At 39.7% G+C, this 85,901-nt stretch carries 65 protein-coding genes, 1 tRNA gene and 2 riboswitches; of the genes, 42 read left to right on the top strand and 24 right to left on the bottom strand.

Annotated features, from left to right (window positions below; genetic code table 11):
• Window positions 1–46: 46 nt before the first annotated feature.
• From B3E92_RS10455 to B3E92_RS10440, 4 genes are all read right to left on the bottom strand, one after another.
• On the bottom strand, window positions 47–1,228 hold the full coding sequence (locus B3E92_RS10455; RefSeq protein ID WP_286896653.1) for a homoserine dehydrogenase: 1,182 nt from the start codon (window positions 1,226–1,228) through the stop codon (window positions 47–49).
• Window positions 1,229–1,265: 37 nt separating this feature from the next.
• Window positions 1,266–2,309: a homoserine O-acetyltransferase family protein gene (locus B3E92_RS10450; protein ID WP_286896650.1), complete on the bottom strand. Its 1,044-nt coding sequence runs from the start codon at window positions 2,307–2,309 to the stop codon at window positions 1,266–1,268.
• Between the two features lie 33 nt (window positions 2,310–2,342).
• Entirely contained in the window at window positions 2,343–3,653 is a 1,311-nt protein-coding gene (locus tag B3E92_RS10445; RefSeq protein WP_204991076.1) for an O-acetylhomoserine aminocarboxypropyltransferase/cysteine synthase family protein, read from the bottom strand.
• Between the two features lie 255 nt (window positions 3,654–3,908).
• Window positions 3,909–4,021: riboswitch (SAM riboswitch) on the bottom strand.
• Window positions 4,022–4,203: 182 nt separating this feature from the next.
• Complete coding sequence (locus B3E92_RS10440; protein WP_286896648.1) at window positions 4,204–6,231, bottom strand: FUSC family protein; 2,028 nt, start codon at window positions 6,229–6,231, stop codon at window positions 4,204–4,206.
• Window positions 6,232–6,573: 342 nt separating this feature from the next.
• Here B3E92_RS10440 and B3E92_RS10435 point away from each other — a divergent pair, with 342 nt between their 5' ends.
• On the top strand, window positions 6,574–9,024 hold the full coding sequence (locus B3E92_RS10435) for a TonB-dependent receptor domain-containing protein (protein ID WP_286896645.1): 2,451 nt from the start codon (window positions 6,574–6,576) through the stop codon (window positions 9,022–9,024).
• A 108-nt stretch (window positions 9,025–9,132) separates the two neighbouring features.
• Here B3E92_RS10435 and B3E92_RS10430 read toward each other — a convergent pair whose 3' ends face one another.
• Window positions 9,133–11,322, bottom strand: coding sequence for a glutamine synthetase III (locus B3E92_RS10430; RefSeq protein ID WP_070565356.1), 2,190 nt, complete (start codon window positions 11,320–11,322; stop codon window positions 9,133–9,135).
• Window positions 11,323–11,497: 175 nt separating this feature from the next.
• Window positions 11,498–14,317 (bottom strand): S9 family peptidase, encoded by a 2,820-nt coding sequence (locus B3E92_RS10425; protein WP_286896642.1) that lies wholly within the window; start codon window positions 14,315–14,317, stop codon window positions 11,498–11,500.
• 95 nt (window positions 14,318–14,412) lie between these two features.
• Between B3E92_RS10425 and B3E92_RS10420 the strand changes: the two genes are divergently transcribed.
• The 10 genes from B3E92_RS10420 to B3E92_RS10375 all read left to right on the top strand — a co-directional run bounded on the left by B3E92_RS10420 (window position 14,413) and on the right by B3E92_RS10375 (window position 28,968).
• The gene (locus B3E92_RS10420; RefSeq protein ID WP_286896640.1) at window positions 14,413–15,150 is read left to right on the top strand and encodes an SIMPL domain-containing protein; all 738 of its coding nucleotides are present in this window, start codon (window positions 14,413–14,415) and stop codon (window positions 15,148–15,150) included.
• A gap of 114 nt (window positions 15,151–15,264) precedes the next feature.
• Window positions 15,265–15,344 (top strand) — tRNA-Leu (locus B3E92_RS10415).
• A 653-nt stretch (window positions 15,345–15,997) separates the two neighbouring features.
• Entirely contained in the window at window positions 15,998–17,311 is a 1,314-nt protein-coding gene (locus B3E92_RS10410; protein WP_286896637.1) for a PDZ domain-containing protein, read from the top strand.
• A gap of 528 nt (window positions 17,312–17,839) precedes the next feature.
• Window positions 17,840–19,231 (top strand): RtcB family protein, encoded by a 1,392-nt coding sequence (locus tag B3E92_RS10405; protein WP_112376586.1) that lies wholly within the window; start codon window positions 17,840–17,842, stop codon window positions 19,229–19,231.
• Between the two features lie 5 nt (window positions 19,232–19,236).
• Entirely contained in the window at window positions 19,237–19,860 is a 624-nt protein-coding gene (gene prfH / locus B3E92_RS10400) for a peptide chain release factor H (protein ID WP_286842488.1), read from the top strand.
• 271 nt (window positions 19,861–20,131) lie between these two features.
• Window positions 20,132–23,365: a SusC/RagA family TonB-linked outer membrane protein gene (locus B3E92_RS10395; protein ID WP_070565349.1), complete on the top strand. Its 3,234-nt coding sequence runs from the start codon at window positions 20,132–20,134 to the stop codon at window positions 23,363–23,365.
• Window positions 23,366–23,410: 45 nt separating this feature from the next.
• Window positions 23,411–24,922, top strand: a complete 1,512-nt coding sequence (locus B3E92_RS10390; protein WP_286896633.1) for a SusD/RagB family nutrient-binding outer membrane lipoprotein — start codon at window positions 23,411–23,413, stop codon at window positions 24,920–24,922.
• A 435-nt stretch (window positions 24,923–25,357) separates the two neighbouring features.
• The gene (gene prpB, locus B3E92_RS10385) at window positions 25,358–26,233 is read left to right on the top strand and encodes a methylisocitrate lyase (protein WP_112376229.1); all 876 of its coding nucleotides are present in this window, start codon (window positions 25,358–25,360) and stop codon (window positions 26,231–26,233) included.
• Window positions 26,234–26,243: 10 nt separating this feature from the next.
• Window positions 26,244–27,395, top strand: a complete 1,152-nt coding sequence (gene prpC / locus B3E92_RS10380) for a bifunctional 2-methylcitrate synthase/citrate synthase (RefSeq protein WP_112376587.1) — start codon at window positions 26,244–26,246, stop codon at window positions 27,393–27,395.
• A gap of 121 nt (window positions 27,396–27,516) precedes the next feature.
• Window positions 27,517–28,968 carry a bifunctional 2-methylcitrate dehydratase/aconitate hydratase gene (locus B3E92_RS10375; protein ID WP_204991080.1) on the top strand — a complete coding sequence of 484 codons (1,452 nt, stop codon included), beginning with the start codon at window positions 27,517–27,519 and terminating at the stop codon, window positions 28,966–28,968.
• Window positions 28,969–29,169: 201 nt separating this feature from the next.
• Here B3E92_RS10375 and B3E92_RS10370 read toward each other — a convergent pair whose 3' ends face one another.
• Window positions 29,170–31,281, bottom strand: coding sequence for a 3-hydroxyacyl-CoA dehydrogenase NAD-binding domain-containing protein (locus tag B3E92_RS10370; RefSeq protein ID WP_286896628.1), 2,112 nt, complete (start codon window positions 31,279–31,281; stop codon window positions 29,170–29,172).
• A gap of 28 nt (window positions 31,282–31,309) precedes the next feature.
• Window positions 31,310–32,485 carry an acyl-CoA dehydrogenase family protein gene (locus B3E92_RS10365; protein WP_204991081.1) on the bottom strand — a complete coding sequence of 392 codons (1,176 nt, stop codon included), beginning with the start codon at window positions 32,483–32,485 and terminating at the stop codon, window positions 31,310–31,312.
• 318 nt (window positions 32,486–32,803) lie between these two features.
• On the opposite strand from B3E92_RS10365, the gene B3E92_RS10360 reads away from it, so the two are divergent.
• The gene (locus B3E92_RS10360) at window positions 32,804–33,982 is read left to right on the top strand and encodes a thiolase family protein (RefSeq protein WP_112376231.1); all 1,179 of its coding nucleotides are present in this window, start codon (window positions 32,804–32,806) and stop codon (window positions 33,980–33,982) included.
• A gap of 123 nt (window positions 33,983–34,105) precedes the next feature.
• On the opposite strand, the gene B3E92_RS10355 is transcribed toward B3E92_RS10360, so the two are convergent.
• On the bottom strand, window positions 34,106–34,324 hold the full coding sequence (locus tag B3E92_RS10355) for a hypothetical protein (RefSeq protein ID WP_046672939.1): 219 nt from the start codon (window positions 34,322–34,324) through the stop codon (window positions 34,106–34,108).
• 294 nt (window positions 34,325–34,618) lie between these two features.
• Here B3E92_RS10355 and B3E92_RS10350 point away from each other — a divergent pair, with 294 nt between their 5' ends.
• From B3E92_RS10350 to B3E92_RS10340, 3 genes are all read left to right on the top strand, one after another.
• Window positions 34,619–35,359, top strand: coding sequence for a histidine kinase (locus tag B3E92_RS10350; protein WP_083295901.1), 741 nt, complete (start codon window positions 34,619–34,621; stop codon window positions 35,357–35,359).
• On the top strand, window positions 35,349–36,071 hold the full coding sequence (locus B3E92_RS10345) for a LytR/AlgR family response regulator transcription factor (RefSeq protein ID WP_201303549.1): 723 nt from the start codon (window positions 35,349–35,351) through the stop codon (window positions 36,069–36,071). The genes B3E92_RS10350 and B3E92_RS10345 overlap by 11 nt, the downstream gene beginning before the upstream one ends.
• Before the next feature lie 177 nt (window positions 36,072–36,248).
• Window positions 36,249–38,516 carry a cation:proton antiporter gene (locus B3E92_RS10340; protein WP_112376232.1) on the top strand — a complete coding sequence of 756 codons (2,268 nt, stop codon included), beginning with the start codon at window positions 36,249–36,251 and terminating at the stop codon, window positions 38,514–38,516.
• A gap of 63 nt (window positions 38,517–38,579) precedes the next feature.
• Here the strand turns inward: B3E92_RS10340 and B3E92_RS10335 are convergent, their stop codons facing one another.
• Both B3E92_RS10335 and B3E92_RS10330 read right to left on the bottom strand, forming a co-directional pair.
• Window positions 38,580–39,704 carry a DEAD/DEAH box helicase gene (locus B3E92_RS10335; RefSeq protein WP_286896625.1) on the bottom strand — a complete coding sequence of 375 codons (1,125 nt, stop codon included), beginning with the start codon at window positions 39,702–39,704 and terminating at the stop codon, window positions 38,580–38,582.
• A 186-nt stretch (window positions 39,705–39,890) separates the two neighbouring features.
• Window positions 39,891–40,082 carry a cold-shock protein gene (locus B3E92_RS10330; protein ID WP_046672944.1) on the bottom strand — a complete coding sequence of 64 codons (192 nt, stop codon included), beginning with the start codon at window positions 40,080–40,082 and terminating at the stop codon, window positions 39,891–39,893.
• A 573-nt stretch (window positions 40,083–40,655) separates the two neighbouring features.
• Between B3E92_RS10330 and B3E92_RS10325 the strand changes: the two genes are divergently transcribed.
• Entirely contained in the window at window positions 40,656–41,939 is a 1,284-nt protein-coding gene (locus B3E92_RS10325; RefSeq protein WP_070565333.1) for a Gfo/Idh/MocA family protein, read from the top strand.
• Between the two features lie 85 nt (window positions 41,940–42,024).
• On the opposite strand, the gene B3E92_RS10320 is transcribed toward B3E92_RS10325, so the two are convergent.
• The 3 genes from B3E92_RS10320 to B3E92_RS10310 are packed head-to-tail and all read right to left on the bottom strand — an operon-like array spanning window position 42,025 to window position 43,931.
• A complete protein-coding gene (locus B3E92_RS10320) occupies window positions 42,025–42,642 on the bottom strand; it encodes an alpha/beta hydrolase (protein ID WP_286896622.1) in 618 nt (205 codons plus the stop codon).
• A gap of 24 nt (window positions 42,643–42,666) precedes the next feature.
• Entirely contained in the window at window positions 42,667–42,966 is a 300-nt protein-coding gene (locus B3E92_RS10315; protein ID WP_286896619.1) for a GNAT family N-acetyltransferase, read from the bottom strand.
• A 38-nt stretch (window positions 42,967–43,004) separates the two neighbouring features.
• Window positions 43,005–43,931: a ring-cleaving dioxygenase gene (locus B3E92_RS10310; protein ID WP_286896615.1), complete on the bottom strand. Its 927-nt coding sequence runs from the start codon at window positions 43,929–43,931 to the stop codon at window positions 43,005–43,007.
• A 363-nt stretch (window positions 43,932–44,294) separates the two neighbouring features.
• Between B3E92_RS10310 and B3E92_RS10305 the strand changes: the two genes are divergently transcribed.
• From B3E92_RS10305 to B3E92_RS10265, 9 genes are all read left to right on the top strand, one after another.
• Window positions 44,295–44,780: a nuclear transport factor 2 family protein gene (locus B3E92_RS10305; RefSeq protein ID WP_070565661.1), complete on the top strand. Its 486-nt coding sequence runs from the start codon at window positions 44,295–44,297 to the stop codon at window positions 44,778–44,780.
• Between the two features lie 456 nt (window positions 44,781–45,236).
• Window positions 45,237–45,737 carry a glycoside hydrolase family 16 protein gene (locus B3E92_RS10300; protein ID WP_286896612.1) on the top strand — a complete coding sequence of 167 codons (501 nt, stop codon included), beginning with the start codon at window positions 45,237–45,239 and terminating at the stop codon, window positions 45,735–45,737.
• A 144-nt stretch (window positions 45,738–45,881) separates the two neighbouring features.
• On the top strand, window positions 45,882–46,481 hold the full coding sequence (locus B3E92_RS10295) for a helix-turn-helix domain-containing protein (protein ID WP_254667692.1): 600 nt from the start codon (window positions 45,882–45,884) through the stop codon (window positions 46,479–46,481).
• 184 nt (window positions 46,482–46,665) lie between these two features.
• The gene (locus B3E92_RS10290) at window positions 46,666–48,006 is read left to right on the top strand and encodes a DUF5690 family protein (RefSeq protein WP_286896610.1); all 1,341 of its coding nucleotides are present in this window, start codon (window positions 46,666–46,668) and stop codon (window positions 48,004–48,006) included.
• A 32-nt stretch (window positions 48,007–48,038) separates the two neighbouring features.
• Window positions 48,039–49,193: a TIGR03364 family FAD-dependent oxidoreductase gene (locus tag B3E92_RS10285; RefSeq protein WP_286896606.1), complete on the top strand. Its 1,155-nt coding sequence runs from the start codon at window positions 48,039–48,041 to the stop codon at window positions 49,191–49,193.
• Between the two features lie 326 nt (window positions 49,194–49,519).
• Window positions 49,520–53,440 carry a response regulator gene (locus B3E92_RS10280; protein WP_286896603.1) on the top strand — a complete coding sequence of 1,307 codons (3,921 nt, stop codon included), beginning with the start codon at window positions 49,520–49,522 and terminating at the stop codon, window positions 53,438–53,440.
• Window positions 53,441–53,444: 4 nt separating this feature from the next.
• The gene (locus B3E92_RS10275; RefSeq protein ID WP_070570518.1) at window positions 53,445–53,801 is read left to right on the top strand and encodes a response regulator transcription factor; all 357 of its coding nucleotides are present in this window, start codon (window positions 53,445–53,447) and stop codon (window positions 53,799–53,801) included.
• Window positions 53,802–53,964: 163 nt separating this feature from the next.
• A complete protein-coding gene (locus B3E92_RS10270; protein ID WP_286896602.1) occupies window positions 53,965–54,873 on the top strand; it encodes a hypothetical protein in 909 nt (302 codons plus the stop codon).
• Window positions 54,867–58,289, top strand: a complete 3,423-nt coding sequence (locus B3E92_RS10265) for a sulfatase-like hydrolase/transferase (protein WP_115049267.1) — start codon at window positions 54,867–54,869, stop codon at window positions 58,287–58,289. The genes B3E92_RS10270 and B3E92_RS10265 overlap by 7 nt, the downstream gene beginning before the upstream one ends.
• Here the strand turns inward: B3E92_RS10265 and B3E92_RS10260 are convergent.
• From B3E92_RS10260 to thiS, 8 genes are all read right to left on the bottom strand, one after another.
• Window positions 58,286–59,527, bottom strand: a complete 1,242-nt coding sequence (locus tag B3E92_RS10260; RefSeq protein WP_083296141.1) for a YaiO family outer membrane beta-barrel protein — start codon at window positions 59,525–59,527, stop codon at window positions 58,286–58,288. The two genes, B3E92_RS10265 and B3E92_RS10260, sit on opposite strands and share 4 nt — an antisense overlap.
• A gap of 146 nt (window positions 59,528–59,673) precedes the next feature.
• Window positions 59,674–60,381 (bottom strand): HesA/MoeB/ThiF family protein, encoded by a 708-nt coding sequence (locus B3E92_RS10255; protein WP_046672955.1) that lies wholly within the window; start codon window positions 60,379–60,381, stop codon window positions 59,674–59,676.
• Between the two features lie 4 nt (window positions 60,382–60,385).
• Window positions 60,386–61,510, bottom strand: coding sequence for a 2-iminoacetate synthase ThiH (thiH, locus tag B3E92_RS10250; protein ID WP_115049264.1), 1,125 nt, complete (start codon window positions 61,508–61,510; stop codon window positions 60,386–60,388).
• A gap of 9 nt (window positions 61,511–61,519) precedes the next feature.
• A complete protein-coding gene (locus B3E92_RS10245; protein WP_286896598.1) occupies window positions 61,520–62,290 on the bottom strand; it encodes a thiazole synthase in 771 nt (256 codons plus the stop codon).
• Complete coding sequence (thiE, locus tag B3E92_RS10240) at window positions 62,287–62,919, bottom strand: thiamine phosphate synthase (protein ID WP_286896597.1); 633 nt, start codon at window positions 62,917–62,919, stop codon at window positions 62,287–62,289. Before thiE ends, B3E92_RS10245 begins: the two co-directional genes overlap by 4 nt.
• The gene (locus B3E92_RS10235; RefSeq protein WP_286896595.1) at window positions 62,865–63,482 is read right to left on the bottom strand and encodes a thiamine phosphate synthase; all 618 of its coding nucleotides are present in this window, start codon (window positions 63,480–63,482) and stop codon (window positions 62,865–62,867) included. The genes thiE and B3E92_RS10235 overlap by 55 nt, the downstream gene beginning before the upstream one ends.
• Window positions 63,479–65,293 (bottom strand): phosphomethylpyrimidine synthase ThiC, encoded by a 1,815-nt coding sequence (thiC, locus tag B3E92_RS10230; RefSeq protein ID WP_286896591.1) that lies wholly within the window; start codon window positions 65,291–65,293, stop codon window positions 63,479–63,481. Before thiC ends, B3E92_RS10235 begins: the two co-directional genes overlap by 4 nt.
• A gap of 46 nt (window positions 65,294–65,339) precedes the next feature.
• On the bottom strand, window positions 65,340–65,546 hold the full coding sequence (gene thiS, locus B3E92_RS10225) for a sulfur carrier protein ThiS (RefSeq protein WP_112376243.1): 207 nt from the start codon (window positions 65,544–65,546) through the stop codon (window positions 65,340–65,342).
• Between the two features lie 60 nt (window positions 65,547–65,606).
• Window positions 65,607–65,702: riboswitch (TPP riboswitch) on the bottom strand.
• 159 nt (window positions 65,703–65,861) lie between these two features.
• On the opposite strand from thiS, the gene B3E92_RS10220 reads away from it, so the two are divergent.
• A complete protein-coding gene (locus B3E92_RS10220) occupies window positions 65,862–68,504 on the top strand; it encodes an alpha-L-rhamnosidase (protein ID WP_286896588.1) in 2,643 nt (880 codons plus the stop codon).
• Between the two features lie 66 nt (window positions 68,505–68,570).
• Here B3E92_RS10220 and B3E92_RS10215 read toward each other — a convergent pair whose 3' ends face one another.
• A complete protein-coding gene (locus B3E92_RS10215; protein ID WP_112376245.1) occupies window positions 68,571–69,983 on the bottom strand; it encodes a PLP-dependent aminotransferase family protein in 1,413 nt (470 codons plus the stop codon).
• Between the two features lie 111 nt (window positions 69,984–70,094).
• Here B3E92_RS10215 and B3E92_RS10210 point away from each other — a divergent pair, with 111 nt between their 5' ends.
• The 7 genes from B3E92_RS10210 (at window position 70,095) to B3E92_RS10180 (ending at window position 75,503) form a co-directional block, all read left to right on the top strand.
• Entirely contained in the window at window positions 70,095–70,985 is an 891-nt protein-coding gene (locus B3E92_RS10210; RefSeq protein WP_286726792.1) for a DMT family transporter, read from the top strand.
• Window positions 70,986–71,125: 140 nt separating this feature from the next.
• Window positions 71,126–71,728, top strand: a complete 603-nt coding sequence (locus B3E92_RS10205; RefSeq protein WP_286896585.1) for a GrpB family protein — start codon at window positions 71,126–71,128, stop codon at window positions 71,726–71,728.
• A 108-nt stretch (window positions 71,729–71,836) separates the two neighbouring features.
• Window positions 71,837–72,265: a DinB family protein gene (locus B3E92_RS10200; protein WP_046672965.1), complete on the top strand. Its 429-nt coding sequence runs from the start codon at window positions 71,837–71,839 to the stop codon at window positions 72,263–72,265.
• Between the two features lie 76 nt (window positions 72,266–72,341).
• A complete protein-coding gene (locus B3E92_RS10195) occupies window positions 72,342–73,196 on the top strand; it encodes a GNAT family N-acetyltransferase (RefSeq protein WP_286896584.1) in 855 nt (284 codons plus the stop codon).
• A 202-nt stretch (window positions 73,197–73,398) separates the two neighbouring features.
• Window positions 73,399–74,037, top strand: coding sequence for a hypothetical protein (locus B3E92_RS10190; RefSeq protein ID WP_070570550.1), 639 nt, complete (start codon window positions 73,399–73,401; stop codon window positions 74,035–74,037).
• Window positions 74,038–74,211: 174 nt separating this feature from the next.
• A complete protein-coding gene (locus B3E92_RS10185; protein WP_070570553.1) occupies window positions 74,212–74,679 on the top strand; it encodes an SRPBCC family protein in 468 nt (155 codons plus the stop codon).
• 53 nt (window positions 74,680–74,732) lie between these two features.
• A complete protein-coding gene (locus tag B3E92_RS10180; RefSeq protein ID WP_112376248.1) occupies window positions 74,733–75,503 on the top strand; it encodes a tryptophan-rich sensory protein in 771 nt (256 codons plus the stop codon).
• A gap of 77 nt (window positions 75,504–75,580) precedes the next feature.
• On the opposite strand, the gene B3E92_RS10175 is transcribed toward B3E92_RS10180, so the two are convergent.
• Window positions 75,581–76,690, bottom strand: coding sequence for a serine hydrolase domain-containing protein (locus B3E92_RS10175; RefSeq protein WP_286896582.1), 1,110 nt, complete (start codon window positions 76,688–76,690; stop codon window positions 75,581–75,583).
• A gap of 290 nt (window positions 76,691–76,980) precedes the next feature.
• Between B3E92_RS10175 and B3E92_RS10170 the strand changes: the two genes are divergently transcribed.
• The 9 genes from B3E92_RS10170 (at window position 76,981) to B3E92_RS10130 (ending at window position 85,459) form a co-directional block, all read left to right on the top strand.
• A complete protein-coding gene (locus B3E92_RS10170; RefSeq protein ID WP_286896579.1) occupies window positions 76,981–77,544 on the top strand; it encodes a dihydrofolate reductase family protein in 564 nt (187 codons plus the stop codon).
• Between the two features lie 102 nt (window positions 77,545–77,646).
• Window positions 77,647–78,945 (top strand): spondin domain-containing protein, encoded by a 1,299-nt coding sequence (locus B3E92_RS10165; protein ID WP_286896577.1) that lies wholly within the window; start codon window positions 77,647–77,649, stop codon window positions 78,943–78,945.
• Window positions 78,946–79,106: 161 nt separating this feature from the next.
• Window positions 79,107–79,808, top strand: coding sequence for a peroxiredoxin-like family protein (locus B3E92_RS10160; RefSeq protein WP_286896576.1), 702 nt, complete (start codon window positions 79,107–79,109; stop codon window positions 79,806–79,808).
• 79 nt (window positions 79,809–79,887) lie between these two features.
• Window positions 79,888–80,727 (top strand): AraC family transcriptional regulator, encoded by an 840-nt coding sequence (locus B3E92_RS10155; RefSeq protein ID WP_112376251.1) that lies wholly within the window; start codon window positions 79,888–79,890, stop codon window positions 80,725–80,727.
• A 198-nt stretch (window positions 80,728–80,925) separates the two neighbouring features.
• Window positions 80,926–81,543 carry a hypothetical protein gene (locus B3E92_RS10150; protein WP_286896574.1) on the top strand — a complete coding sequence of 206 codons (618 nt, stop codon included), beginning with the start codon at window positions 80,926–80,928 and terminating at the stop codon, window positions 81,541–81,543.
• A 305-nt stretch (window positions 81,544–81,848) separates the two neighbouring features.
• Entirely contained in the window at window positions 81,849–82,355 is a 507-nt protein-coding gene (locus B3E92_RS10145) for a hypothetical protein (RefSeq protein WP_115049230.1), read from the top strand.
• Window positions 82,356–82,607: 252 nt separating this feature from the next.
• Window positions 82,608–83,723, top strand: coding sequence for a TlpA family protein disulfide reductase (locus tag B3E92_RS10140; RefSeq protein ID WP_286896548.1), 1,116 nt, complete (start codon window positions 82,608–82,610; stop codon window positions 83,721–83,723).
• A gap of 231 nt (window positions 83,724–83,954) precedes the next feature.
• Complete coding sequence (locus tag B3E92_RS10135; protein ID WP_349681663.1) at window positions 83,955–84,710, top strand: DUF6882 domain-containing protein; 756 nt, start codon at window positions 83,955–83,957, stop codon at window positions 84,708–84,710.
• A gap of 176 nt (window positions 84,711–84,886) precedes the next feature.
• A complete protein-coding gene (locus B3E92_RS10130) occupies window positions 84,887–85,459 on the top strand; it encodes a hypothetical protein (RefSeq protein WP_286896545.1) in 573 nt (190 codons plus the stop codon).
• Window positions 85,460–85,901 lie beyond the last annotated feature (442 nt).

Genomic DNA, 85,901 nt, shown 5'->3' with positions numbered 1-85,901 from the left:
ATAAATTTGAGACAGCTTCTTCAAGGTAGGTTGGTTTGTTGATTGCCTACGCGATTTCAGCAATAAAATTGCCCTCTTGATCCAAATCAGCTTTATGGGCTGCGATTTGTTGAAGATTAATATGTCCGATGACATATTTGAAATCTGGTGCGTAATATCGTTCTGTGATTTCACTGAAATTTAACTTTTCAATCAGTGTATCATCTGTATATCTCAAATAAACCTTAATTAAATAATCTTGGCTATAATTTAATGTGCTGGATTCTAAATGTTTTTTATACTCATAGCGGTATCCATAGCGAAGAGCCGCGATATCCGATAGCACAGCAGAACCTGTTGGGTGGCCACCTGCTCCTTTACCATAGAAAAATTGTTCGTCTGCAAAGGCCGCTTTCACCAATACTCCATTGTTCTCATTTTCTACATTATAGAGCATGCTGTCTTTGCCTACTAGGCGTGGTAATACATAAAGTACAACTTTGTCGCCGTCGATCTCTTTTGCCGTCGGTATCAATTTGATCTTGAGGTTCTTTTCTTTCGCAAAACGAATATCTTGCTGTCCCAATTTATCAATACCAATATTGAACACATCTTCTGGTTTGACATAGATACCGTACGCATGCGAAGCAACAATACATACCTTAAATTTGGGGTCAAATCCACCTACATCCAGCGTTGGATCTGTTTCTGCAAAACCAAGTTCTTGTGCTTTCTTTAAAGCATCTGTATATTGCTGATTTTCGTTGAAAACTTTAGATAAAATGTAGTTGGAAGATCCATTAAAAATACCGCTGACAGAATGCAGTAATTCATTGTCATAGTATTCTTCTAAATTCCGTATAATGGGAATACTTCCGCAAACGGCACCTTCATATAATAAACTGGTCCCGTATTCATGTTGGATATCAACCAGCTCTTCCAAATGGTTGGCAATCATTTTTTTATTGGCAGATACCACATTTTTCCCCGATTTCAAAGCACGAACAGTTAGTTGGTATGCTGCTTCGGCATCATCGATTAGTTCGACAACAGTATTAATTTCTGGATCACCTAAAATTGTTTCGGCATCGGTAGAAAATAAATCTGCTGGTAGCGAGCGTTTTTTATCTCCGTTTTTAATGACAAATTTCTTGATCTCCAGATTAAGATCTTTGGTTTTGATGATATCGTAAAGACCTTGGCCTACGACACCAAACCCAAACATCCCTATTGTTAATTTATTACTCATATCTCTTCTTAAATTCTCTTATATATTATTTACTCTCTTATACTAATTCGTTTATGTATTCTTTTTGTTCCCGCAGAAAGCTGCTAATGATTTTTGTGAGTTTTTTTGTTTCGATCAAAAAGCCATCGTGGCCATAGGTCGATTCAATCTCTTGATAATGGGCATTGGGAACATGTTGCGCGATGAATTGTTGCTCTTGTGGCGGAAACAACAAATCTGTATTAACGCTCAGGACTAAAGTTGGACAATCAATGCTCGCCAAAGCAGATTCAATAGATCGTCTTCCCCGACCTAAATTGTGGCTGTCCATTGCTTTGGTCAGGAAGTAATAGCTGTACGCATTATAGCGTTTCACCAATTTTTCACCCTGATAGTTCTGATAGGAGGATGCTTTATAATGATCGAGTTTTTCGTTATCATCTTCCTTTTGCGTGTTGGCATACGTTGTATAGTTGCGGTAAGACAACAGTGCCATAGCGCGTGCAACTTTCAATCCTTTAGCTCCACCATCAGGGTGATTGGCGTAAAAGGTTCGATCAGTTGTAATGGCCAGACGTTGACTTTCATTGAATGCAATACCCCATGGTGAGTGGACGGCATTTGTTCCAACCACGATGAGATTGTTGATGGTTATACTGTGCGATACGGCCCATTCCAATGCTTGTTGACCGCCTAATGACCCCCCGATAAGGATCTCTATTTGTTTGATTTCCAGGTGGTCCGCAAGGACTTGATGTGCGTGAACCAAATCCCTCACTGTGAATTCGGGGAAAGATAGGTAATAGGGTTGTCCGGTTGCTGGGTTTACAGATAGCGGATTACTGCTATTATATGCTGATCCTATGACATTGGCACAAATAATATAATAATCGTTTGCATCAAACAACTCACCTGCTCCAAAAAGACCGGACCACCAATCCAGCACATCTGCATTGGCCGTTAATGCATGACAAACCCAGATCACATTGCTGCGATCTGCGTTGGGTTTGCCAAATGTTTCATAACTGATTTGTAAATCAGTAAGCTCTCTTCCATTTTCAAATACAAAAGGCTCCGGGTGCAGATATATATGCTTACTCATTTCACGTTTAAGTTTTAAGCCGAAAAAATCTGATTATTTAATTTTATCAAAAGCTTGTTGTAAATCAGCTTTGATATCATCAATATGCTCTATTCCTACAGAAAGACGTAATAAGCCTTTGAAGACTCCGGCATTGGCTTGATCTTCATCACTCAATTGTTGATGGGTTGTAGCTGCTGGATGAATAATCAATGACTTCGTATCACCAACATTGGCTAAATGACTGATCAATTCTAAGCTGTCGATAAAGCTATTGGCCTTTTGCGCTGCGTCACCTTTAAGCTGGAAAGAAAGTACCGCGCCATAGCCATTTTTAAGGTATTTTTGTGCGTTAGCGAAGCTCGGAGAGCTTTTTAATCCCGGATAGTTTACTTTTTCTACCTGTGGATGCGCCTCAAGCCATTTTGCGACCTCTAAAGTGTTGTCTACATGGCGTTGCACCCGCAAAGACAAGGTTTCAAGTCCTTGTAATAATAAAAATGAATTGAAAGGGGAGAGTGCTGGTCCGAAATCCCGGAGCCCTTCCACACGCGCCCGAATGGCAAATTGAATATTTCCGAATGGTCCGCTTTCACCGAAAACTTCGGAAAATACTAAACCATGATAGCCTTCAGATGGTTCGGAAAATTGCGGGTATTTTCCATTGCCCCAATTGTAGTTTCCGCCGTCGACGATGACACCGCCAATGCTTGTGCCATGTCCACCGATCCATTTAGTTGCCGATTCAACAATCACATTTGCACCATACTCCAGAGGTTTAAATAAATAACCTCCGGCTCCAAAAGTATTGTCGACGATTAATGGTAAGTCATATTTTTTTGCTACGGCAGCAATTTTTTCAAAGTCGGGAATATTGAAACTTGGGTTTCCGATTGTTTCAACATAGATTGCTTTTGTTTTATCATCAATGAGCGCTTCAATTTTATCTGCTTCGGCGTCTGTTGCAAAACGAGCTTCGATGCCTAGGCGCTTAAAAGAAACTTTAAACTGGTTGAATGTACCGCCGTATAAGTTGGATCCCGCAACAAAATTGTCACCACTTTCCAAAATATTATTTAAAGCTATAAACTGTGCCGCCTGGCCGGATGCAACAGCAACAGCTGCAACTCCACCTTCCAGTGCCGCAATACGTTGTTCGAAAACATCCGTAGTAGGGTTCATAATCCGTGTATAAATATTACCGAACTGCTTTAATGCAAATAAGTTTGCGCCGTGTTCGGCATTTTCAAATACAAAAGATGTTGTTTGATATATAGGAACTGCTCTAGATCCCGTAGTAGGGTCAGCGACTTGACCAGCGTGAACCTGAAGAGTTTCGAATTTTAAATTTTTGTTTGAAGACATAATATATCAGATTTTAAGGGTTCAAAAAGAAATTGCAAAGTAAAAAGAGAAGCATACACACCTCCTTGAAGGGTCTGTTAAATCTTTATCCAAGAAAACGGAAATGATTTTTAACAAGCATGGAAGTGCATATGCATACGCATTCGCATCGATACAATTGTACGATGGGTTACACTTTCGCTTATCGTGCGGTTCACTTGTGTTGAACCTGAATTTTTAATGGACTTCAGTAATTTAATAATCATTGTCTTATGTCATTTATATGCTCCAAAACGATATTGTTTTGGACAGGAATTGGCACCTTTTCAAACAAATTGAAGGTTGCCAGTGGGTCATTGAGCCAGTCTCTCGCCACTTCTTTATAAATCAAGACCTACTGATGAAGGGAGGTGTTGATTAGAAATCTTCTTTCGAAGACGACACAAATATAAACTCTTTTTTTATTAAAGCAAAAGAAATGCTATTTTTTAGTTAAAGGAATTTTGAATAACATGCCGATTGGCATCACATATCTTCCGATGAAACCGCAAAAGTAACTGTCAATCGGGTATTATGATTTCTTTAAATTGATCCGTTCTGCAGTTTGATTTAAATCTGTTAGAAGAGGTTTAAGCGCATCGATTCTACTATGGATATCATAGGCGAGGTGGCGATTCGTCTTTTTGCTTAACGATAGCGAAAGGCCCACCAAATGGGAATTGACCTGATATGCGAGTGCCTGAAAATGGTGAATATGTGACCAATCCATCCATTTGTGCTCGGGTTCTTTTTTCATTTGATTGATGGCGTCTGAAAACAGGGCCATAGCGGTCTGCGCCTTTTTACGAGCCAGTCGTATATCAAACGAACTTTGTCGTTCGTCCGACAGACGGTTATTGATGATCTGGAAATAATGCGCGTTGTAAAGGGATACCTCTTTTGCCAGCTGAACCATGCCTGTGCTCTGGCGTACAGGTATCAAGAAATAACCCGCTATAGCCAAGAATGCTCCAATCAGTGTGAAAAGTATTCGGCTGCCTAAAATGAGATTGATGTTGCCTTCGAACAGATTGAGCGCAATTACAATTCCCAAGGTAATGAAGATGACACTGACCATATAATTAGATCGGTTGAACAAAAAGAATCCAAAAAGACCCAATGCAGCTGTGGTTAGGAGTGCTGGAAGAAAATGAATAGAAATTAAGCAGAACACACCAACTATAATACCCGAGAATGTACCGACAATACGTTCTATATTACGGGTTTTTGTCATTGAAAATGCTGGCCTGGCAACAATAGCGATCGTCAGTAAGATCCAATAGGTATATTTAAAATCCAAAAATAAAATACCGATCAATGCACCTGTTCCAAAAAGAAGAGCCATCCGAACCGCAAATCGAAAAAGCGGATTATTCAGATGGAGTTTACTTTTTAGATCAGCGAGATTACGTAATGGTCGACTGATAAATTGTTGGTACTCGCTGGTGTCAATCTTATCCTGAATTTCCTGATTTTGATAAAAAGCGACCTGGATTCTGTTGAGTACATCAATAATTGCTTCGATGTTGCTTATGATCGAACATAATATACCTTTTGCTGGATCGGCCTGTTGTTCTTGAATTTCTTTTAAATCCCGTAAGAGGGCATTAATTTTAAAGTTATTATGGTATAATTGATGTGCATACCGGAACCTCTTGTTGGGTTGTGAAAAGCTATCGATTTCTAACGCTAATAATTTGATTGTGTGACGAATTAAGGGGAGGCTGCCCGTGTCTGCAAGATTTTTGCGAATTGCATCGTAGTCATGATCAAGCGCAATAATTAACTCATGGAGGTCAATTAATCCATAAACCTGACTGAGCCAATAATTGCTTTTATGCCACTGTTGGCTTATGATTTTTTTTTCTCGAAACAGAAGAGACCTGATTTGTTCCTGCTGTTCGCTGATCTGGCCATGAATTTTTCCTACGCGACTGTACGTAATATTCAAAGGAATATCGGGATCGTAAGACTGTGATCGTATCAATAGAAATTGGGACAATCCATGAAAGCCATTAGCCATGGCATGTTTTAAAGAGCGATAAGGTTGTATATAGGCTTGTAAAAGGCTAAAAAAGTAATATATTATGGACCCTGTTGTAATCTGTAAGCTAACCGCAAAGGGGTGTTGTGGGGCCATTCCGATCACAAAACTCATGAGAATCAATGTCATGTTTCCAATTGCAGCATAGCGGGCTCCAAAAATGCCGTATAAGGTGCATATAAAACCGGCTGACGCTAGCACGATAACCAAGGGCCAATGATAGGGAAATACAATAGCTGTAAACAATGATGCAATAAAGAAGGTGGGAATACATACCAGAGCTGAAGAAAGTTTATCTTTTCTGTTGCCAGGAGGATCGGTGAGTGTCGTTAACAACGATCCGACACCGATTCCGATAGCCGTGCTCGCTTGCGCTCCCAATAAATAGATCGCCAAACTTGGCAAAATACTGACGGCAACATTACGTAATGCGTCTCCAGCATGCTCGCCATGCATAAATCGTATCATAAGGATATAAATACGGTAGAGTCTTTTCTTCAATGATACAGTGCTCATGAATCAGTTTACTAATTTTCGATGCAAAAATACAAATATTATGCTTAATATTTTTTGTATACAATTTATTTGTTTTGAATTTTATTTGTTTTTTGAATTTTTATTTTGATTCGATGTCATTTTCCTACGATATGTTTCAGAAGATTCAAAATTAGCTCGCAGGATCCTATCCGCTGTAAAAGCGATTAGCGAAGGATAGGGTTTACCGATATTATTTGGTTGTCTACCGAGTGAATCGCACTACCTGTCTATTTCTGCTAGTCAACGTGTAATGAATACACGAGGTTTGTTGTCATTATTATGAAGTTGACTATCCGATCGATAGCCCAAAGAAATTACATTATGAAACCACAAAAAATTAAATTGCTCTTATTTTCTATTGTTTTATTCCTGTGTTCTAATGCCGGACCCGTTTCAGCACAGTCTGACGGGGGGAAATTACGTACTGTCGTTGTTGGGCAGGACAACAAGGCCATTGCTGCCGCAAATATTTCACTGTTTCGTAAACCCAATGATGTCTTGTTAAAAGGAACCTTATCCAACGAAAATGGAGAAATTGTGTTGTTTGCGATACCCGAGGGGAAGTACAGCTTACAGGTGTCCACGGTGGGTTATGGTACTTATCGTTCTGGGGAAATAATGCTGCGTGCGGGTGATTTCAAGGTGCTGGATACGATTCGATTACAGCTGGAAAGTAAAGTGCTGGATGAGGCGCAGGTAATTGGCAAGAAGCCATTAATTGAAAGTTACCTTGATAAAGTTGTGCTCAATGTCGAGAACAGTATTTTGGCAACCGGAAATAACGCATTGGAACTCTTGCAAAAGGTCCCGGGGGTAACTTTAGACAACAAAAAGATCAACCTTCGTGGAAAAAGTAATGTGATCATCATGATTGATGGTAAGCCTACTTATCTTTCTGCAGATGAAGTGTCGCGCTTATTGGAAAATACAGCTTCAAATGCAATAGCCTCGATCGAAGTACTCACCAATCCACCTGCAAAATATGATGCGGCAGGGAATGCAGGAATTATTAATATTAAGACGAAGAGGAATACGCAATTTGGAAGTAATGTTAGTTTAAACCTCAATTTAGGGCAGGGTAAATATACAAAGGCTGATGGTGGCTTTCTCATAAACCATCGTAACAATTGGGTGAACTTATTTTCTTCCTATAACTATGCAACTGCCTTAGGCTTTAATGATTTAGATATCGATAGGGCTGTAGATACCAAAAGCGGGACGACTTTTTTCAATTCGGATTCTTATTCGAAATTCCGCTATCGAGGTCATAATTTCAAATTTGCGGCAGATTTTAACCTGGGGAAACAGGAGGTCATTGGATTTGTGGTTAATGGTAATGTAAGCAATGGTCATTCAACACGGGAGGGAAGCAATCTGATCGCTTCTCAAAAAGGAAAGCTTGATTCGGTAGTATTAGGAAGTAATTTGTCAGATTTTAAATACCATTACCTCACTTATAATCTGAATTACAAAAAGACATTTGATACCTTAGGGACTGAATTGACGTTTAATGGGGATTATTCATATTCGAAAAATAATGACAATAGCACTGTTGGAAACCATTTTTTGGACGCAAACTGGGAAGAATTTAAATCACCGCATATTTTCCGGAATGATATGCTTTCTAAGGCAAAAATATTAGTTTTTAAAACCGATTTTGTGCATCCTTTTAATAAAACGACGAAACTCGAGGCGGGGTTAAAATATAGCCGCGTAAAAACAGATAATAATTTGTTGTACGAAGATCAGGATCAGCAAGGCGAGTTTGTGCAAAATAATGGTCAAAGTAATCATTTTTTGTACAATGAAAATATAGCAGCAGCTTATTTCAGTTTAAATAAATCGTTCGGAAAGTTTTCGGTACAAACTGGACTGCGTGTTGAAAATACGAGCTCCCTAGGAAACTCAGTGACGCTTGGGCAACAAACAAAACGTACCTATACCGATTTTTTTCCATCAATATTTGTACAGCAACAGATTAATGATAATCACAAGCTTGGTGCGAGTTATAGCAGACGTATTGACCGCCCTGATTATGGGTCATTGAATCCCTTTGTGTATTATTTGGATCAATACACGTATCAGTATGGCAACCCTTATTTAAATCCACAATATACCAATTCGTATGAAGTAAATTATACCTTTAAAGATCGCTATTTACTGAGTTTGGGCTACAAGAGGACCAACGATGCAATCACTCAGGTGATAGAAAGTAATTCAGAGACCAAAGCTATTGCACAGACCGATCGAAATCTGGCTTATTTTGATTATTACAACATGAATATCAATATACCCGTTAAGCTTTTTAAATGGTGGAGTATTTCTAACAATGCCAGCGCTTTTTATAATAAGTTTAGTTTTGATGAACACTCCGGAGCACAACGCCAATTGGAAAAGTTATCGTTTCAGGTAAGTTCCAATCATGATATCCAAATTGGGGAAACAACAAACCTGGAGCTGACGGGCAATTATTTCTCGCCAGCAGTATATGGCGTATTTAGTTTTCAGTCTTACTATGGCATTGATCTAGGTGCAGGTAAACCATTTCTTGACAAAAAATTGAATGTCAAGTTGGGTATAAATGATGTCTTGAATACAAGAGGCCAGCGCAGACTGTCGAGTTATCAGGAAAATGGATACTATCGTATACGAAATGCATATGATAGTCGGGTTATCCGATTGTCTGTTTCTTATCGTTTTGGTAATATGAATATTAAGTCAGCCAATAAAAAGGGAGGGAATAATGACGAAGATAATCGATTAAAAAAATAGGAGCTATTGTTGTGAGAGGAGATAAGGAGCAAGAGATGACGAACGTTCCCCTAAAACAAAAAGAGCCAGCAATATCGCCGGCTCTTTTTGTTTTATTGGGAAGTTATCTTAACTTAAAAATAAGATCTCTCTCAATTTTGGAAGAGGCCATTTTTTGTCATCAACAATTTTCTCCAATTTGTTGACATGATAACGGATCACATCGAAATATGGTTTAACCAATTCATCGTAAGCGATTGATCTCTCACGTACATCATCAATTTGGTTTGCTTTTTTACGTTCTTGACGCATTGCTTCAGCTTGCTCCAAGATGGTATTTACGTGTGTTGAAATACGTTCTACAAAGTTCAATTGAGAGCTGAATGCTGCTTGTGCCAGACCCAGGTCTTTTAATCCTTTGACGTTTTCAATCAATTCATTTTGATAAATGAAACATGCCGGGGCGATTTGGTTGTTAACCATCTCTTCGATGACACGCGCCTCAATTTGTAATTTTTTATAGAAGTTTTCAAGCAAAATTTCGTGGCGAGCTTCTGATTCACGTTTGGTATAAATACCTAGTGATTCAAACAGGGCTAAAGATTCTTCTTTTACATAAACATCTAATGCTTTAGGTGTCGATTTGATGTTAGAAAGACCACGTGCTTCGGCCTCTTTTTCCCATTCTTCGCTGTATCCATTGCCTTCAAAGCGGATAGCTTTTGAATCTTTGATGTATTTGCGGACAACATTTAAGATCGCAAGATCTTTTTTCGTGCCTTTTTTGATTTGTTTATCTACTTCTGTTTTGAACTCGATCAATTGCGCTGCAACGATCGCATTCAACACGGTCATCGGTAAAGCGGAGTTTGCAGAAGAACCAACAGCGCGGAATTCAAACTTGTTACCTGTAAAGGCAAATGGTGAAGTACGGTTCCGGTCTGTATTGTCCAGTTTTAATTCAGGAACTTTAGGAATACCATGCCATAAGTTTGCCTCTGCTTTTACTTTTTTAGCAACACGAGCAGATTCAACTTCTTCCAAAAGCTCATCCAATTGAGAGCCTAAGAAAATTGAAATAATTGCTGGTGGAGCCTCATTTGCACCCAGACGGTGATCGTTGCTTGCACTAGCGATAGAAGCGCGCATCAAATCAGCGTATTCATAAACAGCTTTGATGGTATTGACGAAGAAAGTCAAGAACATCAAATTGTTTTTAGGTGTTTTTCCAGGAGATAATAAATTTACACCAGTATTTGTGATTAAAGACCAGTTGTTGTGTTTACCAGATCCGTTGACACCAGAGTATGGTTTTTCATGCAACAATACTTTGAAGTTGTGTCTTAAAGCAACTTGTTCCATGACATTCATCAACAATTGGTTGTGATCGATGGCCAAGTTGATTTCTTCGTACATTGGAGCACATTCAAATTGAGAAGGTGCAACTTCGTTGTGACGAGTCTTTAAAGGAATACCTAATTTTAGCGCTTCGTTTTCCAAGTCCACCATGTACGCTAATACGCGCTCTGGAATCGCACCAAAATAGTGGTCTTCCAATTGTTGGCCTTTGGCCGACATGTGGCCAAATAACGTACGGCCCGTTAACTGAAGATCTGGACGAGCATTATATAAGGAAAGGTCAACCAAGAAATACTCTTGTTCAATACCTAGAGAAGCGTTTACTTTAGTGACCGATTTGTCAAAATATTGAGCAACATCCGTTGCCGCTTTATCTACTGCGTTGATGGCTTTCAATAAAGGAGCTTTATAGTCTAATGATTCACCCGTATAGGAAACAAAAACTGTTGGAATACATAATGTTTTACCAGCACCTGTTTCGTAAATGAATGCAGGAGAAGATGGATCCCAAGCTGTATATCCTCTAGCTTCGAATGTATTACGGATACCACCATTTGGGAAAGAAGATGCATCGGGCTCTTGTTGAACTAATGCGTCAGCAGTAAATTTTTCAATGGCTTCACCGTTTTCGTCTGGCTCAAAAAAAGCATCATGTTTTTCAGCAGTCGAACCCGTTAAAGGTTGAAACCAGTGTGTGTAGTGAGAAACGCCGTGGTTAAGTGCCCAAGTTTTCATGGCCTGTGAAATGTGTTCAGCCAAATCTCTTGAAATAATCTGTCCCTCTTCAATGGATGCAACTAACTCCTTGTATGAATTTTTAGGAAGGTAGTCTTTCATTTTGTTTACGGAAAAAACATTCTTTCCGTAAATGTCAGTTGCTTTTTTAGTTTCAACTTTTTCAAATGAAGCAATTTGGCGTGAGCCTGCTGCTTCTACTGCTTTGAATCTTAGGTTCGACATTTGTATTTTGTAGTTAAATTACAGTTTTGTTGATTTTGTTTTTCAAAAATATTGTGTTTTTATTGAAAACTGAAATTTTATTTGATGTTTTTTGTGAAATAATTCAAAAATTATGGTTTTTGGCTAATAAAAAAGGTGTGATTTATATAAATCACACCTTTTTTATTGTTTTGTGTTATAATTCGAATCCCCAGTCTATTCCTTTTTCGGTAGCAGGTACTCCTTTCTTCATCCAAGCAGGAGCGGGGGCACCTTTTAGGAAATGATCGAAGAATTGCTGTTCGCGAATTTGTATATCCTTACGGTTTTGTCGAAGTATGAGGTTATGTTCATCACCATTATAATTCAGCATCCATACAGGTTTGTTTAATCGGCGTAACGCAGTAAACATTTCGATACCTTGATACCATGGCACGGCCCCGTCGTTGTCATTAGCCATAATGACAACAGGAGTTTTAACTTTATCCAAATGGAATAAAGGTGAATTTTCGATATATAGTTCTGGAGCTTCCCACAGGGTTTTTCCGATGCGGCTTTGTGTATGTTCGTATTGGAACTGGCGGGACATACCACTTTGCCAGCGTATTCCGCCATAGGCAGATGTCATGTTGACGACAGGAGCACCAGTCCATGCTGCAGCGTACATATTGGTCCGCGTAATGAGGTGAGCAACTTGATAACCGCCCCAACTTTGGCCCTGTATTCCCATCTTTGTGCTATCAACCCATGCATTCTGAGCGAGGTATCTCATCCCAGAATTGATGTATTCTTCAGCTGATTTACCCGGATGACCTGTTTTGTAGCTTATATTTGGCGCAAATACCAGGTACTCGTTACTTACAAAATAGGGGATGTTCAAACGCGATGGCGTAGGAGCAGGGGGTTGATACGTATATAATCCATCTGAAAGCTTTTCATAGAAGTAAGCTATAATGGGATATTTTTTTGCAGGATCAAAATTTTCTGGTTTATAAAGAATTCCCTCAGCCTGATTTCCTTCGGGCGTTGTCCAATGGACTAACTCCGCTGTCCCCCAGTTGTAATTAGCCTGTTGCTGATTAATATTGGATAGTTGTAATTCGTCTTTGAACTTTATGGTATTGGTGTAGATATTAGGCGAATTCATATAATCCTCTTTACTGTACAGTATCGTTTGTTGATCCGCTGAAGAGCTGATATTCCTGAACGTTTTTGCCTCCACCAAAAGACTTTTAGGATCGTTATGCTGCCCCTTGAACTGGTAGAAACCAGATTCTTTGGTTTTATTGTCAAAGGAAGTTAGAAAACCACCCTTTTTATAGTCGAGTGTTGTGGCTTGTTCGCGGTCCTCTTCTCTTTTTAGCGGTAAGTAGCGGAAAGTTGTCTGCGATGCAGCTCCATAGCCGTTGGTCAAGATGGATTTGTTGGAACCGTCCAAGTTAAAATACCAGATATCATACCTCGAATTGACGTAAATCCCTTTAAAGTCCGGACTCCATGCTGCCATGCCATATCCTTGCGCGGCAGTAGGCATATCATTTTCCTCGTCGGCAAAGGACGCTGGTATACCGTCATTTAGCACCGTCTTTTTCTTTGAACTAACCTGATAGGAATTCCAGGAACCTTTATCTTGGTCGAAATATACGATGTATTTTGCGTCAGGACTTAAGATTGCATTTCCTGAAAAGTTTGAAAGGATTAACTCTTTATTTCCTGTTTTTGTTGAAACCAGATAAATGTCGTCTCGTGTACTGCCTTCCCATTGACTTGCGATGCGCTTGCCAAAATCAGTGCGAGCTAAGATATATTCTTCATTTCCGTCCGGTGTAAGTGCGGTGGAGTTAAATGTTTGGTCCGTAAGGGGAATAATGTTGCGATTATATTTGGGATAAGTAACCGCTAAGAAATTTCTTGCAAGATCTTTCTTTAAATTGACCAACTGCATGGGCTGTAAATAGTCGTCTTGCCAGTTCCAAACGTCCACTTTAGCATGCTCAAAATCAACCAAAGTGGTGTCTCTGACACGTGGTATTGGTGTTATGCCGAAAAATAGCTTCTCCCCATTTTTGCTGAAACGGATATCGCCATCCCCACTAACGGCCCAGTCTTTAGGTATACCATTGCTTGTTTTTGTTGCGAGGTATTGGGCTGTATCTATACCATTGGCATAATAATATAGATTGTAATTTTTTAGTAATGCCTTTTCATTGGAGAGATCCCCCAGGTAAGCGAGCTGATTACCTGATTCATCAAATTTGAAATTTTTATAATTACCTTTTCCATTTGATATCTTTTTAAGCTTTTTAGTTGCTATTTCGTAAAGGTAGACTCCAGATTCTTTTGATAGGCTATCTTTTGAATCTGTTTTTTTTGAAAAAACGATTTTTGATCCATTTTTATTCCATTCGTATTGATCTACAGATGAGAATTGCACCGAATCACCAGAATTTAGATCATATAAAGCAAGCGTTGCCACTGTTTTTTTCTTTTTATCGCTGCCTTTCTTTGCTTGTGTGGCATCAGTAGCCGTTTTTGAATCAGGTTTTTCATTTATTTCCTTGTCGAAAAGAAAAGAGACGAAATTGTTGTTTTGATCAGCAATTTTATAGGATTTTACCTGCGCAAATTTGACAAGGGATGACGTTGTTACATTGTAGATTGCCAATGAATCTTTTGGGAGATCTTCGGCTTTCTTCTTTTTGATCTTGGCTTCGCGGGTTAAGGCAAATGGCGCTTTGACCAAACTTAACAGATGATTTTCGGTATCTGTTAGTTTTCCATTATACCCACGGGGAATTTGAATGATTTCTTTGTTCTCTTTGGTTTTGAGAAAAAGCTGATTGTCGCCTTCTTGTGGAACGACCTGGAATAGGATAAATTTTCCCGATTTACTGATATAGGGTGATGATACGCTTTGCCAACTATCATATACCGTATGATCCAATGGTTTCTTTTGCGCATGGGCAGCGAATGCAGCCAGAAAACAAAATGGAATACAGATACTTTTCTTATTCATATTTTTAAACCTTTTTGTCGCAATTTATTCATAAAAAATAAATAAACATCGATTTTTTGGTATATTCATTGTTACGTAAACATAAAAAACTGGTTATGAAATCATCATCCGCTGTTATTATTTCGATTATAATGGGCGTTGTGCTCTTGCTCGGCACCTGGATATTGGGTACAGCTTATCGCTATAAGTTTAAATCGACGCAGAAAATCACTGTTAATGGTAATGCCAAAAAAGATTTTGAATCCGATTTAGTCAAATGGAGTGCTACTTTTAGCCGAAAGAATTATGAATTGAGTGCTGCTTCAGCACAATTGGCTACCGATAGAGATTTGGTGCGGGACTTTTTAGTACAACAGGGGGTTAAGGCTGACGAGATCCGTTTCGAGGCTGTTAATATTGCCAAAGACTTTGAATATCATACCGATGGAAAAGGCAATGGTTATAATACTTTTTCCGGTTATACCTTATCGCAGGCCGTCAGTGTCGAATCAAAAGACTTAAATAAAGTTGACAATGCTTCAAGAGAAATATCGACATTAATTTCCAAGGGGATAGAACTTAGCTCCAGTACCCCTAACTATTATTACTCCAAGCTAGAGGATCTAAAGCTGGAACTTATTTCACAGGCTTCAAAAAATGCACATCAACGTGCAGAGAATATCGCAAAGGAATCGAATGCCGGATTGGGTAATCTGGTAAAGGCCGATCTGGGAATTTTTCAGATAACGGGACAAAACGACAACGAAGAATACTCTTCAGGTGGTGCATTTAATACAGCATCAAGAAAAAAAACAGCTAATATCACAGTTAAAGCAAGTTTTTTGAGTAACTAATGAAAAATTATTTGACTGAATCTCAGTCCTATATTGGTTTTGATTGAAAATTTATTCAAAAAGTTTTCTCCTTTTCAATAAAAAACCTACTTTTGCATCATCCCAAACGGATATGCCCGGATGGCGGAATTGGTAGACGCGCTGGTCTCAAACACCAGTGGGAAACCGTGCCGGTTCGACTCCGGCTCCGGGTACTGAAAGCCTCTTTACGTATCGTAAAGAGGCTTTTTTTATACACCTATGTTTTTCTGACCTGATGATTTCGACAATACCCCGATAATAACTTATCAAGATAGACAATATAACGGATATATCCTAATACCAACGTATACCTAATACCAGTTTTTAAGCAGTTTTTAGACAGTGATTAGTCATTACTTATTCAGTTGTCACTGAGCAAGTACTGAACGAGCACTGAACAAGCACTGAACAAGCAGTGTCTAAAGAGCTAATCTGATCGCTCTTTGATCCGAATTTGCTACAATAGCTATAGCTTGTTCTTTGGTGTTTCTTCGCTTATTACAGGGACTTTCATTAGACCTTCCTGGGTATTCGTTCGCTATTTCTCTGGTGTTTCCTTGGTGTTTCTCTGGTATTTCTTTGGTCTTTCTCTGGTCTTTCTTTGGTGTTTCTCTGGTCTTTCTTTGGTGTTTTAACGATAAAATGCCAATAAAAGAGCAATAAAAGAGCAAAGAAACGGTAACGTAGGTGTAATCCTCAACCAGACTTGTAGATAAGAAAGATAAATTGCCTACCGTTGAATTGGCATTAAGACGGGCTTTTTTTTATAAACTTTCTTTAATCTGAATTTTCTTGTTTAAATTGGAAATACCAAATATAAACTTGGATGAAAACAGTTTTTTTATCGCTGGCACTGTTGTGTTTTTTCATGACGCAGGGACAAGTGGGGTTTGTCTTGAACGGGAAAAAGAATGTCAAAATTCCTTTTCTTTTTGTTCATAACCTAGTCATTATACCTGTGCAAGTAAACGGGTATATGATGAACTTCCTGTTGGATACAGGTGTTAAAGAAACCATGATATTTGGGGAAACATTAAAGTCAATTGATAGCGCTGTTTTTGTTAATAAGTTTCAGGGCTTGGGTCGGGAAGAGGGTTTGGATGGCTATTTATCCATCAGCAATCACGTGAATATTGCAGGCGTATATGAAGATTCGGATCAACCGATCTATATTCTTCAAAACGCTCATATTGATATTTCTACCCGGATCGGCGTGGAAGTGAATGGAATTATGGGTAGTCGTTTTTTTGAAAACCAAATGATCGAAATGGATTTTCAAAAACATCGCATCACCTTATACCCTAGAGCGAACAAGCCTAAGGGGCTTGAGAAGATGCAGCGTTTGCCCTTGGATATTTTAAACAGTCGCCCCTATACTTCGGTTGCTTTTAAACAGGGCGATGTGGCTATTGATGGTCGTGTATTGATCGACATGGGAAATAGCGATGCCTTAATGCTTATTCCTTCCAAGCTAAATAATTTTGATATTAAGCCTCCATTTATTGATGACTACATAGGGCAAGGATTTAACGGTGAGATTTATGGAAAAAGAAATCGAATCCGATCGCTCGAACTTGGGCCGTTTACAATGGATTATCCCCTCGTAGCCTATCCCGAATTGAGTTCGTTACAGCATGCAACATTTGTGAGCGAAAGGGTAGGTTCCATTGGGAATGAGTTGTTACGCCGATTTAAGGTCGTATTCGATTACCCCAACAAATCCATATACCTTCATAAGAATAAAGATTTTGATCGCTTTTATTATTTGAATATGAGTGGCTTAGAAATTATCCACGATGGCATTAAATACGAAAAAGAAGAAATACCCGTGGTTCTGCAAAAAGATGGCGGTACAGAGGTAAGAATGGGCAACAGTGTGCAGTATCGCTTTGTACTACGGAATATGTACAAAATTGCGACGGTTCGTGATGGTTCGCCTGCGGCAATCGCAGGACTAATGCCGGGAGATAAGGTTATAAGGATCAATGGTAGACCTGCATCTTCATTTTCCCTGGAGTCGATCCACAATCTTTTTAAATCAGAAGAGGGAAAGGAAATGCGTTTCCGCGTAACCAGAGGCGGGAATACATGCGACTTTAAATTTGTGCTAAAGGATCCACTTCCATTTAACCCAAATTAAATTTTTGCAAATATGAAAAGTTTAAATAAAACTTATTTATCTTTGCTGTCAAGAATAGTATTATAACAATTAAACACGAAGAGATATGTTGGTCGCCAAGATTATAACACCGCAAGCTTTTAAGGCAAATGGATTTGCTGAAAGCAATCTTCGTGCTTTTTGTCATAGTTAAGACATTCTTCAAAGTTGGAGCACATCGTGTTTGTTCAATCCGCTGGAATGAATAATCGGATCGCTTCACTTCTTTTGGAAAACCAATTAATACAGATGAAAAAGCCGAAGTTCATTCGGGCTTTTTATTTTTCCTGATTTTCGTTTCTATTCATACAACTTAGACACTTTAGGGGCATATGGCTTTCTGAAAAGCTGTTTATAATCCGCTCTTTCGCACGAATTAACTGTGCATAATGAAGAGCATTTGTTTAATAGATTCGTTATCTCTAAAAGAATATTCCCGAAATTTTTTCAAAAATGCTGCCGATTTCTACGATGGAATTGGTGGCTAATTATGTATGTTTTTTACAAAAAATGGGAAGTAAATTATCTGGAAAAGATCTAATAAAAATAGGTTTTCCACAAAATAATATAGTTAACACAGCTTTGGGACTGATCACAAGGTATCGAAAGAAAGAAAATAAAGAAACCATTCTTCTTGAACTTGCTGAGCTTTTAGAAGCTCCGAAGCGATTTATGGAGCATAAAATATGGGGAAAGCTTTCTGAAGGACTGGTGCAGCCCATAGAAATACGTGTCCGGGAGCTGAGCGCGCATAGAGCTCCATTTAACATATTTGGAGCAAATGAAATTGATGAGCAGGCGAAAAGACAATTGTACGATGCATTGCAATTGCCTATTTCAAGGCAAGGTGCATTGATGCCAGATGCGCATACAGGTTATGGGCTTCCCATCGGTGGGGTCCTGGCTACAGAAAATGCCGTTATACCCTATGGTGTCGGGGTGGATATCGGTTGCCGGATGAGCCTGTCGATATTCGACTTACCTGGCAGTTATTTTAAAGGACGAGAATTTCAACTGAGAAATATATTGAAGGAAAATACCAAATTTGGTTTAACCGACACGCATCGTGAGAAGTCTGATCACATCATTTTCAGTAGGGCGGAATTTCAGGAAATCCCGCTGTTAAAATCCCTGTTGGAGAAAGCTTATAGGCAATTCGGGACTTCTGGCAGCGGAAATCATTTTGTCGAAATGGGCATTGTTGAGCTTCATACCGTGCGGAACGAATGGGGGATGGATCCCGGGCAGTATTTGGGGATTTTATCCCATAGTGGTTCTCGCGGCCTGGGAGCACATATCGCTAAACACTATACGAGTCTGGCTGCCCAACTGTGTCCATTACCTCGTCATGTGCAGCATTTGGCCTGGTTGGATTTATCAACCCAAGAAGGACAAGAATATTGGATGGCAATGAATTTGGCAGGGGACTATGCCCAGGCCTGTCATACGGATATCCACCGACGTTTGGCTAAAGCACTTGGATGTAACCCAGTGGTAACGATCGAAAATCATCATAATTTCGCATGGAAGGAATTCGTGAATGGTGAGGAATATATCGTTCATCGGAAGGGAGCAACTCCTGCTGGAAAGGGTGTATTGGGGGTGATTCCCGGCTCGATGACAGCACCGGGGTTCATTGTGGAAGGGAGGGGAAACCCCTTAAGTTTACAGTCGGCATCCCATGGAGCGGGGCGGGTTATGTCGAGATCTGCCTGCAAAAATAATTTAACAAAAAGCGCCATGTTGAAAGATCTGGAAGCATGTGGTGTGGAGTTGATCGGGGGCGCGTTGGATGAGTCGCCACGTGCTTATAAAGATATTCATCGGGTGATGAAATTGCAGGAGGAACTGGTGAATGTTCTCGGAACGTTTAGTCCGAAGATTGTACGCATGGACAAATAAAGGTGATGGAAGAAAGGTATTTACAGGTTTCTTCGGGACGAGGTCCTAAGGAATGTAATATGGCTGTCCGGCTAGTATTCGATAGACTCGCTGTTGAAAGCCGTAAAGTTGGTGTAGAAGTCACGGAAATAGAAAGAGAAGACGTTGATGGACTTCCTTGTTCGTTAATCGTCAGATTGAGCGGAAGAGATATGGAACAATTGATTGATCATTGGGTTGGTACAATCTGTTGGGTGTGTAAAAGCCCCTTTCGTCCTTTACACAAACGGAAGAATTGGTTTGTCGACGTTAAAATGTACCATCCTGGGGAAAAGGAAAGGCTGTTGGATTTGAAGGATGTATATTTCCAAACAATGCGGAGTAGCGGCGCAGGTGGGCAGCATGTCAATAAAGTAAGTTCTGGCGTCAGAGCTACGCATGCACCGACAGGGGTGAGTGTTCAGGTGATGGATACGAGATCCCAATTGCAGAATAAGGAGATCGCAATGCTGCGCTTGGCTGCACGTCTTCGGGATTTAGGGCAGGCCAAGTTAAACGCGACCAAAGTACAAAAATGGAAAGATCAAATCGAGGTGTCACGGGGACAGGCAAAACGCGTCTTTCATGGACAAAAATTTATTGAAAAGTAAGTTATTTTTACTGTTTTACTGAAGCGAAAACCCTTGCTAGTATTTTGGCAAGGGTTTGTTTTTTAGCGTTAATTTTTTTATTTGAAAAATGCTCGCGGTTTATTTGTGGAAGGTCAATGATTTAAATTTAGCTGTGTTAGACTTGTAATATTTTAACATGTGATGTTAAAATATGGGTAATATTGGTCAATATCATAGCGTGCTCTGTTTTAACATTTGCATAATTTAGATTTTATAAAAGCATTTTAAACTAACTAACAGAGACTAGCTTATGAACAAAAGAAGTATTGCAATACTAGCATCCAATATACTAGTATGTTCTGCGCTTTATGCCCAAACAGCACTTAAAGGTAAAGTGTTGGATCAGGATGGCAAACCAATACCAGGGGTATCGGTAACCATTCGAGGCGGTGCCGGCACGCAGACAGGAATTGATGGTGGATTTTCATTAACATATACAGGTGGAGGAGTTTTAAATGTCACTGCAGTTGGTTATAAATCCAAGCAGTTTCAACTGAATAATCAAACGAATTTAAGCATTACATTAGAATCTTCAGCGGAGAATTTAGACGAAGTGGTGGTTACCGCATTAGGTATCACAAGAGAGAAGAAATCGTTGGGTTATGCCATGCAGGAGGTTAAAGCCAAGGAATTGACAGATGCCGGACAACATAGTCTAACAGGAGCATTGGCGGGTAAAGTTGCAGGTGTCCAAATAAACCAATTTGGTGGAGCGATCGGATCTTCAGCGCGTATTTCGATCCGCGGAAACACGTCGTTACAGGCAAACCAGCAACCGCTTATCGTAGTGGATGGTATTCCTATTACAAATAACTCTCAGCGTTCCGGAGATAATACCTATACTGGGGTGGATTACGGCTCGGGTCTAAACGACATTAATCCAGATGATATCGAAAGCATCAACGTACTGAAAGGTGGGGCAGCAGCACTATACGGTATGCGTGCTGGTACAGGCGTTATTATGATTACCACAAAATCTGGAAAACGGGCCGAAAACGGAGTCCAGATTTCATACGATGGTAATTTTTCCATCGACAGAGCCGCCAATTTACCGAAGTACCAAAATTTATATGGTCAAGGATCACGGGGGGATGAATACAGTTTTAAGAAATTTGGTGGAAATCTATCTTATCAGGATTATGTAACGCAGAATTCATTCAGTTACGTTGATGGCACAGGAAACATTGGTGTTAATGATAATATCGATGAATCTTGGGGGCCTCGCATGGACATTGGTTTGTTGATACCACAGTTTAACAGTCCGGTTGTGAATGGTGTACGCCAGGCAACAGCATGGAATTCACATAAAAACAATGTTAGAGAGTTCTTCCAGACAGGTTTTTCCCAAAACCATAATGTTTCATTGCTTTCCAAATCAGATCGATCTTCTACACGTGCATCTATTTCCTTTAGGGATCAAAAGGGAACAGTACCTAATACAGATCAGAAAAAATATACTGCCCAGCTGAACAATGAATATAAGGTTAGCGATAAAGTGTCTTATGACATTATGAGTAACTTTACGCGTACAGAAAGTAACAATTTGGTCACGCAGGGATATGATGCAGCAAATCCAATGAACGGCCTGATCTGGTTTGGTCGCCAGGTGGATATGCAAGACTTGAAAAATAATTGGGATCAAAAAGATGCGCAAGGGAAATATACCTATTACAATTGGAATTCCGCTTATCATATGAATCCTTTTTATACGATGCATGAATCCCGTAATGCGATGAAGATGAACCGTGTTTTCGGTAAGACATCCTTATATTATCAACCTTTTGATTTTTTGAAATTTGAGGGACGTGTAGGATTGGATTACTATAACACACATATGTTTGAGACGACTTATTTTAACTTTGATAACCAAGATGGTAAGTTCAATGACATAAAAAATAGCAATTCCGATTTTAATGCAGATTTTATCGCGAATTTCAATAAACAATTTGGGGATTTGAGTTTGACAGGTATTTTGGGTGCTAACTACCGCGATTATCAATATGAAACAAGTACACTAGGGGCCAAAGGATTAAATGTATTAGGCGTTTATACGATTGCGAATAAAATAGGAGATGCCTACACGTTTATGGATCATTCGAAAGGCCGATCCAATTCGGTTTACGCTCAGGCAAATTTGGGCTGGAAAGATCAATTATATTTGGATCTGACAGCACGGAATGACTGGTCATCGACACTACGGAAATCCTTTTTCTATCCTTCGGCAAGTTTAAGCTGGATTCCGACAGCTTCATTTGAAGGTCTGAAAAGTGATTATTTGAATTTTTGGAAAATGCGATTTAATTTGGTGAAAGTAGGTAACGCTACACAACCTTATCAAAATGGAAACTATTATTATGCACAAACAGATGCTTATAATAACCTAGCGCAAATGTACAAGAGTATGGTCTATGCGATCGAAGGCCTGGAACCTGAAGCTATCACTTCTTATGAAATCGGTACTGAGCTTGGATTATTCAAAGACCGTCTTCATTTAGACCTTACCTATTATCAAAAAATAAATAAAAAACAATTGCTTCCAGTGACGACCTCCAATGTGGTTGGGTTTAGTAGTATCTTCTTAAATGCGGGAGAAATTCGAAGCAAGGGTATTGAAGTTCAATTACGCGGTGATATCCTGAAACGTGAAGACGGATTGAATTGGACAACAACTGTCAACTTCTCAAAAGATAATAACAAGGTTGTTGAACTTTATCCTGAATTGGGCTTGAAAGATTACAGACAGGGTTGGACTTGGGGGATCTCCAATATGGCTTCTGTGGGGCGCCCTTGGGGAAGCTTGGTTGGCCCCGGTTACGATCGTGTAAAAGATGGACCGATGAAAGGTGCTATTAAAGTGGGTTCTAACGGTCTGGTTTCTACACCGCTTGATGGTCAAGTGATTGGTAATGCTGTGCCGGACTTCTTGGCTTCGATGCGTAATGACTTCACCTTTAAAGATTTTAGATTTGGCTTTATGCTCGATTTTCGTAAGGGGGGAGATATTTGGTCACAAACGATGTCCCATGGTTATGCGACGGGTATAGCTGAAATCACTGCTGCGGATGGCATTCGTGAAAGGGCAATTGTAGCAGGTCGGGACGTGATGAAGAATGAACGATTTGCAATGTCGGACGGAAAAGGAGGCTGGGTTGCAAATACCATAGAAACGTCAGCGCAGGACTGGTACGAAAATGGCGGGATTGCCGAAATGTATGTTTTTGATGGTTCTTTCCTGAAATTAAGAGAGGCCTATATTTCGTATAATTTACCAAAACATTTATATAGTAAAATAAAAGGGATTAAGCGGGCTAATATTTCTGTAACGGGTACCAACTTAGCCTTGCTTTGGGTGCATAAATCAAATACGATGCGGTTAGATCCCGAAGCAGGAGGTGTATCTAGCGATTCTAGAGGTGTAGGATTTGAGCAAGCGACAGTTCCAAACTCAAGAAGTATAGGTCTTAAACTTGGTTTTACATTTTAATTAATACATAAAGTTTAAGATATAGAACCCCAAAAAATTATGATTATGAATACTTTCATTAAAAAATTTAAATATACGCCTTTTTTAGCCGTTCTTTTGGTGACAGGTTGTACCAAAAATTTTGAGAAAATTAATACCGATCCGGATGCTTTAAATGACGTTCCACCACAAAATATGTTGGTCAACGTGATGCGAAATGCCGGAGACCAGTTTGGCGGTGACGTTGATGGTTATGGTACATTTGCTGGATATATTGTTAAAATTCAATATCCGGATAACCTGAGTGGATTGATTCCGACAAATAATACCTATGGCAATCGTTGGGCTGCTTGCTACTATAATATCACCCAAATGAAAGACCTGCTTAAAAAGACAGAAGCCAATGCTGAAGGGTATAAAAATACAAGGGCTATAGCAAGAATTTGGAATAACTACATGTGGTCTTATTTATTGGACGGCTGGGGTGATATTCCATATTCAGAGGCATTTAAAGGACGGCCAGAAGATGGTTCGGTATTGAAAGCCAAATATGATAAACAGGAGGATGTTTTTCCCGCAGTTTTAGCGGATCTCAAATCAATTGCTGATGAATTGGCGGCTGGTATTGGAACGGATGATGTTGGTAACTATGACGTCATCTATGGAGAGGCTAATAGTGGTAGTCCGGATGTAAAAACACAAATGTTAAGGTGGCAGAAGTTTTGTAATTCGCTACGCTTGCGGATGGCAATACGCATTTCTTCCGTTGCTCCGGCATTAGCTAAATCTACAATTGAGGAAATTGCTGGAAATAAGACAAAATATCCATTAATTGAGACCAATGCGGAAAGTTGTCAAATGTTTTTCCCTGGAAATCTGCCTTATATGGAACCTTGGTATGAGTCTGGCATTTACGGTAAACGCATCAACAATTGGGGAATGTTTGATATTTTTATCAATCATTTAACGGAAACGAACGACCCTCGGATTGAGTCGATCGCTCAGAAAAATAATGCCGGTAAATATGTTGGGTTTGTTAATGGTTCGTTGACTAATCCTTCCCCTTCAACGTCAATTTCATGGATTGGACTCCATTATATCAATAACCCTGCTGGGGCAGTACCTTTTTATAAAGCCTGTGAAACTTATTATATGTTGGCTGAAGCCGCATTATTAGGTTATAATGTTGGAATTACAGCTAAAGCAGCCTATGAAACAGCAGTTAGGCTATCTATGGAAGATAACGAAGTTGCTGAACCAGCTGTGAATGCTTATTTAGCCGGAGCGGGAAAATTTGATGGGTCGAAGGATCGTATCTATTGGGATATGTGGGTCGCTTTATTTAAAGAAAATTTTGAAGCCTGGAGTTTGTATAGAAGGACGGGAATTCCTAGCACCAATTATCCTTCAAAAATTCAAAATTCAGCAACTCCACATACAGACCAACCATTTCGCCTGCCTTATCCGAATAATGAATACCTATATAATACGGATAACGTTACAGCAGCTGCGCAAGGGACTGTGGATTATAACTGGGGAAAACGCTTATGGTGGGCTAAAAATAACGGTAAAAACTAGTTTAAAATGCTTTATTGAGCGGGTATCGAAAGATCCCGCTTTTTTTTTGCTCGTTTTAATGACAATTTTACCCCTTCGGTGCAAGACGTCCTGCCAACCTTTCTGATAAAGCCTCAACATCAAAAGTTGGGGCTTTTTGATTGCTAATGTATCCTCCCTTAGAAAAAATAGTACACGGTTGTTAAGGCCATTTAGCAGACTGAGGGAAAGCTTTAGCGTCTGAAATAATTTATTTTTAATTAATAGGGACTATTACCGTATTTTCTTCTGTTATTGACCTTTAATGTAGAAAATAATTTGTTTTATTGCGGTGATAATTAGTATCTTTAAGAGGAAGGGCCTCAAAAGAATTCCTTCGGACTAAGTAAACTTAAGTAGTCGCTGTAACCTGTATCTAAAGGAGGTTATAGGGCATGGAATTTCAAATTCGATATTATGATAAAATCCCCGGGCTTCCTTTTTAAGGAAGCGATCAAGAATGAAAAACCATTACAAATTGTTGGAGCGATCAATGCGAATCATGCTCTTTTGGCTGAACAGGCCGGTTTTAAAGCTATTTATCTTTCTGGAGGTGGTGTTGCAGCAGGTTCTCTTGGGATTCCGGATCTTGGGATTACAACACTTCAGGATGTTTTGATTGATGTGGATCGCATTACAAATGTGTGTAAGCTTCCTTTGCTGGTGGATATTGATACTGGCTTCGGTCCTTCGGCATTCAATGTGGCACGTACAATAAAGTCTTTAATTAAAGTGGGCGCGGCGGCAGTACACATGGAGGATCAGGTGGGAGCTAAGCGTTGTGGGCACCGGCCTGGGAAAGAGCTCGTCTCTCGATCTGAAATGGTTGACCGTCTGAAAGCGGCGGTGGATGCACGCACGGATGAGCATTTTGCCATTGGTGCACGTACAGATGCACTGGCTTCCGAAGGCCTTGAGCTTGCTTTGGAAAGGGCAGTGGCTTATAAAGAAGCCGGAGCGGATTTTATTTTTGCCGAGGCGGTGCATCATTTGGAGCAATACGTTCAATTTAGTGCGGCAACAGGTCTTCCGATTTTGGCGAATATCACCGAATTTGGACAAACACCGTTGTTTGGCCTGGATGAACTTCGTCACGCGGATGTTTCTATTGTCCTTTATCCGCTATCTGCCTTCCGTGCAGCTAATAAAGCCGCTGCAACTGTTTATCGTCATATTCGGGAAGATGGGGGGCAGCTGAATGTGATCGACGATATGCAGACGAGAGAGGAGTTATACAGAAGTATCGATTATTATGCTTATGAAAATCGATTGGATCAATTGTTTAACAAATAATTATATTCAGATGGAAGAGACAAACGGCGCAGGTTTTAAGCCTAAAAAAAGTGTAGCACTCTCTGGTGTAACAGCTGGTAATACGGCTTTGAGTACTGTCGGAAAAAGTGGTAATGATCTGCATTATAGGGGTTATGATATTTTAGATCTGGCGCATCAGGCAAGTTTTGAAGAGGTTGCTTACTTACTTATTTATGGAAGTCTACCAACACAGGCACAACTCGTCACGTATCAAAGTCAGTTGATCAGTCAACGTGGCCTACCTATTACTGTTCAACAAGTCCTTAAGCAGTTGCCATCTACAGCCCATGCCATGGATGTTTTACGGACTTATGTTTCGTTTTTCGGTAGTGTATCGCCAGAAAAGGATAGTCATCCCATTGCTGGTGCACGGGATATTGCAACTCGTCTGATGGCATCGATGGCTTCAGCACTGTTGTACTGGTATCACTTTAGTCAGCATGGACGTGAGGTGCAGGTTGAGACTTCGGACTCCACTTTAGGCGGACATTTTCTACATCTCCTGCACGGAAAGGTTCCATCGCCGTCTTGGGTGAGAGCGATGCAAATTTCACTTAATTTATATGCGGAGCATGAATTCAACGCATCCACATTCACCGCTCGGGTAATTGCAGGAACAGGATCAGATATGTATTCCTGTATAGCAGGGGCAATAGGTGCGCTACGTGGACCTAAGCATGGCGGAGCCAATGAGGTCGCTTTCGAAATTCAGAGTCGTTATGCAAATGCTGATGAGGCGGAAGAGGATATCCGAAGACGATTGGCAAATAAAGAAGTCATTATTGGATTTGGCCATCCGGTGTATACGATCTCGGATCCAAGAAATCAAGTGATAAAACAAGTTGCGAGAGAGCTGTCGGAAGAAGCAGGAGACATGACACTCTACCTGATCGCAGAGCGGTTGGAAAAAGTTATGTGGGAAGAAAAGAAAATGTTTCCGAACCTGGATTGGTACTCCGCCGTGTCCTATCATATTATGGGGATTCCAACGGAGATGTTTACGCCCTTATTTGTTCTCTCACGTATAACAGGCTGGTCAGCGCATGTTTTTGAGCAACGTCAGGATGGAAAAATTATCCGGCCGAGTGCAAACTACATTGGTCCCGATGATAGACCTTTTGTACCTCTTTCCGAACGGTAAATTTGGATTAATGAAAGGTGTTTAAAGTGCTTTTTGAACAGGGGGGAGAGGAAGAATTTAGCGCATAAAAAAAACGAATTATATTAATAAATAGAACGATAGTCTTATACGAAATACACGAATGAGTTCAGCAATATCAAATGAAAGACCACAACCGGATCAGGTTTTAGTGGACATTGTGGATTATGTCCTAAATTATAAAATTGAGGAAAAAGTTGCTTGGAATACAGCATTTTACTGTTTTCTCGATACCATCGGCTGCGGCTTGGAAGCATTGACTTATCCTGCCTGTACTAAATTGTTGGGGCCAGTTGTGGCAGGGACCGTTGTACCGAATGGTGCAAGGGTGCCGGGTACAAATTTTCAATTGGATCCCATTCAGGCTGCCTTCAATATCGGCACGATTATTCGATGGCTGGATTTTAATGATACCTGGCTAGCTGCAGAATGGGGCCATCCATCCGATAATTTAGGGGGAATTTTAGCTGTCGCAGATTGGTTGAGCCGAACCGATATTGCGAATGGTCAAAAACCATTGAAAACTAAAGTGGTGCTCGAGGCAATGATTATGGCTCATGAGATACAAGGTGTTTTGGCGCTTGAAAACTCGTTTAATAAAGTGGGTTTGGACCATGTTATTTTGGTTAAGGTAGCTTCAACAGCGGTGGTAGGTAGGCTCCTTGGTCTCACAAGAGAGGAATTGCTCAACGCGGTTTCTTTGGCTTTTGTCGATGGACAAGCTTTACGCACTTATCGGCATGCACCAAATACAGGTAGCCGAAAATCATGGGCAGCCGGAGATGCAACTTCACGTGCTGTTCGACTGGCCATGATCGCAAAAACAGGAGAAATGGGCTATCCATCTGTTTTGACAGCTCCAATCTGGGGATTCTACGATGTATCCTTTAAAGGAAGTGCATTTAAATTTCAACGTGGTTACGGATCATATGTGATGGAGAATATTCTTTTTAAGATTTCTTTTCCCGCTGAGTTCCATGCACAGACTGCAGCCGAAGCAGCAATGTTACTTCATCAGCAATTGAAGGAATTCGGAAAAAGTACTTCGGATATTGCCCGTGTTACCATTCGTACACATGAAGCGGCTATCCGGATTATCGATAAAAAGGGGCCTTTGCACAACCCTGCAGACCGTGATCACTGTATTCAGTATATGGTTGCTGTGCCGCTGATCTTTGGACGTCTGACAGCTGAAGATTATGAAAATCATATCGCTTCTGATCCAAGAATTGATGCACTGCGCGATAAAATTTATTGTATCGAAGATACTCAATTCACCCTTGATTATCACGATCCACAAAAGCGGGCGATATCAAATGCTTTGACCATTGAATTGACTGATGGGACCTTATTGCCTGAGGTAGTTGTCGAATACCCAATAGGTCATCCAAGAAGGAGGGCAGAAGGAATACCTAAGTTAATTGAAAAATACAAAACAAATCTTGCTCGGGTATTTTCTGAAAAACAGCAAAAGAAAATACTTGCAGCTACCTTGGACTACGATACTTTTCTCGAACAGGATGTTTCGCGTCTCATGGATTTGTTTGTGCGCTAATGATATAGCTAGGGCGACTCACCCTATTTGTCGCCCTAGCTTTTGTTTAGTACTTTATAACATCATTACGCAATTATATAGAATATTTAGTTTTAAAGATGTAATCCTTTGTTTGGTAGTTTTTTAACCCTTTAATGGTTATCTATTAGGGTAGCATTTAATAGGTGCTAGACAACTTCTTCAGTTGAGCACAGGTCGGTTTTAAGACCAGTTTGAGTCGAAACCATTATAAAATCTGAAATCTTTATCTGCCAGCTCTCTTAAAGATGCTGGAATATCCCATTGTTCACCGTAGGGCTGAAATAGTTGACATTCCGAAACGAATAGAGGAAGTGTTGTGAGATCGATGTGACCGAATACCCCCCCTGTATGGCTTGCATAACCAACCCCTAAGATGGAACCAATGTCGCCATCGATGGGTTGATGAAGTACACCTTCTGCGAGGCATCGGTAACTATCCAATGCCATAACATGCAATAAACGCTTACGGATAATTGTAGCTGTTATATTTTCCTTTACAGATGCAATTATAGGGTTTTTCCAAATTTTCTTCTTTTTGGTTTCAGTGCCATAATCGTAGAATCCAGCGCCTGATTTTTTTCCTTTTCTTCCTTGATCCACCATACCTTTGAGGTAATTGTATGCGCGCTTTTGGCTGGCATGTAGTTGTGGAAGTTGATCATACACGTGGAGCATTAGCTCCAAGGAGATTTCGTCTAATACCGCTAAGGGACCTACGGCAAAACCTGCAGCTATCGCTTCCTCTTCAATAAGAGTTGGAGAGATTCCTTCCAATACCATTGTAATACCCTCCAGTAAATAGTTGAAGAAAATACGCGAGGTGAAAAAACCTGGACCGTCTTGTACGACTATCGGAATTTTATTGAGGCGTAAAGCTGTGGCGAGTGCTTTCTCCAACGTTTTTTGCGCGGTTTGTTTACCACAGATGATTTCGACAAGAGGCATGCGGTCAACAGGAGAAAAGAAATGCATGCCGATAAAACTCTTAGGTTCGGTGCTTGCTTTCGCAAGCTCCGTAATGGGCAATGATGTCGTATTTGTCGCGAAGAACCCATTTTCACTTAAATAGGGTAAGCTTTCTTGTGTGACATTAGCTTTTAGGTGGAAATCTTCAAATACAGCTTCAATAATACAGTCAGATCCATTCAGATCACTGACTTGTTCCGTTGGTTTTATGCGTGCAAGCAATTGCACCCCTTGGGATGCGGTCATGGCCCCTAAAGCCAGTGATTTTTCACAAACCTGCTTAGCATAAGCTTTGCCGCGTTGGGCTTGGGAAATTGTAACGTCTTTTAAAGCAACTTCTATTCCCGCCCGGGCCGCCTCATAAGCGATCCCCGAACCCATCATTCCAGCACCCAGAATGCCTATTTTTTTTAGGCTATAATCCTCAAAATGGTTTATACTTTTGGGTGATTTCGCCAATTGGACACCATAATGAAGTGTACGGACCATGCTGAGTGGCTCGGGACGTTTTAATACGTGCAGGTACAAGTTTGCTTCCTGCTCGGCGGCCTCAAACGGTGTAGATAATTGTTTTTTTTGTAATAATTCAATAACTGCATTTGTACCGGGGTATAAGCCGCGTGCTTTTTTTTGGATAGCGAGAATTGCTTCAGGCCCCAGTTCGTCCATTTGTTTTGTGTGCTGGTTGGCATCAATGCTGGGAGGATGAAGAATCCAGTTTTTTGCTAAAGATAGGCAATCGTCCGGCTTCTGCGCCAATTCATTGATTAACCCAAGTTGATGTGCTTCTTCACTGCTCACAAGTTTGTTTTGTGTCAGCAGACTTAGGGCATTTTCAGTACCTATCAATGCTGGCAAATAGATCGTTGCACCAAAAGCCGTAAACAAACCATACCTACTTTCCGGAAAGCCAAACTGAAGTGTTTCGGAGGCGATACGATAATTAGACCATAGCATAGTCGCTAGGGCAATCGCAGTACAATTGTTAGTGAAAAGAGAGACAATTGGCTTTTTAAACGTTTCCCAACGCAAAACTTTTGATGTAAGCTCGAATAAGTCCGAAGGGCTCGAGCGGCTCGAAGAAAACTGCCTAAATAATTGCGCATACTCAATTTTTTCGTCTTGAATCGGGCAAGTGTATACGACGCCTACCGTATCTTCCCGTTCGAGAATGAACGTAACCAAATCGACAAATTGTGTGAGATAGCCTATCATATCCAACTGCTCTGGAGCTGCTGCCGATAGAGGTTGGATTGTAATGATATGATGATTATCCTGTTCTACACGAAAGAGAGGGTGTGTCCTATAAGATTTATTTTCATCCATTGTATTGGTCCTGATTTTTAAAAGCTTTCTATTGTTTGGACTTTCCGGATTGATAAGTCACATGATCTATTGTCATTTTCGCGATAATTTCGAGCATGATTTCTGAGGTTCCTCCGATAATGGTGCCGACACGGACATCGCGATATAAACGTGCGATTTTATAATCTTCTGTAAAGCCATAACCGCCAAATAATTGGAGACATTGGTTTACGACATTGACGGCGAGCTCACTTGCTTGTAGCTTCGCTATGGAACATTCTTGGACTGCATATTCGTTTTGGTCTTGGAGATCACAACAATGGTAGACAAAGGCTTTCGTGGTAGCAATATTGGCTGCCATTTGTGCGATCCGGTGCCGTATGGTTTGAAATTCCTGGATCTTTTTTCCAAAGGCTTCGCGTTGTGCGATATAATCAAGCGTATACTGAAATGCGGATTCTGCGGTAGCGAGACTATGAACAGCTGCGGTAAGCCTTTCCAACTGAAGTCCATCCATTAAATAGCGAAATCCTTCTCCGGCAATGCCAACAAGGTGAGAAATAGGGACTCGCACATTATTAAAACCTAGTTCGGCAGTGTCCGAGGCGTGCCAACCTAATTTATTGATTTTGTTTGAAGAGACTCCGCTTGCATTTCTGTCAATAATTAACAAGCTTATTCCTTTTGTTCCTTGGTCAGGAGCCGTTTTGACTGCTGTAATGAAAAAATCACCGTAGTAACCGTTGGTAATAAATGTTTTAGATCCGTTGACAATATAAAAATCTCCGTCGCGGACAGCTGTTGTTTTGATCTGCTTTACGTCAGAACCAGCCCCAGGTTCAGTAATAGCAACAGCGCTGATCATATCACCAGCAATAACCGGTTTAAGATAGCGTGCTTTCAGATCTTCTGATCCATATTTCAGTAGGTATGGAGCCGACATAAACTGAATGACAAGCGCGGAAATGGTAAATCCGCCAGAAAAACAATACGATAATTCTTCGCAGAGTATCAAGGAATAATAAAAATCGAGTTCTAGTCCGCCATACACTTCTGGATAATTGAGACCCATAAATCCCATATCACCCATTTTCTTCCACACTTTCCGGTCGATCTCCCCCTGTTTTTCCCAATCATCGATGTAAGGTGTAATCTCTTTTCGAATAAATGCGCGAAGTGTATCGCGAAAAATCTGATGTTCAGCTGTAAACCGGATTGTCTGCATAATCGTTTATCTTGCTTCTGGTTATCTTATGTAAGGGGGCCTCTTGAATGCCCGTCCATTAGGATGTTATCTAAACGAATTTAACGAAAAGGCTTGGCTTTTTGCAAATTTTTATTCTTTATTTTTCGTTTAATAGTTTAAGTAGGGAAGTTTTTGGGTTGTTTTTTTTCTATTTATTCTGTTTTTATAAAAAAAATAAAACCGACTTGTTGTGGGGTATCTGTTATATTTTTTATCTTTAAGATGAGGAAGGGCTGTTGCGGATACGCTTAGGATAGGCCTCCTAATTTTAGCAAAACAATTATAAATTTTTATATCATGTCAAAAAGCGTATTTATCGTTGCAGCGAAACGTACACCAATTGGAAGCTTTGGTGGAGCGCTATCGTCAATTTCAGCCACGAAGCTCGCAGCCCGGGTTGTCCGAGCGGTTGTTGATGAAGCTGGAATTGCCAGTGATTTAGTCGACGAGATTATTATGGGGGCTGTTTTGCAAGCTGATTTAGGACAAGCACCGGCTCGACAGGTTGCTCGTTTCGCCGGTTTATCAGATCATACAACTGCAACAACCATCAATAAGGTATGTGCAAGTGGCATGAAAGCCATAGCGGTTGCTGCGCAGAGTATTCTATTGGGAGATGCGGATGTTGTGATTGCAGGGGGGATGGAAAGCATGAGCAGGGTACCTTACTATGCAGATGCTATGCGCTGGGGTGCTAAGTTTGGTGCTCAAAGCCTGAGTGATGGCTTGCAACGCGATGGCTTGAGTGATGCTTATTCAAATGATGCCATGGGAGTCTTCGCGGAACTATGCGCCGAAAAATATCATATTGGTCGTGAAGAACAGGATAATTATGCAATAAGTTCCTATAAAAGAAGTCTCGATGCTTGGCAAAAAAATAAGTTTTTGAGCGAAGTCCAACCTATAACGGTACAGAGTCGAAAAGGAGAGGTGCTTGTTTCGCGGGATGAAGAGTTTTCTCAGGTCAATTTTGACAAGATACCTGAGCTTAAACCCGCTTTCAAAAAAGAGGGGACTGTAACTGCAGCGAACGCATCGACGATAAGTGATGGAGCTGCTGCGGTACTGCTCATGTCTGGTGAAAAATTGGAAGAACTTGGACTTGTCCCCTTAGCCGAGATTATTGCTTATGCTGATGCTGAACAAGTGCCAGAATGGTTTACGACAACGCCTAGTATTGCCACAAATAAAGTATTAAAAAAAGCAGGCCTTACCATTGATGATATTGATTATTTCGAATTTAATGAAGCCTTTTCTGTTGTCGCTTTGGCAAATGCACAAATTTTAGGCTTACCCTTGAACAAAGTAAACGTTTATGGGGGGGCGGTATCTTTGGGGCATCCATTGGGATGTTCGGGAGCTAGAATTGTGGTAACACTTAGTAGTATCTTAAGACAGGAAGGGGGATCATTAGGACTGGCTGCGATATGTAATGGTGGCGGTGGTGCCTCTGCCATGGTTATTAAAAAGATTTGATGCTTCTTCCAGCATAAGAATGCATTAATCTTATGCTGGAAGAAGTTCGGTTTTATTGAATTCGGTTGTTATTAACCATCTAGCTTCCAAGAAACTTATTTTATTTGCTATCAAGTCGTTTGTCTACTCTTCATATAGACGACTTGCTTCGACGCCATGGAGCGCAAGCTCCGATTCGATTTCCGTCGGGTTTAATCGAATGCCTTCTATGGTTAACAGATTGTAAATAGAATCCAAGTCGATTTTCCATTCGTGGATGCCATTCAGTTTTTCAACAGCTTGTTTAATTTTGTCTACAAGACTGGGATGTTGTGCATTAGTTTCGAAAATGAGCTTTTCCATAGTGTTTCATATTAGGCCTGATTAAAAATCAGGCGGGTTTAACCAAAATAGCGTAGACAATCATTTGATCGGCTAATTACAATAGTCTCAATATAAGGATAATAATCTGAAATTAATGTTTCAAAGTGACTAAATTGTAATGAAACTGTTAATTTTTGTAATAAATACATGAGAATTTTACAGTGCTGTATTTTGTTTAGATTGCTCAGATTTCATTTGATCGTTAACGAGTTTGATTATCCAGGTTTTCTGCAACTGGTTTTTCGTTTAGAATGAAATTTTAACTAAGTTTGGATGAACATGACAACTGAAATCTCGAATATAATCATTCTATTATTGCTGACCATTGTTGCTGTAGTATTGGTTTTGTTTCTATTGTTAAGACAAAAATACCGGAAATTAGAGGTCGAAAATAGACGACAAAAAGATCTTTTTAATCGTATGGACAATCAAAAGATAGCACATTTCCATCGGGCTCAATTAAATCCACATTTGCTTAAAAATTCGTTGAACGGAATACTTTCCCATGCTTATCAAACCTATTATACGATGGACAAATTGGCCATGGTATTGGATTACGTGTTGTATGAAAGCGAAGATGAGCTCGTTTCACCAAAGGCCGAAATTGAATTTGCCCGCAATCTCATTGAGATTAATAAAGTTAAATTAAGCCCTTTATTTGATATCCGCGTAAAATTTGATATTGATGAACTAAATGACGCTATATTGAACACACCTTCTTTTGTTCCTCTGATGTCGGTTGATTTAATTGAAAATGCGTTTAAGCATGCGGACTTTCACGGTCCGGATTCTTTTATCGCAATCATGTTGACCTTTAAGAACGGTTTATTCGAATTAGTTGTAAACAATCGAATATCAAAACGTTCACCATTGCAAAAGTCTAAAAGTGGAATAGGTAGCAAAACCTTGGAAGAGCGTCTCATGTTGTATTATCCAGGTAGACATCATCTGCGCAGATTTGTAGAAAATGATGTTTATACTGCCCACCTTCAAATCAGATTGTATGCCGATTGAAAAAAATTTGAAATGTATTCTTTTGGATGATGAAATACCAAGCTTGAGATTTTTGAAAATGCTATGTGAACAGATTCCTGGCTTGGAGGTGGTGAAAACTTTTAATGATCCAACTGTATTATTGAGTGAATACCGCAAGTTGAGTTTTGATTTTTGTATTCTGGATATTGAAATGCCGGAATTTAACGGATTTGATCTAGCCATAGAGCTAAAAGACTTTCCAATTGTGTTTTCTACCGCATATAAACAATATGCGAGCGAGGCATTTGACATCAACGCAGTAGATTATATGCGTAAACCACTGTCCTTGGAACGTCTTCAACAAGCCATTATGAAGGTTGAGCAGCTAATCAGCAAGCGATCTGAAACTGTCTCATTTGCGCAATTTAATACGAATAAAGGAAAAACAGTATTGTATTTCGAACAAATTAACTATGTTCAAATAGCTGAAGTAGACAGCCGGGATAAAACAGTTTATTTGGCGGATGGTTCATTTATTTTATTGAAAAATATAAGCTTTGATAAGCTGATGGAGATCTTGCCTGAACAGGATTTTATCCGTATCAATAAAAAAGAGATCATTGCAGCCAAGATCGTCAAATTTTTCTCGGCTGATGAAATTACAAGCACTTTGTTGGACGAACAAAATCTACCCCTTGTTTTTAATTTGGGCGAATCGTACAAGAAAATGTTTTTCGAGAAATTCAGTTGATTACAAAATTCTTTTGGTTCATTACATATTTTCTTAGACCTACCTGCTGAAAGGCATTAAAACTGCAACAGAATTATATTTTTGTTGAGAATGTATTTTATCCCCCCTTTGTTTAAAGAATATTGGTCGGGACTTAGTATGCTATTGTCATTATATTTATTTTAATTGCCATTGAAGATGAGGAGATATAGGAATACAATTTTCTACGTAGTGTTAGTGGGTACATTACTCGGTGTGATGTATTGGGTGATTCATTTGGGGACACAGCTGGAGGCTCCAGAGCTGCTGCGTGGACAGAAAACAAGTCAAGGTGCCTGGAACGATTTTACATCAACCTTATTCCATAGTCTGCAGCATCCGCTAGCGATATTACTGGCGCAAATCGTGACAATCATTATAGCTGCACGTATCATGGGCTGGATTTGCATAAAGATTAAGCAGCCTGTCGTCATAGGAGAGATGCTCGCCGGTATCATATTGGGGCCATCGTTGCTGGGACTCCATTTTCCCGAATTTTCGCATACACTTTTTCCTGTAGAATCGCTTAGTAACTTGCAGTTTCTGAGCCAAATTGGGCTAATCTTATTTATGTTTATCATTGGAATGGAGCTGGACCTGAATGTGCTGCGAAATAAAGCGCATGATGCTGTTGTCATTTCTCATGCAAGCATTGTGATCCCATTTACGTTGGGAATTTCACTGGCTTATTTTTTATACCTATTCCATCCACCCACAAATGTAGAGTTTCTATCCTACAGCTTGTTTATTGGTATTTCCATGAGTATAACAGCGTTTCCTGTTCTTGCTAGAATTATACAAGAAAGGGGATTGCAAAAAAGTAAGTTAGGTGCAATGGCGATTACCTGCGCTGCTGCAGACGATATTACAGCTTGGTGTATTCTGGCTGTCGTGATAGCAATTGTCAAAGCGGGTGATTTTGCTAGTGCATTATATACCATCGGGCTGGCTGTTGCCTATGTGCTCATCATGATTAAGATCGTTCGTCCATTTTTGATGCGCGTTGGAGAGGTAAAAGGAAGTAAAGAAGCACTAAGTAAGCCTGTTGTTGCTATTTTCTTTATTGTGCTGTTATTGTCGGCTTATGCGACCGAAGTAATCGGAATCCATGCACTTTTTGGAGCATTTATGGCCGGAGCTATTATGCCCGAAGGGAGTCGATTCCGGACAGCATTTATCGAAAAAATCGAAGATGTTTCAACCTTGTTACTATTACCTTTATTCTTTGTCTTTACAGGTCTCCGCACGCAGATCGGTCTGCTTAATGACCCTCAGTTATGGATGATTACCATTGGGATTATTTTGGTTGCGGTTATTGGTAAATTTGCAGGTAGTACGTTAGCGGCGCGCTTTGTGGGTCAAAGCTGGAAAGATAGTTTGAGTATTGGTGCCTTAATGAACACGCGGGGGCTAATGGAACTTATCGTCCTCAATATTGGATACGATCTTGGCGTTTTAAGTGCTGAATTATTTTCGATGATGGTTGTAATGGCGTTGGTCACTACTTTTATGACGGGACCATCTTTAGATTTAATCAATTTCCTCTATCGACCTAAGAAAAATTCACTACAGGAAGATTTCCGTGATAAATCAAAATTTAAGATTCTATTGTCTTTTGCGAAAAGTAACACGGGGATTTCACTATTGTATCTGGCTGATGCTTTAACATTGAAATCAAAAAAGAACGCTGAAATTACGGCATTACATATTGAGCCTGCCAACGAATTACATCATTATGAAGTGGAAATCCAGGAGCTGGATAGTTTCCGTGAAATCAAGCAGGTGGCGATGCAGATTGAGCAACCGATCCAGACAATTTTTAAAATCTCCAGTGATATTGACAGCGAGATTGTTCAAACTTCCAATGAGCGCAATCAGGACTTATTATTGTTGGGTGTCAGTGAATCAATTTATGAGGGAAGCTTACTGGGGCGTTTTTTAGATTTTACTACCCGGATTGTGAATCCCGAGAAGTTATTCCATACGGTTACAAATGCAGAGTCTCCTTTCATGACTTTCGATCGAAATCAGCAAATCAATGCTAAAGTAAATGCACAGGTAGGTATCTTAATCGATAAAAATTTTCTAAAGGCAAAGCGTGTGGTTGTTCCTGTTGTCTTAAAAAACGATGAATTTCTTGGTGAAATGATACAGCGTCTAATACAGCATTCCGATGCTCAAGTCATTGTGTGGGATCTCAACCAAGTGCTGAAAACCAATGAGAGCTTTAAAGAGAAATTGAGGCAATTGGAACAACTTGTACCAAATCATCTTACAATAACTGAAAAAGAGTTAAACCGTGAGACCTGGCAGGAGCAAGACTTAATGTTGATCAGCCTTCCCAGCTGGAACAAAATTGTCAATAAAAAAGTACATTGGCTTCCTTTCACGCCATCGACACTGTTGATGGCAGATCGCAAACCATAAATAAAACATAAAAGCCCCTAAATCCAATAATTTAGGGGCTTTTACTTGAGGTTTTATAAAGATCTATTTATTGATCTTTTCTATTTTGATTTTTAGTCCGATTAATTTTTCAATATCAGCTAAATATGGTCTTTCTTCTACATCGCAAAAAGAAACGGCTTTTCCTTCCTGGCCAGCTCTTCCTGTTCTTCCGATGCGATGAACGTAGGTTTCCGGTAAATTAGGGAGATCATAATTAATCACAAGGGGGAGTTGTTCGATATCAATTCCTCTTGCAGCAATATCGGTAGCGATCAATATTTTAAGATGACTGTCCTTAAATTCACCTAGCGCTTTTTGTCTCGCATTTTGAGATTTATTTCCGTGAATGGCTGCTGCTCTCAAACCATTTTTCGCAAGTAACTTAACGATTTTATCCGCTCCGTGTTTTGTTCGGGAGAAGACAATGGTACGCTCATGCTTCAGCTTTTTTAGTATGCTCGTCAATAATTTGATCTTATCCTTCTTTTCAACAAAAAATACAGATTGATTGACTTTCTCGGCCGTTGAGCTTACCGGGGTGACGTCAACTTCAATAGGTTTATGTAATATGCCATGTGCAAATTTACGGATATTGGGTGGCATCGTTGCCGAGAAGAATAATGTTTGTCGTTTTGACGGAACTTTGGCCAGGATCTTTTTGATGTCATGAATAAAGCCCATGTCCAGCATATTGTCCGCCTCGTCCAATATTAAGATTTCGATTTTATCTAGAGAAACTATTTTTTGATTCATTAAATCCAGTAAGCGGCCTGGGGTAGCTACAAGAATATCGACGCCCTTTTTAATTTCTTTAACTTGTTTTTCTTGGCTTACACCACCGAAAATAGTGCAGTAGTTTAGTTTTAGATATTTCCGGTATAAGTTTATATTGTCTCCAATTTGAATGGCTAGTTCACGTGTTGGCGTAAGGATCAAAGCCCTAATCGGAACGAGCTTACCTGAAGTCTTAGTTTCTTCAAGACGTTGTAAAAGCGGAAGTGCAAAAGCGGCGGTTTTGCCTGTTCCCGTTTGTGCACAACCAATAAGATCGTTGCCTTGCAATACAACTGGAATGGCTTTCTGTTGAATTGCAGTGGGGTGTGTGTAGCCTGTTTCTGTTATTGCTTTTAAAAGCGGAGCGATTAAACTGAGTTGTTTAAATTCCATAAATAGTATGTTCGAATTTGTCTTAAATAAAACCTTTGAGAATCCTTTTTATGCTTTTATTTGAAAACTAAAAGTCTTCAACGGAAAAGTAAAGGATTGCTGAAAAATTGTAAAGGAAGAATAGGAAAAAGAAATGGGATAAGTCATTAAGAATTACCCCATTAACAAGAAAGTGTATTTTTTGGATTACGCCAATTTTACATTTGTAGCGCTGATCCCCTTTGGAGTTCTTTCTACATCATAAGTTACAACGTCGCCTTCAGATACTTGGTTTTTAAGCGCAGAAACATGTACGAAAACATCTGCACTACCATCCTCTGGTGTAATAAAACCAAAACCTTTAGTTTCATTGAAAAATTTAATTTTACCTGTATTCATTATTTTTAATTAAGTGCGGCAAGGTAGGCATAATAAATGATTAATCTTTTATTTTTTTTAAATGAATTATAAAATGTGTTATGTAACTGAGGCTTTTTTTGAAGAAGATGTTGATTGGAACAGCGCTAGAGGAAGGAAATTATTGAACATAAATGCCTAATAAAACACAATCCCTCCAACCAATGTAACATGATCAATTAATAATTCCATTGTTAATAGTATTATTAATTATTTAGATAAATATTTTTTAAAATGTTTGTTCTTCGTGAAATTAGTATTAACTTCATGCGCCCCTCCCAAGGGCATGTTTTTCATAGGTAGATGTATGGTCGAGTGATTCTAACTCGACCATTTTTTCGTTTTGTCCATAAGGTTCCGCAACAATTGTCGATATATATTTTACAATGCTTTTTGCGAGCACCTAAATTCATTTTTGTATTTTCATCGAAGCAATTTGTTTTTATAATAAAGAACGTAATTCTTGTTAAATGGCATTCATCCAAGCATATGTAGTCTATTCGTATTTGATATTTAGATGATATCCGTTAAAAACAAAACTTAAACCAATATCCAATGAATAGAAAAGATTTTATCAAAACGTCTACTGTTTTAGCTGCTTCAACATTTTTTTTAAATGCGAAAGGTTCAACCTTTTTAGATCAATCCATCCGGGTTGGATTAATTGGTGTAAATGGTATGGGCTGGGCTGATTTGAATGCGCTGTTAAAGAATGATGGCTTGGTTTGTACCGCTCTTTGCGATGTGGATGAAAATATTCTTAAAAAGAGAGCGGAAGAACTTCAAAAAAGAAACATACATGTCGAAACATTTGTAGATTATAAAAAAATGCTCAACAGCCCAATGGTGGATGCGGTCATTATTGCAACTCCGGATCATTGGCATTGCCTGCAAATGATCGATGCCGTAAATGCGGGGAAACACGTCTATGTCGAAAAGCCTATTGGTAACTCTATCCTTGAATGTCAATTAATGGTTCAGGCGGCAAAAAAGAATAAGGCTATTGTGCAAGTTGGACAGTGGCAACGGAGCCAGCAACATTTCCAGGACGCCATTGATTTTGTTCATTCGGGTAAATTAGGTAAAATACGATTGGTGAAAGCTTGGTCTTATCAGGGGTGGAAAAGTGCTATTCCCATTGTACCCGATGAACCGGTTCCCGCAGGTGTGCATTATACGGAATGGCTAGGCCCGGCACAAAAAAGACCATTTAATTCGAATCGATTCCATTTTAATTTCCGCTGGTTTTGGGACTATGCGGGTGGTTTGATGACAGATTGGGGCGTGCATATGTTGGATTATGCTTTACTGGGGATGAAAGTTTCTGATCCAAAATCCATCATGGCCTCAGGAGGTAAGTTCGCATTCCCGGACGATGCTGGCCAAACGCCTGATACCATGACTGCCGTATATGAGTTTGAGGGCTTCAACATCCAATGGGAGCATGCTAAGGGTATTGATCTCGGACCTTATAATCGTAATCATGGTGTCGCATTTATTGGTAACAATGGTACGCTGGTGTTGAATAGATCGGGATGGGAGGTCATTCCAGAAAAAGGAAGGATGGAAGCGGTCTCTATCCAACCTTCTTTAGACAATGGCTTGGATAAACATATGGAAAATTTTGTGGCTGCCATTCGCCAACGTAATCCACAAATACTCCATGCACCAATTGAAGTAGGAGCCCATATTGCCATCTTTTCTCAATTGGGAAATATTGCATTTAGGACAGGACAAAAACTCTATTGGGATAAAGAACAACAGCATTTTACGGATCAGAAAGCGAATAGGTACCTGGCATCAGTTTATCATAATGGCTATAAATACCCTAAAGTCTAATGTGTCGAAAAAATTGGTTGTTGATTAATCATAGTTAATCAACAACCAATGGATCACTCTTACCAATGGATCATTTCTGTCTTTCTTAAAGAACGAATTCGTTTGCAAGATCGATCTCCTCGCGGTTGATGGAGTGGCCTGCGTTTTGATATACCATGAGCTTTACATTGGCATTCATTTGTTCTAAGATGGCTACTGTAGCTTCCACCCGTTCAAGAGGAACATGGAAATCTGGATCGCTAGTGCCTATAAAAATAGGTGTTTGAGCAAAGTCACCCTTGTAATTATCCCTGTTAATTTCTTCACCGATTACTCCGCCAATAATTGCTATAGCACCACCATAGCGTTGACCATGCCGTGTAAGGTATTCTAGTGTTAAACAGGCACCCTGAGAAAAACCAAAAAAATAGATGTTTTCGGTGAGGATTCCATTGGCTAAAGCTAGTTTGACCGTATGATCGATCAGATCAATTGCAGAACTCAACCAGGGGTCGTTCTCTTGTACGGGAGCAATAAAAGAATAGGGGTACCAGCTGTGATTTTCTGCCTGTGGTGCAAGTAACGCAAAATTATCGACATGAAGATAGGATGACATACCAAGGATGTCATCTGCACTTCCCCCACGACCATGGATCATGACGATGGCTTTTTTTGCCTGTTCCAAACTTTGCCCAGCCGTTTTAATATTGATTGAATGACTCATTTTGTCCCTTCTTTTTATGGTAATTTATACCGTTTTTTTAAACCAAACATCCTGATAAAGCTCTGGATGACGATGAAACTTTGCATTTACATAAGGACATAAAGGAACAATTTTCATGTTGTTTTCACGCGCATGAGATACCAATTTCTCAAGAAGTATTTTGGCAAATCCTCGGCCTTCATAAGCTTCGTCTACCTCTGTATGGTAAACTACTAAATTCCCGTCAATGATAGCGATGCTCATTAAACCTGCTTTGTGATCGTCGGAGAATAATTGGAGCTCCCCACGTTGATTTTTGTCTAATACAATTTCAGTTCTTTCCATAACTTTTTCTTTTGTAAAATGATTTTTATAAACTTTTATTAATCGATTTTTGGCAATGTCTGTTCAATCTGCGAACGATAGCTTTCATATTGTTTTGGCAATTTGAGTGCCGCTCCTAAAGTGGATAAGGGTTCATCTACTGTAAACCCGGGATTGTCTGTCGCGATTTCAAATAAGACACCGCCAGGTTCACGAAAATAGAGTGAGAAAAAGTAATCTCTATTTATTTTTTCTGTGATATTCAGCCCTGCCGAAAGGACCTTTTCGCGATACTCCATTAATACATTATCATCCTTTACCCGGAATGCGATATGATGGTTTGTGCCGGCCGCATTTTTGCCATAGGGCAGATTTTTATCCGCTATTATGTCGACAATGTTTGCTGTTTCAATGCTGTCAGTTGTTAATCTATAGCGGTTCTCATCCTGCTGATGAAACGAATAACCTAAAATATCGGTCAATACGCGTATAGTTGGATCTGCTTCTTTTAATGAAAGCGTGACATTATGGAATCCTTTTAGCGCATCATCTGCATTGATGTCGGTAGTTGTCCATGCCTTTCTAGGGTCGTTAGTTTCAATAAACTGAAGTTGCAATCCATCGGGATCATTAAATGAAATCAGCTTCTCTCCAAAAATCTCATTTTCCTGTAAACTAATCTGATGTTCCGCTAAGCGATTTTTCCAGAAATCCAAACTCCCTTGAGGTACGGCATAGCCAATATGAGTCGCCATTCCCGCTCCCGGAGTACCCTTTCCGATACCTTCCCAAGGGAAAAACGTAAGAATCGTTCCTGGTTCGCCCTGTTCATTACCGAAATAGAAGTGGTAGGTGCTTGGGTCGTCGAAATTAACTGTTTTTTTGACAAGGCGTACGCCCAGTACTTTTGTATAGAAATCGAGATTTCGCTTTGCATTGTCTGCTATCGCCGTAATGTGATGTAGTCCTAATATTTTATTTTCCATAGCTGATAATTTTATTTTCTTAACTGACGTAAAGTTACATCGCGCAATAAGGAATTTTATTGAACTAGATTAATAAAAGCGATAATTGTCATTTTTGTTTTTATAGTAATACTGATTTTCGAAAATATATAAAAAACACCTGAAGTTGGGGACTTCAGGTGTTTAACCTAACCAATTATTAACCTAAATTTATGAAATGTATATTTCTGAATATTATACTATAGGAATAAATCCAATTATCATGCCAATATTTATAAAGTAAAAGACCTCAGATAAAAGCTGTTTATATTGTATAAATTAGGTAAATTGGAGTGTGCTAAGGTGAGGTGTGAATCGATGACTTCAATTAAAATGGATTTAAAGATGAAAAATAGAATAATGGTTAAGGTTATGACTTTCTCTGTTTTATTGCTAACGCTGGGTTGTCAGCAACCTTCGACAGATGAATCCAAAGAAGCTGCGCAAAAACAACTTGACGAAAACAAAGAGAATAAAAGAATCGTTTTAGATTTTTATCAGCAAATGTTTGGTGATAAGGATATTTCTGCAGTTGACAAGTACATTTCTCCTCAGTATATCCAACATAATCCCGCTGTTGCGGATGGGGCGGCAGCGTTTAAGCTCGCTGCGACAAAGTGGTTTGAAGGGCAGCCTAAGACAAAGATTGATGTACAGCATATTGCTTCGGACGGCGACTTGGTCTTCATACACCTAAAAAATAAGAATCCAGATGGTAGCCTTAAATCGACAATCGATATCTTCAGATTGGAAGAAGGTAAAATCGTAGAGCATTGGGACGCGCAGCAAGATGTACCTAAGAACGCGGCAAATGCTCACCCTATGTTTTAAGGACTTTGCGCAATCTCATTTTTTGCGTTTGAATCTTTGTTTCTATTAATTTTTAGCGGAGTTGTCGGTTATGGTAATTTATGTCTAAATTTAGGCCTAAATCATTTTTTGCGAAACCACTATTTTAATTATGAAGAGAGTCCTAAGCCTAAGTTGTTTTTTCTTACTATTTTCTGCATGTAGTGTTCATTATAGTCCAAAAGAATATCCTTATGTGTATATGCAAAAGAAGGATCGTGAGCTTAAAGAATGGAAGCTGGTATGGGAAGAAAACTTCAATTCCCCAAAACTAGATAGTAGTAAATGGTCCCGGATTCCAGCAGGGGAAGCCGATTGGAATCGGCATATGAGCATGGATGACGCCTGTTTTGGATGGGAAAATGGTGAGTTAATTCTTAAAGGAATAAAAAATACAGACAAAAATAGCGATTCAAGACCATTTTTGACAGGCGGGATATGGAGCAAGGGGAAGTTTGCTTTTCAGTACGGACGCATAGAAATCAGAGCCAAGCTAGGAAGTGCAAAAGGAGCATGGCCTGCCATGTGGATGCTGGCGGAGTTGGACAAGTATGGGAAAAATATCCTAGAAATGGTGAAATCGATATTATGGAGCATCTTAATTTTGACAATATCATATACCAGACCACGCATTCCTATTATACGTTGGATCTGGGGCAAAAGGAGAATCCGAAACATTTTGGTACCGCTTCGGTCAACATTGACGCGTATAATATATATGGTATAAGCTGGTATCCCGACCGTATCGTATTTCAGTTAAATGGTGTTGACACCTTTACTTACCCAAGAGTTGATGGTGTAGATCCCTCTCAGTGGCCTTATGATCAACCCTTTTATCTTTTGATTGACCAACAGTTGGGCGGAAGCTGGGTTGGTGAAGTGAATCAAGACAAGCTACCCGTTGAGATGCGTGTTGACTGGGTTAAAGTTTACCAATAGTACTCACCAATGCTGAGCAAAATGAATGATGAAAAAAAATCTACTGTTATTGAACCTTAGTTTTCTGAGAACAGTAAAATATCATAATTTTATAGGTGACCTATGATTAAGTGATAAAAACTTAATATACACGACATCATAAAAATGTTTACTTTTGGCCAAGTTATGGAAGATAATACGATATTCAAGATTAGCAATAAAATTAAGGAAATTCGAAAAGAAAAAGGAATTACCATACAGGAAGTTGCCGATAGAGCGGGTGTAAGCAAGGGGCTTATTTCGCAGATTGAAAATAACAGAACAATACCCTCCTTACTCGTATTGATTAATATCATCAATGCACTGAATATTGATCTTAACGAGTTTTTTAAAGATTTTAATTCTGAATTGGATTCAGGCCCTGTGGTCGTTCGGAAAAAAGATACGTATAGTCCGTTTGAAAAAGAGTCGGCGATAGGTTTTCATTATAAACGGATTTTTACAACTGCGATGGATAGTTCGACCATGGATATTGTTCTTTTGGAGTTGCTTCCAGATGCAGAACGCCCCATGGTGGAGACCGAAGCCTATGAATATAAATATATCATTAGCGGACAGGTGGAGTATATCTTCAATGATCAAAAAATTAGCTTAGCGGAGGGCGATTCGATTTTCTTTAATGGACGACTATCACATACACCGCGCAATGTTGGAAATGGAAAGGCCGTCATGCTAATTGTATACTTTTTTGAAAATAAGAAATAGATAATAACACGTTAAGTATTAGAGCATCATTGAATCATTCAATGATGCTTTTTTTATTTTATACTTTTCGTATTACAAATGGATAATTATATTTGTTTATAAATACTTAACAAAAGTTTAGTCTTGTGTTAATTTCCAAAATTTACTTTTGATTGCGGACGATGAGGTCTGTTAACAAGTTTAGATGATGGAGTTAAACCAACGAATAAAACGACGCATAAATAGACTGGATGAGAAATCTGTGGCTATTGTTCTGGCTGTTACAGCATTTTTATGTTATACGAGTATGTATTCATTTAGAAAGTCATTTACGGCATCTGCCTTTGCAAATGATACTATTTTTGGTGTCGATTATAAAGTCTGTATGGTGGTCATTCAAATGCTGGGCTATTTGTTGTCAAAGTTCTATGGCATTAAATTTATTTCTGAAAGTAAACAACGTAATAGAGGACGGTATTTAATCGCATTGATTTGTATTTCATGGATAGGGCTTTTGGCATTTGCGCTTTGTCCAAGGCCTTGGAATGTTGTCTTTCTTTTTATCAATGGTTTTCCATTGGGAATGGTTTGGGGATTGGTATTTAGTTATTTAGAAGGAAGGCGTTTTACAGAGATTATGGGGGCAGTAATGTCCGTGAGTCTGATTTTTGCTTCTGGACTGATAAAAACTGTTGGACGGTGGTTGGTGTCTTCTTTTCATATTAATGAATTTTGGATGCCATTTTTGACGGGTTTACTTTTTTTTCTACCCTTTATTTTGTGCGTATGGATACTTGAAAATGCCCCAGAACCTACAACGGAGGATAAGAAGCTACGGACAGAACGCGTTGCAATGGACAGTCAAATGCGAAAACACTTTTTTAAAACCTTTATGCCCGGGATTGTATTGACTATTATCGTGTACACGATGCTTACTATTTTACGTGACGTGCGGGATAACTTTGAGGTAGAAATCTGGCAGATGTTACATGTAAAAGGAGCGGGTATTTTTGCAAAAGTTGATGGGACTATTTCATTAATTGTATTGCTGTTGGTGAGTTGTCTTATCATGGTTAAAAACAATCTTAAAGCGTTTAAGTTGATTCACTATATGATCATTATGGGTTTCCTTACTGCAGGTATTTCTACCTATTTGTTTACGAGGCAATGGATTGATGGTTTAAGTTGGATGTTGCTCGTCGGTTTGGGGTTATATATGGCATACATTCCTTATAACGCTATATTTTTTGAAAGAATGATCGCTACATATCGTATGAAAAGTAATATTGGTTTTGTGATGTATATGGCTGATTCAATCGGCTATTTGGGTAGTTTTCTGATATTGGTGAACAAAGAGTTTATGCCAAATTCTGTTACTTGGGGAAATTACTTTATTCAATTGGTTTTTTCGGCGTCTATTATCGGAGCGATTTTGGGCATCTTCTCCCTACTTTATTTTATTCGAAAAAAAGAACAGATGAAAGAAAGCGACGATGAGTTGTTGGCTCCTTGGCATGCGACAAAAGGAGAAGTACAAATTAGTTAACTATACTTTTTTATGATATTCTATTTATAAAGATGAAAACAAATACATATGATTTAATTATTGTTGGGGGCGGGATTTTAGGGACCTTTCATGCCTATCATGCGTTACAAAAGGGGTTACGTGTGCTCCAACTCGAAAAGGATAATTTTCCCGTGGGATCTACCGTTCGTAATTTTGGACAAGTAGTGCCATCGGGGATGGCCGGTGAATGGTTTGATTATGGTGTACGTGGACTTGAAATATATCAATCTATTCAGCGGGAGATGGATATATCCGTTAGAAAAAATGGTAGTATCTATATTGCTTCAGATAATGATGAAGTTCAGGTACTTCATGAGTTATCTAAGCATTATCAAGCGAAAGGATATGAACATGAACTTTGGTCGAAGGAACAGGTTTTATTGAAATATCCTGTGATGAATGCTAGTTATGTTAAAGAGGCCATCTTTTTTCCGCAGGAACTCAGTGTAGAACCCGAGTCAATGATTAGACAGCTGCATATTTATATGCAAAATAAGTTTGTGGACTATACGTTGAAATACGATACGACAATTGTGGCCTGCGAGGATAAAAATGATGCTGTTGTTGTCACAAGCAGTACGTTGCAAAACTTTGAAGGGAAGAAATTGCTTATTTGCAATGGATACGAGTTTAAAATTTTATATCGTTCCTTATTTGACAATAGTGGACTTGAAATTAGTAAGTTGCAAATGATGAGAACGAAACCTTTGGCCCATATCCATTTGCCAGGGAATATTTTAACAGGACTGACCATTCGTCGATACGAGAGTTTTGAAGAATACTGCCCATCTTTTCAAACAATTCCATTGCCTGATCACTATCAGGAGCTACGCAATTATGGAATTCATATACTTTTTAAACAGGCCACGGATGGTAGTATTATTATCGGTGATTCGCACGAATATGCAGCGGGCAACAGACTGGATGAATTGTGCTTCGCTGTGAATTCCTATATCAATGAATTGATGATTACAGAAGCCAACCGTATCATGCCGATGGAGCGTGCCTCGATTTCATCCTCTTGGGCAGGTTATTATTCGCAGCACAAAGATCATATTCTTGAAATCGACGTTAGCTCAAAGATACATGTTAGAACCGGTATCGGAGGGAAGGGAATGACAGCAAGTGCCGGCTATGCCGAACAGAGTATTGAAAAACTTTTTTAACTTATACCTATCGCAGAGCCCCGCTATCACATTTAGCGGGGCTCGTTCGTTTTTAAGCTATTTTCTGGATCAATTTATCCAAATGCACTGTAGAATTAACGTTCCCGCTTTCTTAATAAGGTAAAAACGATATAAAATTCAATTAGTAAATAACTAAATTATGAAGAAGGCGTATGAATAATCTTTTTATAGCATCAACTATTTTTGCAGTTGATTGTTCTTTATAAAACATTTATCTGAGCAATATTTCCTTATTGTTTAGGCGTTAAACAATGTTTTTATTAACTTCACGGTCACAATAAACCAGATCTAAATAGTAGAAGTGAATGGCAAATAATGTTTTTCCTGAAAATGAGTTAAGAAGGATAGAAAAATTAAAGTCCTATGAGTTAATGGGACTCGGGAAAGACCCTGAGCTGGATGTTTTTGCGCAGGCGGCCTGTCTGATTACAGATTGTCCCGCAGCGCTAATTGCCATGATGGAGCAAGACACACAACGTATTCAAAGTTGCGTTGGTATGGAGCTGGATACCGTTGACAGGAAGAATACAGTCTGTCAATACACCATAATGAGTAAGGAGGTCCTCGTCATTGAAGATACTTTTGAAGACCCACGCTCATCTTCCAATCCATTGATTCGCGAGGGAAATATCCGTTTTTATGCCGGCGTTCCGCTCCTGGATGATGATGGCGATGCGCTTGGAACGATCTGTGTCATTGATTTCCACCCGAAAACGCTTTCGGATAAACAAAAAGACTCGTTGGAGGAGCTGGGCAAGGCAGTAACCAAAATATTATTGGGAAAAAAACGAAAAGTTCAGGCTGGTTATTTCTCCGAAATTTTTCACTTGACGAACAATATTATTTGTGTATTGGATGAGGCGCGCAAGGTAAAAGAAGTTAACCCCGCATTTAGTAAAGTCCTGGGATTGTCCAGGTCGAATAGTTTAGGCAAATCTATTTTTACCTTATTGGGAGATACTGAAAGGGAATTAGTGTCGGACTTAGGTCGGGTTGAGGAAACCAAATACGGCGTTCAATCAACGAGTAGGACTAAAATAGAGAATGGCCAAGTTGTTGAAATTGAATGGCATTTCAAATATGATCCAATAAATCATGATATTCTGGCTTTTGGCAGAAACGTAACAAAAGAGCGCGAAGAAAAACTCAAGTTGGAGAATTCTGAACGTAGATTCCGTAGCTTTTTTGAAAATGCGATCGGTTTGATGAGCATGCATGACTTGGACGGTAATATTCTATCCGTTAATGAAAAAGGAAGGGAGATATTGCGGTATGCCAAAGAAGAGGTAAAAGGACTTAACCTCAAGAAATTGGTGCCGTCTCATCATGTCGGTCTTGTTGAAGACTATCTCAAACGTATTGCAAGCAACAAAGAGGACTCGGGAATGATGGTTCTTCAAACAAAAGATGGTGAAGACATTTCTTGGCTATACCATAATATGTTGGAAACGGATGAAAATGGACGATCTTATGTTGTCAGTACGGCCTTGAATATGACGGATCGACTGCGCCTTGAAAATGATCTTTTGCATACCAAACAAATCCTGGAGCAGACCAATGCTGTCGCTCAGGTAGGCGGATGGGAGGTCAATTTAGCTGAAAACAAGGTCTATTGGTCCGACTCCACGAAGTTAATTCATGGTGTGGATCCTGATTTTACACCTGATTTTGAACATGCAATCGGATTTTATGAGCCGGAAAGCCAGGTTATTTTGCGTGGAACTTTTGAAAACGCCGTTAAAACAAGAACACCCTATGATACCGAATTGCGTCTATTAAAACAAGATGGTGAATCAATTTGGGTGCGGGTAAAAGGTATTCCCGAATTTGAAAATGATGTGTGTAAACGTGTTTTTGGAATTATTCAGGATATTGATAAAAGTAAATCGCTATTCTTGGAACTGGAACGCAAAGAATCTATGTTACGGGCTTTTGTGGATTATGTTCCTGCTTCGGTTGCTATGTTTGACCGAGACTTTAACTATATTTCGGTGAGTAATCAATGGTTGGAAGATTTTCACGAAGGAGTAAGTTTGCCGCCAAATAGTAACTTTTTTCAATTGTTTCCAAATATACCGGAAAATAGAAAAAAAATCTACCTTGATGCGCTGGAGGGAATACCGTATAAGAATACGGATGAAGTCATACAGGCTGGTGGACTTGCCGAAGCACAACATTTCAATTGGGAAGTAAGACCGTGGCATCTCGCTGATGGAAGTATAGGTGGTATCATTATTTTTACACAAAATATCACTGAATCGGTTAAAATAAATGATGAATTAAAATTAGCGAAAGAGTTGGCCGATCTGGCGAGTAAGGCAAAGTCCGAATTCCTCGCCAATATGAGTCACGAAATTCGAACGCCATTGAACGGTGTGATTGGATTCTCCGATTTGTTATTAAAAACACCATTAAATGACACACAGTTACAATACTTAGGCTATATCAATGAATCTGGAAATAGCTTACTCAATATTATTAATGATATTTTAGACTTTTCAAAAATCGAATCCGGTAAGCTTGAATTATTTGTCGATAAGTATAATGTATATGATGTAGCGAATCAGGTTATTAATGTTGTTCTCTATCAAGCACAACGCAAAGAAGTCGAACTGCTTTTGAACATTGAACAGGGGCTGCCGGCTTTTGTTTGGATTGATGAGGCACGTATTAAGCAAGTATTGGTGAATCTATTAGGTAACGCCGTTAAGTTTACGGAAAAAGGTGAGATTGAATTTAAGATCAGTAAACTTCGCAACGATGAGGATAAATTGACCTTACGTTTTTCGGTTAGAGATACGGGGATAGGAATTCCACCAGAGAAACAACAACGCATCTTTGATGCCTTTACACAAGAAGATAGCTCCGTCAGTAAACGATACGGCGGCACGGGACTAGGCTTGACAATCTCCAATAACCTCCTGAAATACATGGGTAGTAAATTGAATCTGGAAAGCGAACTGGGCGTCGGATCGACGTTCTATTTTGATATCGAGGTCCGATGCGAAGAAATGGAGGAGGAAGATACAGACTTACCGTTAAATCGTGTCCTCGTTGTCGATGACAATGCTAATAATCGGATTATCCTTCAACATATGTTGGCCTATAAAAACGTTGAGTCTGTCCTCGCAGAAAACGGTATGGAAGCCTTACAGTTGCTGATGAAAGGTGAACGATTCGATGTGATTTTAATGGACTATCATATGCCTATCTTATCGGGTCTGGAAACGATAGAAAAGATTAAGGAACTCTTTAGAAAACAAGAAGAAGGCATTCCATTGATTGTATTACATACTTCCTCGGAAGAGCATGAGGTGATTTCTGCATTTAGACAGGAGGAGCGGTCATTCTGTCTACTTAAGCCGATTAAATCTGAAGAACTGTATTCGACTTTAAGAAGGGCGATACAACAAAATAGGGAAGATGCTGTGCAAGTAAAGGCGAATGCAAACTTATCGTTATCATCAGATTCGTACGGTCAAGACGTTCAGGTGCTCCTGGCAGACGACAATGCCGTTAATATGGCGCTTAATTTACGCATGATGGCTAGTATCATGCCTGGCGCCCAGTTAACCGAAGTTTCTGACGGAGCCCAAGCCATTCGTGCTTGCAAAGAGAAACAATTTGATTTTATTTTGATGGATGTTCAGATGCCCGAGGTCGATGGTATTGAAGCAACCAAACAGATCCGGCAAATGTCATCCTATGCTGAGACACCTATTATCGGTGTTACTGCCGGTAATATTTCAGGCGAAAAGGAACGCTGTCTGGAAGCGGGAATGTCAGACTTTCTAGCTAAACCTATTCGTCAACAGGATTTATTCAAGGCCTTGGAAAAAGCCATGTTATCGGTTAAACCCAGTGCTGCCGAAGCCTCGGATCTGGAAGATTTGGACGAGCATCTGGATATGCGACGGCTGGAAGAACAGGCTGGCGATGATCCCGCATTTTTAACCTTTTTTCTGGATTTGGTCGTCCGGGAAATAAAGGGGTCTAGAAAGCAGTTAAAGGAGGCCATTGATACAAACGATATTGTACGCATCAAAGAACTCCTTCATAAGTTGCGGGGAACTTCATCGACAGCCGGACTTATTAAATTGGCTCAAATGACCAAGGACCTTGAGATCAGCCCAACGATTGAAACAGACCTTGCGATCGCTTTTGTGGCAATCGAACAAGAAATGGATATCGGATTGGAATTAATTGCAAAAATCTTAAATAAATAATGATATGTTGATTTTAATAGCGGAAGACGACGAATTGATACTACGTACTGTTGAACACAAATTAGTGAAAGAAGGACACGAAGTGGTGCTGACCAGAAATGGCCGTGAAGCCATCGAGAAAATTAATGAACTGAATTTGGATTTAGTTGTAACGGATATTATGATGCCCTTTGCTTCTGGTATTGAAATTCTTTCGGCAATAAAGAGTATCGGAAAGAAAATCCCGGTTATTGTATTATCGAGTATGGGCCAAGAGGAGGTCGTGGTGGATGCATTTGATTTAGGCGCATCTGATTTTATGGTTAAGCCATTTAGTCCAAACGAACTGATTCTTAGGATAAAACGCCTGATAAATAAATAAAATTATGCACCACCATATCGAGCTACATAAGCTTATTCTGGCGATTGTTATCGTATTGATTTTAGTACTATTATTGATTATCACAGTACTGGGATACAGCTTTTATAGCTATAGAATCCTTCATAATAGGCAATCTTGGCGACAGATCATCGAGTACAAAATTATGGAAACTATAGTAGGTGGCGATGAGAATGGCGATCGAGACCTGGAGTTTGCGAAATACCTGAAGGAACCTTCTTTTCGGGCTCTTTTTTTGGATGTATTAGTTGACTCGGATCGAAAATTTTCTGGTGGAGCGAAACAATCGATCAATAGGTTGTTTCATGATTTTAAATTGGAGGATGAGGCTTGGCGAAAGCTTCGGCATAGAAAAGCTTATCTGGTTGCGGGTGGGGTTCAAGAGCTTGCCGCGATGAATGTTGAACCGGCAATCCCTGAGATAACAGCCAAGCTTAATGATCCCCGTACTGCGGTATATCAAGAAGCACAATATGCGATCGTAAGTTTTAAGGGATATGAGGGACTTGGTTTTTTGGACCATTTCGATCGTCCCTTATCTGACTGGCAACAATTGCGTTTATTGTTTTCTATTCATGAAATACCCGAGCTTTCGGAGTTACATGTGGATACCTGGCTTAAGAGTTCAAATGATTCTGTCGTCGTATTTACATTGCGTTTGATCCGAAAATTTAGATTGATGACTTTTTATACCGAAGTTTTTAGCCTATTGGATCATCCATCTACGAAGGTTCGTGTACAAGCCATACGAACGTTGCAGGCTATTGAGAACAGTGGGACAATTCAGCAATTTATGCAAAATTTTGATCTGCAACCAATAGAAGTTCAGATCGAAATCCTTAAAGCAATGAAGATTGCCAAAAGTAGAGAAAGTGAGTATTTTCTAAAGGATCAACTGTGGAATCATAACCAAGTGTCGATTAAAATTTCTGCCGCAGAAGTACTCGTTGTACTGGGCGAAGAACAGTATTTGCGCGAGATTTCACAACGTGAAGATACATACGACGAACTTACACAAATTATTAAACACGCTTTGCAAGAGAAAAAATGTTAGAGTTTTCCCATATCGTATACGAAATTATAGTTTGGTTATTTTTGCTTTATTCGGCAGCAGTATTCATTATCTATACTTGGATAGGGCTATACGCTTATGGAGCGGTGTTTCGTTACAAACACAATAATACATTTACGGATTATAGTATTATTGCCACCAACCCCAACGCGCCAACATTCAGTCTGATTGCGCCAGCATACAACGAAGGGATGACCATCGTTGAAAACGTACGTTCATTATTGTCGCTGTATTATCATAATCTGGAAATTATTATCGTTAATGATGGTAGTAAAGACGACTCAATTTTGAAATTGATAGCTTCTTATGAACTTGAACCAACGTCCTTTTTTGTTCAGGGAACTATTGAGACCAAGGATATAAGGGGGATCTATAAGAGCAAAAATCCAGCTTTTAAGAAGCTGATTGTTGTTGACAAGGAAAACGGCGGTAAGGCTGATGCGCTCAATGTCGGCGTTAATATTTCTTCGGGAGATTATATCGTCTGTATTGATGTGGACTGCATTTTGGAACAGGATGCTATTCTAAAATTAGCAAAGCCATTTTTGGAGCAGACCGACAAACGCGTTATAGCCTGTGGCGGAGTTATACGTTTGGCTAATAACTGTAATGTCGTGAACGGTTCGGTGGTCGACGTTAATCTACCAAAATCATGGTTGGGACGTACGCAGGCTTTGGAGTATATCCGCGCTTTTATTTTAGGCCGTATGGCTTGGTCCAGGGCTTCTGGATTAATTCTTATTTCCGGGGCATTTGGCGCTTTTGACCGGGAGATTGTATTAGCGTGCGGGGGCTATGACCGAAATACGGTGGGAGAAGACATGGAACTCGTTGTTCGTATGCGCCGCTATATGGAGGAGCAAAAGCAAGCCTACGAGGTGGTCAACATTCCTGATCCATTGTGCTGGACGGAAGTACCCGAGTCAAAAGAAGTACTGCGTAAGCAGCGCAATCGTTGGATGCGGGGCACGATGGAAACCTTATGGAAACATCGAAAACTCATGTTCAATCCCAAATATGGCCGTTTTGGTATGCTCAGTATGCCTTATTGGTTTTTCTTTGAATTCTTGGGACCCATTGTCGAATTTACGGGCTATATTGTTTTTCTAATCTTTTTTATTCTAGGAATAATCAATTGGCCATTTTTCGTTGCACTATTTGCACTGGTGATTGCTTCCGGAATTTTGTATTCGATCTATGCCATCTTGGTTGATCTTGTTAGCCATCAGGTCTATTCGAAGAAACGAGATCTTTCCACCCTGATAACTACCGCGATACTAGAACCTTTATACTTTCATCCCATTGTTGTTAAAGCTGGGGTACAGGGGGTTGTTGATTACTTTCGTAAGCAGCATGGCTGGGGAGAAATGACACGGCAAGGCTTTCAACAAAAAGATGCCAATGAGTCGGTTTGGAAATACCTTGGTCAGCGATTAACTCTGTCGTTACAGAGCTTAGGACCTGTTATGTTGGTTGTCTTTGCCTTGTATATGTTATCTGTTGGTGTCGAGTGGTGGTGGTACGGTCGTCGATTTTCTCAGCTTTCGGAGTCACATGCCGGGAAATACCTGTTTTTGGATAACATCTTGTTTATCTTTCAATCCTTGGCCTGTTTGGGAATCGGCTATTTATTGCTTCAGTTCATCAGCAGTTTTTGGGCAAGACTTCTTATGGTCATATCGTTCTCGTTTATTGTCGTTATGCAATTCATCTTGTTTTTGTATTTTGGCGAATCGAGAAATTTGCTTGGGGCTGATATGTTCTATTATAGTTCGGAAGAGATGAAGCAAATTTTGGAGGCCAGTGGTATGTTGAGTTTTACCAATATTGCTTTACTTTTATTATTGATCGTAATTTCTTGGGTTCCCCTTTGGGTAGCTAATAAACAGACATTCAAAAAGGCTTATGCGAGTATTGCACTGTTATCTTTGGGGATCATATCGTTTTTTGTCTCCTCGGCTTCGCTTTTGGGGGGGAGCTCCGAAAAAGATGAATTCGTCGCCAATGCAAGCCGGAGTAAGTGGCGTTATTTTTTCGATTCCAATTTCACTAATTACGTGGATGAGCACCCTGGGATGCTCGCTATGTTCAATAAAGACGACGATGATGCAAAAGTGGTAGATACTAAATTTCCCTTTTTGAAAAAAGAGGATACTAAAGATTTCCTAGGGGCATACATGCAGAAAACGGCGAAAGTACCCAATTTGGTCATTCTTGTTATCGAGGGTTTAGGACATGCCTATAGTGCTGAAAATGGCTATATTGGCAACTTTACACCTTTTATAGGTACATTGAAGCAACAGTCTTTGTATTGGGATAATAATATGAGTTCCTCGGGTCGGACATTTTCCGTTTTGCCGACCATAACAGGTTCGTTGCCTTTTGCAACACATGGATTCCTGGAACAAGACACCTTGCCTGACAACTTTAATCTATTTAATATTCTGAAGAGTAATGGATTCAATACTGGGTTTTTCTATGGCGGTCATTCTAATTTTGATTTCATGAAAAAGTTCATGGATTATAATAAAATAGATATGCTCATGGACCAAGCCGCATTCGGACCTCCTTATAAAAAATTACCCGAAAAGGGTGGGGAGAGCTGGGGATATGAAGATCAAGCTGTCTTTAGCAAACTTCTTGAAGTACAGAAGGTACAGGAACACCCTTATTTCCATGTTCTTTTGACACTATCAACCCATAATCCGTTTTTGATTAATAATGCGGCTCATTATGAGCAACTATTTGATCAACGTATCGCAACATTGAACCTTACACCCGAACAAAAAAAGTGGGCTTTGGAAAACCGTACCCAGCTTGTTTCGGTGCTGAATCTAGATGATGCGATGGAGCAGTTCTTTAATGAATATAAAAAGAGACCAGATTTTGCAAATACTATTTTTGTCATAACTGGGGACCACGCGATGCCTGAGATACCCTTGCAAAGCAAAATCGATCGTTATCATGTTCCACTGTTGATTTATTCACCACTTTTGAAAGGGCCAAAGACTTTTCATAATTTTGTTAGCCATTTTGATGTCGCGCCTTCCATATTGGCCTACTATCGCGAGAATTTTGGTATGAAAACTCCTACACAAGTTACCTGGATCGGTCAGGGCCTTGACAAGGGCACTTCAGCTCAGGGAGATGGCATTGCCATGATGCAGAGTAAAAATCAATTGATTGATTTTGTAAAAGGCAGTTACCATCTTTCCGATGGACAACTGTATAAACTGGATGGAATACTCAATGAAGATGCCACCGCGGATAATGCGAAAGAAGAATTGTCCAAGCGCTTTGAATTATTTAAGCGCAAGAACAAACTCTTTTATACCCAGAAGCGACTTCTTCCAGACAGTGTGTATACAAATTACTTTAATAGAACAAAGAAGAACTAGAATTTTCGAATATAACCAAGGATGATGTCCAATTGATTTCCTTTCTCTTTTGGCCTGAATTCTTGGTTATAATAGGTGCCCGAAATTGAAAATAGGTTACTTTGTTTCACCGAGAAGTTATACTCGGCACCTACTTTGAATGTCTTTAATTTATAGGAAGCGTTGTCCAATAGATTATTTCGGTTTTCTTCGGGGCTCAGACCCGTTCCGGCACTAAATCCGAAGTAATCGTTTGCTCCTTTTGTATAATAGCGGACTGTTCCGGTATAGGATTGGGAAATATTCTTTTCGCCCGGTGTAAGATAAGTCCTCAGATTGAACCAAAAGTTTTGGTAATATTTTCCGACTGAAGCCGTGTACATCCAGATGTTGTCACTAAAATAAAGCTGACGATATCCGATCTCTCCCTCAAAGCTGTTCGGAAGATTGGCATAGAGAGACACGCCAGTTCTATATTTCGCAAAAATCCCCACATTATTGGAGTATCCAGCACCCACGTAGAGGTAAAATATCTTTGAAAGACGAGGATAAGCCTCCATCTCGAATTGTACGCCATTTTCTGCAAATTTATTTGCATAGTTGGTCCTGAAAATAACTGATCCTATGGGGGTTGCCCGCTTATAACTTAAGCCGACAATGTGCCAATTATGATCAAACTGTTTGTCAAAATAGACGAAGTTGTAGGTCAGACCGATTGCGTTTTTAGCCGTATATTCTTCAATACTTTTTGCCAGTGCTCGAGCTTCTGTGTTTTTAGGATTAATTGCCAATAAACTATGAATTGCCTTTTCGGCAGCTTCATAATGATCGTTGCCATAACTAATTTTACCTTTTAACAGAAGTAGATCCTGCGACTGCGGATGTAGGCTAAGCCCTTTGTCTGTAATTGCAATAGCTTTGTCAGTCTGATCATTCCAATATTCCAATGAGGCATATGCTAAAAAGAAATCTTCATCACTTGTATTCTTTTTGTCCAGTTCTGTGAAGATGGTTCTTGCCGAATCAATTTTGTCCGACCAGGTATAAAGCCGTCCGAGAAAGATACTGATATCCGAGTAATCCGGTGCTTGAAGTAGCGCCTGTTTGGATAATTGAATGGCTTGCGGATAATCTTTTGAATCAAAGGCTACCTTTCGCGCTTTTACAAAGAGATCATCAGCAGTGAGTTTCGTCTCTTGCGCAATTGAAAATAAGGGTAATAAAGAGAGGGAGAGTAATGGATAAATTACTTTTTTCATTCTAGATCGTAAAGTTGACATTTAAGCTTGCTAATATATAAACTAAAATTAGCAAATTTTGTTTGTCTGCTTTTGTTTTAAAATAAATTTTTGAGCTCTTTTAAAGCGTTCTATCTCTTTTTGCGGAACGCCTTCCGAAATAATCCTTAGAAGGAGAGTTTCGAAAAACGCCAATGGAATGTGTCAACAACCGTTAACTGGTTGCTGTCTACGGGTAATCCGGTTATTATTTTAAGCACCTGCATGGCCATCATACTGCCGATAATACCGGGTAAAGGACCCAGCACCCCATTTTTATCGCAATTTGGAACCTGTTCCGGATCGGGGGGCGTTGGAAAGATATCCAATAGGTTTTTACTACCCTGATAGTTAAAGACAGCCAGCTGTCCTTCAAAACCATAGATGCTACCGTACACCAAAGGTTTATCGAGTTGTAGGCACGTATGATTAAGCAGGTAGCGTGTTGTAAAGTTATCACAGCAATCGACAATGATATGATAGGGAGCGAGCAATGCTAGCGCGTTGTCTGCATCTATTTTTACCTGAAAGGGCTCAAAATCAATTGTACTATTGTGTTGCCGTATATAGGCTGTGGCACTTTCTGTTTTTGCCTGGTGTATATTATCTTCGGAATGAATGATCTGTCTATTTAGATTGTGGATTTCAACCCTGTCAAAATCAACCAGGCCAAGTTTGCCTATACCAGCTGCGGCTAAATATTGAACGACAGGGCTCCCGAGTCCCCCTGCACCGACGACCAATACCTTGGCATCCATAATCTTCCGTTGTCCGGCAACGCCGATCTCTTCAATAAAAATCTGTCTGCTATAGCGATCAAAAATGTTATTTTTCATGTATTTAACGTACTATACCGGCATAATTGCTCTCCCAGTCTTTCATCACTGGAGAATAGCCCATCTTTCTGATTTGATTTTTTATTGTTTCCATATCTCTTTCATCACTTACTTCAAATTGTTCCAAAGCTTGCGGATCAACAACATAGCCTCCCGGATTGGTCTTTGAAGCGGCACTCATGGTCGTTACGCCAATAGGTATGATATGATCCCTGAAGGTTTCGTTCTCTCGGGTGGAAATGGAGATTTCTAAATTTTCATTCCACAGGCGGTATGCACAGATCAACTGCAGTAGATCGCGGTCTGCCAAATGAAAATTTGGCTCAACAGAACCTGCGGCTGGTCGCAGGCGTGGAAAGGAAATCGAATAGCGTGTTTGCCAATATTGTTTTTGTAAATAGGCGATGTGTGCCGCGGTGAAAAAGCTGTCCACCCGCCAGTCCTCCAGCCCAAGTAATACGCCCAATCCGATTTTATGGATTCCCGCCCGGCCTATACGGTCAGGCGTATCCAAACGATAGTCAAAATTGGACTTTTTTCCTTTCGGATGATATAGTTTGTAAACTTCGCGATGGTAGGTTTCCTGATAGACTAATATTGCATAGACTCCGGCTGCCTGCAGTAATCGGTACTCGGATTCTTCCAATGGCTGTACTTCAATGGATATCTGTGAAAAATGAGGTTTTAAAAGCCGAATAGCATTTAGGAAATAAGTGATCTCGACAGTTTTGTTGGCTTCTCCGCTGACCAGTAAGATATGATTGATTCCCATGGCTTTAAGTGCCATTGCTTCCAGTAATAGTTCGGTGTTGCTCAGTGTTTTGCGTTTGATTTTATTGTCCATGCTAAAACCGCAATATGTACAGATGTTTTGGCACTCATTGCTCAGGTAAAGCGGGGCATAGAGCTGTATGGTTTTACCGAAACGACGTTGCGTGATTTGTTGGGTTTTTTGTGCCATTTGCTCCAGATATGGTGCTGCAGCCGGTGAGATGAGCGCTCTAAAGTCAGAGAGCGTTAAATGGTCTTTTTCTAACGCATGTTGTACGTCCTGATCAGTAGCGTCATAAATCTGTGCATGGACCTTATCCCAGGAGTATTCATCGCGTATCATTTTGAAATCTGTCATAGTGAATTATCAATCAAATAAAAATGAAGTTAGGGGGCTCGAAGCGATTGCGTGGGAGCCTATCTTTCCCAATCCGGCCTCATAAGCTTTCCGTCCAGCGATAACGGCCTCTCTGAAAGCTTCGGCCATACGTATCGGATTATTAGAGACTGCAATTGCCGTATTGACAAGCACCGCATCAGCTCCGATTTCCATGGCTTTAGCGGCATCGGAAGGCGCTCCGATTCCAGCGTCTACGACCACTGGGACATTACTTTCCTCAATAATAATTTCGAGAAAGTCCAAGGTACGCAGCCCTTTATTGCTTCCAATAGGGGCACCTAAAGGCATAACGACAGCTGTGCCTGCATTTTCTAAACGTTTACAAAGTACCGGGTCTGCGTGAATATAGGGCATGACGACGAAACCCAATTTAGCAAGTGATTCGGTTGCGCGTAAGGTTTCAATAGGATCGGGCAGCAGATAACGTGGGTCGGGATGAATTTCCAATTTCACCCAGTTTGTTTCCAGTGCTTCGCGAGCAAGTTGAGCCGCAAGTACTGCTTCTTCAGCTGTTCGTGCTCCCGAAGTATTGGGAAGCAAATGGATTGCCGCCAGATCGAGCGCGCTGATGAGGCTGTCGTCTGAGCCGGTCTGGTCGATTCGTTTGAGGGCGACGGTGACCAATTGGGAAGCCGAAGCCACAATGGCATCGCTCATTTCCGTGAGATTACCGAATTTGCCCGTACCGAGAAATAATCTGGATTCAAATACGCGATCGGCTATATGTAGGGTGCTCATAGTAAAATTTTATTGATGGATGAAACAATGTTTGGAGTCTTGGTTACGATTCCCGAGAGTGCTACACCGTAGACGCCAATTTCTAATAGATGTTGGATATCTTCAAGTTGGCTTATACCGCCAATTGCGAATATTGGAATAGGGGGTAGGCCTTCTCGGCGGACTTGTTGGATGATGTTTTCATATCCTGCAATCCCCAGTAGGGGACTTAGTTTTTGTTTTGTCGTGGTATAGTTGAATGGCCCGAGCCCGATATAGTCACAATGTTCACTTATTCTTTGCTTTACATTGGCAAAGCTATTGGCTGTACCGCCGATTATTTTTCCTGCACCCAATAGGTGCCGGGCAGCTGCTACACTGCAGTCGTCCAGTCCCAAGTGCACCCCATCAGCGTCTACAGCTGCTGCAAGCGAAGGATGGTCATTGATGATACAGCTGGCACCAAATTCGGAACAAGCCTGCCTGATCTCTTCGGCGAGCGTATAAAGATCTTTTTCCTCGGCTTCCTTCCATCGGATCTGTATCCATTTGGCCCCAGCATCCAGCGCTTTCAGCATGTTGTTTTTTTGTTCCCTTAAAGTTTTACCTTGTGAGATATATTGGAGTCTTTCCATAGTTTTTGTTTGCATGCAATAAAATTTTGAATAGGATCCCGATGTTTCCATAAAGTGCCATATAAGGCAATTCCATCTGCACCTTGCTGCATCGGAATAAGACAGTTGTCTTGGTTTATCCCTCCAAGACCGATGAGACGAACAGCAAAGTTGGCGCGTGACGGGAGTTGACCTAGTCTTGCATTATGCGTTCCATACCCCACTTTTGAGATGCTCGGAAATAATGGACTGAAAAAAGCATAGGCCCAACGTTCATCAAGGCTATTGAATTGATCAATATCATGCACAGATGTTGAACAGATTGTTGTAGGCCCCAGTTGATTTGCAGATTCATGCAGTCTACTTTTATCGTTCAGGTGGATTCGTGCAATCCCAAGCTCAGCCGATAGATGCGCATGTGAGTGTAGAACCAATCTGTCGCGGTATATAGGAGCTATAGTTTCTATATATCGCGACATTTGTAAGTCTGTAAAATGATACTTACGCAAATGCAGAATATCAAGACCTTCTTTAAACAACCCTGTTATAATCGCCTGTTCAGAACGGATTGTTTCTGCTGCTGTCAATGCAATAATCATGAATAGATCTCTTTTCCTTGTGCGATGAATTCCTGTGATTTTTCCAGCATCCCCTGGGCGGCACTATCCCTGATTTCCTGCGTTATTTTCATCGAGCAAAATTTGGGACCGCACATAGAGCAGAAGTGCGCAACTTTAGCCGCATCTGCCGGCAATGTTTCGTCATGATATTCCCGTGCGGTATCTGGATCAAGGGAAAGGTTGAATTGATCTTCCCATCTGAATTCGAATCTGGCTTTACTCAAGGCGTTATCACGATATTGTGCACCAGGGTGTCCTTTGGCTAAATCGGCCGCATGGGCAGCTAGTTTATAGGTGATTACACCATCTTTGACATCTTTTTTATTTGGTAGACCCAGGTGTTCTTTGGGGGTAACATAGCAAAGCATTGCACAGCCATACCAACCGATCATAGCCGCTCCAATGGCGGATGTGATATGGTCATAGCCTGGAGCAATATCTGTTGTTAATGGACCTAAGGTATAAAATGGCGCTTCGTCACAACAGGCCAATTGCTTGTCCATATTCTCTTTGATCAATTGCATAGGAACATGTCCTGGCCCTTCGATCATCACCTGAACATCATGTTTCCAGGCGATTTTGGTGAGTTCGCCCAGGGTTTCGAGCTCCGCAAATTGAGCTGCATCGTTTGCATCTGCAATAGCTCCGGGGCGTAGACCATCGCCAAGTGAAAAAGCCACATCATATTGTTTCATAATTTCGCATATTTCCTCAAAATGGGTATAGAGAAAATTTTCTTTGTGATGAAAAAGACACCATTTGGCCATGATAGAGCCGCCTCTGGAGACAATTCCAGTAACTCGGGATGCCGTGAGATGGATATAACGAAGCAATACGCCGGCGTGTATGGTAAAGTACGAAACACCCTGTTCGGCCTGTTCAATCAAGGTATCTTTGAATATTTCCCAGGTAAGATCCTCGGCCACCCCCTTTACTTTTTCGAGCGCCTGATAGATCGGTACTGTACCGATTGGGACTGGCGAATTACGGATAATCCATTCGCGGGTTTCGTGAATATTTTTGCCAGTGGATAGATCCATGATGGTATCAGCCCCCCAACGACAGGCCCATACCGCTTTCTCAACTTCTTCCTCTATGCTTGAACTTACGGCACTATTGCCAATATTGGCATTGATTTTAACAAGAAAGTTGCGTCCGATAATCATGGGTTCACTTTCAGGGTGATTAATATTATTGGGTATGATCGCTCTTCCGGCGGCGATTTCTTCACGGACAAATTCTGGTGTAATAGCTTTATCATGTGTTCTCGCACCAAAGTTTTGCCCCCGATGCTGACGATCCATTCCAGGGGTACTAGCTTCCAACTGCTCAATACGTTGGTTTTCCCGGATAGCAACATACTCCATTTCCGGGGTAATGATGCCTTGCTTTGCATAATGTAATTGGGTGACATTCTTGCCGGCGGAGGCTACTTTCGGTTTGTGGCTATAGGCAAATCGGAGTTCGTCCAACGTTGGATCAGAAAGTCGTTTTTGTCCATATTCAGAGCTGATGCCAGCCAACTGTATGACATCCTGACGATCCAAGATCCACTGCTCGCGAAGGCGAGGGAGTCCTTTGCGGATATCGATATGGATGGTGTCATCTGTATAAGGCCCAGAAGTATCATAGATTGTTACCGGCGGATTAATTTCGATCTGTCCATTCGTTAATTTGGTTGGGCTCAAGGAGATTTGACGCATAGCGACTTGAATAGGAAATAGTTTTCCGGCTACAAAAATTTTCTTTGCATTTGGAAAGGGGGATTGCGTAATTGTTTCAGCTGTCATTTTTTCTGTATTGTGGTGAATTACTCGGTTGATTTTTTTTGAAAGGCTAGCCGCCTTGAGATGCAGTGATTAAGATAATCTGATCATAAGGTTTAAGTGTTGTCGTACCCCAGTCCTTTTTGGGGATGACTTGGTTGTTGATGGCTACAGCCACGCCCTGGGTTTTGCCAGATAATTCCAAAAGTAACAAGCCTTCTAGTGAAGTAAGTGCGGGATCGAAAAATCGAATTTGATGGTTTATTGTAAGTTCCATTCCTTAATTTTTTTTGGTAAAACTTTAGGAATGGCTACACAAAGGCGCAGCAATGCACCTTGTAGACAGCTCACTTTTCCCTACGCCAGTATGATCCGGATCAGGTTCTAAGGGTAAAATCTCAGCCTGCATGAGCAGACACCCCTAAAGTTGCGACTAATATAAGGTTATTTTTATGAAAGTTGCAAGAATTTATTTTGCTGCCTGAGGTATATCGTGCAGGAAAGTACAGGTCACCATGTGGAAAATATTTGATATATTAGATTTTTAAATCAGCTAAAACAATTTAACAACCACCAAGAATAGTATCTTTTCATGCGTAGGATTTTATTGACAATACTGTTGTGTATAACGAACAGCACTTATGCCCAACCTAAAAGCAACTGCATCGCGGTACAGTTGACATGCGAACATCTGGTCAATCCATTGGGTATCGATGCAACCCAGCCGAGACTTAGCTGGCGACTTGAGGACCAACGTAATGGTGCGGTACAACAGGCTTATCAGATCCTTTTAGGGCAAGATTCGCTGACACTACTGAAGGAGACGAAAAATAGCTGGGATAGTGGCAAACAGCTCAGCTCGTCCATGTTAGTGCCCTATAACGGCGCACAGTTAAAGCCACAGACCACGTATTTCTGGAAGGTTAAAGTATGGGATAAGGATGGTATATCAACGAGCTCTAAAATAGCATCGTTCGAAACTGGAATGATGGGAATGGACCTTTGGAAGGGAAAATGGATTAGCGACAATAAGGATATTCATGCGCGAGAAACGCCTTATTTTAGAACAGAATTTAAGATAAATAAGCCGATAAAGTCTGCACGCGCGTATATTGCCACAGCAGGGCTATATGAACTTTCCATGAATGGTCAACGCGTAGGAGACCATCGCCTGGATCCAATGTATACTCGATTCGACCGGCGTACATTATATGTCGTGACGGACGTAACCCAGCAGCTCCAACAAGGACAGAACGCTATTGGCGTTGTTTTGGGGAATGGCTGGTATAATCACCAACCACTGGCGGTTTGGAACTTTGATAAAGCACCGTGGCGGGCCCGACCAACATTCTGTTTAGAGCTGAAAATCGTCTATACAGATGGTACAGTAGAAACTATTGTTTCAGATAAGCAGTGGAAAACAGCTTCGGGACCAATTACTTATAATAATATTTACACTGGTGAGCATTATGATGCAAGACTGGAAATACCCAACTGGGACAAACCTAAATATGATGATTCAACTTGGCAGGCTGTTCAGTATAGAAATGCGCCATCTGCACATATCGTTTCCCAACAGATGGTACCGATTCGGCTCGTGAAGTCCTATAAGCCCAAATCAGTGACAAAGATAGACCAACGTACTTATGTTTTCGATATGGGTCAGAATATGGCTGGGATTACAAAAGTTAAAGTCAAAGGAGCTGCAGGGACTATGCTACGTATCAAGCACGGTGAACGATTGTCGGCAGATGGGCGTCTTGACCTGTCCAATATTGATGTTTATTATCGGGGCGATAAGGAAAAGGAGCCCTTTCAAACGGACATTCTGACCTTAAGCGGTCGTAATGATGAGTTTATGGCAAAGTTCGGTTACAAAGGATTTCGTTACGTCGAAATTAGTAGTAGTGCGGCAATTGCATTGGATAGTTCGGCTGTGACCGCTTATTTTATGCATAGTGATGTGCCCGCTATTGGACAGCTCAAGACGTCATCAGCGTTGGTCAACAAACTATGGGAAGCGACCAACAATGCCTACTTGTCCAATTTGATGGGCTATCCGACAGACTGTCCGCAGCGCGAAAAGAACGGTTGGACAGGGGATGGGCACCTTGCGATTGAAACAGCTTTGTACAATTTTGACGGGATAACAGTTTATGAAAAATGGATGGCGGATCATCGTGATGAGCAACAGGAGAACGGTGTCTTACCCGATATTATTCCAACTGGGGGATGGGGTTATGGTACAGCGAATGGTTTGGATTGGACAAGTACCATTGCCATCATTCCCTGGCAGATCTATCAGTTTTATGGAGACCCACGTGCATTAGAAGAATGCTATCTTAATATCAAACGCTATGTGGATTATGTCGACGGAATCAGCCCATCTGGGTTGACAACTTTTGGGCGTGGAGACTGGGTGCCAGTGAAGTCACAGTCGAATCTGGAGTTGACCTCCTCGGTTTATTTTTATGTGGATGCGACCATCTTGGCTGCTACGGCTAAATTGTTTGGATACACAGCAGATCAACAAAAATATGAACTGCTGAGCAGAAAAATTAAGACGGCCATCAACGCTAAATTTTTAGATGCTTCCAAGGGTATTTATAGCAATGGAACACAGACTGAACTGAGTGTTCCACTCTATTGGGGTGTGGTACCTGACGAAATGAAAGCCCGGGTTGCAGCCAGCCTGAATAAGAAAGTGGAAGAGACCAACTTTCATTTAGATGTAGGGGTATTGGGTGCAAAAGCATTATTGAATGCGTTAAAAGATAACGGTTATGCAACGACAGCCTATAAGGTTGCGGTACAAGATACTTATCCGTCTTGGGGATGGTGGATTGTAAATGGCGCAACAACATTGTTGGAGAACTGGGATTTAAAAGCAACCCGTGATATTTCAGACAACCACATGATGTTTGGCGAAATCGGTGGTTGGTTTTTTAAATCTATCGGCGGGATTCTGCCAGATCCTAAACAACCTGGATTTAAACATGTGCTCTTAAAACCCATCTTTCCCCAGGAACTGAAAGAATCTTCTATTTCTTATGATTCACCCTACGGTAAAATTGTTTCCGAATGGAAGTTAAAGGATAAAAAGATTGTTTATGATATCCAAATACCCGCAAATGCCACGGCGACATTTTATCCGCCGGATAATGTTAGCATTAGCAGTAGGGATGTCGTCCAATTGGACGCTGGTAAACATAGGCTGGAGCTGGAACTCAAGTAATCATAGGCTCCGATCTGTTGTTTTATTGCCCCGACCGTTGGTATTATGCTCTTATCATGTTATGTATTAGAGTGCTTTTGTAAGTTTACCGAGCTGTTTTAATTTTAAAGCGAGTTCATTGCTCCAGGGTAAACCAATACAGAGACGCATGCAATGGTGAAATTGATCCTGTAAGGTGAAAATCCGCCCCGGTGAAATGCTGATCTGTAGTTTAAGCGCATAGTTATATAGCTTGCCTGTATCGATGTGTTTTGGAAACTCGACCCATAGGGCAAGTCCACCCTGTGGACGGCTAATTTTAGTGCCTTCCGGAAAATGGGCCGAAATGATGGCAGCGTAGCGCTGGTAGTTTTCCGTTAATGATCTACGAAGTTTACGCAGGTGGTTTTCATACTTTCCGGTTAATAGAAAATTTCCAACCGCCTCATTGATGATCGCCGTAGATGACAGGGAATGGATCAGTTTTAGTTTGATAATCTGTTCTTTGTATTTTCCAGGAGCAACCCATCCGACACGGAAGCCTGGAGCCAACGTCTTTGAAACGGATCCACACCAGAGGACATTGCCATCCCGGTCAAAAGATTTGCAACATTTGGGGCGTTGCGTGCCAAAATGGAGGTCGCTGTAGGTGTCATCTTCGATTAGCGGAATTTGGTGTTTTGACAGCAATGCCACAATTTCCCGCTTATGCTCATCCGGCATGCAATAACCCAAAGGGGTGTTAAAATTGGGGACCAGTAAACAGACTTTAATTTGGGGCAACAGATTTTTGAGGGCTTCAATGTCTATTCCTATGATGGGGTCCGTAGCTATTTCCAGCACCTTAAGCCCTAGACTGACGGCAAGTTGGAGGATACCCGGATAGCAGGGGCTTTCCAGAGCCAGTGTATCTCCAGGTTTGGTTAAGGCCATCAGACACAAAACTAAAGCATTCATACAGCCGTTGGTGGTAACGACATCATCTTCATTTAGATTTCCACCCCAGGCCAATGAACGTACGGCCACCATACGACGTAATTTTATATTGCCTTGCAAGGGTTCATATGCTGTGCCACCATCGCTGAGCTCCCGTGTAGCGAGGACGATTTCTTTTTTTAATTTTGCGGTAGGTAGGAGACTTCCGGAAGGAACACCGATTGAAAATAAGGTTAAGTCGCGACGTCCCATGGTTGAATACACCTTATTCATCAATTGATCCGGTTCTCTGTTGTTGGCGATTGGAATAGGTTGACTGGCTGCCGCCAACGGAAGTTGCAAATAGTTTGGAGGACTAACGAAGTAGCCGGATTGGGGCTTGGACTGTATAAGAGAACGTTCTTCCAACGCTAGAAATGCCCTTTTTGCGGTATTTATACTGATACCGTGTTCAGCGCTTAGCTTCCTCACCGAAGGTAGTTTTTCGCCAGCTTTTAAGACGCCTGATTTAATCTTATTGGCAATATTGTCTGCTATTTCATTATACAAATAATCTTTTTTCATCAAATTAGGATTAGTGTTCGTCTTTAAAGGTAACTGTGTCCATTGAATTATCAAAAACTGTGACTGTGCTTAATTCTTGTAATGGACGAACTTTGTGTAAAAGATTGATACATGGCGCAATTAAGTATAAGTAAATTACAGGAAAATACAACAAGCGGTTGGTTAAATGGTTTTATTGGTGTGGTATTATTTAGCGGTTCGTTGCCGGCAACACGCATGGCGGTTTTAGCTTTTGACCCTGTATTTGTTACATTAGCAAGGGCTTCCATTGCAGGCATATTGGCACTGATAACATTGATGGTTTTTAAGGAAAAACGTCCAGAAAGAAAGCAATTGGGGTCGCTATGCATCGTGGCAATAGGATGTGTCGTTGGATTTCCCTTACTGAGCGCTTTGGCTCTGCAGCACATCACGTCCGCGCATTCCATCGTTTTTATCGGTATTTTGCCCGTATCGACAGCCGTATTTGGTATTATACGCGGTGGCGAGCGTCCGAAGCCAATTTTTTGGCTGTTCTCTGCTCTAGGGAGTCTACTGGTGATCGGCTATGCGCTGGCACAAGGACTAACAGCTTCACCTTTAGGCGACGTTTTAATGATTTTATCGGTCATTCTCTGTGGTTTGGGCTATGCTGAAGGTGCAAAATTGACCAAGACGCTAGGGGGCTGGCAGGTCATTTCTTGGGCCTTGGTTTTGTCGCTGCCGTTGATGTTGCCACTTACCTTTGTCTACCTTCCATCGTCTTTTGACACTGTGCCTATCGGGGCCTGGGCCAGTTTAGCCTATGTGTCGATGTTCAGTATGTTTATTGGCTTTGTTTTTTGGTATAAAGGACTCGCCCAAGGTGGCACGGCGACCATCGGACAATTACAGTTACTCCAGCCTTTTTTCGGTCTGGCTTTAGCCGCCGGGCTTCTTCATGAACAAGTCGGTGTTGGCATGCTGGCCGTAACAGTTGCTGTTATTCTTTGTGTCGTTGGAACGAAGAGATTTGCCCGATAAATGCATTAGAAAAAAGAGAACTGGATTATAGGCTCTCTCGGAAAACGATAAATTTATTAACTTTAACTTTTAGGGTGTCATTCGAGGCGTATTTGATCGAATGATGTGTATTTATCTTGTATTGGCAAAGAAAACAGCGTATGATTTTACCGTTTGAATCTTATAATCCGATATGGAAAGCGAATTTTGACAGTATTCAACATGAACTTTTTACGTTGTTGAAACCAATAAGGTCGAGGGTTGATCACATAGGCAATACGGCCGTTGAGGGATTGTCTGCCAAACCAATCATTGATATATTGATCGGTTTAGAGGAAGAAAACGATCTTGATCGTATTCCGCTCCTGTTGCGGGACAAGTGCTATGTATATTATGAAAAATACAATGAGGATATGCCTTACAGACGTTTTTTTATCGCCCTGATTGATCGTCCTGAAGTATTAGGATTACCAGAGCAAATCGCACCTGGCGATGAAATTCCAGCACGATTGCATGACCATTCGTTACGAGTAGCACATATCCATAGCATACCCTTGCAATCAAAACACTGGTTGCGCCATATAGCCTTTCGCGATTACCTGCGTGCGCACGACAATGTAAGAGATCGCTATCAGGCACTCAAAGAAAAATTGGTACTGCAGCAATGGAAAGATGGTAACGATTATAATGATGCGAAAGATGAATTTTTGAAAGAGCATGAAGCAAAAGCTGTGGAATGGTACAATAGTGGAATGGTACAATAAAGGTTGCGGAACAATAGAATCGTATTACAATGAGAACCTTGGACAAGCAGCGTGGATGCATCGGATTAAATTGGTAAGAAATTAAGGTTATACTAGCTAAATTTAGGTATGAATACATTATTGGAAGAATTTGAGCATATTATTCAGAAGTTTTCTTCGCAAATTTTGGAAATAAATGATGACGATTTTAATCGCAAATTAGAACCAGATAAATGGAGCAAAAAAGAGATTCTGGGTCATCTAGTCGATAGCGCTTTTGTTAATTACCAACGGTTTATAAGAGCTCAATTTGAAGAAAATCCAAAAATATACTATGATCAGGTAGCCTATTGTGCATCTGCAGGTTACCAACATGCTGAGACCGAGAAATTATGCAATCTATGGCGATCGGTAAACGAACAATTGTTGTTTTTGTTTAAGCAGGTAATTGCGAACAAATTGATTCAAAGGACTTGTAATGACCATAGCCTCGAATTTTTAATGCTTGACTATGTGGTGCATTTGAAGCATCACAGAAATCAGATTTTGTCCGAATGAAAAAATTTAGGAAAGGATAGCATGAGAGCTCTTTGTTCAGGCATCAGTAAATTTAATAGTCCATAAAAAATAAGGGATGGAGATACGGAAATTGAAAGCGGGAGATAGTGCTGACTTATTAAAGGCAATTAATGGAGCTTTTGCCGACTATATTGTACCATTTCAGTTAGACGCATTGCAATTGGAGTCGAAGATCAGAGGCGAGGATATTTTAATGGACTTGTCAGTTGGTGTTTTTGACGGAATAAAACTGGTAGCTTTTATTATGCATGGCATGCGAGAAATTGAGGGTAGTAAAGTGATCTACAATGCTGGTACAGGTGTTTTGCCCGCCTATCGGAACAGCGGATTAGTCGGTGAAATGTACAGATTTATGCAGCCATCCTTCAGAGAGTATCGCGTGAAAAAATTACTATTGGAAGTGATAGAAAGTAATCGACGTGCTATTCGGGTATATGAAAAAAATGGTTTTGTTAAAGGCCGTAGATTACTGTGCTTTGGAGGAGAACTTCATGTAAAGATGGGTGCTTTATCTGGCAGAACACAGCCTATCCGTATACAGTCTATCCATGACTTTTCTTGGGATATTTTGCAGTCTTTTTGGGATGTTGAACCCAGCTGGCAAAATAGAAGTGAGCGTAGTGAATTAATTCAGCTTAAAGGGGTGGGGGCATTTATTGGCTCCGATTTGGTGGGATATATCTTGTTCAATTCGTCCAATAGGCGGATCTACCAAATTGCGGTAGCACAGCAGCATAGGCGGAAAGGTATTGCAACACAGCTTTTATCCGAGCTGAAAGTGTTTGTGTCCAGCGCAAAGGTACAAATTACTAACGTTGATGAAAAAGCCAAAAACTTGCAACTATTTCTACAAAGACAAGGCCTGGTCAACACAATCAACCAGATTGAAATGGTCAAGATGATTTTCTGATAATATCAATTAAAAATTAAAGTATTTCATTTACGATCAATAATTGTGAAAACAAATGTTGTTGTAAAAGTGTTGTTTAACAAAAGGTTAGATAGGATGTGCTATTAAACTGTCCATTATAATTCTATTTACTGGTGTGATTTTACCATCCCTCGGAAAAGACGCTCTTCAACAATTTAAACGACACTAATTTTTAAAACATATGAAATCGAAGTCATTTTTAATCGCAATTGTCTCAAGCTTATTGTTGTTGGCTTGTAGCACTTCAACAAGGATAACAGATATCTATAAAAATAGAGACCTTACTCCCAAACAATACCAAACAATATTCATTATTGCAATGACAAACCACGCTAAAGCAAAGGAGGTCATTGAATCCAATTTGGCAGAAGCAGCTTCCATGCATGGCTACAAGGCTATTAAAAGCAGCGACGTTTTTAAACGGACGTTTACCAAAGATGAAAGTCAAAACAAAGATTTAGTGATGAAAGCAGTACACAGTTTGAATGCAGATGCCATTTTCACTGTTACCCTGATCGACAAAGCCAGCGAGACCCGATATGTACCGGGAAATGGGCCTTATATGCCTTATCCGAGATTTGGTTGGTATGGTAATTTTTGGAGCTATTACTCCCATTGGTACCCAATTGCATACGATCCTGGTTATTACACGACGGATAAAATGTACTATCTGGAAAGCAATCTATATGATGTTAGCTCCGAACAACTGCTTTGGAGTGTACAGTCTGAAACGATCAACCCTTCCAGCTTAGCAGATTTTTCTAAAAGTTATACAAAGGCGCTCGTAAAAGCATTGGAAAAGGATATTGCTGCTAAATAGCCATTGATAAAAAGTATGCTTTAAAAGCTAGCTTCAATTTAAATAATGTATTTGTGTAAAAATATTCTTTATAGCACCGATTCAGTACCTCGTAAAGGTGTTTTATGGTGTAATAATAAACTAAATTGCATTAATATTGTTATATTGGCAAGCAATAAAGTTAGCTCAAATCAGATGAGGTACAAATTATATAGAGAACAGCAATTGACCTGCGATATGGATACCGCATGGGCATTTTTTTCGTCACCCATGAATCTTTCAGAAATTACTCCAAAAGATATGGGTTTTGTAGTCACCTCAGACTGTGATCAACAAGAAATTTTTGAAGGAATGATCATCGATTATTTGGTATCTCCGATTCTTCGGTTTCCGCTGAAGTGGAAGACCAAAATAACGCAGGTGGAAAAGAATAAAAGTTTTACTGATTTCCAACTAAAGGGACCTTATGCCTATTGGAATCATTTTCATGAATTTATTCCAAACGAAAATGGGGTACTCATGAAAGACAGGGTTGACTATGAATTGCCTTTGGGGATTCTAGGCACAATTGCGCATGGAATTTTTGTTAAAAGGAAGTTGGAGCGAATCTTCGATTACCGTCATCAGGTTTTAGAAAAATTATTTAATCAAACTCAGAATTAGTGGTAACGAATCTATTGCAGTTCACGTGACCGAAAAGAAAGAAGTAGTCTACAATGAAGAAATTTTATCAAATAAGCAATGGAGTTGCTTTGGTCATCACTGTGATCATTAATTACCTATCCAATACGGGGATTTTTAATGGGGAGACCATGGCAACAATTTCTGCTAAATATCAAAATCTATTTACACCTGCGGGATATGCCTTTTCCATATGGGGTCTCATTTATTTGGGGTTGTTTGGATTTGTAATTTATTTTGGTCCTTTTGTCAGACAGACAAATGAAAAAGATAAAGTAGTTTTAAAAGTCGGATGGTGGTTCTTGATTTCTTGTCTAGCAAATAGTTTATGGGTCATTACCTGGTTGTATGACTATACCTTTTTAACTATTTTATTGATGGTCTTACTTTTTGTGTCGCTATTAAAGATAATTTACTATACACAAACTATTGCGTTTCATGCTGCACGCAGCAAGCGTATATTTCTTAAGATCCCTTTTCAACTTTATGCAGGGTGGATTTCTGTCGCTTTGATTGCCAATATTGCAGCCTATCTGACGAAGATAGGCTGGGGAGGTTTTGGATTATCAGCTACCATGTGGGCTATTATCATGTTTTCAATTGCATTAATTCTTCACTTATTGATGATCTGGCAACGCCATTTGCCGGTATTTGGACTTGTCGCCGTATGGGCTTTAATAGCCATTGCAGCTGCTAATAAATTAGTTAATAGCACTGTATATGCAGCGGCTATAATGGCAGCCATTATTGTTTTACTAAATGTAATTGTGTACTTTATTCAATATCGTAAGCGACAGCCTTTCTAGTCCTTACCTAATAAAGTGCATGATTCTGTTGGCAATTGAATTTTAAGCTTTCCATAGTAATGCAGCGAAGCCAACTATTATTTTATTGCTGATTTTGCAATCAATAGCTGTTGAAATTCTTTTCCGATAAATGGATTGATGACGTGCTGAAATCCTTTTTGCAATGTAAAGACAGTGATAGTCGCATCAGACTCCGGCGAATAGATCACATCTGTTCCCCACCAACCCCCATGATAGTAGGCGTTGAATCCCATGTCAAAATGATAAATTCCCAAACAATATTTAGATTTATCCGACGAAAGAACATAGGTATGCATCGCTTCTAGAAGCTTTTTATCCTGAATGATTTTCCCGTTAAATAGATATTGGAAAAAAAGGGAAGTCTCTTTGGCTGTTGCTGCGATTCCGCCGCCTCCGTACAGATCCCAGGAAGGATCAATAGCATAAGAGTCCCAGTTGTATTTGTTAGCGTATTGATGGGCGAGTGGCAAGGTGCTTTCAGGATAATGCTCTAAGTTTATAAACCATGTCTTTGTAAGATTTAATTCTTTGTATTTCAGTAAATTTCGAATAGCTGTATAAAATGGCAGATGCGTTTTTTGCTCAATAATCTCGGTGAGGAGCAAATAATTAATATCAGCGTAACTAAACTTTTCCCCGACAGGCTGTGGGCTCCCGATATCGATGGATCTTTTGATCTGCTCGTCTTTTTTCCATTTATATTTAGGATGCTGATTGACGAATTCAAAATAAGCTTCATCTACATAATCTTGAATTCCCGAAGTATGTGACAGCAAGTTCTTTATAGTAATTCCCGCTAGATTATAGCCATCGCTTTCAAATAGGTGACGTGTTTTTTTTGATAATAAATTGGTAATCGGTTGATCAATAGAAAATTCACCTTTTTCTACCAATCTTAGCATTGCTGCAGCAACATAAGGTTTTGTGTTGCTAGCAATCAAAACAGGCTGTTGGTCTTCCAGCGCTTGGTTCGTGCTGGTATCTGCTACTCCTCTTGCATAACTCCAGGAAATATTGTATTTCGGCGCTTCTACATGAACAATAATCCCGATTGCATCTTTATTTTTATCATAAATAGAATCTACTTTATGCTTAAAAACTGGCTGTAATTGAGCCCATCCGATTAATGGAATAAACATGGTATTTAACAACACGATTTTTTTCATATATTCTTTTCTAAACGTGTATCTTAGATCCAGAAACTGTCTGAGCATTGCTAAGTATATTTCTTTACTACTTCACTAACAGACGCCACTGCACCTGCAAAAGCATTGATCCTACAGCAGGGGTAACGGATTTTGCTTCCTGTTGCGCTTGTGAAAATAAGAATTAAAATAATAATCTTGATGGTGAAAAATGTTAAATAGTACATCAGTTTTATTTCTTGTCGTATGCAAAGTCTTTTCAATATATAAAATGTTAGATTTATGGTGTAAAAGAAGCTTATCGTAAGGATATGAGAAAAGTAATTGCAGCATTCAATATGACCCTTGACGGGTTTTGTGATCATACAGCTGGCATTCCCGATGAGGAAATACATCTTCATTATACGCATCTATTAAATAACGCTGATGTCATTTTGTATGGTAGGATTACTTATCAGCTTATGGAATATTGGCGGCCTTTTGTGAAAAGTCCCTCAGGTGAAAAATCAATGGATGACTTTGCATTGGCTATCGATAAAATTACAAAAGTTGTTTTTTCAAATAGCCTGAAAAATATAGACTGGGCAAGTGCAAAATTGGCCGATGGTATACTTAAAGATGAATTATTGAAATTGAAACAGCAATCCGGTAGGGATATTTTGGTTGGGAGTCGAAGTTTAATTGTACATTTGTTGAATCTCAATTTGATCGACGAATTTCAGCTGTGCATTTATCCAGTTGTTGTAGGACAGGGGCTTTCACTTTTTGAAAATATAATCGATAGAAAAGTTTTTAAATTATTAAAAACAAAGCCTTTTTCTGGCGGATCAGTCCTCTTGTACTATCAATACAGTCCAACACCTACTTCCCTATAAACTATTCCATCGGGAAATATCGGCAACACAGCGGGAAATCCAGATACCTGCAGCTCCTCTGATGAAATTTACATTTGTAATGTAATTTAAAAAGAATTCATTATGAAATATAAACATTCAATTTTGTGGGCTATAGCAGCATTCCCCTCGCTAATTACCGCTTGCAAAAGAAATGATGCTATGCCATCGATGTCGGAGACGACCATCACGATAGAAAATGTATTGGATTCGAAACCATTGGTCGAGTCTGGTCGTTTTAAAAACAATGGTGCTTCGCCAGTGATTATGCCTGGTGAAGCAATTTCAATTAAGTTTTCTGCAGCCGAGGGACAAGCGCTTAGCTTTGCAACGATGTATGGTTGGTCGAATGACTTGTTTTTTGCCCCCACAAATCCTGGCATAAAGCTGTATCAGGACAATGGAACTCCGGTTGAGGGCGATGTTTCGGCACAGATCAAATTATGGGATAATGGTACTCGTATCAATCAGAAACCAGGCGCAGCTGTAATGCACCCGGGAACCACAGAAACTGCTCCAAAAGCTATTAGCGAAGTAAATGGAACCGATGCACAGGGCAATACTTATGCTGCAGCTTCTACTTTAATGAAGGCAACACTTCATTATGAAGGGAATTCCAATTTTACACTTATAATCACGAATACCTCTGGCGATACGAGCAATCCGACTCCCTTCAGTCCCGGAGTTTGGGCGATTTCATATATCGCAGGAGGCAAGCTGATAAATTCTAATCCATTATTTGAGGCAGGAAAACCAAGTGCAAATGGGATGACAAATATTGCGGAAATGGGAGACAATAGCGTTTTAGGAAATTATATCAATACACAAACAGGTATTTTTACACCATTATCTCCGGTTTTGGTGGTGTTGTATAAAGGCATCGAAAACCCGATATATAAAACCGGTGAAAATGACCGTGGAAAAGGACTGAAAGATTTAGCGCAAAAAGGGGATGCATCAGGCCTGGCGACTTATCTTAAAACACTCGCAGGTGTAAAAGCTGTTTATATCCTTCCGGCGGCGAGCTCAACTGTATTACTTCCTAAAATCGGAGCGCAGGCGGGAAGTAGCGTGTCGCAGCAGTTAAGTGTAGCAAGTGGAGACCGAATTGCCATTGCAAGCATGTACGGGCTTTCCAACGATTGGTTCTTCGCCACAAAAGATAATGGAATTGATGCAACAGTAAAAGGAGATGTATCCTATTCAATCGGATTGTTTGACAATGGGACAGCGATTAATCAGTTTCCCGGAGCCGGCAATGAGCAAGCAGGATTAGGCGGCACTCCTGCGACAGAACGTAAACCTGTTATAGAAGTGCCTAATCCAAATGGGTTCACCACACTGCCATCAATTTCCAGCATGATAAAAGTAACAATCAACTAATTTTTGAGTCCGGTTATACGTAAGAAAATCTCATGGATATTATTGTCCTTACTGGAGACAGGACAATCAGCAACCTATTACATGCGGGGCTAAAGTATCGATTGAGTTTCCATGGGGAAAAAGTATAGATTCAGTTTAATAAGTAGTAAATGTGTTGTAAAATGAAAAATTATATAAAAACAAAATTAGCTGCGTTTATTGCGTTGCTGTTATTCACGACGTGCATCGCAGGCATAGCCAATGCGCAAGAGCCGTCTCGCATGAGTAAAGCTGACGGCGTGATACATAAAATCGAAATGAAGCAATCCCCTTATCATATTCCGCAAAATCCGGAAGACATCAGCCCGCTATTGTGTGGAGAAAAAATACCGATGGCCGTATTGTTTGACGTTTCCGGTAAACGATTTGATCTCAATAGGGCGATTTCCCAAAAACCGACCATTTTGGTTTTCTACCGCGGTGGCTGGTGTCCTTATTGTATCAGACAACTTTCGGGCTTACAAGAGGCCTTTTCAGGATTGGAAGAAATGGGGTATCAGTTGATTGCCATAAGCACAGACGAATCTGAAGGACTAATGGAAGCTGCAGCAAAAGAAAAATTAAGCTATACACTTTTATCGGATTCAGATCTTGCGCTGTCGAAACAAATGGGGATTGCATATAAAGCTCCAAAAGACTATTGGGAGATGCTTCCGAAAACAACTGGAGGTAAGGACAGCGAGTTATTGCTCCCAGTGCCATCGGTTTTTATAGTCGATCAAATGGGAACCATACACTTCGAATTTATCAATCCCAATTTTAAACAGAGATTGTCCTCCAATCTGCTGCTTGCAGCTGCAAGCGGCATTAAAGAAGACCTTTAAATTTCTAGTTTTTGGGTCGTAGACTCTTAAGAAAATGATTAAATTTAAGCGAATTGAAATGCTGTAAGTAAACGACAACATGATTAGGGAGTATAATGATAACGTGACCGCAGCACGGTTTGTGATGCATAGTGACAACAACCAGTTTTCAGGTAGGGGACTTCGTAATGCGGGTTCTCTGCCTATCAACACATTTATCTACAACAAGGGCGGCGAACAGAAAGTGACGATCGATGAGATTAGCTATACGATGCCAGCAAGGTGTATACTTCCTTTGGTTTCCAATCAGCATTTTGTATTTGAGCAGCCCGATGCGCTGACTGCCTGGCAGTTTAATAGGGAGTTCTATTGTATCGTTGACCACGATGCTGAGGTCGGTTGTGTTGGTTTTCTGTTCTATGGTATTCGACATCCAATGTTCATTGTATTAAATGATACTGCTGTCGAAGAAATGTCTCATCTGGAGAATGTGTTTTCCAATGAGATGATGGTAAAAGATAATTTTCAGGGTGAAATGCTGCGCACCCTTCTTAAGAGAGTTATTATCAATACCACAAGAATTGCAAAGCTCCAAAGTGAAAGCTATCAGCTATTTCCCGACGAAAAAATGGATATTGTGAGAAAGTTTGCATTGCTACTGGAATGTAACTTTAAAGAGGAACATGAAGTCAGGTTCTATGCCGCTGCACTCAACAAATCACCAAAAACACTGAGCAATGTATTTGGTCTGTTGAAACAGTCAGCGCCATCTGTTCTTATCCGTAACCGAATAATTCTTGAGGCTAAAAGGTACCTCCATTATACCGAGAAGTCAGCGAAGGAAATAGCCTACGAACTTGGTTTTGAAAGTCCTGCCCATTTTAGCCGGTTTTTCAAAAAGTATTCTGGAACAAATGTTTCAGCTTTTAAGAACCTTTGATCATAATTCAAGGCGCGGGTTGCCGTTTAGAGAAAGACTATATTGTATGGGAATTTGATTTATACCTTTCAATGAATATGCGATTAAGGTTTCCTTATGAAAAATAAGTGAATTTGCTCTTAAAATAAAACGTATGCCATTGGTAAGCTGGCGCTAGAAAATTGAAGCCCAATATAAAAAATTATTAATAGTCTGTAAATGAAATTATTAAAAAGATATTTTGTGTTGATAGGGATGATCATTGCGTTGATTTTTATGTACATTGCAATTTCGATTTATCCGGGTGGGACGTACCAGAATGAATCATCGATTGGATTTGATTGGTCAAAGAATTTTTTTAGTAACTTATTTGGAGAAAAAGCATTAAATGGAGCCGAAAACACCGCTAAATACTGGGCATTTATAGGTATGTTTTTCTATTCCATAAGCTGTGCTGTATTTTTTGTTCGTATGTCAAAAAAAATTCCAAATACAACAGCGTCAAATTTCATAAAGTATGTTGGAGTACTTACCATGCCCTTTACATTTTTTATAATTACACCCTTTCATGATTTGATGTTGGCTATTTCAACTAATCTGTTTTATTCATGCGTGGTATGTATTACCGTATACGTGCTTAAATCTAAACTCACTTTTTTTAAATATTATTGCGTGTTATGTTTATTCATCTTTTATTATGCAACCTATTTGTATGTTACAGGACAGTGGGATTTGCTTTCATTGTTACAGAAAATAAATAATGGCAGCACCATTGTATTGATTATAGGGCTTGAGTATTTTACGGATCAAACCGATTTTTCAAAAAGTATAGGATGACCTATATTTTTCAAGAATTGTTTAAGCATTTCATGTCCTGCAACCAGACTACAAATTTCGCCCGATAATTTTCTTTGTTTTCAACAATTTGGGTGCTAACTTATGACCTATAAAAGCATTAAAAATGCAAATCGATTCAATGGTAAAAAACTTCATTTGTTTAAACTTTTTATTGACAATATCAGGATTGGATTGGTTTAATATGATGACTTTGTTTTAGCTAGTGATCCTCAAAGTTTATTAATCATTGGAGCTAAAATAGGAGAATCCAAATAATCAACAAACAGAAACGGAGCACAAAGAAAATGAAAAAAAGAATCTATAATCTAATAGTCGCTGCCCTAATTTTTGGATTTTTCACGGATTGTCACCAAAAAGAAAATAAAAATTCAAATTTTAATAAAGAAAACAGGTTAACATTTACTGAAAAAGAGAGTACAGTGTATGTTGAGAAGTTTGATGATTTTCTTGTTCATTTCTTTTGTGACTCAATATTTCAAATAAGCAGAATAGATTTTCCACTCAGAGGCATGTCAACTGAGTTTGTTTTTAATGAAGAAAAAGCAAGAGATTCAGTAGGAAACTTCTTTTTCATTAAGGACAGGAAATTTTATTGGACTAAAATGAATTGGACCTTCATCCAGTCCGCTATTCTTAATAATGTTGAAGATTATTCCTTTTTAAAGAAGAAAGGAGATAATTATTATGAGATAACCTATCGGTCAAAGTTGGACGACATTGTTTTATTTTTTAGATTTCAATCTGTGTCAGGACATTGGTATCTAACATATTATAGTTTTGAATGGAACTAGATAAATGATCATTTGGGGAAGAGCAAATTAATAGAGCTTCTTTTGACCATCATCAAGGGAGACTTTTTCTCAATATTTATGATAGGATAGATTTCGTTCAATGGGGCTATGTGATTAGATGGGAACTGACAACCTATCTTTTCTTGATACTACAATGGTAATTTTCTAACCAAAGGATTAGTTTTTTGCAGATGAATTGCATTTGTGATCTATAACTAGTAATTTGATTAGTATAAACCTAATTTAATAGTTATGGGAAAACGGTCAACTGCATTATTGGCTATAGTTTCATTCTTGTTATCGATGCCTTTGATAATCTTAGGGCAGAGAAATAACGGCTTTATTATTCAAGGAAAGATCGACACTGTTCCGAATGCGAAATATAGAATTATGTATAGAAATAATGAAAAGAAAATAGATGATTCGTTACAATTATCTGCGGATCGAACGTTTACTTTTCATGGTAGTATTGGTGAGCCGACGCGGGTTAATTTTATTATTGATAATGATTTCAATCCACGACGTGTAAAAGATCAAATTGTTTACTCATTTTGGGTTTCGCCGGGGGATACGGTAGACTTTCATGGTCTAACAGGTTGGCTTGTGGGCCCTAAAAGCAATTTGAGAATAGATGATAGCAAATATGTATTGAAAGGTTCCACATTGGATAAGATATCAATTACCTATGGCGAAAACCGAAGAGCCATCTATTTATTAAATAAAGACCAAGAAAAAGCGACCGGACTAGAGGACAGCATAATAAGCAAATTTATCCAAAGTAACCCTAACAGTTTCTATAGCTTGTACCTTTTGAACAAATCTTTTTCGTCCTTGAGTAGAGACCCCGATTTGCTAAATACTTTGTATAACGCATTGTCAACCGAGCAAAAAAATAGCTTCACAGGCATACTTTTGAACAAAAAGGTAAAGGCTCAGCCTCAGCTTGAAATCGGCAAAAGTCTTCCCATATTTGAGCTTGCAAACGATAATGGCAATCTCGTTAGTCTTGAAGACCTCAGAGGTAAATATGTTTTGGTGGAGTTTTGGGCAAGTTGGTGCGGGCCATGCCGCAAGGAATTTCCCCTTTTGCAATCTTTGTATAGCGAATACAAATCAAAAAACTTTGAGATCCTGGCCGTATCGATCGATGAATCACGTATGGACTGGCTTACAGCGATAAATAATGAAAAGCTTTTATGGACTAATGTAAGGGACAAAGGGGGCTTTAGTGGTGAACTTTATCAGATTTTTGGTTTAAAAGGAGTTCCTGACAACTTTCTTTTAGACAAAGAAGGAAAGATTGTAGCACGAAACCTTCGGAGTAGTGAATTAAAAAAAGTATTTGATAAATTGATTTCGGACAATTAGTTATAGGAAGAAGCAAAACGTTATTATTCTAAAATGACATAGATGAGACTGCATTACATTGATTCAGGTTTATTCCATTGCGGGATACAGAAGAAAATTTTATTTATTTTGATCAATAGATACCATATCATTATATTGTCACTCTGATAGAAGCTGAAAGGCCGGATAGTCATTCAGTTTTAAGTAGTTAGAAATGTTGTAAAGACTGCCAAAAATAAAATATATACAAAGTTGGGAATAAATTACGAACAGTTTGCTGGTAAAAAGTGTCGTGAACTTATGCAAATCCAGGAAATATTTAGAGAACAATTGAGCATGGACGGCTATCAACATTGGTTTTACGATGCTGAACTTGCACTCTTGCGGTTATACAATGACGATAAAGATCAATTGTATTTCAAATATATTCCTATTGGGACTTTTTCACTTACATCAGAAACGTGGATGTGGAGTTGGTTCAATGACCATTGCCTCGAGCCTAATAAGGACTGCACATTTGCAGTTAGAGAATTTGGAATCAAAAACGATTACCGAAAATTGACAGATGGAACTTTCCCGGCCGATGAGTTCGATTGTTGGGAGTTTGCGGCGATATCTTTTGATCTTTTGGGCGGCATCGGAGTGTATAGGGTTCCTACCGAAAAGCTCCAAAGCTATTTTCTCATTATTGCTGTTTTAGAGGAAGATTCTAGGGAAGTTATCCATTTTAACCAAGCAAAAGTTGAATGCAAAATCCATGGACGATCAAGACCCGCATTTGTTTGTCAGCATCTAAACTTAGCGGATCCCAAAGGCTTTGAAGAGGCTTTTGAAACATATAGAGGAATGGAACTTGGTGACGATGACGATTTTCAAGCTTGGTGTGATAAATGTGAAAAGGTTAGGCTCAGAAATAATGGTTGGAACGAAGATGCTGAGAAATTCGCAAATATCAAACTTATCTGTGAAGACTGTTACTTTGACCTGAAAAGCTTTAATTGTCATTGAAATTGATGGTTATCACCTCAAGTAAAGATGCTTTAAAACCAGCTTTACAAAATTATTAGCTATGTTAGAAAAATTATGGTGGAAAATCTAGAAGAAATAAAGATAGATCTTTTTGTTAGTTTATAAGTGATAAGTCTAGAATGGATGATGAGCCCATGTGTACCAAAACAACATATATGAAATTTAGCAAAGAAAATTGGAGGCCTCATGAATATGAAGAATGGCTCAAATTAAACCTTGATCTGATTGGTAATTTAATTTCTGACAACAAAGTAGTAAAAGCTTTAAACGACGGTGTTCCAGAATCATTTGCTCCGTTTTCAAGTTTTAATAGGAAAGAAAGCTTTATATACTTTCAAACACTAAATGATTATTTCGATAAAAATTTTGAAAATGGTTTAGAATTTATTGTATTTGGATCAGACGGAGCTGGGAATCCTTTTTGTATTAATAAATTAAACAACAGCGAAATTGTCCTTTTAGATTTTGAACTGGAGAAGATTGTCTCAACAAACAGAAACATAGATGAGTTTTTGGATTCAATATTGGCCTACAGAATGTTTATTAACGTTGTACAATCAAAATATGGTGCGGAAGCTTTATTTGATAACTTGTATAGGCAAGAGGATATTGAAACACTCAAACAAAAATTCTCAAAAATAAACGCTGATTTGCTATCAAGTTCGGAATTTTGGAAGCAGGAAATTGAAGAATTGATTGTAAATAAAAATGATAGTCCGACAAGTTGAATTTAAGCGTATGAAAATCTGCGATCAACAAATTGTGTTTATAAATACGCGGTAATGAAGGGCATTCACGTAAAGTCAAAGCCTTCAAGTCTGAGCGAGAAATTAAAATTCTATTTCGAAACGTTGCCAAATTATGATGAGCAATAATATGATAAAAAATGAACCACAAAAATCTCCTATCACTAATTTTCATTGTAGTAAGCCAATTAGCGAATGTACAATTTGCAAAAATCGTTAATAAAGACGGGTATGTTGTTATTTATTGCGGAGATCTCCAGAAGTAGGCAGGATCGAACGTAATCACGTTGTTTTTTAAATATTTGTTATCGCTTTTGTCAAACCCGCTTGGAACTAAAGAAATGTACTGCAGATTGGGGTCGGCAGGCCTATATCTACTTTCTGTGTTAAACTGGCTTTTATGTATCCGGCCTATGAACTACAG

This window comes from Sphingobacterium sp. UBA6317 (genome assembly GCF_002440385.1).
GTDB lineage: Bacteria > Bacteroidota > Bacteroidia > Sphingobacteriales > Sphingobacteriaceae > Sphingobacterium > Sphingobacterium multivorum.
This window is presented reverse-complemented; position numbering and strand designations above follow the sequence as displayed.

What these genes read in the sequence shown, in the direction of transcription:
- B3E92_RS10455 (WP_286896653.1), bottom strand. Translation starts at nt 1,228, where the DNA reads ATGAGTAATAAATTAACAATAGGGATGTTTGGGTTTGGTGTCGTAGGC.
- B3E92_RS10450 (WP_286896650.1), bottom strand. Translation starts at nt 2,309, where the DNA reads ATGAGTAAGCATATATATCTGCACCCGGAGCCTTTTGTATTTGAAAAT.
- B3E92_RS10445 (WP_204991076.1), bottom strand. Translation starts at nt 3,653, where the DNA reads ATGTCTTCAAACAAAAATTTAAAATTCGAAACTCTTCAGGTTCACGCT.
- B3E92_RS10440 (WP_286896648.1), bottom strand. Translation starts at nt 6,231, where the DNA reads ATGAGCACTGTATCATTGAAGAAAAGACTCTACCGTATTTATATCCTT.
- B3E92_RS10435 (WP_286896645.1), top strand. Translation starts at nt 6,574, where the DNA reads ATGAAACCACAAAAAATTAAATTGCTCTTATTTTCTATTGTTTTATTC.
- B3E92_RS10430 (WP_070565356.1), bottom strand. Translation starts at nt 11,322, where the DNA reads ATGTCGAACCTAAGATTCAAAGCAGTAGAAGCAGCAGGCTCACGCCAA.
- B3E92_RS10425 (WP_286896642.1), bottom strand. Translation starts at nt 14,317, where the DNA reads ATGAATAAGAAAAGTATCTGTATTCCATTTTGTTTTCTGGCTGCATTC.
- B3E92_RS10420 (WP_286896640.1), top strand. Translation starts at nt 14,413, where the DNA reads ATGAAATCATCATCCGCTGTTATTATTTCGATTATAATGGGCGTTGTG.
- B3E92_RS10410 (WP_286896637.1), top strand. Translation starts at nt 15,998, where the DNA reads ATGAAAACAGTTTTTTTATCGCTGGCACTGTTGTGTTTTTTCATGACG.
- B3E92_RS10405 (WP_112376586.1), top strand. Translation starts at nt 17,840, where the DNA reads ATGGGAAGTAAATTATCTGGAAAAGATCTAATAAAAATAGGTTTTCCA.
- prfH (WP_286842488.1), top strand. Translation starts at nt 19,237, where the DNA reads ATGGAAGAAAGGTATTTACAGGTTTCTTCGGGACGAGGTCCTAAGGAA.
- B3E92_RS10395 (WP_070565349.1), top strand. Translation starts at nt 20,132, where the DNA reads ATGAACAAAAGAAGTATTGCAATACTAGCATCCAATATACTAGTATGT.
- B3E92_RS10390 (WP_286896633.1), top strand. Translation starts at nt 23,411, where the DNA reads ATGAATACTTTCATTAAAAAATTTAAATATACGCCTTTTTTAGCCGTT.
- prpB (WP_112376229.1), top strand. Translation starts at nt 25,358, where the DNA reads ATGATAAAATCCCCGGGCTTCCTTTTTAAGGAAGCGATCAAGAATGAA.
- prpC (WP_112376587.1), top strand. Translation starts at nt 26,244, where the DNA reads ATGGAAGAGACAAACGGCGCAGGTTTTAAGCCTAAAAAAAGTGTAGCA.
- B3E92_RS10375 (WP_204991080.1), top strand. Translation starts at nt 27,517, where the DNA reads ATGAGTTCAGCAATATCAAATGAAAGACCACAACCGGATCAGGTTTTA.
- B3E92_RS10370 (WP_286896628.1), bottom strand. Translation starts at nt 31,281, where the DNA reads ATGGATGAAAATAAATCTTATAGGACACACCCTCTCTTTCGTGTAGAA.
- B3E92_RS10365 (WP_204991081.1), bottom strand. Translation starts at nt 32,485, where the DNA reads ATGCAGACAATCCGGTTTACAGCTGAACATCAGATTTTTCGCGATACA.
- B3E92_RS10360 (WP_112376231.1), top strand. Translation starts at nt 32,804, where the DNA reads ATGTCAAAAAGCGTATTTATCGTTGCAGCGAAACGTACACCAATTGGA.
- B3E92_RS10355 (WP_046672939.1), bottom strand. Translation starts at nt 34,324, where the DNA reads ATGGAAAAGCTCATTTTCGAAACTAATGCACAACATCCCAGTCTTGTA.
- B3E92_RS10350 (WP_083295901.1), top strand. Translation starts at nt 34,619, where the DNA reads ATGAACATGACAACTGAAATCTCGAATATAATCATTCTATTATTGCTG.
- B3E92_RS10345 (WP_201303549.1), top strand. Translation starts at nt 35,349, where the DNA reads ATGCCGATTGAAAAAAATTTGAAATGTATTCTTTTGGATGATGAAATA.
- B3E92_RS10340 (WP_112376232.1), top strand. Translation starts at nt 36,249, where the DNA reads ATGAGGAGATATAGGAATACAATTTTCTACGTAGTGTTAGTGGGTACA.
- B3E92_RS10335 (WP_286896625.1), bottom strand. Translation starts at nt 39,704, where the DNA reads ATGGAATTTAAACAACTCAGTTTAATCGCTCCGCTTTTAAAAGCAATA.
- B3E92_RS10330 (WP_046672944.1), bottom strand. Translation starts at nt 40,082, where the DNA reads ATGAATACAGGTAAAATTAAATTTTTCAATGAAACTAAAGGTTTTGGT.
- B3E92_RS10325 (WP_070565333.1), top strand. Translation starts at nt 40,656, where the DNA reads ATGAATAGAAAAGATTTTATCAAAACGTCTACTGTTTTAGCTGCTTCA.
- B3E92_RS10320 (WP_286896622.1), bottom strand. Translation starts at nt 42,642, where the DNA reads ATGAGTCATTCAATCAATATTAAAACGGCTGGGCAAAGTTTGGAACAG.
- B3E92_RS10315 (WP_286896619.1), bottom strand. Translation starts at nt 42,966, where the DNA reads ATGGAAAGAACTGAAATTGTATTAGACAAAAATCAACGTGGGGAGCTC.
- B3E92_RS10310 (WP_286896615.1), bottom strand. Translation starts at nt 43,931, where the DNA reads ATGGAAAATAAAATATTAGGACTACATCACATTACGGCGATAGCAGAC.
- B3E92_RS10305 (WP_070565661.1), top strand. Translation starts at nt 44,295, where the DNA reads ATGAAAAATAGAATAATGGTTAAGGTTATGACTTTCTCTGTTTTATTG.
- B3E92_RS10300 (WP_286896612.1), top strand. Translation starts at nt 45,237, where the DNA reads ATGGAGCAAGGGGAAGTTTGCTTTTCAGTACGGACGCATAGAAATCAG.
- B3E92_RS10295 (WP_254667692.1), top strand. Translation starts at nt 45,882, where the DNA reads ATGTTTACTTTTGGCCAAGTTATGGAAGATAATACGATATTCAAGATT.
- B3E92_RS10290 (WP_286896610.1), top strand. Translation starts at nt 46,666, where the DNA reads ATGATGGAGTTAAACCAACGAATAAAACGACGCATAAATAGACTGGAT.
- B3E92_RS10285 (WP_286896606.1), top strand. Translation starts at nt 48,039, where the DNA reads ATGAAAACAAATACATATGATTTAATTATTGTTGGGGGCGGGATTTTA.
- B3E92_RS10280 (WP_286896603.1), top strand. Translation starts at nt 49,520, where the DNA reads ATGGCAAATAATGTTTTTCCTGAAAATGAGTTAAGAAGGATAGAAAAA.
- B3E92_RS10275 (WP_070570518.1), top strand. Translation starts at nt 53,445, where the DNA reads ATGTTGATTTTAATAGCGGAAGACGACGAATTGATACTACGTACTGTT.
- B3E92_RS10270 (WP_286896602.1), top strand. Translation starts at nt 53,965, where the DNA reads ATGGAAACTATAGTAGGTGGCGATGAGAATGGCGATCGAGACCTGGAG.
- B3E92_RS10265 (WP_115049267.1), top strand. Translation starts at nt 54,867, where the DNA reads ATGTTAGAGTTTTCCCATATCGTATACGAAATTATAGTTTGGTTATTT.
- B3E92_RS10260 (WP_083296141.1), bottom strand. Translation starts at nt 59,527, where the DNA reads ATGAAAAAAGTAATTTATCCATTACTCTCCCTCTCTTTATTACCCTTA.
- B3E92_RS10255 (WP_046672955.1), bottom strand. Translation starts at nt 60,381, where the DNA reads ATGAAAAATAACATTTTTGATCGCTATAGCAGACAGATTTTTATTGAA.
- thiH (WP_115049264.1), bottom strand. Translation starts at nt 61,510, where the DNA reads ATGACAGATTTCAAAATGATACGCGATGAATACTCCTGGGATAAGGTC.
- B3E92_RS10245 (WP_286896598.1), bottom strand. Translation starts at nt 62,290, where the DNA reads ATGAGCACCCTACATATAGCCGATCGCGTATTTGAATCCAGATTATTT.
- thiE (WP_286896597.1), bottom strand. Translation starts at nt 62,919, where the DNA reads ATGCAAACAAAAACTATGGAAAGACTCCAATATATCTCACAAGGTAAA.
- B3E92_RS10235 (WP_286896595.1), bottom strand. Translation starts at nt 63,482, where the DNA reads ATGATTATTGCATTGACAGCAGCAGAAACAATCCGTTCTGAACAGGCG.
- thiC (WP_286896591.1), bottom strand. Translation starts at nt 65,293, where the DNA reads ATGACAGCTGAAACAATTACGCAATCCCCCTTTCCAAATGCAAAGAAA.
- thiS (WP_112376243.1), bottom strand. Translation starts at nt 65,546, where the DNA reads ATGGAACTTACAATAAACCATCAAATTCGATTTTTCGATCCCGCACTT.
- B3E92_RS10220 (WP_286896588.1), top strand. Translation starts at nt 65,862, where the DNA reads ATGCGTAGGATTTTATTGACAATACTGTTGTGTATAACGAACAGCACT.
- B3E92_RS10215 (WP_112376245.1), bottom strand. Translation starts at nt 69,983, where the DNA reads ATGAAAAAAGATTATTTGTATAATGAAATAGCAGACAATATTGCCAAT.
- B3E92_RS10210 (WP_286726792.1), top strand. Translation starts at nt 70,095, where the DNA reads ATGGCGCAATTAAGTATAAGTAAATTACAGGAAAATACAACAAGCGGT.
- B3E92_RS10205 (WP_286896585.1), top strand. Translation starts at nt 71,126, where the DNA reads ATGATTTTACCGTTTGAATCTTATAATCCGATATGGAAAGCGAATTTT.
- B3E92_RS10200 (WP_046672965.1), top strand. Translation starts at nt 71,837, where the DNA reads ATGAATACATTATTGGAAGAATTTGAGCATATTATTCAGAAGTTTTCT.
- B3E92_RS10195 (WP_286896584.1), top strand. Translation starts at nt 72,342, where the DNA reads ATGGAGATACGGAAATTGAAAGCGGGAGATAGTGCTGACTTATTAAAG.
- B3E92_RS10190 (WP_070570550.1), top strand. Translation starts at nt 73,399, where the DNA reads ATGAAATCGAAGTCATTTTTAATCGCAATTGTCTCAAGCTTATTGTTG.
- B3E92_RS10185 (WP_070570553.1), top strand. Translation starts at nt 74,212, where the DNA reads ATGAGGTACAAATTATATAGAGAACAGCAATTGACCTGCGATATGGAT.
- B3E92_RS10180 (WP_112376248.1), top strand. Translation starts at nt 74,733, where the DNA reads ATGAAGAAATTTTATCAAATAAGCAATGGAGTTGCTTTGGTCATCACT.
- B3E92_RS10175 (WP_286896582.1), bottom strand. Translation starts at nt 76,690, where the DNA reads ATGAAAAAAATCGTGTTGTTAAATACCATGTTTATTCCATTAATCGGA.
- B3E92_RS10170 (WP_286896579.1), top strand. Translation starts at nt 76,981, where the DNA reads ATGAGAAAAGTAATTGCAGCATTCAATATGACCCTTGACGGGTTTTGT.
- B3E92_RS10165 (WP_286896577.1), top strand. Translation starts at nt 77,647, where the DNA reads ATGAAATATAAACATTCAATTTTGTGGGCTATAGCAGCATTCCCCTCG.
- B3E92_RS10160 (WP_286896576.1), top strand. Translation starts at nt 79,107, where the DNA reads ATGAAAAATTATATAAAAACAAAATTAGCTGCGTTTATTGCGTTGCTG.
- B3E92_RS10155 (WP_112376251.1), top strand. Translation starts at nt 79,888, where the DNA reads ATGATTAGGGAGTATAATGATAACGTGACCGCAGCACGGTTTGTGATG.
- B3E92_RS10150 (WP_286896574.1), top strand. Translation starts at nt 80,926, where the DNA reads ATGAAATTATTAAAAAGATATTTTGTGTTGATAGGGATGATCATTGCG.
- B3E92_RS10145 (WP_115049230.1), top strand. Translation starts at nt 81,849, where the DNA reads ATGAAAAAAAGAATCTATAATCTAATAGTCGCTGCCCTAATTTTTGGA.
- B3E92_RS10140 (WP_286896548.1), top strand. Translation starts at nt 82,608, where the DNA reads ATGGGAAAACGGTCAACTGCATTATTGGCTATAGTTTCATTCTTGTTA.
- B3E92_RS10130 (WP_286896545.1), top strand. Translation starts at nt 84,887, where the DNA reads ATGAAATTTAGCAAAGAAAATTGGAGGCCTCATGAATATGAAGAATGG.